The organism is Yersinia ruckeri ATCC 29473 (genome assembly GCF_000754815.1).
Taxonomy (GTDB): Bacteria; Pseudomonadota; Gammaproteobacteria; order Enterobacterales; family Enterobacteriaceae; genus Yersinia; species Yersinia ruckeri.
Window position 1 is genome coordinate 1,015,251 of sequence record NZ_KN150747.1, and the last position, 115,343, is coordinate 1,130,593.

The window sequence follows — 115,343 nt, forward strand, 5'->3', positions numbered from 1 at the left end:
AATGTTTAGCCACGATATCATTCATCTTATCAATCAACTCAGGCTTCCTAAATGTCAGGTGCGCTGAGCCCTTCATGAAGTATTTTATCGAAAAGTAATCGTCTTCATAAACTTTCGCTATATGCGGATTGGCACGAATATGCTCATACAACCGGCTTGTCACATCGCCCCGGTTGTCTGGGATCGCTTTACCGTCCAGCAAGTGCAACATGCGTTCCAAATCCGCCAACTGGTCTCGCCGGTAACCGTGGTTCAGGGTAAAGCCCCATTGGTTGCAACTGACCAAATTGCTAATGATTATTTTTTTGCCAAATTGGCATGGACTGTTGGTTTTATAGTGCCAGGATAATCCTTTGAATAAATTGATGACCCCGCGTTCAAATACCTCGTCTTTCTGCTGGTGAAGTTGCTCAAAGGTACTGAGTATGTTGGCTTCGCTGACGGCAGGAATAGTATCTCCCTCAAGGTTTCTGTACCACTGGTCACGGGCTTGGGCATCCATCAGGCTCAGCATCCCCGATTTCTTCATCAGGTCTCGCCATATACCGCGATCGAGATTGCGGGTAATCACTTTCATGGCTGTTTCTGCTTTCTCCATGAACCAGCAGCCAGTACGGAAATCTTGCCGCATGGCCCAGTCTTTTGCTATTCCACCGCCAATGCTGTTGGTGATGGCTGAAATATCCTCAAGCTGGTGGATAAGGGCTTCAATATGCACCAGCGCGGCGTTACGCCGGGTGATGATACGCTCAATGCTGGTGGAGCAAATCACATCGGTGTGGCCGGTTAGAACCTGCGGCTCGTCGATAACTGCGCTGAGTGAAGTAGACATCGTAGGAACTCCATAAAAGCAAAACGCCAACTCTTGTTGTTGGCGTCGGGGAAGAGGGATGTTTTAGGTGCCAGTGTCTGCCGTTCAAGACAGTTCCTGATACACCGCGATATAGACATAACCGTGACTGCCCAGCGTATCGGCGTCACAGACAAATCCCCCGTGCCGGACCGTAAGGCACTGCTGACGGCGAGGGTCAAGCTGACCGGACAGCAACTGCGACTCCAGTTTGGTTATCAGCGCTGGGAATGCCACATCAAGAGCCTGAGCGGCTTGAGGGGAAAAGGTGCCGACAATATTGGCTCTGTCACTCAGAAAGTGCAGGTGTGTTCCCTCCTGTACCAGTCGGGCTCCCAACCGCGGCGTAATATCACGTTTCAGGCCCCATGTTGGGGAAGTCGTAATGTGGTTATTCATGTTAACGGTCTCTATGGAATAGGATTGAGGGACTCGGTTGGGTACAGCAACGTGGGTGGAAAATGAGCACGCCACAAGCCCGAAGCCTGGCGAGCCCGCACGATATCGCCTTTGCTTAACATCGGGTCTTGCGCCAGTGCGCTGAACCCGTTACGACCAATTTGCACTAAGGCATATTTCTCAACCAGGGCATTAATGGTGTCACCGACTGAAATCCCTTGTTCTATCTGTTGTGCAATCGCCTGTTCATCGTGATAGGGCGTATCGTTGAGGCTCAGGCCATAGTGGTGCTCCAGCAGAAAAGCGAGCAGTTGTTGATAAATAACAGGCACGGGCAATGCACCCTGCGCTGTGGGGCGTGGTTTCATGGAGATGTTCTCAATGTGGATAATGCGGGATTAAGTCAGGCGACGAGCGCTGTTACCGCGTCGTTGGGGGTAGTCTTGTATCACCAGTCGAATGTGGCGAAACCGGGCAACACATCGCCCAGGGCATCAATATGTAGGTAGGTTAGCCCATGACGTTTCATCAATGAGGTGACCAGACAGCGGCAGGCTTTGGAGAGGCCCAACTGTCTGAGTCGCAATACCGGGTGGTTCCCGGCATTAAGTCGAATCAGATAGCCTGTGCCGGTAAAATGGATCCATTCGCCATCGCCGAATGCCACCTGACAATGGGATATCCGGTACAGCAGCGCATTGTCACCCTCGGTGATATGTGCGGTACTGCATTGCAGACCCCGAAGGGTCAGGATGTGGGTTTGTTGGATAGTCGTTAACATGGCAGCCACCCCAACTCGGCTAACGAAACCGGCTCGCTCTCACCGATAATCAGGTGGTCCAGTACGCGGATGTCGACCATGTTCAGCGCATTAACCAGTCGGGCAGTCAGTGTGCGGTCAGCCTGGCTCGGTGTGGGGTCTCCGGCCGGATGATTGTGGGCGATGACAACGGCAGCGCAGCGGTGGTGCAGTGCCCGAATAACGACTTCGCGGGGGTACACTGTGGTGGCATTAAAGGTGCCGACAGAAACGGTTTCACTGGCCATCAAGCGGTGGCGGTTGTCCAAAAATAGCACCATAAAACACTCCCGCCCCTGAGGGCGAAGATGGAGTTGCAGCCAGGCTTTCACTGCCTCGGGTGAGGTCAAGGTGTAGGGCCGGTGTCGGAGTTGGGTTTCCAGTATCGCCAGTGCCTGGCTGATAATCTGTTGCTGGGCAAAAGGCAAGGTGGGGAGTGAAGCCCGCATAGGCTGATGTGGCATGGGGGAACTCCTGTTCATCAGTCAATCAAGTCAAAAATGGCCTGGCTTTCAGGGTGTTGTAAGGCATATTCGCGCAATCGGTAAAAGTGGTCGGTCATGGCCTCACTCTCGGTGTGGCAGGCATGGTGACTGTAAGCCATCAGGCAGGCGATGATACCGGCAGCTTCACGACTGACGGTGGCCCCATTGCCATTGAGTGCGTTAAACAATACATAGTCTTGCTCCGTGCCCGGCACCATAAATGCCCCGCCGTTGGGCAAGGTGTAGAAGTCCCAGAAGTCGCCGTGATAGTCTTCGCATAATAGGTCCAGCCAACGAAAAAACTGTGGTTCAATCAATACCCATTTAGGCACCTGACCAAAGTACTTTGACCAGAAATGGATGCGTTGCGCATCAGAAACCCGGGTGGCGGTGAGTTCGTTTGTTTCGGTATTGCGGTGTTGGTTCATGAGAAAAGTCCTTGTGTCATTATCGGTTAATAGCAAAACAGGCTCCTCCGGGGAAACCGGGGAGCCTGTTTATGGAATGGATTAAGAATGTGATTTAATATTTAAAGTCGTGAGTGAAGGCAGGACATGGGAGAGGCATCATCTCTTAGATTAAAAACCCGTTATCGTGGGGATAACGGGCGGTGGTTTTCCCTGAATATTGGCATAACGCCTGTGCCTGACCGCTGTTTTAAAAACCTTTTGCTGACAGGTAACCCTATCAATTTTATCGATGGGTAAAGAGAAAAGATAATGGGTTGTGCAGATCAATAACGCGAAACCGATCGTTGAAATCGATCGTCACCGAAGCTATGAGGCTGGGTCACGCCACTGCCTGCTTAAGCTGCTCGGCCATGACCCACAGCGCGCGATTGAGTTTGATGTCACCATCAATACCATTGATAGCACGGGTTTGTGCCCGTTTGCCTGTGGCGCTGCGACCCGATAATCCCCCTTTGCTCAGATTTTCTTGCAGCCTTTGAAAAATTGTCCACAAGTCATCTTTTTTATCTTCCCAACGTCGAGGCATCAGGATTTGGGACTCCGTGACGGGATGGTGCTCCTCACCGTAACGGTAGGTCAGTGCAGCATGGGCCAATGCATGTTGGTGCTCCGCTGACAGCATTAATGCCTGCATGCCTTCACGTTGTTCTGCTACCCGGTCAAAAATCCCCAGTACCTCATACGCGCCTTCGATCACTTTATCCACTATATCGCCCAGGTGTGGCACACGAATATCGCCAAAAGACTCACCACAGATTAACCCATTCGCACAGACTGCACGAAACATGCCGGGAATTAATTGGTGGCTACTGCTGCCATCGTGGCTGTTTAACATAATAATTTCAGGTACTTGTTGACCGGCTATCTGAGTGACGCGCCGCAAGCGCAGCATATGTTTGGTATAATCACGTTTCTCGGGGTCTCGTACCTGGGTCTGGCAGGCAAAGAACGGCACAAACCCTTCTTCACGCAACTTATCCAATAGTGTAATAGTAGGGATATAGGTGTATCGGGCGCTGCGGGAGGCATGTTTGTCTTCGCCAAACACGCTGGGCACATAGTAGGCCAGTTCATCATGGGTCAGGGGACGGTCGCGGCGAACAGAGTTCACCCGACCAAAACGGGACGCTAAACGAGTCATCAGTGTTTTCTCCAAATAAAAGGCCCCCAGTCTAAATAGACTGAGGGCCAGTAGGGTGACGATGTATAAAGAGTAAAGTCAGTGGTGAATAAGCATCGTGATATCGCTATTCAGTTATGGGTGCAATAATGCCGGACGTTGGCGGGATGTATTCATACCCTTTCTCCAGCCGCCAAATCACTCAATAACACACACACGATGAAAATGGGGGGGATCTGACCGAAACGGCTAATCCCCGAGATACCAGATGAGCAGACCGTATCCCACTATGAGTATAAGGACATACATAAGACAGAATTTTAGATAAATAATACCGGCTCTTTTTAGCCTACCTTTTGTCATTTTGATTTCACGACCATGATATAAAGCACTGCTCCGAATAACGGGTCGAGTAACAATGACACCATAAACCACAGCCAGAATGACCGTCCATTTGAGCTGGCGCACCACCCAATGAAAGCCGAAGCCATAATCCAAAGTAAAAGGACAAGTATCATTTTAGTCCTCCTGATGAGCGTCAGTCGAACCTCGCCCAGATTTCCTCGTGACGGTCCCCTTCGACTGAGTGACGAGATAATGAGAGAGGATGCGAAAAACCAAACTGAGAATAAGCCAACTGACAATGCCCCAGAAAACTGCGGTGATAAGAGACAGGATGCTGATCCCGTGCTCGGAGACGGCGACTGTCACTAACAGCATGAGTGTTATCATCACGGCCAGGGCCACTTTGACTTTTCTTGAATTCAGGATATTGATGATATTCATGGTATCGCTCTGGTTTGTGTAACAAAATTCAACCACGGTGTGACAGTGACGGGAAGAAACAGGCCATTTTGCGATGCCTGTGGAACGCCCTGCACAATCAGAAAGTTATCGTTCACTTGCTCACTCCTTTTGTGGGCAATTAAAGGCTACCTGATTCAGCAATACCGTCATCTGCCAGTGCGTGGCTAATGTTATTCACCACCGTATGGGTATCGAGTTTTATCTCTGCCAGCAGTTTTCCGGTGTCCGGCGCGCCTTTATAAACGTAGAGTGACGCGACGGGCTCACCGTCATCGTTTGTTCCGGCGGAGACCTGATAGCGGGTATCACCCTTTCTGACAGTGAACTCCTGAATGCTGATAACCTGATTATTCTGGTATGCGTAAGTGGTGTTGGCTGCCGGAACAGTGATATCCATCTCTTTATGTGGGGTGCCGGTCTTACCAAAAGAATAAGACACGTAAGGGGTATCCATGCAGATGGTGACTTCTTTGTTATGGTTGAGCGTTTTGGCATAAAAAACAGGTTTTGCACAGCGCGAATTGTCAGCCTGTACTGCATGTACACATGACAACAACAGCCCAGTGCTTAAGAGAAAAACGCGGACGAGACTTTTAAATTGACCTTTCATTTTCATTCCTCCCACTCAGGTAAAACGACATAAATATCCCTACCCCTGACTTCAATCGTCATCGGCTCTTTATTACCGGTGTTCATCAGGGCCTGTGCCTGATAAAAACGCCCGCTGACCTCTTCCTTTAAGTCCGTCACGCGAATACAGCGTTCATCAATACCTTCCTGTTTCATGAGCTGGGTAACAGTAGAACAAGCACTCCGTGCAAGTCTTTCGGTGCGCGACTGCTTTTTGAATTGCTCACCGGCTATCGCCGACAAAACAGTACACATCAGCCACACCTGCAACAAACGCCAGGGTTTCCCCTGACGTTCGTCACGTTGCCGCAGATAAACTATGGGTAGCAGAAAATACCAAAACGAAGGCGGTACTTTTTCTTGCTTCATCAGGCTTAACCGGTCAAGAAGGGTCCAAACCAGGGAGAGAACCAGATAAAAGCCAAGGGCAATCTCTTTAGAAAAGAAAATGGATAAGGGGGCCCAGAGTAGTGGAGGAACAATGGCCAGAGCCCAGGCATAGCCGTCCTGCTTGGACAGAGGATAAGGTTTTAGCATGGGGACCTCGTATTGTGCAGCACAAAGGCCGGATAAGGGAAACTGCGTTGCATCATGGGAATACTCCTGTATTCATTAATAAGTAGACAGAAATTAAGGGGTGACGACCGTTCTGGAAAGGGGATCGTAGCGAGATGTGGGAAAGAGAGATAATCGTTAATTAAGATCAATAAGCCAAAACCGATCGTTGAAACCTATTGGTTTATTGATGATAAAATCAATTATTGATAGTCTATAGCTATCATAAATAGGTGTTCGATCGGCGAAACAGATCGAACGAATAAACCGTTGGCCGTGAGAAATCAGAACAGGAAATGCCAGACAGCGTGAACAACCGAAAGCAGTCGGTGGCGAAGCCGTTTAAGCTGATGCACCAGCGCACCGGTGGTTTGCATTGCAGAGAGCGCATCATCGAAAATATCGCCCACGCCACGGGCAAAGTTGTCGCGCGCCGTGTTGATCACGTTCTCCGTACGATAACCCGACTCCAGTTGGCGTGTGACTGCACTGCTGGCGTTATCCGGCAAAGCACGAATGAAGGTTTCGGCCCAGAGAAGCATATTGAACCCCTCCGATGCTGATACTGCCAGAACAGGATGTCGGGGTGAAAACAGCGTATTGACCTGCGCTATTTTTACCTGCAAGTGCTGTTGCTGACGTAAAGAAGGTTGGTGAGTGACGAGGTCCCACTCCCGGCAGGGTTCAATTTTATCAGCCTGATTGAGGACGAAAAGAAAGCGCACGGGGTCTGCTCCCTGCGAAATCAATTGCCGATAGCAACGAATGTCATCGTTCCATGCCCGGTCATCAGCTTTAAGCACCCAGATAATCAGGTCCAGTTGACCCAGCCAGTGTTGATATAACCGCGTATAGATGCGGTCAAGTTCGGGCGTTTCACCTATTCCCGGAAAGTCCACGATGAGCAACGCATGCGGCGCAAGAGCCCATTGATACGTTTGTACACGGCGGGTACATCCTTTAATGGCGCTGACCTTGGCGGGGGGCGGATTGAATAAGGTATTGCAGAGGCTTGATTTACCCACACCGGTCTTTCCCATAACCCCAATAGTGGGTTCGTAATGAATGCACTGATGTACATGTTTGAGAATGGTACGGGAGAGATGATGGCTGATACAGTGGGCTGTATCAGCAGGAAAAGGAGAAAGTACCGATTTTAGTAACGAGTTAACATTGAACTCTTTATTCATTGATATCACCTGAGATAATAAATCAATTGATTACTACAGGAGTAATATCTTTCTCAAAATATATCCAAGTGAAATCAGCCTGTTAATATAAATTTCTTAGTAGGTCACTCCCATTTAAACAAAAGCGCTCTTTTTTATATGTTGGTCCTACCCCCATAAAAATATTATTGCCGAATGAACGTTTTTTCCCCAAATCAGTTCCCTCCAATCTGTCCTCAAGTTTTTTGGGTGTCTGATATACAGGAATAAAGAAACCTCCAACATCATTGCTATACTTCATTCTTTCAAACAAAGGCATAATGCCGGTATATTTTCCAGATAATGATCTTTTCCACTCCGATCTTACAATATCTGTTTGTCTCAAATACCTGATACTAAAAAAGTCACAACACCCACCATATTCATCCCATACTTCTTGAGTAATAATGAGAGGCAAATATATAACGTTATAGGAAACATTAACTGAGTTAACATGCGGATCTTCATAAACTCTCCCCTCAAAGAACGTCTTCAAAAAAACAACATCAAATACACCTTGTGGCTGACGAATATAGTGACCCAATGCCTTCTCATGAAAATCATTATGAATCCCCATATTCACTCCATCCGTGATCATACCAATTAAATTCCCCACATCCAGTACCGGAGATGAATTCGGAATACTGCTACCAATAATGTAGTTACCTGAATACGTCAACATTTGAACAGGTGGATGATAGGTATCATAAATTGTTAATGCCGGTCTTAATTTCGATCTACTCCGTCCCAGTTGCATTTCCTGTTTGATTAGTGATTCAAGAAACCCAGACTTTGTAAGGTCTCTTTCTGTGGCAGTATTCTTAGCCCACTCATAAGTAGTCGAGTCAGAGATATACGCCGTTATTTTGTGCTTACTTGCCATACCCTCTAGTCCTTTTTCGTCGATGAGAAACATCAAAGTAAGTTACTTTACATCATGATTAATATCAAAAGTAATCTTTATAAAGAACCTTACTTTTAAACAAAAAAATAATAATCAATATATTATAAAAACACTCTATTTAAGGAAATTACAGAGATATTAAGCATTACAGGGAAGGAGGAAGCCATGGGAACCATGGCTATGATGCGTGTACTGTAAAAAAATACTGCGCTTACCATCAGAAGAGGCGAGACTGTTTTCCCTATTCGTAACTTCATCAGCCCTGTTGCACAGGCGTCATGCATCGTCGTTGATAGTCCAGACCCGATCCTTTCCGATAGCCTGAAACCTGAATATTTACAGTACGTATATGCATATGAAGGGAGTCATCATTAACCATGCCGAACACGTAAAATCATGCTGATGAAACGTCGAACTCCACAGTTCATTTACGTAGTTTTTTTATTCCTTATGAAAAGCTAACTTCAGAGTAAAAATAAGCAGCAAACAATACACGCTAGCCCCACAAGAACTTAGTGCTGCAAGACATGACGTTCTTAGGGGATGCATGAAGTACTGTCGGTTATTAATAATATATATACAACAAGAGTAATACATATAACAATAATATATATACAACAATAATAATATATATTCATGAAAGAAAGCACACCAACCTAATAATAAAAAAACAAATACAGAAAAAAACAACCTAATAAAACAATGCAATGAAATTATAAATCAACATTAAAAAACCCTCATCACAATACTATGAAATACTAATGCGCCGCTTAACCCACAAGCATCCCAACATCTCATATGAGTAAGCCATAGCCAACTCTGATGATGGCAAAGGTAACTTATTAGTTGCAATACTATGTATTCATCATGTTATTTATCAGTGTGAGGAACAAAATGTATCAGGATAAGTCTTGATGGCTTATGAAATAATTAAAATACATGCATGGTATTAAGTTACAAATGTAAATAAATGGCATTGCAAGACACTCTCCCTAAGTGTAAGTGATTTATGTACATCTCTTACGGATGTCTTTATGAGACGCCGACTTTTTGTAAATATAACAAATCAAGAGTAAGAACCATGACGGATAAACAACCCAATAAAACATACCCGATCAATCTGGCAACGCATAATTATCTTTATCTAGCACGATTCGGTAGTACCGTGCGCAATGCTCTAATAACGCACCCACGGTTACTGGTTATTCGCGTTGACTTGCGCTTTCCCGATAACTATGACGTTGAAGGCAATAAAGCGATGAAAGCCTTTATGGCAGCAATCACATCAAGACTTGAAGCGCGATACAAACGAAAAAAGAAGGAAAATCCCGGCAAACAGGTGCATTACTCTGAGCTGCACTACATCTGGGTGAGGGAGAATAATCAGTGCGGCAAAAAGATTCATTATCACACACTGCTTATGTTCAATATGGACGTTTTCAACTCGTTGGGCAACTACTGGCAAGAGGGGAATCTGGCTGACCTGATTATCAATGCGTGGCTGAGTGCGCTGAAGTTGGAAGGTAAGGAATATCGTGGTCTGGTCTATTTTTGTAAGTCTCCCTGCTATCGCCTTAACCGGGCCAATCTGAAAGCCACAGACGACTACAAAAAACTCATGGAACGCACCGAATACATGGCGAAGCACAGGACCAAAATATACAGCAACAGGATCCGCTCTGCGGGAAGTTCCATATATGACAAACAAGAACAGGAAAACAAGCTCACACGACAGACTGCACGAAAAAACCACAAAGACGCTAAGAGAGAGGTACTGAAGGGTATCCAACACAATAAACAAACAGGACATCATTAGTTTTTTACATGGCCTTCCATCCACTGAGGAAGGCTGTCACACACCTGAAGGCAGTTCATTCCTCCTTTACTCACTTAAAGGAGATTTAATCATGAATACCCCCACCCCATCCCTTCTAAACGATCAACTTGTCGATATGGTATTTATCACTGGTTTCACGCAGCTTACTGATAAGTGGTTTTACAAACTGATAAAAGATGGCTCATTCCCCAAACCCATTAAAATGGGGAGAAGTTCTCGGTGGCTAAAAAGCGAAGTAGAAAGCTGGTTAAATGAACGTATTGCCCAATCCCGCCAATAGCATCTTGTTTAGCAATTAATCGGCACCAACCTCCCCACGATTTCCGCCTACTGCTTGCATCAATATCAGCCCTCATGGGACGGATGAGCCATGTCTGCCAACCATCCCCGTAAATTTTTGCTCCAAAGCGCATCTTCACTGAAGTGGAAGAATAAAACATTTCACTTCTTGATTTATCCATAATTTTTATGCAAAAATCATGAAGTGATTAACTCAAAGGGTTCCATCTATGAACGTGCCACAATGCAGGACCTTTTCTCAGCAGGACTCCCAGACTTGCTTGGCGAAAATGGGAATTGATGAACAGGACATTATCGATGCCCTAACCGCGACTCTTTACGAGAGGCGTCGCACAACGAAACTACACCCTGTGATTGATGGTGGTTTTCGATTCTGGAGTGAGTTGGTTGCATCGCTGCGTAGCGTATTGATTTCCAAAGATTGCGGATGGACAATGGTACGTCAAAATCGCATGGAGCTAGTATCCAACCCAACGCATAGCATCAATCTGATCATCACATCAGGGGATAAAGATACAGGACTAGCTGATGGATGGCCGAAGACTAAAAATGCGAAAGGGGAAGCGACAATGAGTATCGTGAGCAGTAACTCCGATACGATTGAAATGTTCCCGTCAGAACATCCTATGCACTCAACCGATGGCCTAGCTCTGATTCCAGTTTCTTCTGCTGACAGCACTAAAACATATATCGTGCTTTACTACTATGATGCGAGCAAGCAAGAAATCCGCTGTGAGATTTCTTTCCCTGTAGGCATGAAGGTGGTGAATGGTTTCGCGAAAGTCAATTACTGGAGCGAGAGGTTAATTATCAGTCCTCTACCGTTTGATGGTGCAGACATCTTCCCAGAAGAAGATTTCACAGATGATGTTTCTATTTCTATTTCTATTGAAATGAAATGAATACAAACGATAAAGAAAGCAGGCGTCTGTTTAATCCTTCCAGACTTAAGCTGGCACGAATCAGGAGAAAATTGACGCTGAAAGAGCTTGCCGAAGCGACAGGATTGTCTTCACGTATCGTCATCGAGTATGAAAAAGAATATTGCCTGTATGAACCCACTCCAGCTACGGTAATTGCTTACTCAAAAGCATTGAGTTATCCAGAGTCATTTTTCTTCGGTGATGATCTTGAAAATATAGATCCATCTACGGTGTCATTCCGATCGCTACGAAGAACAAAAGCTGCCGATCAGCATGCAGCAATTGGTGCTGGAGGACTCGGGGTTATTGTCGCGAACTATTTTGATGCCAGATTCAATTTGCCAGTTCCCAGCCTTCCTGACATGAGAGGCACCACTCCAGAGGCTGCTGCTGAGGCGCTGAGGGAAGAGTGGCATCTTGGGAAGAAAAGTGTTCCTAACATGGTTCATCTCCTGGAAAAAAATGGCGTTAAAGTATTTTTCTTGTCAGAGAACACTGCTGATATTGATGCATTTTCATTCTGGAAAGACAGCATCCCTTATATTTTCCTGAACACAAAAAAAACAGGTGAGAGAAGTCGTTTTGATGCGGCTCACGAACTAGGACATTTGGTCATGCATCGGCATGGTGTGTTGCAAGGAGCTGACATCGAGAAAGAGGCGGATTCATTTGCTTCCGCATTCCTTATGCCAAAAGAGAACGTGCTGGCAGTCAAAATGGTTGTTCCCACATTAGATAAGATTATTCAGCTTAAATCGAACTGGATCGTCTCAGCTATCGCGCTTATCGTTCGTATGCGGAATTTGGGCGGATTATCTGAGTGGCAGTATAACAGTCTAATGAGAGATGCCTCTACCAAAGGTTACCGTTATGGGGAACCAGGTGGAATCGAAAGGGAAAGATCACTGATCATTGATAGAGTTTTATCAATGCTTCAGGCTGAAGGTGTGACATTGCCAGTGATTGCCAAAAAACTAAATATTCCGCTGGATGAGCTATCTAGTTTGTTATTCGGCGTTGCGGCTGTCGGTGGTGGAGGGCATTCTTCACCTGCTGCGAAACCAGCCCTTAAACTTGTATAACCTTCCTAAGATAAGCGTCAAACTCGAACCGGCTGTCGAAATTCACGATGCTCATCGATAATACCCACTAGCTTCAACCACAGGTATCGAGACCTGAGCCTGCTTAAAACGGGCTCAGGCTGCTGACGAACCCCACTTTTGGGTGGGGTTCTGTCTTTCTAGCGACCGAAGGTCGCGTTCGCGATATTTTTCCCCGGCCAGTCACTCAGATTTTTTAGCAACACCCTCAACATGTTTCCGCATCCTGCTGCGCTATTTTGAACGGAATATATCATTAATAAACAATACAATAGCGTCAATAGCGCCATCTTCTTGATGTTTTGCGCCGTCGCCGCCAACAAGCACTGCATTTGTACTTTCATCAAGGGGAACGTTGGCACAGCCGCGCCACTTGACTCGCGCGACGCCGTCTGCAATAAGATCTCAGAATTTCACGGGTGCAGACTATATCCCCCCCAAGCTGTAACCCCAATATTGGGGTACTTTATGACGAATGGGAGGCGGCGAACACGACGTCGTACCCGAGCGCCATTGGTTTAACATTGCCGTCCGGTTTTGGTGCTGTATTCGTTGGAGCCCTATCGCAATATGCCATGGAAATTTACGCCACAAATGATGCACGTGACTAATTATGCTGACCATAGTCATAGCTTCTCCCGTGCATGCCGACTACAATCATTACTTGATTTTTGCGAGCAGCATTCCGGATTTTTGATGACAAATACCATGATAAAAAATGATAAACGCTGGATTGGCGATCTGCTGGGCGGTCCGCTGATGGTTAGAGAGAGCCGGACTATTGCTGAGTTACTGCTTTCTGAACCAGACGAAATGACCTGGCAGCAGCAAATAATCGATGAAAATATCCTTCAGGCATCCTCCATAAGTACTGCGAATCGATACGCCAGAACAATAAAACTTCGACTAATGACGCTGGATCGCGAGTGCTGGCAGCTGATAGTTAATGGTAGTGAAAGTGAACGTCTGCAAATGCTACTAGTGGCTCTGATGATTCAGTCGCCGATTGTCGCGGAATTTGTAGCTGATGTCGTGAACCCGGCACGTCAGCAGTTTAAAGAAAAACTCGGCGTAAATTGCTGGAATGAATTTGTGGATGAGAATCTGCGTTTACACCCAGAACTTACGACTTTCTCTGATTCATCTATCAAAAAAATGGGCAACAACCTGATTAAGGCCCTGGCAGAAGCCGGATACCTGGACACTCCACGCCGTCGGAATCTTCAAACTATTTTCCTGTTACCTGATGTCGCTGCGGCGTTGCATCGTTTAAACAAAGCCGAACTTCTGCCAATCCTGGAGGGCAATGCATGAATGACCCAATCCTTGATTACCGTTTAAAGCAGTTAGAAGAGCGTATCGGCGATGACCGTTTTTTAAAAAACCAGGGCTCCGGCAATGAGATTGGCTTCTGGATTTTTGATTATCCGGCACAGCAGGAGCTACAGGTACGTGAGTACCTGGCGTTTCTTTTTAAGAAACTAGAAAAAAAATACACATTCACCCAGTTGAATATTTTTCAGGTCATCATCGACATGCTGGAAGAACGTAAGCTATTCGAGCGTATCTGCCAGCGTGAACCTGAACTTGGGCTGGAAGCACTGAAAAAGCATCTGGCTGCACCACTCAGTCAGAAAAAAATCGCTGAATATATTGCCCGTACGGTAGATCTTCCCGCCCAGCAATTTGTCATTCTGACTGGGCTCGGCAACGCCTGGCCGTTGGTGCGCGGGCATGAGCTCATGAGTGCTTTACAGGATGTCATGGGTTTTACGCCACTTCTGATGTTCTATCCAGGCAATTACAGTGGATATGACCTGTCTCCTCTAGCTGGCATTAACTCCCGTAACTATTACCGAGCCTTCAGACTGGTACCCGAAACCGGTCCTGCGGCGACTTTGAACCCTCGTTAAAAGACGACAGCAATGAATATTGAACAGATTTTCGAAAAACCGCTAAAACGTAATATTAACGGCGTGGTTAAAGCCGAGCAGACCGATGACGAAAGTGCCTGGGTTGAACTGGATGAGTATGTCATTACCCGAGAGCTGGATGGTCACCTGCGCCAGTTTTTCGAGGTGTATGCCCCCGCCACAGGCCCCGGTCGGTTGCAACTTGCCGATAAGATGGGGGTTTGGGTTTCCGGCTTCTTTGGGTCCGGTAAATCACACTTCATTAAGATCCTTTCCTATCTGCTGGCGAACCGCGAAGTTAGCCACAATGGCGTCACGCGTAATGCGCTCTCCTTCTTTGAAGAGAAAATTGATGATGCACTGCTATTGGCCGATATTCGCAAAGCGGTTCAACATCCGACCGATGTGGTGCTGTTCAATATTGATTCTCGCGCAAACGTTGAAGACGGCGTTGATGCGATCCTCAAAGTTTTCCTGAAAGTGTTTAACGAGCTTGCTGGTTATTGCGGGGACTTCCCACACATTGCACACCTGGAGCGCGAGCTCGATAAACGCGGTCAGTTTGATACGTTTAAAGCCGCCTTTGCCGACATTACAGGCTCTCACTGGGAAGATGAACGTGATGTCTATCTGATGATCAACGATCAGATGGCGAAGGCATTAAGCATCGCTACCAAGCAGAGTGAGGAGTCCTCTCGCCAGTGGATCGAACAACTGGATAAGAACTTCCCGCTGGATATTAAGAACTTCTGTACGTGGGTCAAAGAGTGGCTCGACATCCAGGGCAACCGTAACATTCTGTTTATGGTCGATGAGGTTGGTCAGTTCATTGGCAAAGATGCCCAGATGATGCTGAAACTGCAAACTATCACTGAAAACCTGGGCGTTATCTGCGGTGGTCGCGCATGGGTGATTGTGACGTCTCAGGCTGACATCAATGCCGCGATTGGCGGTATGAGTAGCCGCGATGGTCAGGACTTCTCCAAAATTCAGGGACGCTTCTCCACTCGCTTGCAGCTCTCCAGCTCCAATACTTCAGAAGTTATCCAGAAACGACTGTTGGTGAAAACCGATACGGCAAAACCGGCGCTGGAAGCCGTCTGGCAGGAAAAAGGCGACATTCTACGTAACCAGTTGGCGTTCGACACAACAACCACAGCCACTCTGCGCGCCTACTCAAACAGCAAAGAATTCGTTGATAACTATCCGTTTGTGCCATGGCACTACCAGATCCTACAAAAGGTCTTTGAATCGATCCGTACCAAAGGGGCTGCGGGTAAGCAGCTGGCAATGGGGGAGCGCTCTCTGCTAGATGCCTTCCAGTCAGCCGCTGTGCAAATCTCTGCCGATGGCCTGGACAGCCTGGTCCCGTTCTGGCGTTTCTATTCCGCGATTGAAAGTTTCCTGGAACCTGCAGTTAGCCGCACCATTATTCAGGCCTGCCAGTCTTCATCGCTGACGGAATTTGACGGCAAGCTGTTAAAGACACTGTTCCTTATCCGTTATGTCGATGTGTTGAAAAGTACCCTGGATAATCTGGTCACGCTTTCCATTGATCGTATTGATACCGATAAAGTGGAACTGCGTCGACAGATTGAAGCCAGCCTTAATCGTCTGCAGGCTGAGATGCTGATCTCGCGTATTGATGACAAATTCGTTTTCCTCACCAATGAAGAAAAAGAGATCGAAAACGAAATCCGCAATATCGACATTGAGTTCACCACCATCAATAAACAGCTCTCGACTATCATTTTTGACGAGATCCTGAAGAACAAAAAGTACCGTTATCCGGCGAACAAGCAGGATTTTGATATCAGTCGTTTCTGTAACGGACACCCGCTGGATGGTGCGAATCTCAACGATCTGGTGGTTAAAATCCTTACGCCGCTGGATTCGAACTACGAAAGCTATAGAAGTGCACATTCCAACAGTCTGCTGATGACGGACAGTAAAGACTGCATTCTGATTTATCTGCCTGATGAAGCTCGTACCTGGCAAGACCTGACCATGTATGCACAGACTAAATCTTTCCTCAGTAAGCAAAGTGGGCAACGCCCAGAGCAAGCAACGCTGTTGGCCGAAAAAGGCCGTGAAAATGGCATGCGCGAAAAAACACTCAAAACGCAGATTGAAGCCCTTTTGGCGCAGTCTGATGTCTGGGCCTTGGGCGAACGGCTGGATAAAAAATCCTCCTCGCCGGTGGCGATTGTGGATGCTGCTTGCGGCTACGTGATCGAAAACAGTTTCTCCAAATTGAAAATGTTGCGTCTCAGTACCGGGGATGTGAACCGTGAAACCCATGCGCTGCTAACGGTAGAAAACGATACGCAGCTTGATTTAGGAGAAATGGAAGAGTCTAACCCGGAGGCGATGCGTGAAGTGGATAACTGGATAAGCATGAGTATTGATACTCATAAGCCAGTTTACCTGCGGGATATCCTCACCACGTTTGGCCGCCGTCCGTTTGGCTGGCCGGAAGATGAAGTCAAACTGCTGGTGGCTCGCCTGGCGCGGAGCGGCAAATACAGTTTCAACTTACAGGGTAGCGAAATCGCGCTGAAACAAGCGTGGGATGCGTTTAATAATTCACGTCGCTACAGCGATTTACGGCTGCTTAAAATTCGTCGCCATGACGAAGCACAGTTAACCAAAGCCGCGCAGCTGATGGCAGACATTGCCGGGGAACCGTTCAACGAGCGTGAAGAGCAGTCGCTAGTGTCCCACATTCGCGAACTGTTTGGCCGTTGGAAGAGTGAACTGACTGTCTTTAAAACCAGATCCGAGAGCGGGCAAAATCCCGGTCGTAAAGAGATTGAAGAAGGTCTGGTGCTGCTGAACGGGATTCTCAGTGAGAAAGAAGAGTATGCGGTTATTGAAAAAGTTACCGCAGCGGCTGACGACCTCAAAGATTTTGCAGAAGACTGGGACGATCTGGTCAGCTTCTACAAGAACCAGTATGCCACCTGGCAACGTCTGAGTGCCGCGTTGAACGGCAGTTTTAAAGCTAACCGTAATGCGCTGGAAAAAGACGATACCGCCCAAAATACACTTCGGGAACTGGAGGCTATCTACGGAAAGCCGCGACCTTACGGTGAACTGCATCGTATTATCCCGCTGATTGAAACCGTTGAGGCTGTTAACCAGCGTCTGGTGGAGGAATATCGCAACCATGCGCTTATGCAGATTATCAACCACATTGAAGATCTGAAGCAGAGCATGCAGGAGATGCATGTTCCGCCTGATTTGCAGCATACGCTCTTGCATCCAATGCAACAGTCGCGCAAAAAAGTGGAGCAAAATGGTCTAATCCCTCAAATCATGGACGAACAGTCTGAGGTACGCGCGCTGTTACTTAAAGCGAACGAGCGCCTGAACGCCTGGGTTGAAGAGCTGCGTAAAAAAGAGATCAAACCAGAGCCTGAATCAGGAGGCGTAGTGCCGCCTACTGAACCCAAACCGAAGCTTAAAAAAACCATTTACGTCAATACACGTAAAACGATGGAACGAGCAGCGGGTGTGACAACGCTGGATAACGCCGAACAGGTCGACAAAGCGCTGGAACAGCTGCGTAAAACGCTAATGGATGCCATTAACGCAGGCGAACGCGTACAGCTTCAGTAATCCCCTCATTTTCAGGGCAGATGCTGTCTGCCCTATTCAGGACTTCACATGAATACGTCAAACATCAAAAAATACGCCCCAGTGGCACGTAAACAATTCCGCGATGCGGTTATGCAAAAATTGACTACTCTGGGCATTGAAGCAGATAAAAAAGGCAATCTGCAAATTTCGCAGGCGACAGATCTTGGCGACAGCGTGCGATACGGTCAGTTCACGCTGGAAAAATCACTAACTGCGCGTCGTGAACGTCTGGTTAAACGTGCAGAAAATCAGGGCTACGAAGTTCTGGTAGAGCACATCGCTTACACCTGGTTTAACCGCTTCTGCGCCATCCGTTATATGGAGTTGCATGGTTATTTGGATCACGGCTTCCGTATGCTGTCTCATAAAAATCCGACACTGGAAGGCGGTTTTGAGGTGCTGGATCATGTGCCGGAAGTGGCGGATGCTCTGGGGCTGGACAAATCGCGCCTGGTGGAAATGAAGCTTGCTGGCGATCGTGACGAAGAGCTGTATCGTGAATTGCTGCTTGCGCAATGCCATACCCTTCAGGGCGCTATGCCTTTCCTGTTCGAAGCCGTCAACGATGATATCGAACTAGTGCTGCCGGATAACCTGACCCGAACCGACTCCATTTTGCGTGGGCTTGTAGACACCATTCCTGAAGAAGACTGGGCTCAAGTCGAAGTGATCGGCTGGCTGTATCAGTTCTACATCTCAGAGAAGAAAGACGACGTGATCGGCAAGGTAGTGAAGAGCGAAGATATTCCCGCCGCCACCCAGCTGTTTACCCCGAACTGGATTGTGCAGTATCTGGTGCAGAACTCGGTGGGCCGCCAGTGGCTGCAAACCTATCCGGACTCCAGCCTGAAAGGCAAAATGCCGTACTACATTGAGCCAGCAGAACAGGCACCAGAAGTTCAGGCACAGTTGGCGGCAATCACTCCATCCAGCATTGAACCAGAAAGCATCAAGGTGCTGGACCCAGCCTGTGGCTCCGGGCATATCCTGACCGAAGCCTATAACGTGCTAAAAGCTATTTACGAAGAGCGCGGTTACCGTACCCGCGATATTCCGCAGCTAATTCTTAAAAACAATATCTTTGGCTTAGATATCGATGACCGCGCCGCACAACTCTCCGGCTTTGCGATGCTGATGCTGGCGCGTCAGGATGACCGCCGTATTCTGAGCCCAAACCGTGGCGTTCGCCTGAATATTGTTTCCCTGCAGGAAAGTAAGCTGGATATCGTTGAACTGTGGGCCAAGCTGAATTTCCATCAGCAAGTACAGCGCGGCACCACGGGCCAGATGTTCCCTGAAGGGCCAGCACTGGCCAATACCGACAGCGCGGAATATAAGCTGCTGATGCGTACGTTGGCGTTGTTTACCAGTGCAAAAACGCTGGGGTCGTTGATTCAGGTGCCGCAGGAAGATGAAGCTGCGTTAAAAGCGTTCCTGGACGGGTTGTATCGTCTGGCTGTTGAGGGGGATATTCAGCAAAAAGAGGCTGCGATGGAGCTAATCCCCTATATCCAGCAGGCGTGGATTCTGGCGCAGAAATATGATGCAGTTGTTGCGAACCCGCCGTATATGGGTGGAAAAGGAATGAATGGTGAATTGAAAGAGTTCGCTAAAAAACAATTCCCCGACAGTAAGTCGGATTTGTTTGCGATGTTTATGCAACATGCGTTTTCTCTGCTTAAGGAGAATGGTTTCAATGCGCAGGTGAATATGCAATCGTGGATGTTCCTGTCTAGCTATGAAGCACTACGCAGCTGGTTACTGGATAATAAAACGTTTGTCACCATGGCACATCTTGGTCCGCGTGCATTTGGGCAGATCTCGGGAGAGGTAGTTCAGACTACTGCATGGGTGATTAATAACAACCATGTAGCATATTATCAGCCTGTATTTTTCCGCTTGATAGATGGTAATGAAGAGAATAAGCAAGCTATGTTACTTGAGCGTAAACATCGCTTTGATAGCATCGTTCAAAACAATTTCAAAAAAATCCCAGGAGCATCGATTGCTTATTGGATAAAAGAAAACTTATTGCATGCATTTGAGAACTCACCAAAGCTAAATTCGATTGCAGAACCTCGTAAAGGAATGGTAACAGCTGATAATCCGCGATTTATTCGCTCTTGGGTTGAAGTATGTTTTGGGAAATTGGGTATTAATATTAAAAACCGAGAAGAGGCTATTCATTCAGAAAAAAAATGGTTTCCTTATCAAAAAGGAGGTGAGTATCGGTTATGGTTCGGAAACCATGAATGGGTTGTGAATTGGGAAAATGATGGCCGTGAACTTTTCAATATGCAAGGAAATGGATATAAAGTTGGTTCAACAAATCACAATCTTGAATATATTTTCAAGCCGGCAATTGTTTTTTCAAAGATAACATCTAGCACACCTCACTTTCGGTATGCCCCTCAAGGCTTTTTGTTTGATGATGCCTCAGGTCTGTGTGCGATAAAAGATGAAAAGCAAACCTTTAAGTTGTTGGCATTTCTTTGTTCAGGAGTGTGTTCTGTTTTCAACAACATAATCAATCCGACATTAAATTTACAGCCTGGGAATGTAGCCAACTTACCAGCCCCGCTCATTAATGAGTCTGAATACATTGCACTAAAATTAGTATCTGCATTTAAGGAGGACTGGGACTCATATGAGATGTCTTGGGATTTTAAAGAAGATAAATTGCTTAAATTCAAATGCAATTCACTAAGTGAGGCATATGATAAATATTTATCATATGTAGATTTAACTGTTGATAACATCTTAGAACTTCATCAGCAGAATGATGAGCTTTTCATCAAGCATCTTGACTTAGAAAATATTATATATCATAAAAAAACAAAATCCGATATATCGTTGACTTGTAACCCATTTTACTCATATTCAAATGATAGTGAATTGGACAGAATCAATAAAAATAAAACAACAATTATATTTGAATTACTGAATTATATTTTGGGCTGCATGATGGGCCGCTACTCCCTCGATCGTGAAGGTCTGATCTACGCCCACGAAGGCAACAAAGGTTTTGCTGAGCTAGTCGCCGAAGGCGCATACAAAACCTTCCCTGCCGACCAGGATGGCATTTTGCCGCTAATGGATTCCGACTGGTTCGACGACGATGTCACCGCTCGCGTTAAAGAATTTGTCCGCACAGTCTGGGGTGAAGAACATCTGCAGGAAAACCTCGACTTTATCGCCGACAGCCTCTGTTTGTACGCTATTAAGCCGAAAAAAGGCGAATCTTCAATCGATACCATTCGCCGCTATCTTTCCACGCAGTTCTGGAAAGATCATAAGAAAATGTACAAAAATCGCCCAATCTACTGGTTATTCAGCTCCGGTAAAGAGAAAGCCTTCGAATGTCTGGTCTATCTGCACCGTTATAATGATGCCACGCTGTCACGTATGCGTACTGAATACGTGGTTCCGCTACTGGCGCGTTATCAGGGCAATATCGATCTGGTTAACGATCAGCTTAAAAGCGCCGAATCGGGAGCCATCACTACGCGTCTGAAAAAAGAACTTGATGGTCTAAGCAAAAAATTCAACGAGCTGCGTAACTTCGACGACCGCTTGCGCCACTATGCTGATATGCGTATCACTATTGATCTGGATGACGGCGTTAAGGTTAACTACGGCAAATTTGGCGATCTGCTGGCAGATGTCAAAGCGATCACTGGCTGCGCTCCACAGGAGGCATAATGGATCAACATCCCCTGATTATTAAAGGTTACAAGAGCATTGCGGAGCTTTCCCTTGCGGAAAGCCCACCTTTCATTACTTTTGCCGGGGCCAACGGCGCGGGAAAAAGTAACATTACCGATGCATTAGCTTTTTTTGGTGCAGTAGTGAAAACGGGTGCCACTCAGGCAATCCGCGATTTTGGTGGTTTTCAGCAGATTCATTGCTACAAACTACGTAAGGAAAACCGGACTACCGCTTCGCTGCACCTTGAGATTGAGCTGGAGGGAAAGCAATTTACCTATGACTTGACGATCAAAAGCATGGATAAAAAACCATCAATCACTGAAAAGTTGGTCATTGATGGAGATATTCATATTGATCGTAAGCACCCAGATACTCTTATGATTCGCCTAAGCGATGATGAGGAAACACCAGCTACTTATATCCCTAATTATTCGTCGGATATGACAGCGCTAATGTTGCTGGGCAAAAGTGAATTGTATGCTTTTTTAACCAATATTGTTGTTTTTCGCATCGATCCGCTACGAGCTAAAGAGCCCGATAGCGCCAAAACCGACGCGACATTTCTGGACAGTCATGGCCGTAACATTGCCTCTGTGCTCTCTGCTCTCGAATCGAATAGCGACTTTAAAGAGCAAATACTGGAGTGGATGGAACTCATTGTTCCAGGTATGGAAAATGTATCGACCGAAAAACAAAAATTGGATGGTTCAACAGTACTGACTTTCAAAGAACACGGAACTAAAGCGCGTTTTCCAGCACATTTGATCTCCGATGGCACTATTTATACCTTGTGCATCATGACGGCCATACTGAGTCGAGCTCAGCACACGGGGATGACCATCATCGAAGAACCCGAACGAGGCATTCACCCAAAAGCCATCGGGGAACTTGTGCAATTGATGCGTGATAACGCCACTATGGATCATCCGATTATTATTACCACCCATAGTGAATCTGTTGTTCGCAACCTGGAACCGGATGAATTGTGGTTTGTGAGTAAGCAAGAAGGGAAAACCAAACTGAAACATGCTTTGGAAGCTGGCATTGATAAGAAGAAAATCCCATTGGATACCGCGTGGCTGATGAACATGTTCGATGGTGGTCTGCCATGGTAAAAATAGGATTCATTGTAGAAGGCGATACCGAGTCAATTATCGTCAATTCGCCAGCATTCATTTCATTTTTACGTGCTAATAATTTTGAACTGGTGACCCCCGTCATTGATGCCAAAGGCGGTGGTAACCTGTTGCCGAAGTATGTTGAGAACTTCGTTGAAAGGCTCAGAAATATCGGCGCAGAACGGTTCTGTATTCTCACCGATCTGGAAGATGCCGCTTCGATTGCTGATGTGCAGGCACGAATTGCTCATCAAGATGTTGATGTCTCGTTTATCGCAGTCAAAGCGGTTGAGGCCTGGTTTCTTGCCGATTCAGAGGCAATGAAAAAATGGCTTAAGGTAGACGAATTTAATGAAGAGCAGCCTGAAGCTACAGCCGAAATGCCATGGGATCGCTTAAAAGAAGTCTCACGGCAACTAAGAAAACGAGGGCCAGGAAGTTCTAAAGCCGCATTTGCTAAAAGGATGGTTACACATCACGGTTTTGATATTCAGAGTTCGGCTCGCCACCCTTCTTGCCCTAGCGCCCGTGAACTGGTCGAATGGTTTGAGAATCAATAATGCAATTTAAAGAACTGGAATCCGGGCTTCGTCAGAAGTTTACCGACAATCGCATCGTCTTCTGGCACGACCCGGAACTACGCTTCATCGATTCGCTCATTGAGCTGGATCTCGACAATGTCACGCTGCTGGATATGCGCGGCGTTTCTGTGCTCGCCACAAAAAAAAGAATCGAAATCGACGAGCCAGCACAGAAATTTCTACTTTATTTCACCAGCGAAGTCCCCGCCCGCGAACAGGACTGGCTACTGGATATCCGCCTCTATAGCACAGAATTCCATGCTGACTATGCCGCGATCACACTGAACTCACTGGGCATCCCACAGCTAGGGTTGCGTGAACATATTCAGCTTCGCAAAGCCTTCTTTACCGTCAAACGCACCCAGTTACTTAAAGGCTGGGTCACCGAACGCGAAACAGAAAAATCCCTCGATAAGAAGATGCTGGCAGTAGTTGCCGGAGCCAGCACCTTTGAAACCAAAGAGATCCTGTTTGCTCTGATCCAACAGTTCGTTGCCACAAGCCAGCAGGACGATAGTGCTCTGGAAAATACTTTTGCCGTGCTGAAAAAGCTGGGGCTGGATAAGTTCCTCTGGGAAGTCCTTAGTCTTGAACTGGGCTACCAGGCAGAAGCACCAACGCTTGAAAACCTACTGCTGAAACTGTTCTGTACCGATCTTTGGGCACAAGGTGATGATGCTCATCGTGAGTGGTTAAGTAAAAATGTGCTGACTACTGCCGCAGGTCGTGCTTCTGCCCTGGCCTTTATGGGGGCGTGGCGAAACGATCGTCGCTATAAAGCGGAATATGATTATTGTGCAGCCGATCTCCAGCAGACACTGCAGCCGAAAGAGCATTACAACTACAGCTCGCCGTATGCGCTGGCAAAATGTGACACTTTCGAAGCTATCGAGCAATTGATTATCCGTGGCCTGGTAACTCAACTACAGGAAGAAAGCACGACCCTGGACAGGGACGCGTTTAAAGCACTGGTATCAGAGCGCAGCGCGAAATACTGGAGCCAGACACAGCCAGTGTATCTATCAATCTGGAATGCTATCCGCCAGGCCGAGCGTTTGCTGAATTTGCGTAACCGTTACACCGACGGGTTTAATTTCCCCGATACGGGTGCGTTCTGGAAAGCCTACTGCGACGAAATTTATCGCTTCGATCAGACCTACCGCCTGTTCAATGAATATGCTGCACCGGTGCATAGCAAAGGAGCGATGATCCTCCATGAGCTTGATAAATTCATTGAAGAGCTGTACAGCAACTGGTACCTGGCAGAGCTGAGCCGTGGCTGGAACAAACTGCTGGAAGCAGAAAATTGCATGCAGACCTGGCAAATTAGCGGCGTGCCATTGCAGCGTAATTTCTATAAAGAGAATGTGAAACGGCAATTTGACACTTCGCAGGTGAAACGTGTTTTTGTCGTGATTTCAGATGCGTTGCGCTACGAGGTAGCAGAAGAACTGGGTCGACACATCAATCATGAGAAGCACTTCAGTGCCGAACTGCGCTCTCAGACGGGAGTGTTGCCAAGCTACACACAGCTAGGTATGGCGGCATTGTTACCTCATGAGTCGTTGAGTTATCAGCCTGACAATTCCGGCGTAGTGTATGCCGATGGGATGTCTACCTCGGGGTTTGAAAAACGCGCCGCTATCCTGACAAAGGTAAATGGTGTTGCACTTAAAGCGAAGGACTTGCAGAACGCCAACAACCAGGAAGTGAACGATCAAATCCGCAACGCCTCCGTGGTGTACATCTGGCACGACACTATTGATGCCATTGGTGATAAGGCTGCAACAGAAGATAAAACATTTGAGGCCTGCCGAAGTGCCATCACTGAGCTAAAAGATCTGGTCTCACGTTTACGTAACCGATTTAATGCCAGCCGAATTTTTGTCACTGCCGATCATGGGTTCCTGTTCCAACAACAGGCGCTGGTGGAGCAAGATAAAACGAAGCTGGAGAGTAAAGCAGTAAATACGATTGAAGCGAATAAGCGATTCATTATTGGGCATCAGCTGCCTGAAAGTGAATTTTGCTGGCACGGCAAACTGGCAGATACCGCAGGCGCAAGCGATGAAAGTGAATTCCTGTTGCCAAAAGGCGTACAGCGTTTCCACTTTGTAGGTGGAGCGCGTTTCGTTCATGGCGGTGCCATGTTGCAGGAAGTGTGTGTTCCCGTCTTGAAGATTCGCGCGCTTGAGAAAAAAGCAGCAGAGAAACAGCCACAGCGCCAACCAGTGTCAGTTGTTGCACGGGACCACGTAATAAAACTGGTTAACAGTATTGATAAAATCGGCTTCATCCAGACTACGGCGGTGGATGAGTACAACGAACCGCGTAACTTGAATATCTATATTATTGATGAAAATAATCAGGTTGTATCAGGCACCGAAACGGTCTGCTTCGACAGCGACAATGACGATATGGGTAAACGCACCCGCGATGTGACCATGAAACTCATGGGTACGGCATTCAATCGTAAAAACAAGTATGTTCTCATTCTGGAGAATGCGGACAGCGCAACCGAGTATGGCCGCTACCCGATTACGATCGATCTGGCCTTCCAGGATGACTTCTTTTAAGTGAGGCGTTATGCAACAGCAGGATAACTCGGCTAACAACATGGAAATGGCCTCTGCATTGGCTCAGGACCTGGATTCATTATTGAATCAGCACTTTCGTGGTCGCGTGGTGCGTAAAGACCTGACTAAACAACTTAAAGAAGGGGCGAATGTTCCGGTCTATGTGCTGGAGTATTTGCTCGGGATGTATTGTGCGTCGGATGATGATGAAGTAATTGAGCAGGGCTTACAGTCCGTTAAACGCATTCTATCTGATAACTACGTTCGTCCCGATGAAGCGGAAAAAATAAAATCTCTGATCCGTGAACGTGGTTCGTACAAAATCATCGACAAAGTCACCGTAAAGCTAAATCAAAAGAAAGACGTTTACGAAGCTCAGCTATCTAACTTGGGCATTAAGGATGCCTTGGTGCCATCTCAGATGGTTAAAGATAACGAGAAGCTACTGATGGGCGGTATCTGGTGCATGATCACCGTGAACTATTTCTATGAGGAAGGACAGAGAACGTCTCCTTTCTCGTTGATGACGCTGAAACCTATCCAGATGCCGAATATGGATATGGACGAGGTGTTTGAGGCTCGTAAACAGTTTAGCCGTGACCAGTGGATTGATTTGCTACTGCGTTCTGTGGGAATGGAGCCAGCCAATATTGAGCAACGTACCAAATGGCACTTAATTGCTCGCATGATCCCATTCGTGGAAAACAATTATAACGTCTGTGAGCTGGGGCCACGAGGTACCGGTAAAAGTCATGTTTATAAAGAGTGTTCACCTAATTCGCTGTTGGTATCCGGTGGGCAAACCACCGTGGCTAACCTGTTCTACAACATGGCCAGCCGCCAGATTGGTTTAGTCGGCATGTGGGACGTGGTGGCATTTGATGAAGTGGCGGGAATTACTTTCAAAGACAAAGACGGCGTGCAAATCATGAAGGATTACATGGCGTCAGGCTCATTCTCTCGCGGACGTGACTCCATTGAAGGAAAAGCCTCCATGGTATTTGTCGGCAACATCAATCAGAGCGTGGATACGCTTGTGAAAACTAGCCATTTGCTCGCGCCGTTCCCGGATGCGATGATCGATACTGCATTTTTTGATCGCTTCCACGCCTATATTCCCGGCTGGGAAATTCCCAAAATGCGCCCGGAATTTTTCACCAACCGCTACGGTTTGATCACTGATTATCTTGCCGAGTACATGCGTGAAATGCGTAAGCGTAGCTTCTCAGACGCGATTGATAAATTCTTCAAGCTGGGAGACAACCTCAACCAGCGTGATGTGATTGCTGTACGCCGCACTGTATCTGGCCTGTTAAAGCTAATGCATCCCGATGGGGCCTACGATAAAGAAGATGTACGTGCTTGCCTGAGCTATGCGATGGAAGTACGTCGCCGCGTGAAAGAACAACTGAAAAAACTCGGTGGTCTTGAGTTCTTTGATGTGAACTTTAGTTATATCGATAACGAAAGCCTGGAAGAGTTTTTCGTCAGTGTGCTAGAACAAGGTGGAAGTGAACTGATACCTGTGGGGACGCCCAAACCTGGAGTAGTGCATTTGGTAACCCAAGCAGATTCAGGAATGACTGGCCTCTACCGGTTTGAAACCCAGATGATGGCCGGTAATGGCAAACATGCTGTTTCAGGTTTGGGATCAAATACTGCGGCGAAGGAAGCTGTTCGTGTTGGTTTCGACTATTTTAAAGGAAACTTGAGCCGAATTAGCGCTGCAGCGAAATTCTCTGAACATGAATATCATCTTCATGTGGTAGAACTACACAATACAGGCCCAAGTACAACAACCAGTCTTGCATCGTTGATTGCCTTCTGCTCTATGTTGCTGGCAAAGCCCGTACAGGAACAGATGGTTGTCCTGGGTAGTATGACTCTGGGTGGGGTGATTAAGCCAGTACAAGATCTAGCTGCATGTCTGCAGGTGGCATTCGACAGCGGAGCCAAACGAGTGTTGCTACCAATGGCATCAGCTATGGATATTCCAACAGTACCAACCGAGCTATTTACCAAGTTTCAAGTAAGTTTTTACTCTGATCCTGTTGATGCAGTCTATAAAGCGCTTGGTGTAAATTGATCTGACGGAAACTAAGCATCCAGGAATAAATGGTTTGTCACGCTACTACACCTTTACCTACTTGTGCTTCCTTCCTGGAGATGAATTGGCAGTTAACTGTATTACGAGGAATAGCCCGCGTTGAAAAAACAAGGCATAAGAGGTAAATGCCTTGTTTTTACTATTGCGTCATACCGCTTTCAATTTACCAAAATCAAACGGACTAACCCCCTTCTCCCGATTCGCATCCAGAAAATCCGCCCACCATTGCAGCATTAGCCTGCGCTCATCCAAATGTTCTGCCTTATGGATGTATGCCGCACGGACACCATTACGTTCCTGATGGCTCATTTGGCGCTCCACTGCATCCCTAGACCACAATCCCGACTCAATCAACGCGCTGTGTGCCATGGTTCTGAAACCGTACCTGTACACATCCTTGTTGATCTCATAGTCCATCAAACGTAACGCTTGGTTGATGGAGTTTTACTCACTGAGCGACGTTTATGGTAAAAAATAAGCAGCAGAAACCAACAACACCAGTATCATTACTGACGTTGTTGGATTTGTGAGACAGGTTACTGCTCAGCGGATGGTTTTGACATAACTCCCCCATGCTCCAGATAGTCGATATAATCAGCATACCACTGCATCATTTCTCGCCGTTGCTCCAGATACAAAGCATGGTTATAGGTTCCCCGGATACTGTTTTTATCCGCATGTGCGAGCTGGAGTTCAATCCAGGCTGAGTTATAGCTCTGTTCATGCAAAATGGTACTCATGGTGTGACGAAAACCATGTCCTGTCGCTTTACCATCATAACCAATACGTTTTAGCACCATATTGATGCTGGCTTCGCTCATGGGCTTATTGACGTCGTTGCGTCCTGGAAAAACCAGCCGATAGCTTCCAGTCACGTTCTGAAGTTCTCGCAGGATGGCTACGACTTGCCGGGTCAGGGGAACGACATGTTTACGCCGCATTTTCATGCGACTTTCCGGTACTGTCCACAGAGCGTTGTCGAAATCAAACTCTTGCCATTCTGCAGCACGCAATTCGACAGTGCGAACACCGGTCAATAAAAGCAGTCGAGTGGCGAGGCGGGTGAGGGAACTACCGTGATATTCAGCCAACTTCTGAAGGAACTCAGGAAGCTCTCTGGCGATTAGATGAGGGAAGTGCTCTGTTTTGGGGGGACTCAAGGCTCCGGCCAATTCTGCCACAGGGTTCACCGTTGCCCGGCCAGTGGCAATAGCGTAACGGAAAATCTGATTACAGAATTGCCGCACTTTACGCATTTTCTCCAGAGCTCCGCGCTTTTCTATCAGGCGTAGCACCTGAAGCATCTCCAGCGGGAGGATCTCTGTGACAGGGCGTTTCCCTACATGTGGGAAGATATCCTTCTCAAGGGCCTCCAGGACGCTTTCTGCATAGCTTGCAGACCATGACGTACATTTGTAGGTATGCCATTCAGTAGCGAGGGTATGGAAGGTATTTTCTACTGTGAATTTTTTGGTTTGCTTCTCGCGCTGTTTCTGCTCGCTGGGGTCATGACCCTCGGCGAGGAGTTTTCGTGCTTCTTCACGCTTTAGCCTGGCCTCGGCTAATGAGATATCAGGGTAGACACCAATAGAGAGTTTTTTCTCTTTGCCTGATACGCGGTATTTCATGCGCCAATATTTACGGCCGTTGGTGGTGACCAGTAGAAAAAGGCCACGCTCATCAGTGAGTTTGTAATCTTTCTCTTTCGGCTTTGCAGTCTCGACTTGTCTGGCATTGAGTGGCATTTGGGGGCCCCTAAATCACATTGAACAAGATAAGCCCCCAGTTAAGCCCCCAAACATCACTTGATTGGTGTTGATGTAGGTTGACCTCAGTGGAACTTAAAATGGATTAATGTTGAGTATGATAGTGATTATAAAGGAGTTTACTTGAATTCAGAAGACGTGGGGAGAAGTGAAAGTGGTGCCCGGACTCGGAATCGAACCAAGGACACGGGGATTTTCAATCCCCTGCTCTACCGACTGAGCTATCCGGGCAACGGAGCGCATTAAACCGTATTGGCCGCTGATCGTCAACGAGTTTATGGCAAAAAACACCTAAAACCATTCCGATCGCTGTCTTTTCAGGCAAATCTTGCCAAGTTTACCATTTCCCCATCAAATAAATGACAGATTCATTCAGCTAAGCGCACCATTTTTTCGGCATTGGGCGACGGCTAATACATCTTCAGCCAGGCGCTTGGCTACTGCCACATCCTGAGGCTGACGCTTAATCAATAATTTGCTTAGGCAACCTTCCAAAATCAGCTCCATTTGCTGTGCTACCATTTCAGCATCATCCGCTTCAATCTCATGCAGTAGCGCCAGAGAATAGTCCAGCGAAGCCTGTTTTTGCTGCTCTGCAAGCTGGTGAATAGGGTGGTCGGCCTCGGGAAAGAAACTACAGGCGGCGATAAACAGACAGCCGGGATAACGCTGCTGTTTTACCTGTTCCTCTAACGTCTGATATCGCGCCAGCAGTTTTTGTTGTGGCGTGAGATTTTCGTCCAACTGTAGTTGCCGACGCCAGGTATCAATTTGTTGGCCGTGATAGCGCAGACAATCATACAACAGCGCTTCACGATCGGGCCAAAAGCGTTGGAGATCGCTGACGGGCAAGGATAATTTTTCTGCCAGCATGTCCAGACTGGTGGTTGCGAGGCCCCGTTGTTCTAAAAGATTAAGGGCGCAGCTCAAGACTTCTTCACGTTGCACGTTGCTTCTCCTCCCACATCGGTGTTTTGCCAGTGTGGATTACCGATGACTATTCTGCAAATGCTGTAAAAACGCATTGGCATCCATAAAGCCGGTTACGCGCGCAGGCGTCACTTCATTTCCCAGTGCATCGAAAAACAGAATAGTGGGTAATCCTAATACATTGAGCGCTTTCAGCATGGCGGCCTGTTCGTCGTTATTGGCAGTCACATCAGCCTGTAGTAACAGGGTATTGGCGAGTTGTGCTTGTACCCGTTTATCACTGAAAGTGTATTTTTCGAACTCTTTACAGGCGATACACCAATCGGCGTACAAGTCCAACATGACCGGTTTGCCTTGGGCTTTCGCCAATGCATCCTGAAGCTCCGGCAGATTACTGACCCGCTGGAAATTGAGGTGATTGATTTCGCTTGGCTGTGCGGTGTGATGGCCGAATACCCAATCTTGTAATGGTCGGGCGGCGATCAATAACCCGGCTAGCAGGGTTATTTGCAGTACTCTGATCCAGCCTTGATGGGCTTTTAGGCTGACAATAAAGGCCCAACCGAAGAACGCAACCGCCAATAGACTCCACAGTCGCATGCCCCACAGGTCACCAATAATACGTTCCAATAGGAATACCGGCAGTGCCAGAATCACAAACCCGAAGGCTTCTTTAACGTATTGCATCCACGGTCCACTGCGTGGCAGTAAGCGGTTACCAAACATTGTTACCGCGACCAGCGGAATACCCATCCCCAGCGCGTATAAATACAGGGTACCACCACCAGCCAGCATGTTACCGCTTTGGGCGATATATAGCAGAATGGCACTGAGCGGCGCAGTAGTGCAGGGAGAACAAATCAGCCCAGCCAGTGCACCCATCGCGAACACTCCCGCGAGGGAACCTCCGCGCTGATGATTACTCCACTGTACCAAGCGGGTTTGCAAGGAAGAGGGTAATTGTAGGGAGTATAGGCCGAACATCGACAATGCAAGCAGCACAAATAATGCGGATAAACCGATCAGTACGTATGGGTGTTGTAGTGCGGCCTGAAACTGTAATCCAGCGGCGGCGACGACTAATCCTAGTAAGGTATAGGTTAATGCCATGCCTTGTACGTAAACCACGGCTAAAACAAAAATACGCCGCTGGCTATGAGGTTTTTCCCGCCCGAGAATGATGGCTGAAATCAGCGGATACATCGGTAAAACACAGGGTGTAAAGGCGATACCTATACCAATCAGTAGCGCCCAAAGCGGGGAAAATGGCAACGAGGCTGGCTCTGGCTGCGTAGATTTGGGCTGGGCTGGTGGTGTTATCGGTACCACTACTTGGCTGGCGACAATCGCACTTAGCGGGACAATGCGGGTTTCCGGCGGGTAGCAGAAACCCGCATCGGCACAACCTTGGTAAGTCACGCTGACGTTGGCATCTTTCCCTGCTTGTGTAATGGGAACTTGTAGCGTCAACCTGTGTTTAAAGATGGCGACTTCGCCATAGAATTCATCTTGATGAGCAACGCCTTCGGGGATGTTGATTGCTCCGAGGGTGGCCTGTTGTGGCACTATTTTTATTTGCTGACGATAAAGGTAATAGCCGGGATGAATCTGCCAGCTTAGATTGAGTTGGTCACCTTGTTGCCTGAAATCAAAGGCAAAAGCCTGATCGACCGGTAAGAATCTGCTTTGGCTACTTTGCTGGCCAAAAAGAGAGGCTTGCACACTTTGTGGTGCCAGTAGAGCGCTGCATAGCAGCAGTATCAGTGTAAAGACGCGTTGAGCCATGACAGGTAATCTTTATCTCCATCCTTGACCGGCAATACCAGCAACTCTGGCGTTTGGTAAGGGTGATGTTGTTTAATATAGGTGAGTAATGCCTGCTGATGGGTGCTATTGCTTTTGAATAGCATTTGCACTTCATACTCTTGCTCGAGCCGTCCTTCCCAATAATAAAGAGAAGTGGCACCGGGTAACAGAGTGACGCAGGCAGCCAGTTTTTCGCCAAGAACTCGAGTGGCCAGATCTTGGGCACTGGCTTCGTCCGGCGCAGTACAGAGCACCACGATGACATCAGAATCAGGCATTTTTACCTCGTTAGGAAAAGCTGATAGTGATGCACTATACCCCGAATGGGTGGTTGGTCAGAAGATGATTTATACAACGAGGCGATTTAATAGGCAGAACAATGGGGGATAATTGAAGGGGCGCAGTGTGCGCCCCTGGAAAATGTTAGAGAACCAAACCGCCCATGACAAAGCCGAATACGACGGCCAGAGCGACCCCGATGGTGCCGGGAATAAAGAACGGATGGTTAAACACAAAACGACCGATTCGTGTGGTACCTGTATCGTCCATCTGTACCGCCGCAACCAGTGTTGGGTAGGTTGGCAAGATAAACAGACCAGAAACTGCTGCAAAGGATGCGATAGCCGCCAATGGTGTGACGTTTAAGGCCATTGCCATCGGCATCAGTGCCTTGGCGGTTGCTGCCTGAGAATACAGCAGTGCAGAGCAGAAGAAGAAAATCACTGCCAGCAACCATGAGTGAGCCTGAATCAGGCCACCTGCGGTTTCTTTTATCCACACCAAATTGTGTTGCACGAAGGTATCGCCCAGCCATGCTACACCCAGAATACAAATACAAGCGCTCATGCCCGCTTTAAAGGTACTGGAGTTGAGGATGGAGTCGGTATCCACGGAACAAATTAGCGTAGTCAGTGTTGCAACGCTCAGCATGATGATCAGAATTGCGTTGGTGGTATTCATCAGTGGTGTTGCAACCAGACCGACGCTTGGACTGTTGATAATGGCATAAGCCACTACGCACAGCACGCCGACCAAGAACAGTAGCACCGAAGTTTTTGCCCGCGGTTTGATCACTTTGACTTGATCGCCACGCAGTGTCACCAAACCTTCTTCCAGACGTTTCAGATAGATTGGGTCATCGGACAGTTTGGAGTTAAAGCACCAAGACACCAGCAGCGACATAACAAACACGGCGCACAGGGTTGATGGAATCACAATCATCAGCAAATGCAGATAGCTAACGCCGTGACCTTCCATGACGGAGGACATGTACACCACTGCCGCAGAGATCGGCGAGGCAGTAATGGCGATTTGCGCTGAAACCACTGCGGTTGATAGCGGGCGACAAGGCTTGATGCCTTGTTCTTTCGCGACTTCAGCAATTACTGGCAGTGCTGACAGTGAAATATTACCTGTACCGGCAAAAATAGTCAGGAAATAGGTAACCAGCGGAGCCAAAATGGTGATGTGTTTTGGATTCTTGCGCAGCAATTTTTCAGTTTGCTGTACCAGATAGTCCATCCCGCCCGCGACCTGCATTGCAGAGATGGCAGCAATGACGGCCATAATGATTGAGATAACGTCGAAGGGAATGCTGCCGGGTTTAACGCCAATAATGGCTAAAACCAAAACACCGATACCCCCTGCAAAACCTATTCCGATACCGCCCAGCCTGGCCCCTAAAAAAATGGCCAGCAGAACAATGACCAATTCTACGGCTATCATAGTGTTTACTCCTTGAATGAAATGAAAATCAAAAGTTAAAAAAATTGTGTTTGCCAGAAAGTAAAAAGGCACGCTGTCCAGAGGAATTAGCGTGCCTTTAAGGGCTACCGGATGGTTATTTTATTGTTCATTTTCATCAGTATAGCGTTTTGCTTTATAGGCTGGGTGCATCAGGTTCTCAACAGAGAAGATATCATCCAGCTCGGCTTCAGTTAGCAGGCCGCGTTCAAGAACCACTTCCCGCACATTTTTACCGGTTTCAGCACAAATCTTCCCAACGATGTCACCATTATGGTGGCCAATGAATGGGTTCAGATAAGTCACAATACCGATAGAATTGAACACATAGCTTTCGCAAACTTCTTTGTTTGCGGTAATACCGTTAATGCATTTTTCCAGCAGGTTATAGCAAGCGTTAGTCAGAATATGAATAGATTCAAACATCGCTTGACCAATAACAGGTTCCATTACGTTCAGTTGGAGCTGACCGGCTTCGGCTGCCATAGTAACGCAAGTGTCGTTTCCGATCACTTTAAAGCAAACCTGATTGACCACTTCTGGAATCACTGGGTTCACTTTGGCTGGCATGATAGAAGAACCCGCTTGCAATTCTGGCAGGTTGATTTCGTTCAGACCCGTGCGCGGGCCGGATGACAGCAAGCGTAAGTCGTTGCAGATTTTTGACATTTTGACTGCCAGACGTTTCAGCGCACTGTGCACCATAACGTAAGCGCCGCAATCAGAGGTCGCTTCGATCAAATCTTCAGCAGGTACCACCGGCAGCCCACTGATTTCAGCCAGTTTTTTCACTGCCAGCTCGGAATAACCTTCTGGAGTGTTCAGTGCAGTACCGATAGCGGTGGCACCAAGGTTCACTTCCAGCAGCAGTTCTGCGGTGCGTTGCAGGTTTTTGGTTTCTTCATTCAGCAATACTTGGAATGCGCGGAATTCCTGGCCCAGTGTCATTGGCACGGCATCCTGCAACTGGGTACGACCCATTTTCAGAATGGTTTCGAATTCTTTGGATTTTTTGCCGAACCCCTGACCCAACTCGTTGATGGCATCGATCAGTTTCATGATGGATGCATAAACCGCGATGCGGAAACCCGTCGGGTAGGCATCGTTGGTGGACTGGCATTTGTTCAAATGATCATTTGGGTTCAGATATTGATATTCACCCTTTTGATGCCCCATCAGTTCCAGTCCAATGTTGGCCAGAACTTCGTTAGTATTCATATTTAATGAAGTACCTGCACCACCCTGGAATACATCAACCGGGAATTGGTCCATGCATTTGCCTTTATCCAGAACTTCGTCACATGCCCGGATGATAATGTCGGCAATTTTGTGTGGAATGGTGTGTAATTCTTTGTTAGCCATGGCAGCGGCTTTTTTCACCATTACCATACCGCGGACAAATTCAGGCACGTCGCTGATTTTGCTGTTACTGATGTAGAAGTTTTCAATCGCACGCAGGGTATGGACACCGTAGTAAGCCTCTGCGGGGACTTCTCGTGTACCTAACAGGTCTTCTTCGATACGAATGTTATTTGACATGAGAACCTTCTCTATTGTGCTGTCTAATTATTTGCTTGTTGAATAATTTATGTCGCCGTGGGCAACAAGTGCGGAAGGATTAACCGTTCAACTTATTGCTGCCACGATCATATGCTGCTTATAGATAAATGCCTTGAACGCAGATCACTATATAGTGGTAATTAATAAAGAGGATTTGATATCTGTGATTCCTCTCACAGTTAGTTAAAACCTTAATAAAAGAGTGTGGACGGCTTGAAAACTGTGGTGTTCACCACCATCTTAATCAAGTCGGCATAATGCGCCACGGCGGCGCGGCCCCATTTTCATCGTTTCTGTCCAATACGGCACGGGTGCCCTGACAGGGGCGGCATGAACTGAATAAGGAGAATACGGTGCGTTGGTTACCGTTTGTGTTGATATTTTTATTGGCTTACATAGAAATATCGCTATTTATCAAGGTTGCAGCCGCGTTAGGCGTATTGGTTACTCTATTGCTGGTGATCTTCACTTCTTGCGTCGGTGTGTCTCTGGTGCGTAATCAAGGTATAAAAACCTTTATGCAGATGCAGCAGAAACTGGCTGCTGGCGAAAGCCCAGCGGCGGAAATGGTAAAAAGTGTTTCTCTGGTGCTGGCGGGTTTCCTGCTGTTGGTTCCAGGTTTCTTTACCGACTTCCTCGGCTTATTGCTGCTGCTGCCACCGATTCAAAAATCGCTGACCCTGAAACTGATGCCGCATTTAAACATTTATCGTGCGGGCAGTAACGGACCCACTGCGGGTGGCAACACCTTTGACGGCGAGTTCCAACGTAAAGACGAGGGCCGTTTCCACGTTGAGCATCGTGATGATGAAGACGCTCGATCCCGAGACGATCGTTTTGACAAAGATAAGTAGAAAAATCTGATTTTATAACTCCATGTTTCTTTTAAAAAAATAACATGGTGAATGTTATGGCGATCGGGTAGGGCGTTGGGACTAAAGTTTGTCTCATTTAGGCAGAAAAATTAAATTTTTTTTGTTTGCTCCCTTGAAGGGATGGTCAAACGTCCCCACTTAGAAAGCCACGGTACTGGTTATGAAGGCAGACCGGTATCAATCCTAAATCTGATACGGACCTTCTCAAAGGAGAGCTATCAATGAAAATTCGTCCATTGCATGATCGCGTTATCGTCAAACGCAAAGAAGTTGAGTCTAAATCTGCTGGCGGCATCGTTCTGACGGGCTCTGCGGCGGGTAAATCTACCCGTGGTGAAGTTCTGGCCGTCGGCAATGGTCGCATCCTGGATAACGGTGAAATCAAGCCACTGGATGTGAAAGTAGGTGACGTGGTTATTTTCAACGATGGCTACGGCGTGAAGTCAGAGAAGATCGACAATGACGAAGTGTTGATCATGTCCGAAAGCGACATTCTGGCAATTGTTGAAGCGTAATCGCGCTCTGACTATCTTCTGAACTGAACGAGTTTAAGGGAAATACCAATGGCAGCTAAAGACGTAAAATTCGGTAACGAAGCACGCATCAAAATGCTTCGCGGCGTAAACATCCTTGCAGATGCAGTTAAAGTCACCCTGGGTCCGAAAGGCCGCAACGTAGTTCTGGACAAGTCATTTGGTTCACCTACTATCACCAAAGACGGTGTTTCAGTGGCACGTGAAATCGAACTGGAAGATAAGTTCGAGAACATGGGTGCGCAGATGGTTAAAGAAGTTGCCTCTAAAGCGAACGACGCTGCGGGTGACGGTACTACCACTGCAACCGTACTGGCTCAATCCATCATTACTGAAGGCTTGAAAGCTGTTGCGGCGGGTATGAACCCGATGGATCTGAAGCGCGGTATCGATAAAGCAGTTATCGCTGCGGTAGAAGAACTGAAAAAACTGTCTGTACCTTGCTCTGATTCTAAAGCTATCGCTCAGGTAGGTACCATTTCTGCAAACTCCGATGAAACCGTGGGTAAACTGATTGCAGAAGCGATGGAAAAAGTAGGCAAAGAAGGCGTTATCACCGTTGAAGAAGGCTCAGGCCTGCAAGACGAGCTGGACGTTGTGGAAGGTATGCAGTTCGATCGCGGCTATCTGTCTCCTTACTTCATCAATAAACCAGAAACAGGTTCTATTGAGCTGGAAAGCCCATTCATTCTGCTGGCTGACAAGAAAATCTCCAACATTCGCGAAATGCTGCCAGTACTGGAAGCCGTGGCTAAAGCAGGCAAACCATTGCTGATCATCGCTGAAGATGTTGAAGGCGAAGCGCTGGCAACATTGGTGGTTAACACCATGCGTGGCATCGTGAAAGTGGCTGCAGTTAAAGCACCTGGCTTCGGTGACCGCCGTAAAGCTATGTTGCAAGACATCGCGACTCTGACTTCAGGTACTGTTATTTCTGAAGAAATCGGTCTGGAGCTGGAAAAAACCACTCTGGAAGATTTGGGTCAGGCAAAACGCGTTGTTATCAACAAAGATACCACTATCATCATCGATGGTGTCGGTGATGAAGTTTCAATCCAGGGCCGTGTTGCTCAAATTCGTGCTCAGATTGAAGAAGCCACTTCCGACTACGACAAAGAAAAACTGCAAGAACGTGTCGCTAAACTGGCTGGTGGCGTTGCGGTAATCAAAGTTGGCGCAGCGACTGAAGTTGAAATGAAAGAGAAAAAAGCCCGCGTTGAAGATGCTCTGCATGCAACTCGTGCAGCAGTGGAAGAAGGCGTGGTTGCTGGTGGTGGTGTTGCACTGATTCGTGCAGCTCATGCTATTGCTGACCTGAAAGGCGACAACGAAGATCAGAACGTGGGTATCAAAGTTGCGCTGCGCGCAATGGAGTCTCCACTACGTCAGATCGTTGTTAACGCTGGTGAAGAAGCTTCTGTTATCGCTAATAACGTGAAAGCAGGTAAAGGCAGCTACGGTTATAACGCTTACTCTGAAGAGTACGGCGATATGATCGCAATGGGTATTTTGGATCCAACCAAAGTGACCCGTTCAGCTCTGCAATATGCCGCTTCTATTGCTGGCCTGATGATCACTACCGAGTGCATGATCACTGACCTGCCACGTGATGATAAAGGCGCTGATATGGGCGCTGGCATGGGTGGTATGGGCGGTATGGGCGGCATGATGTAATGCCCCTCACCCTATAGCTTCATTGATTGCGAATAAGCTATAAACCTAAAGCGAGTGGGGAAACCTGCTCGCTTTTTTCTTTCCTGTTTTGGCCATATTTCGGCAGAACCTTGCCATAATCAGCACCTTCCCGTCATTGACCCCTTCAATAGCCAAATGGGCGAAATACGTATTTATCCGTTCGTATGAACCTGGCATCAGGTTACACCGTCAATCTGTTTATATAAGAATCTTAAACGCGGATTTAATGCAGTCATGTGATGACTATGGGGATTTTTTTAGCCATCACGCAGAGTTAGCGTGTAAACTGTAAGCTATTATTGCCCAGATATATGTGGCAACGGATGCCCAAGCGGCGACTTTGCTTTCTGGTAAACTTTGGCGTGATTCTCAATATCTGATGGGGAAAAAAATGCGGATTAAAGTATTACTTGGTCTTTCAGCAGCCATGTTGCTGGCTGGCTGTAGCTCTACCACCCAGTTAAGTGCGGCTGGCGAGCAAGTTAAGTTCTCTGATACCAAACCTGGTAGTGAATGCCAGTTAGTGGGTGAGGTCAGCGGCAGCCAAAGCAACTGGTTATCCGGTCAGGGTGGCGAGAGCAGCTCTATGCGTGGCGCGGCTAACGACCTACGTAACAAAGCGGCAGCGATGGGCGGCAACGTCATTTACGGTGCAACCAGCCCAAGTGAGACATTCCTGTCCAGTTTTGCTCCGTTAGACAGCAAGATGGTCGGCCAGGTTTATAAATGCCCATAATCTTTACCTGCCAGGTTTTTGGCTGAATAAGATCAATAATCAGGAGATGCCAAGGTATCTCCTGACCTATTTTTATGGCTAATCTTGTGCCAATCGTAAATCCAGCGGTGTTTTACTCGGCTCCCCACCAATTTCCCGTGCCAATCTTGGCACCAGATAACCCGAGACTCGGCTCAGTAGCCCTTTTATCAGCAGACGCGCTTCATCGTCATCAACCATAAAATGCGCGGCACCTTGTACTTTATCCAGCACGTGGATGTAATAAGGCAAAATTCCTGCGTTAAACAACGCATGACTTAATGCTGCCAGTACATCTGGGTCGTTATTTACATCCCGAAGTAATACACTTTGGTTCAGTAGCGTGACGCCAGCCTGTTTGAGGCGCGCCATACTGTCACACAACGATTGATCGATCTCATTAGGATGGTTGATATGTGTGACCAGTAGCACTTGCAGGCGAGAATCCAGCAGCCGTTGGCACAGGGTTGAAGTGATTCGAGCCGGGATAACGACGGGCAAGCGCGTATGAATACGCAGGCGCTTGATATGTGCGATATTCTCTAGCTGAGTGATCAACCAATCCAGTTCGTGATCTTTTGCCATCAGTGGATCACCGCCGGAGAAAATGATCTCATCCAGTTCTGGGTGCTGGGCAATATAATCCAGAGCTTGCTGCCAGTTGGCTTTGTTACCTTGGTTGTCCTGATACGGGAAATGGCGGCGGAAACAGTAGCGGCAATTCACCGCGCAGCCGCCTTTGACCAGCAGTAGCGCTCGGTTATGGTATTTATGCAGTAGGCCGGGAACGACGCTGCGCTGCTCGTCTAGCGGGTCATCGGTAAAGCCGGGAACGGCGATAAATTCTTCGCGTGCCGTGAGCACTTGCAGTAATAGAGGATCTTTTGCATCGCCGGAACGCATCCGTGCAACAAAAGCTCTGGGCACACGCAATGGAAACAGGCGACGGGCAGCCGTGCCTTGCCGAAGTTCGGCATGTTCATTTAGCGCTAAAAGACAGAGTAATTCATCAGGATCGGTAATTACATCGGCCAGTTGCTGCAACCAATCTTCTCTAATTGGCATGTTTCGGGTTACAATGTTTGCCATTTTTTGGGCTTAACACCAGTTTCAATATTCAGAGGGCCATTATGGCGACTTATTCTAGCAACGATTTCCGTCCCGGTCTTAAAATCATGTTCGAAGGCGAACCTTACGCCGTAGAATCCAGTGAGTTTGTGAAGCCAGGTAAAGGCCAGGCTTTTGCGCGCGTGAAAATGCGTCGCTTGCTGACGGGTAAACAGTTGGAAAAAACCTTTAAATCTACTGACTCTCTGGAAGGTGCGGACGTCATGGATATGAACCTGACTTACCTGTACAACGACGGTGAGTTCTGGCATTTCATGAATAACGAAACTTTCGAGCAGTTGGCGGCAGACGTTAAGGCCGTTGGCGAAAATGCCAAATGGCTTATCGACCAGGCTGAATGTATTGTTACCCTGTGGAATGGTCAGCCGATTGTTGTTACTCCACCAAACTTTGTAGAACTGGAAATCACTGATACTGACCCAGGCCTGAAAGGTGATACTGCGGGTACTGGCGGCAAGCCTGCAACCTTGAGCACCGGTGCAGTGGTTAAAGTGCCATTGTTCGTTCAGGTTGGTGAAGTTATTAAAGTTGACACTCGTTCTGGTGATTATGTTTCTCGTGTTAAGTAATTAATGCCTGAAATAGTAATGATTTATTAACTGCTCTGATAAACGCTAGCAGTTAATAAATAAAGAACCCCAATAATTGAGTGGTATTCGAATATTGGGGCTCTTTACGTTTCCCATTTTTAACCCAGTTTTAGAAGTATTCTATGGCTTCCATTATATATTTATTTCTCTGTTGGTTATGAATATTAACCAATTATATTAACATCTATTACTTGATAGAATGCATTGCTCGTATCTGAAATGTCCCACACGCCAAGGATGATATTGTAACCAGTGTGATTATTGGGCAATATACATTGGTGAGTAACTGATTTACCTGGAATACTGCCATAGTCGTTATATTGACAAAATGGTGTTAAATTAAATGATGCACGGGAAAGTGGTGCTGATTTATTCCAATTTTGCTTAGTTATAAAATAACGCCAACGAGTTGTGCTATGTGTTACCGTAATATTCCAAGTGAACGTGATGGGGCCGGAGTAAATATTTGACTTAAACCAACGGGTGGGTGTTTGAATATCCAACGGTGCAAACATGCCTACTCCTGCACTGGCGATAACACCATCAGCGGGACCATATTCTGGGAAGTTCTTTTTACCCTCCACACTTTGCGGTTCATATTGTACAAAACCACATTGAATATTATTGCCTAATTGACATAGATAGGATCGACTCGCTGGATATTGAATATATCCATGGGCTTGGGCAAATGAAGAAAGTTGACTGAATATTATAAATAAAAAAAATAATATGAATGCTATAGGTTGGTTACCTTTCATAATTCACTCCTTTTTTAATGTGTAATATTCTAATTATTTCTTTATGGTATATCCTGCTTATATTGTTGGCGGGGGATTAAAAACTTATCGCATTCATGTGATAATCACTGACATCTATGATTTTCGCAACGACTTAATATGATTAATGTATTACATAAAGTAATTATATACATATGAAAATTAATTCTGGTGATTGTTTTTTTGTGATGGGATTTTATTGATCACATGTTTTTTATAATCTTCTCATCAGTTAAGTTAAAATGATTTAACAAATAATAATAGGTTGTCTTCTTTGTATTCAGTAAGATATATAGCCTGTATTGATGATTCCGGTAGTACAGAGTCAATCTACCGAGACCACTAATATGTAAAGATCAGCGGCAACGTATCAGGTTGTCGCCGCCGCTTTTACTTATACGCCTTGATTAGTTGATAGATCCAGATAAAGAGACAGTCGATTACTCGCACCTAGTTTGAGGCGAATATTACGCTTGTGGGTATAAACTGTTTTAATATTAATATCTAATGTATTTGCTATTCTTTGATCGATCCAGCCTTCTAGCCAGTAATTTAATATCGATTCCTCTCTATCACTAAATAATGCCGGAGCGGGTTGTAATGGATGTTCAGAATAACTTCCCATCGGATTACATAATGCTGCACTCACTAATTGTTCCAATTGACTGATGTTATGTTTTTTGGTGATGACTTTCCATGCTCCGCGATCTAAAAGATATTGGCTGAGCCAAGGTGAAGGGGAGTGCAAATAAACCAGTAACTTGCTAGGGATACAGGTAGCCAAAAGTGACTCTAAAATTTTAAGGTTATGTGTTTCAAAGACGTAAGAATAAAGATCGGCGATAACCAATTGAGGTTGCCACAGTTTAATTTGTGCATTGGCGACCACCAGATTACTGGTTTGCGCCAGTGCAACTTTAGATGCCAAATGCATGCGCGAGTTTATTAACCATTCAACACCAACTCGGCTAAAACGGCATGGGTCAATTAACACGACTTTTTTCATTTTAATTCCCTACAAATCCGTATGAAGGACGTTTAGGCGCTCCACTCCCCGTGCTTAGAGATAGAGAATTTCAACTGTTGCTGTGGCGGAAAAAGGTCCGATTTTGATCTCTCCGAGTGGTATAAGCTCAGCACTTAGCAGTACTTCATGTTGGGTATCCAGCGCGGTGAAATCGGCCAGGAAAAACGGTTTGGCTAGCGGGATCTGGGTATGGGTTGCCAGATCGGTCAGTTTTATGCCAAATCCACTGTCAGTAGTGGGTAGTAGATAGTTGCTGTAAGCATGGGGAGTGGTGATATAACCATTTATTTTAATGGGTGTTTTACAGCCGCTTTTATCCAAAATCAGTGAGAAAAACTGTGTTGGAACCGCGGGGGAAAAACCGCTGGGTGTCTTTTGTATCGTGCCGAAATCAACCACTCCAGGGGAAGGGGTGATCGTGATATCAATGGTACAGTCGGTTGCTGTAATCAGGCCTAAATCAGTAATAACATAGGTGAAGTTTGCCCGAGCATTATTTAACCCATATTTACCATCGAGTTGATACAAAGTGTAGTTATTATCCGGCGTAGGAGAAAAAGGGTCTAGGCCGCGTTTACGGATAATCGGCTGAAAAGTAAGAGGAAAGGTAACGTCTGGGCATTGATCCAATGGAATCCCCGTCTTGCATGCGGGTATTACGTTACCTGTATTGATGCCTGCGCCGCTGCCACCACCTTGTGGCCATTGGTCGACACCGTTGAAACGCATACCAAACTCAATGCCCCAGTTAAGTGGATTGGTATTGTTCGGATTGACGTAAAAATAGATGTTTTCCATTTCACGAATATTGTTATCGCGGTAACAGCGGGCGGAAATACTGCGGGTCGATCCGCGCCAGATAACGGTGTAATTCGGTTCGGTTGTGGGGACTTTTACCGTTGAGCCAATGCTTTCCGTCAGCGTCAAACCACTGCCATCGGTACGCACGCAGGCCAATGCCCAGACTGAGGACGAAAAAATGCTGAGAAAACAGCTTAAACAGAGCAGAGAAATAAGACGGCACATTACGACCTCTGCTTATCTTGACTTGAACATAGCGAACCGGAGCAGTTATAAGCCGTATCCTGTTGCCCACCATAATCATTCATATGGGACAGGTAAATACGGCCACTGATTACACGGTGGGTGGGAACAACCAGACTCTCTCCCGGAGCCAGCATTTTGGCATCAAATTCCAGCGGGGATTTTCCTTCGCCAACGGCAATACCGACTAAAGTGACATGCAGAGGTGTCGTATTTTTAATGGTCAGCTGCGTTGCTTGCGTGGTGATGGTTAGTTTGGCGGCATTATTTTCCCCTCTGGGTGGAATAACGCTATCTGGTCGATAGAACAGTTTTATTTTGGAGTGCAAAGCGATTTGCAGGGCATTCGGTCTATCTGTTTTTGGCGGAATTTCGCGAATATTAAGATAAAAAACTGATTCTCGATCCTGTGGGAGTGCACTATTTGGTAGTAAGGTAACGCGAACAATATTGCGATCCCCCGCTTCCACGCGTTGTAGCGGCGGTAATGCAAGGAAAGGGGCGGTGATCTTTTTCCCCGCGCTGTCTTCAATCCAGGATTGAGCAACATATGGTAGCGTGCTTTTGTTGGTCACTGTGATGCTGACGGATTGCATCCCTTGATGGTAAATAACCCGGGTGCGATCCAGAACCAGTGCCGCTTGCGCAGAACTCAATCCCAAGCACAACAGTAGAATCAGTGTACGAGTGAAACCACGATGTAATCTTCTCTTCATATTCAATTCCTAAACGTCATTTTTTAATAAAAAACTCCGCCGATCGCGTCAGCGACACATCACCGATTGAGGTGTGGTAACGGTTTCTGGCAGTACTTGTGGTAAAGCAAGGGTGCAGGTTTGTGTGGCCCAACGGACGGTGAGTTGGCTGTCCGGTTGCACGCCAATCAGATACGTTAGGCCGTCTTCACCGACAATGGCGCTGGCTTTGCCTGTCCGGTTGCTGGTGACTTCAGCACCAAAAGGTATAGGTTTACCTCGAGAATCTTTGAGCAATAACAGCAGCTTGCTGCCTTGATTCATTTCAAAGGGCAGATAACCTATAGCCCCTTCGGTTAATACCAAGCTGCGGATTGGTGCGTGAGCTTCGGCATCAATGGGTAAATTATTCATATCTACCCGAGCCTCGAAGTTTTCATAGGGCGGTGGCCCATCGATAACGGCATAGCCAAAGGCGTTGGTATAATTTTTTCCGTTATTGAATGTCACATTGGGGACGCCGTGAGTATCAACCAGCAAACGGGTATTACCGGCACTTCCAGACGCATGCAAGGCGGAACCTTTTAGCGTGCCGACCATAGAACCACTTAGATTGGCGGTAACCGCACGGTAGCTATCTGATACGTAGCTACCACTTAGCCCCAATTGGTAGAGGGGAGACTGATGCTGGTAGAAGCCGCTGAGCAACGCGTTGTTTTGTTGTCTGCCGACGATTAACTGGTAATAGTCATCTTTCCCACGATTTTTCCGAAATGAAACGGTTTGATCCAAACGATCTCGACTTGTTTGTTGGTTATAGCTGATGCGGGTTTTGCCTTCGAGTGGGATGCTGATACCCAAATAGCTCACTAGATCGTTACGATCCTGGTCTTTGTTATAAGATAGGGACAAATTCAGAGAAACATTATTGAACTGAATGAAATCAAACAAGGTGCTGGCAGATAGATCAAAACGTTCACTGGCTTTGGTATTCCAGTAAGTATCGTGCGTGTAGGAAAGATAAGTGGAAAAATGGTCGAATTGCTTGGCCGTCACCACGGAATAACGCTGTTTATTGTCTCGCTGAATCACGCCATTACTGGTATTGGTAAATTCGTTCAGAGAAATAAATTTCTTGTCGGAAAAACGGTAACCAAAGAAGCGAATATCCGCATCAAGGCTGTCGAAACGCTTAGCGTAGTTAAAGCGGTAGGAGTGACCCAGAAATTGCTCATTCTCCAATATCGCTCTAGCTTGGGTGACGTCGAAAGAAACGGCACCAAACTGGTAAAGATCCTTACCGATCCCAGCGGCAATGGAGTGATAATGATCGGCCAGGATAGTACCGCCGTAGGCTGACCAAGTGCTGGTCAGGCCATAAGACAATTCAGCCATAGTGAAGAATGGATTCTGTGCATGGTTACTGGCATTAATAGGCTTTCCCATTGCGGTGTTATAGCGAATTTGCCCTTCCCGGGTCAGAAAAGGAACTGAAGCGGTATTCACCGAAAATTGGCTGTTGGAGCCATCTTCTTCTTCCACCGTAACGACTAATTCACCTTGAACGGCGCTGCTTAAATCCTGAATGCTGAATGGGCCGGGTGGCACGGTCGCCAAATAAATGGTGCGTCCCTGCTGGCTTACGGTCACTTTGGCATTGGTTTTCGCAATCCCGTTTATTCGGGGGGCATAGCCACGCAAGCTGGGTGGCAGCATCCGTTCATCGCTGGCCAGTTTGATGCCGTTGTAGCTGAGAGTATCGAAGATATCCGAGCTAAGATAAGTCTGGCCCAGCGTGAGCTGAGATTTAATTGAAGGCAGTGGGCGGAAGGCATGGGTGTTATTAAAGTCGAAAGACTGATCGCCTTCTTTATTACTGTAGTTTGAAAACTGGTAATCACTGCGTAAACGCCAGGCACCGAAATTAGCGCCAGTGGTGCCGAAAGCGGAAAGGGAATTGACCTGACTTTCATGCTTGTTTTGACGGCTATTTACCACCATACGATAATCCAGCATCAGCCCATTAATACCATGCTCCCATCGTTCTGGCGGCGTGTAATTCTTATCGTAATATTGCAGGAGAGACTGTGGTACCGTAATTTTAAGTTGACCGTTATTTTTATAATAGCGAGCTGTAATTCCGGGCAAATCATCTGGCATTAAGCAACTGTGATCGGGTAATTCCAAGATATATTCTGATTTTAAACCAAGAGTATTAATCAGACTTCGTGGTAGACAAGGTTGTGCTTGTTTCTCACGTTCAACAAAGTTTATCTCTTGTTGCTTATAGTCATTATTATTGACTACCACATCGACGAGATAATTTCCCGGAGTCAACCGATCGGGGGCTGAAAATTGAGAAAGGTCTACCTGATCTTGAACGCCAATGTTTAAGAACTCGGTATTAAACTCGACACCGCTGGCCTTAAAGGCAAAAAAAACCAAACAGAATACCGACTTATAAATGCTATAAGTTTTCACAATCTTGCCCTGTATGTATAAGGGGGAATATATCCCCCCTTAATAGTAAAGCGGTTGATTCTTATTAGAGGTAATTAACCGTAAATTGCGCCGTAGAATCAGCATCACCCGCCGTTACTCCGGCATCGGTAGCTTCATACATAGCGGCAAATTGTAGGCGGTTATCGCCGTTACTTAACAGGATGGGTTTGGTTGCGGTGCCAAGAGCCAGATATTCATTGCTACCGGATTGCAGACGAATACCAACATGGGTTGCTGCACCGGTAATACCTAGCAGTGCTGCGTTTTCAGAGTGGCTAGCACCAGTGAAGGTGACGGTTGCATTCTTAGAGGTGGTGGTATCACAGTCGGTCAGCACAATATCAAACTTGGCGGCAGTGGATCGGTCGCCCTTTGCAGTGAATAAATGAGAAGGAACCTGACCCAGATCGACTTTTTGATCCAATGAATCGGAGTCAATACCACAAGCGCCAGTGACGATTTCGCCTTCAAAGCGAATGGTTCCGGGAGAACCCGATACTGGTGGAGCGGCCTGAATAGCCGCAGAGAAAGAAACTGCAATCATTACAGTTAATAGTACTTTTTTCATTGTCAAATCCTTGAAATAAAATCGATGCTGTGAAAATTGATGTATTACAGGTATTGCGAATAGGCAGAAACACCCACGATTTGTCAATTTATGAGTTTAATTTGCCGCCTTAATTCTTGGGTTAATATACTGTGGATTCAATTTTTTGCATTATATTCGATCGTTACTTGATCTACTTTAGGATAATTAATTGCTGATAAGCTAAATATTGAAATATAAGATCGAATTTGATGTGTAAATCGCAAATAATTGGTATTAAATAATGAATATAATACCAATGGCTTTTGGTTGTTTATCTAAAATTAATCAGTAAAACGTGACTGAGATAATGGAAATGGTATATTTAAATATTGGGATTATTCTTAATTTACTGATTAAGGTTATTCTTAATCGTGGATTTGTTAAATTAAATACCCATTCGTTGATTTTATTTTTTATTTATTATCTAGGTAATTTATGTTTGCTAATTAATTTATTATTTCTTTTCTGAGTGATTGTATATATTAACTAACGGCTGAGTCTCGTTATCAGATGCAGGTTACATTCTTCAATGTTCACCTTATTGCTAGCCATTAAGAGCCATGCTAACTTATCAACGGTTATCTTTTGCAGTCCGGGACGACCCGGCCAGACCGCTGCTATTCGGGGACGACCCTATCCAATAGGATGATGACGATGGCTTGGGTTATTCTGGTTATTGCCGGATTATTAGAAATTGTTTGGGCTGTTGGCCTTAAATATACTCACGGGTTTACCCGTTTGGCACCCAGTATTATTACCCTTGCGGCTATGGTCGTAAGCGTATTGCTGCTGGCTCATGCGATGAAGAGTTTGCCTGCTGGAACGGCTTATGCTGTTTGGACCGGAATTGGTGCGGTGGGTACGGCTATCTTAGGTATTGTGCTACTTGGCGAGTCAGCCAGTGCGGCGCGTTTGCTGAGTTTAGGCATGATAGTTGCGGGGATTATCGGGCTGAAATTGGCCAGCTAAGTTACGTGCTGATTTAAATAGAAAAGGGCCAACCAGTTTTCGGCCCTTGTCGATCCTTACCCGGTGTGCAGTAAAGCCCCGTCCTTCAGGGCGGGGAGGATGTCAATGTAGTAATGAGTGTGGCTCTTGATTGACCCAAATAAGTTTATCCACTGGGAAACCATAGCCTCTGGCGGTTAACCGCAGCTTTTCTTGAACTTCGGCACTCAGACTTGGCGTACGGGAAAGAATCCATAAGTAATCACGATTAGGCCCACAAACCAACGCATAACCATAGTCATCATCTAACTCAATAATGTTGTAGCCGCCATAGAATGGGCCGAAAAAGGAAACTTTTAGCGCAGCGTGGTTTGGTTCGCCAATGAAATAGCCTTTACCTTCACTTTCCTGCCAACGCTGCTTTTGTGAATGATAGCCGCGATTAATCACTCTGATCCCTCCGTCTGCACGGAGCGAGTAATTGGCCGTGACCTGTTCTAAGCCTTGTTCAAAAGAATGATCCAGTCTGGCAATTTCATACCAGGTACCCAGATAACGTGGTAATTGGAAGTTATCGACCACCTTGATATCTTTTGGCGGCGTTACGCTGCAACCGACGGAAAGTAAGGCTGATATCAGTACCGATATTTTTGACCACAATGGCATAGACATAGTTAAACATCCTGTAGGTGATAAGTGACTTATTGAAAGTAACTCTCATCTATTAGTGATGCAAATATTGAACATTGAATGATAAAGAAAGGGAATACGGCCCACATGGAGCAGGCCGTTAAGAACGGAATTACAAGGTGAGAACGCCAATAGCAGCCACTACGCTGAGGATGGCGGCCAGACCATAGAAAACCCATTTACCAGCAGGCACATGAATTTTCAGGTCATGCATGGCGTGATGAATACGATGCAGGCCACACCACAATGGCAGAATGATCATTAACAGCAAGAAGATGCGGCCAATAAAGCTCTGACTGAAAGCCAGAATGCGCTCATAACTCAAGGCATCACCGGGGAACGCGCCTAAAGGCAGCAGAATGGCAACCAGCAGGATAATGGCGGGCGCAATAATGGCACCCCACATGCCGCCAGCACCAAACAAGCCCCAGAAGATAGGTTCATCGGAGCGCTTAGGTACTTGATTCATCTTGTTTTCCTCCGGGTTAGATTAAGGCAACGGCCAAAATGACCACAGTTGCCACAATAGTCACCACCCAAAGCGTTTTGATAATCAGCTCTGGCCCCATTTTTTCGTCTTTTACCACAATATTGGCGGCTTTGGGTGCCAGTTCAAACCAGGTTTTGGTGTGAAGTAACGCAGCCAACAAGGTGATGATGTTAATCAATAACACCAATGGGTTTTGCAGGAAGCTGACAAAACCTTCCCAGCCTGCCGGGCCACCTTTCAACGCAAAAACGCCGTAAATCAGGATGATACTAAACCATACTGCCGGAACCGACGTGCCTTCACGTAGCATATAGAAGCGGTAAAAGCCCAGCTTCTGCCACCAGTTCGGGGCCATGGTGCGGACATAAGGTTTACGTTTAGTTGTCATTACTGTTTCCCCTCCCTTATTGTGGCTTCAGCATGGCGATCATGAAGTCTTTAGCACTGTCGACCTTGCCCTGTTGAATCGCAGCAGCCGGATCAACGTGCTTAGGACAAACTTCAGAGCAATAGCCGACAAAGGTACAGCTCCAGACACCATTGTTACCGTTGAGCTGTGGCATACGTTCTTTCTTGCCGTGATCGCGGGTATCCAGATTGTAACGATGCGCCAGCGTAATCGCTGCCGGGCCAATGAACTCAGGGTTCAGACCGAATTGCGGGCAAGCGGCGTAGCATAAACCACAGTTAATACAGCCGGAGAATTGATGATATTTTGCCATCTGCGCCGGAGTCTGGCGGCTTGGACCCTCTTTGGGATTCCGCTCGTTGCCGATGATATAAGGCTTGATTGCTTCCAGACTCTCAATAAAGTGAGTCATATCAACCACAAGGTCGCGCTCAATCGGGAAGTTGCCCAACGCTTCGACTTTCATGCCCGCAGTATATTCCCGCAGGAAGGTTTTACAGGCCAGTTTGGGTACCCGGTTTACCATCATGCCGCAAGAACCGCAGATTGCCATGCGGCAAGACCAGCGGTAAGACAGGTCAGGTGCCAGATTGTCCTTGATGTAACCTAAGGCATCGAGCAATGAGGTTTGCTCATCGTAAGGCACTTCAAAGGTTTCGAAGTGAGGCTCGCTATCCTTTTCAGGGTTGTAGCGCATGACCTCCATTTTCAGGACTTTCATATCAGCCATTCGCCTGCTCCTTATCCTTTTTATCTTGTGCTGTTTGCTTATCTTGCGCAGTGGCTTCAGCACCGTAGACTCGTTTGGCCGGTGCTAGTTTGGTGATTTTCACATCGCTGTACTCAAGACGTGGTGTGCCACCAGGAGTATGGAAGGCCAGGGTGTGTTTCAGGAAGTTGACGTCGTCACGCTCGGTGCAGCCTTCGTCCAGACGTTGATGCGCACCACGGGATTCTCTACGATTAAGCGCGGAGTGAGCCATACATTCAGCCACATCCAGACCATAACCCAATTCGATGGTGTACAGCAGGTCAGTATTAAATACGCTGGAGTTATCGGTGATTTTCACGCGTTTAAAGCGTTCTTTCAGCTCGGCCAGCTTATCCACGGTTTTTTGCATCAGCTCCGGTGTACGGTAAATACCACAGCCTTCTTCCATCGACAGACCCATTTCATCGCGGATTTTCGCCCAGTTTTCTGTCCCTTCCTGTTTCATCAGGTTGGTAAGGCGAGCTTCTACGTCGCGGGTTTGAGCGTCCAGCGCACTGCCGTTCGCTGTGCCACTTTCCATGGCACGCTGTGCGGCTTGTTCACCGGCAACCCGGCCAAATACCACCAGTTCTGCCAGCGAGTTCGAGCCTAAGCGGTTGGCACCGTGCAGACCGACAGAAGAGCATTCGCCCACAGCGAACAGCCCTTTAATTCGGGTTTCACATTGCTGATTGGTTTCGATACCGCCCATGGTGTAGTGCGCGGTTGGACGCACGGGGATCGGATCTTTCACGGGATCCACACCGACATAGGCTTTGGCCAGTTCGCAAATGAACGGCAGACGTTCCAGTAGCTTTTTCTCACCCAGATGACGTAAATCCAGATAAACCACATCACCGCGTGGTGTTGCAATCGTGCGGCCAGCGCGCCATTCGTGCCAGAAAGCCTGAGAAACTTTATCTCGCGGCCCCAGCTCCATATATTTATTTTCTGGTTTGCCCAATGGCGTTTCCGGGCCCATGCCGTAATCTTGCAGATAGCGATAGCCATCTTTATTTACCAAAATCCCGCCTTCACCACGGCAGCCTTCGGTCATCAGGATACCGGAACCCGGCAGACCGGTTGGATGGTACTGAACGAATTCCATATCCCGCAGCGGAACGCCGTGGTGGAACGCCATGCCCATACCGTCGCCGGTGACGATACCACCGTTGGTGTTATAGCGATAAACCCGTCCGGCACCGCCAGTCGCCATAATCACCGCATTGGCGCGAATCTGGATCTTGGTGCCTTCCATCATATTCAGAGCAACAACGCCACGCGCTTGACCATCATCCACCAGAATATCTAGCACAAAATGTTCGTCAAAACGTTGAATTTGTGGATATTTCAGAGAGGTCTGGAATAAGGTGTGCAGCATATGGAAACCGGTTTTATCGGCAGCGAACCATGTGCGTTCAATTTTCATACCGCCAAAACGGCGAACGTTCACCGAACCGTCGGGTTTACGGCTCCATGGACAACCCCAGATTTCCAGTTGTGCCATCTCTTCTGGGCAACTGTGGACAAAATGGTCAACGACATCCTGTTCGCACAGCCAGTCACCACCGGCAACCGTATCGTTAAAATGATAGTCAAAAGAATCGTGGTCCTGTGTAACTGCTGCTGATCCCCCTTCGGCAGCCACGGTGTGGCTACGCATCGGGTAAACTTTCGAAATCAGAGCAATCTTCAGCTGAGGGTTGGCTTCCGCTGCGGCTATTGCTGCACGTAAACCAGCGCCCCCGGCCCCGATAATGGCAAGATCGGCGTTAAAGGTTTGCACTGCGCTTCTCCATTGTTCAAGTGAAAATCTTATATCCTATGTATTGGAAACCGCAGGGTACTTGCTGCTCGTTCTCAACCGAATCAATAAACTGAGTAAGTTCATCGCGACTCGTTTGCTGGCGGCCTACCTGCAATACCAAAGACTTTGGCTATATAAAGTGAATATTTATTCTTAATGCATCTTCTAATATCATTACCTTGCTAATCAATTACTCGGCACAAGGTAGGAACTCATTAAGAATAGCTATTTCTTACTTTTTGTATGGGAATGAGTATACCCAATCATAAGTAGTAGAAATTTGATGTGATCGATTGTTTTGTTTTATTTGAACTACGGCGTTCACCTAATGGGCAGAAACGTGATCGCAAACAGTATTCGCTATTGCTAAGGAGTTTTAACGGTGGGATATGCTGAATTCGTGGCATAAATAGGCCATCTTTATAGCAAATTTGTTTGCCTGATAGGATGCGAGTAGACTGCATCCCCTGTTTGATTTCGGAGTTAACCACCATGAGCGAAACGGCAAGCTGGCAGCCAAGTGCACCTATCGCCAATTTGTTGAAGCGCGCAGCAATAATGGCAGAAATACGACGGTTCTTTGCCGATCGTGGCGTATTGGAAATAGAAACGCCAGCCATGAGCCAAGCGACAGTGACAGATATCCACCTGTCTCCTTTTGAAACCCGGTTTGTCGGACCGGGTGCTGCCGATGGCATGACGCTGTACATGATGACCAGTCCGGAATATCACATGAAGCGCTTGTTAGCAGCAGGCAGTGGCTCTATCTACCAGATGGGCCGCAGCTTCCGGAATGAAGAGGCCGGTCGCCACCATAATCCCGAGTTCACCATGCTGGAGTGGTATCGTCCACATTACGATATGTACCGCTTAATGAACGAGGTTGATGATCTATTGCAACAGGTTTTGGATTGCAGCAGTGCAGAAACGTTGTCCTATCAGCAGGCTTTCCTGCGTCATTTGGATGTCGATCCGCTGTCGGCGGATAAAGCTCAACTGTGTGAGGCTGCGGCCAAGCTGGATTTGAGCAATATCGCTGATACTGAAGACGATCGCGATACTTTGCTGCAACTGTTGTTCACCGTTGGTGTTGAGCCGCATATTGGCCGTGATAAACCGGCATTTGTGTATCATTTCCCGGCGTCACAGGCGGCACTGGCTGAAATCAGTACCGAAGATCATCGGGTGGCCGAGCGCTTTGAAGTGTATTTCAAGGGCATGGAGCTGGCGAATGGTTTCCACGAGTTAACCGATGCCAATGAACAGTTGAAACGCTTCGAGCAGGATAATCGTCGTCGCTCCGTTTTGGGGTTACCGCAAAATCCGATTGATATGCATTTGATTGACGCATTGCAGCACGGTATGCCGGATTGTTCTGGCGTGGCTTTGGGCGTGGACCGCCTGGTCATGCTGGCGCTGGGGGCTGAAAGACTGAGCGAAGTTATCGCTTTCCCAGTCGATCGCGCCTGATTCTTTATGGAATCAAGGCGGTTGAGGTTAATGACAAGGTGTTCGCAGTATCGAGATTTGTCAGCAGTCTGAAGAGCCTGATTCTTTAGGGAATCAGGCTCTTTGTCCAAAAATTCGGACTAAAGCATTACAGGCTACCTGGCGAGCGAGTGTTATTGCGTGACGGAGTCGAACTGGAGCTGCGACCCGTGCGGCCCAAGGTTTCCATCCGAACCTGGAACGGCGGGAATGGCAGCACAATGTCGTGCTCGCGGAAGCCAGCCAGAATCAGTTGATGAATTTCGTGGCGCAGTGGCATCCGGTGGCTCATTTCAGCGGCGTAAATTCGCAGTTCGAAGATCTGAATCCCTTGTTGTAGATCGACCAGATAGACTTCTGGCGCGGGGTTATCGAGTACCAACGCACAGCGTTTGGATGCCGTCAGCAGTATTTCGGTGACCTCTTCACTGTTGGTTTCCGCTGGTGCAGGTACCGTCAATACCACACGAGTAATCGAGTCAGATAGTGACCAGTTGATAAACTGCTCAGTGATAAAGGCTTTGTTCGGTACGATAATTTCCTTGCGATCCCAATCGGAAATGGTAGTAGCGCGTGTATTGATTTTGGTCACACTGCCAGTGAGGTCGCGGATGGTCACGGTATCGCCGATCCGGATTGGTTTCTCGAACAGAATAATCAGGCCAGAGACGAAGTTGGCAAAAATCTCTTGTAAACCAAAACCTAATCCTAAACCCAGAGCAGCAACTAACCACTGGAACTTCGCCCATTCAATCCCCAGCATAGAAAAACCGAGCAGGCCGCCAAATAGAATCACCAGATATTTGGTGATGGTAGAAATGGCATAGCCAGTACCGGGTGTGAGATCCAGGTGCTGGAGTAACGCCAGCTCAAGTAACGCCGGTAAGTTGCGTACTAACTGGGCGGTAACGATGATCACCAAAATGGCGATCAGCAATGATCCCATGGTGATCGGCTGGATCGATTCCACCCCGTTGGTCGTTGAGGAAACATCCCATAAACGAATATTTTCCAGGAAACCAAAGGCAGAATGAATTTCCGACCACAGGAAAATCACTGAAACCAACGCGATCATGGTGAGCATTGAACGTACCAGTCGCAAGGACTGGGCGCTGATGACATCCAGATCGATCACCGGCTCTTCTACGTCAATCGACCCTTCGGTACTGTTACTGTGCGGCGTGTCATCTTCTCCTTTGGCACGTTGCGCCAGAATATCAGCTCGCCGTTGCTTGGCGCGATCAAAGGCAATACGACGGCGCTGGATCAGCATCCAACGGCGGATAATGTGGTAAATCACCAGCAAGAAGAACCAAATAGCGACTGAGGTTTCCAAACGTGCCAGCAGCGCCTGTGACGTGGCCAGATAGCCCAGCAGCGAAGCCAGTGCGGCAATCAGTGGCGCGGAGATCAGCAAGCTCCACAAGGCCTGGTTCACCTTATTCTCACCGGAGCCTTTTTTATCCAGGTACAGCGGAATCCCAGCACGTTTCAGGCTATTGGTCACCAAACTTAACGCGATACATAGCAGTATAAAGCACAGGCGGCCTAAGCTACCGGCAAACTCGCGATCGTTGTAATTCTCGAAAGTAATCAAGGCCATCATCAATGGAATAATCAGCCACACCGACATGCGATAAAAGCGCATGGCTCTGGCAACCTGAGCTGGCGACCAACGGAAATGGGCAATAAACAAGCCATGAGGGTGGGCAAAGGAGGCGCTGATCATAAATATCCATAGCACTGGAACTGTCGCAGTGACGCCGTTCCCAATAGCGACCGCCATTGGGTAGGACCAGGCATTTTGCAGGCCGTAGCCTAATGCCGCCCAAAGTACCGGTAGCGGCAGCGCAACCAGAATAGACCAGAAAACGGTGCGTAATGTCAGCGAAAATTGGTCTTGTGTGACTTTGCCGATCCGGCTGTTGGCTCGCTCCATGAAAGCGTGATAATGGCGGCGTGAGCTAAGACTGAAACCAACAAATAGCAATGCGCTGATAATGAGAATCAAGGTTTCTTTGCTGGTCATCATCATGGCAAATGCGCGACCTAACTGGGATAGGGTATCCAGAGAGAGCAGGCGGGTCAGGTCACGAGCGACATTGATTGGGTATGATAATGAAATAGGGTTGACATCGGCGACCCAGAACAGGTAACGGTGGGTTGCTTCGCGAATTTCGCTTAGGACATCAACCAGTTGGCTATTGGCTACTTTTAGTTTGGTGAGTTCAAGAATTTGCGTGTCATAACCGGAAAGCAGGGAATTCAACAGTTCACGCTGGGTACGCATCTGGGCGTCCATAATTCGCTGTTGCTGGGCGGTGAGCGGCGTGCCGTTATCCTGTGTTACTTTAGTTGTTTTCTGCTGTTTTTCCAGCATGTCTTCGTAATACAGGCGCTGGACGCGTAGCTGGGCCATATCCCGATCCAACTGTTGGGATTTTGGTATTTCCGGTAATCGGGCAACCTGTGCCCGCAGGGTTTCTCCGAGTGCAGTAGATACACCAAGCCATTGAGCTTGCTCGCGAATAGTGCTGAGAGCCTGACGAACTCGCAGAGTATCCGCCGCCGCTTGGCGCTGTTGGGAGGAAATCAGATCCATCCGCTGAGCCTGCTGATTCAGCTCACGGGATAATGTGCGGTTAATTTCCAGCTGTTGGCTGATAGCGACCGGTAAATCGCCACCTTGCTCTGCCAACAGTTCGGTACGTTCCAGCGCCTGCTCAGCTTCTTGCTGACGCTGATTGTTCAGATTATTACGCAGTGCTTGCAATAAAGCGTCGACCCGTTCATGGCTCTTTTTAAAGATTTCAGAGCGCATGCGGGATAATTCTTGGCGATTATTGGCCGAGAGCTGAGAAAGTTCTAACTCGTTGACTCTGGCCTTGCGAGCGGTGGCTTCGGCTTGTAATTGTGCCAGTTGTGCTTGGGCTAACGGTGTGGAAGGATGACTTTGCGATTGTAGCCGCAATGTCACTTCACCGAGCAAGCGACGCGCCTCTGACTGTTGTTGCGGCAGTTGACTGAGGGAGTCGCTGATCTCCCGTGAACGATCCTGTTCTTGTTGCAGTTGGCGCGCCAGTTCCAGCAGTTGGCTGCTGGTTTGCAGAATCTGCTGTTCCAGTTCATTCGTCGACAAATTGGTTGGCACCTGGAGCGGTTTATCGCTCTCCGGTGCCAGCTCTTTGCGTAATTCTCGGGTTAATTTAGGAAAATCATCAATGACGGCTTGATACTGCTGCGCCCGCCCTTCGGACTCTTTCGCATCATTCAGCCAGTTGAGCGCACTTTGTAGCGCCTGAACAATCTCCGTCTGATTGGCCACCCCTTTATTCGCCTCCGCTTGCTTCAGGTCTTGCCTGATCTGGGTTTCATTAGGCTGGGTTGCCGCATAAAGCGGCATAGAGAGCAATAGGCCAAACAGGAGTGTGGTTATCAGGCGCACGTTGTGGTTCCTTAAATCGGGTTACGCCGTACAGCGTTAGGTTAGCATAATGGGTTGGCTGGAACGGCTTCGGCTAGCAATTCCCCCATACGGGTAACAGAGCCGCTATTAAGCTGAGGTGCCAGATATACTTTGTCGGCAGCAAACAGATTAATCACGGTAGAACCCAATTTAAAGCGGCCCATCTCCTGACCTTTTTGCAATGAGATAGCGCCCTCTTCACCGGCTTGTGGGTAGGTCCAGCGACGAATAATCCCTTCACGGGTTGGGTTAGTGGTACCGGCCCAGACGGTTTCAATGCTACCGACAATGGTTGCGCCAACTAAAATCTGTGCCACTGGACCCAATGCCGTATCAAAGAGACAAATCACGCGTTCGTTACGTGCGAACAGGTTAGGCACGTTGGCTGCGGTCAGCGGATTGACCGAGAACAGATCACCCGGCACATAAATCATTTCACGCAATACACCATCGCACGGCATATGTACCCGGTGGTAATCGCGCGGCGCTAAATAAGTGGTTATAAAGCTGCCATTTCTGAATTCGGCCGCCAGATGGTAGTTACCGGCCAACAGGGCTTCCAGGCTGTAATCATGGCCTTTCGCTTGCAGAATCTGATCGTCGCGGATTGCGCCAAGCTGGCTGACTACGCCATCTGCTGGCTGAGCCAGCAAATGATCTCCAGCCACAATCGGGCGGGCATCCGCTCGCAATGGACGGACAAAAAACGCATTGAATGAATCATAAGCGCTGAACTCGGGATTCTGCGCTTCCTTCATATCCACATTATAAACACGGGCAAAGGCTTTGATCACCCACTGAGTCAGCCAGCCGGCTTTTTTGTTGGCACCCCAGCCTGCAAGGCGGGTCAGTCCTTGTTTAGGAAGTAAATACTGCAATCTGATTTTGATGCTATCCAGCACGAGAACCTCTTGGATTAGTCATTAGCTATTGGATAAAAGGGGCGCATTGTCATCATCCACGCCCACCATGTCAGTCATTCGAATCCGAAATAGGCTTACGCGGTTTCACTTGTTCCATACTTTCTAGAATTCGGTGGTAGTTATCGAAACGCTCTTCGGCAATATCACCGCGTTCCACGGCTTCACGCAGCGCACAGCCAGGATCGGTGGTATGGCTACAATCACGGAATTTGCAATGACCGATATAGTTACGGAATTCGACAAATCCTTGAGTAATTTGTTCTGGAGCCAGATGCCATAAACCAAACTCACGCACACCAGGGGAGTCGATCACATCACCGCCCTGCTGGAAGTGATACAGGCGAGCAGCGGTTGTGGTGTGTTGTCCTAAACCGGAGTTATCGGAAACAGTATTGACCAAGATTTGTGTATCGGTTGGTGGTAATAGGGCGTTCAATAGGCTCGATTTACCCACACCAGATTGTCCGGCAAAAATACTGATACGACCAGCCAGCGCCTGCTCAAAAGCTTCCATTCCTTCACGTGTCTGACTAGAGACTTCCAGTACCTTGTAATTGATACGACGGTAGGTTTCCATGATGCCATCAACGAATTTACGACCATCGGCATCCAGTAAATCAACTTTATTCAATACGATTAACGGCTCTACATCTAACGTTTCGCAGGCCACCAGGTAACGATCGATAATATTCAGTGACAGTTCTGGCAGAATGGCCGAAACGATCACAATCTGATCGATATTGGCGGCGATAGGTTTAACACCATCATAAATATCGGGACGAGTCAGAACGGAAGTCCGTTCATGTACCGCTTCGACGATACCTTTAACGCGAACCCCTTCCTGCTGGATACCCGGTCGCCATACCACGCGATCGCCGGTCACCAACGAGGTGATGGTACGACGGATATTACAACGATGCTGAGTACCATCTGTTGCTTCGACATCGGCGTGCTGACCGAAACGGCTGATTACGATCCCTTCTTGCGCATCGCCAAGCTGAGAGTCATCTAACTCAGGTTTTCTATCAGTGCGTAGTCGGCGCTGATGGTTAGCCTGCACGCGGCGTTGTTGACCTTTGGACAGTTTATTCTTGCTCACTGCGCCTCACTTGAATCTGCATTTATCGCTCGTTGCGACCAAAAGGGCTATGATACACATAATTCTATCATTTAACCGTTTGTTCGGTTGATCCCACCAGTGAATAGGCAGGAAATATCATGGCAGGAAATGAAAATAATCTGATCTGGATTGATCTGGAAATGACCGGTCTCGATCCTGAGCGGGATCGAATCATTGAGATTGCAACGCTGGTTACGGATGCCAATCTTAATATTCTCGCGGAAGGGCCGGTTCTGGCCGTGCATCAATCCGATGAACAGTTGGCGTTGATGGATGAATGGAATGTGCGTACTCATACCGGTAGCGGCTTGGTTGAGCGAGTGAAAGCCAGCCCATTTAGCGATTCTGATGCGGAAATGCAGACCATTGCCTTCCTTGAGCAGTGGGTACCCGCAGGGAAATCACCTATTTGTGGTAATAGTGTCGGTCAGGATCGTCGTTTCTTGTTCCGTTATATGCCAGCGCTGGAAGCGTATTTCCATTATCGTTATCTGGATGTCAGTACCTTGAAAGAGCTGGCGCGTCGTTGGAAACCCGAGATACTACCGGGCTTTAAAAAGCAAAATACCCATCAGGCGTTGGACGACATCCGTGAGTCTGTGGCGGAGTTGGCCTATTATCGCGAGCATTTTATTCAGTTATAAGCCTGCTTAATGGACATCTTCCTGCATTAGTCACAGTAGACGGCGTTGGTTAACCGCGACATTTTGCTATGTGCAGGAAGCAAATTGTTATTGTTGGTGTATTATTAGTCTCTTGTCGCTGGCAAAAAGCACACATTGCTGATTTAATCAGCACTTGAATTAAAAAATGAATTTTTTGCGGCCAGGGGCTTGCAGCAAAACGGATTTCTCGTATAATGCGCACCCCGTACCGATGAAGAATTTCGCTAACTGGCGAGCTCGGATTCAGTATGTAGAGCGGGAATAGCTCAGTTGGTAGAGCACGACCTTGCCAAGGTCGGGGTCGCGAGTTCGAGTCTCGTTTCCCGCTCCAAATTTTTAAAAGTAGTGGCAGAAGCTAACAATGTCGGTGAGCACTCACTAACATATGTGATGCGGGAATAGCTCAGTTGGTAGAGCACGACCTTGCCAAGGTCGGGGTCGCGAGTTCGAGTCTCGTTTCCCGCTCCAATCTTCAGCCATGAATACCAATGCCGTCGAATGACAGCAGGGTGCATCAGCATCTCAATGCGGGAATAGCTCAGTTGGTAGAGCACGACCTTGCCAAGGTCGGGGTCGCGAGTTCGAGTCTCGTTTCCCGCTCCAATCTTTATCTCCATATCCAGAAAGTTATCCACAGTCACTTTGCCTGCTATTGAGTGCCTGTACACAGTGTGTATTAACTTCCTCAACAGACTTATCCACAGATTCTGTATTTTTTGTGTACTGATGCTAATTAAATCAATTATTATTGATCAATTTTAACCATTTGTTTTAAAAGCATATTTTTTTATGTGAAAACGTCGTAGTGATCACTTGCGCTTTTTTTCCCGCTTGATTGGCAACGCATTTTTATTTTTATGCACAGACTGGTTAGTTCAATTTTTGCGGAACCAAAAGGGTGGATAAGTGGTGGTCAAAAAATGTCATGCATCTCGTGGCAAGCCTTTCTCAATAGCTCGAACCAGTCGTTTCTTCTGTGATGATTGCACTTCCACGCCTTGTTCCGCACGTCGTGCCAGTTGCTGACTCACCGCCCAGCTAATATGCTCATCCAACATCGGATCGATGCCTTTACGGCTTTCCAGCGCCAATACAATCTCATCCTGATAAGCGGCATTACCTAAAGCCACGGAAATATTGCGCAACCAACGCAGGTGCCCAATACGCCGTATGGCGGAACCTTCTGTTACACGGAGAAATTTTTCTTCATTCCAGGCAAACAAATCCAGCAGCTTGGGAGTGTGCAGGATGGCTCGCGGGCTGAAATCTTCTTCATCGGTAAGCTGAGAGAATCGGTTCCATGGACAAATTAACTGGCAATCATCGCAGCCGTAGATACGATTTCCCATCAGCGGTCGAAACTCTTCTGGAATGGCACCTTCCAATTCGATCGTAAGATATGAAATGCAGCGACGGGCATCAACGGTATAAGGCGCAACGATAGCCGCGGTTGGACAAGTTGTCATGCAGGCCACACAACGGCCACACTGTTCTTCCTGCGGTGGGTCTACTGGCAGAGGTAAGTCGATCAATAACTCACCTAAAAAGAACCAGGAACCCGAATCGCGATTAAGAATGAGTGAGTGTTTACCAACCCAGCCAATTCCTGCTTTGGCGGCGAGTGAGCGTTCCATAATGGGTGCAGAATCGACGAATGGGCGGAAGTTGACGCCGGTTTCACTTGATATTTCCGCGCAATACCCCTGAATTTTATCACCCAGTTTCTTTAAGCGCTGACGCAATAGCTTATGGTAATCCCGCCCAAGGGCATAACGGCTGACATAGCCGAGATCCGGATTACTGAGCGTACTGGCGAATGCGGCTTTGGCTGGCAGATAATTCATTCGCACGCTGATAACTCGTAGCGTTCCTGGCAACAGTTCATGGGGTCGTGCGCGCAGCATGCCATGACGCGCCATCCACGCCATTTCGCCATGATATTGTTTATCCAACCACGCCTGTAGACGCGGTTCTTCCTGAGAAAGATCGGTATCGCAGATTCCAACCTGCTGGAAACCTAGCGATTGCCCCCATTGCTTGATATGTTGGGCTAATTGATTCAGATCGAGGGGGTGTGTCATGGCGGACCATAGTAATAAAAAAAACGGCCTTAGTTTACCACACTCTGTTTTTTCTGCGGACTGGGTCAGACAGCACGAAAGTATAGCCGCAGCCCACTTGTCGCTCTCTCTGTTTGAACTGATGGTCAGAGCGGGCAGCGCAGCCTTTGAACTGGCTCGCCAGTGGTATCCCGCCAGTCGGCACTGGCTGATTCTTTGCGGCCACGGCAATAACGGTGGTGATGGCTACATTGTAGCTCAATGCGCGTTGAATGCAGGCCTGACGGTGACGCTGATTGCCTGTGAGGGGAATCGCCCGCTGCCTGCCGAGGCCAGTCAGGCTCGTGAACAGTGGTTGTCTGCGGGAGGCATGATTCTTCCTCAGGAAAGTCTCTGGCCGCAGGATATTGATTTAATTATTGATGGGCTGCTGGGTACCGGTTTACGTGCCGCACCGCAGGGGAATTACGCCACGGTAATCGATATGGCTAACCGCCACCGCGCGCCCACCATTGCGCTGGATATTCCTTCCGGCTTGGGAGCTGATACCGGTGCTGCGCCCGGAGCGGTGATTCGGGCAGAACACACGTTGACTTTTGTGGCACTCAAGCCGGGATTATTAACGGGTCAGGCGCGCGATTGGGTAGGACAACTGCATTGTCATGACTTGGGGCTATCAGCGTGGTTTGATCACCAAATGTCACAAATTGAAAGGATTACCTCTGATAATCTGCCTGACTGGCTCAAACCTCGCCGCCCCTGCACTCACAAAGGTGAGCAGGGTCGTCTACTGTTAGTGGGGGGCGATAAAGGGTTTGGCGGCGCAATACGGATGGCCGCAGAAGCAGCTTTGCGCAGTGGTGCTGGTCTTGTGCGAGTACTTACTCACGTTGAGCACATAGCGCCTTTATTGGCTGCCCGTCCAGAGCTAATGGTACAGGAACTCAGTGATAATTTATTGACTGAGGCAATGGATTGGGCTGACGGTTGGGTGATTGGCCCAGGACTGGGGCAAGGTGATTGGGGGCAGAATGCTCTGAAAGTACTGCAAGAGAGTGATAAACCTGCATTATGGGATGCAGATGCTCTCAACTTACTGGCATTAAATCCTTATAGGCGTCAGAATCGGGTGTTGACTCCTCATCCCGGTGAGGCTGCACGTTTGCTCGACTGTTCCGTTGCTGAAATTGAAAGTGACCGCTTACTTTCAGTTCGAAGGCTGGTAGAGCAGTACGGTGGTGTGGTGGTGCTCAAAGGTGCCGGTACATTGATTGCTTGTGAACAGGGCGAAATGGCAATAGCCGATGTTGGAAATGCAGGCATGGCCACCGGAGGAATGGGCGATATTCTGTCTGGCATCATTGGCGGTTTGATAGTGCAAAAGCTGGTGCTGTATGATGCAGCCTGCGCGGGCTGTGTCGTTCACGGCGCAGCGGCAGACCAACTGGCTGAACAACAAGGCACCCGGGGTCTATTGGCGACAGATTTACTGCCAGTCATCCCGAACTACGTTAATCCTGAGTTAGCAAAATAGATATTAGAATGAAAGAACTCGTTTTACCTTTGCCTGATGAGGCAGCGACCGTTGCATTGGGTGCTCGTTTGGCGCAAGCCTTCGACGGTGCCAGCGTTATTTATCTATTCGGTGACTTAGGTGCCGGAAAAACCACATTCAGCCGTGGCTTCTTGCAAGCCCTCGGTCATCAAGGGCATGTGAAAAGTCCAACTTATACGTTGGTTGAGCCTTATACGCTCACACCTCGGCCAGTTTACCATTTTGATCTCTATCGACTGGCTGATCCGGAAGAGCTTGAGTTTATGGGCATTCGCGACTATTTCGATCAACAGGCCATTTGCTTGGTGGAGTGGCCACAGCAAGGCGTAGGTTTCCTGCCTGACCCTGATATCGAATTGCATTTGGCTTATCAGCCGCAAGGGCGAGAAGCCCGGCTGGTGGCTTTGTCCGACCACGGTGTGGATGTTCTGCACCGTTTAGCCGCTGCGCAAGGATAAACTGTCGATGATGCTGAGCTGGAGAGGCTTTATAGCCACTGCATTGTTGGTTGTTTCTAGCGTATTGACCGCACCGGCGGCGTGGGCGATGAAGTTAACCGATATCAAAGTGACCAATGGTTCCGGAGAAAGTCAGATAACCCTGAGTTTTGACGGTAAGCCTATTTACGCTTTCTTTCCGCTGACTGGGCCGGATCGCGTGGTGGTCGATATTCGTCAGAGCGGCAACCTTTCCGGTTTACCGCTGGAATTCAGCGGGCAGAATCTGCTGAAAAGAATTCGCTCCAGCCAGCCGAAAGACCCACAAAGCACCCGGCTGGTATTTGAACTGACGCAAAAAACCAAAACCCGTGCCGTCACGCAGCAAGTTGGCGGTAAATATAATGTGGTGTTTACCCTGAGCGCTGTTGGTGCGACAACCCGGCAAACTCAAACGGTGGCAACCTCGGTACGGGAAGCACCGAAAGTGGCGGGTAGCAATCCATTCAATAATAAAGCCACGGTGGTCACCAGCAGCCCGACGATTACCACCTCGTCAAACCGCCCAGTGAAAACGGCTAACTCAAGCACTAGCGATCGAATCGTTGTGGCGATTGATGCCGGTCACGGTGGCCAAGATCCCGGAGCGATCGGACAAAATGGTCTGAAAGAGAAGAATGTCACCATTGCCATTTCCCGTAAGCTGGAGTCATTGTTAAATAATGATCCAATGTTTAAGCCAGTACTGACGCGCAATGGTGATTACTTTATTTCGGTGATGGGACGCTCGGATGTGGCGCGTAAGCAGGCAGCAAATGTACTGGTTTCCATCCACGCCGATGCGGCACCTAACCGTAGCGCAAACGGTGCTTCGGTGTGGGTGCTGTCTAACCGTCGTGCGAACAGTGAAATGGGTAATTGGCTGGAACAGCACGAGAAGCAATCCGAGCTGTTGGGTGGAGCCGGCGATGTGCTTGCTAATACTTCCGCGGATCCTTATCTCAGCCAGGCGGTATTGGATTTACAGTTTGGCCATTCCCAGCGAGTGGGTTACGACGTGGCGGTGAAAGTGCTACGTGAGTTGCAAACCATCGGTTCTATTCATAAGCGTCGGCCGGAGCACGCCAGCCTAGGGGTGTTACGTTCACCGGATATTCCATCGTTATTGGTGGAAACCGGCTTTATCAGTAATGGTACGGAGGAGCGGCTGCTGGGCAGCAGTGCGTATCAGGATAAAATTGCTCAAGCGATTTACAAAGGCTTGCGCAGTTATTTCCTGTCGCATCCGCTACAAGCCGACCCAAAGGTCGAAAACCGCCCGCTGGGCGCAACAGCGGCGGTTAAAAGAGCAGCGCAACAACAAAGTGGCATAAATCAGCCTGGTCCAGTGATGAGTACCGCCAGCAGTGGAGGGAAAACCGCCGCCAGCAGTAAGTCTCAGATTCACGTGGTGAAGCGTGGTGAAACGCTATCCGGTATTGCCAGCCAGTACGGAGTCAGTATGGCGGCGATGCGCCAGAACAATACGCTGAGAAAAGATGTCGTATGGGTTGGCCAGCGTTTACGGATTCCAGCGGCAGGCACCACGGTGACTGCGGTTCCGACACCGCAGAAAACGGTAGCTTTAAAGAAAAGCAGTCCGGTCAAACCGATTAAGCATCAGGTGAAGCGTGGGGATACCTTATCCGCTATTGCGGCGAAATACGGCGTATCCCAAAGTGAAATCCAGCGCGTCAATAAACTTAAATCAGGTTCGGTGCAGCTCGGTCAAACGCTCACTATTCCACAGTCGTAACGGAAAGGAATTACCATGCCGATTCAGATATTACCGCCACAGCTTGCTAACCAGATTGCCGCCGGTGAAGTGGTTGAGCGGCCTGCATCGGTAGTCAAAGAATTGGTGGAAAACAGTCTGGATGCTGGCGCAACACGGATTGATATTGATATTGAACGGGGCGGCGCTAAATTAATTCGTATCCGTGATAATGGTTGCGGCATTGCCAAAGGCGATTTATCACTGGCGCTGGCGCGGCACGCTACCAGTAAAATCAGTTCGTTAGAAGATTTGGAAGCCATTCTCAGCATGGGGTTTCGCGGCGAAGCGCTAGCCAGTATCAGTTCGGTTTCCCGGCTGATGTTAACCTCTCGCACCGCCGAACAGAGCGAAGCTTGGCAAGCTTACGCTGAAGGGCGAGATATGGCGGTTACCATCAAACCCGCCGCACATCCTGTTGGCAGTACTCTTGAAGTACTGGATTTATTTTATAACACACCGGCGCGGCGCAAGTTTATGCGCACAGAAAAAACCGAATTCGGTCACATTGATGAAGTGGTGCGACGTATCGCGCTGGCGCGTTTTGATGTAGCGATTAACCTCAGCCATAACGGCAAGTTAGTACGCCAATACCGGGCAGCGCCCGATCCTTCCCAGCATGAACGTCGACTGGCCAGTATCTGCGGCCCCACTTTTCTGCAACATGCTTTGGCGATTTCATGGCAACACGGTGATTTAAGTATTCGCGGTTGGGTTGCCGATCCTGGCGCTGCCAGTACTGCCAGCGAGATGCAATATTGTTATGTGAATCACCGTATGATGCGCGATCGGCTGATTAACCATGCCATTCGTCAGGCTTATCAGGATTTACTGACCGGCGAACAGCAGCCAGCCTATGTGCTATATCTGGATATCGATCCACATCAGGTAGATGTTAACGTCCATCCAGCAAAGCATGAGGTGCGTTTCCATCAGGCCAGATTGGTACACGATTTTATCTATCAGGCCGTGACCACGGTCTTACAGCAGAGCGCAGAACCGGCGTTGATGGTTTCTGAACACGGAGAGATTGACGCGCCGCGTTGGCAACCGGAAAACCGAGTGGCGGCTGGTGGGAATAAATATGCCCAGCCACAGCCAGAGAAAGCCGTGTGTCAACGTGAATACACCGCGCCTTCGACAGCGGCTAATTCACCAGCGCGTGAGCGTACCGCTCCCGCCTATACGCCATCGGTGCCTTATCAAAAACAGCAGGGCGAGTTGTACCAAGAATTATTGAAACCGGCACCGGCCACAGAGCCACCGCTTGTTCAGGCAAGGAAAATGTTTGGCGATGAGCCGTTGCGCAGTGGGCTACACAGTTTTGGCCGCGTTTTGACTGTATTTCCACCCTGTTATGCGGTTCTCGAATATGGCGCTGGTTTGGCATTACTTTCACTGTCAGTGGCTGAGCGTTGGTTGAAGCAGGCGCAACTGAATCCTCCAACTGAGGGATTACGCCCACAGCCGCTATTGATTCCGCTTAAACTGACGTTAGATAAAACCGAAACTGCAGCCTGTAAGCATCACCAGAATTTATTGATTGCGATGGGAATTGAGTTGGCAATTGAATCGGGCCGGGCAACGCTGCGTGCGGTATCTTTACCATTACGCCAACAAAATTTACAAAAACTGATACCGGAACTGTTAGGCTATCTGTCGCAACACAAAGAGATGTCGCCAGAGGTACTTGCCACATGGATTGCTCGCCATCTTGGCAGTGAGCATGAAGTCTGGAATATATCCCAAGCGATACAATTATTGACGGATGTCGAACGTCTTTGTCCGCAGTTGGTGCAGTCACCCCCTGCTGGTCTTTTACAACCTATTGATATACAGGTCGCATTGGCAGCCCTAACCCATGAGTGAAATTAAGAATTTGAACCGGCCCCCTGCTATTTTCATTATGGGGCCGACTGCTTCCGGCAAAACAGCGCTTTCCATTGCGTTGCGGCAACGTTTGCCGGTAGAGCTAATTAGCGTGGATTCCGCGCTGATCTATCGTGGTATGGATATCGGTACTGCTAAACCCAGCGCAGAAGAGCTGGCGCTGGCTCCTCACCGTTTGATCGATATTCGCGATCCGGCTGAATCATACTCGGCCGCTGATTTTCGTAAAGATGCTCTTAAAGAGATGGACGAGATCACTGCTGCTGGGCGTATTCCGCTATTGGTCGGTGGTACTATGTTGTATTTCAAAGCATTATTGGACGGATTGTCCCCATTGCCTTCGGCCGATCCGGCCGTGCGTCAGCGCATTGAACAACAGGCCGCAGAACTCGGCTGGGAAAGGCTACACCAGCAGTTGGCTGAAGTTGATCCGGTTTCCGCCGCCCGGATTCACCCGAATGATCCCCAGAGACTTTCGAGAGCACTGGAAGTTTTTTTTATTTCGGGTAAAACTTTAACGGAACTGACTAAAATTTCGGGTGAAACCTTAGCTTATCAGGTTCACCAATTTGCGATTGCGCCTGCTAGCCGCGAGTTATTGCACCAGCGTATTGAATTACGTTTTCGTCAGATGCTGGATGCAGGGTTTGAAACTGAGGCTCGGGCGCTTTTTAACCGTGGAGATTTGCATACGGACTTGCCTGCCATTCGTTGTGTTGGCTATCGCCAGATGTGGTCTTATTTGTCTGGTGAGATTGATTATGACGAAATGGTTTTCCGCGGAATTTGTGCGACGCGTCAGCTGGCAAAGCGGCAAATAACCTGGCTACGAGGTTGGGATTCTGTTCATTGGCTTGACAGTGATAAGCCGGAACAGGCTTTAGACTCTGTAATACAGGTTGTTAGTGCATAGGTTGAATGATTGTGTACAATTGATTAGTACTCAGCGCGCAGATTTTTTTTACGCAGTTTATTTTCGAGCCAATAGGTTCTTAGTTAAAAACAACAAGCAAATAAGGAAAATATAGAATGGCTAAGGGGCAATCTTTGCAAGATCCGTTCCTGAACGCATTGCGTCGTGAACGGGTTCCGGTTTCTATTCATTTAGTGAATGGCATTAAACTGCAGGGCCAAGTTGAGTCTTTCGATCAGTTTGTCATTCTGTTGAAAAACACAGTTAGCCAGATGGTGTATAAGCACGCTATCTCTACTGTTGTTCCGTCTCGCCCGGTATCGCATCACAGCAATAATCCGAGTGGCGGCACTAATAATTATCATGGTAGTAATCCGTCTGCGCCGCAACAGCCGCAGCAGGATAGCGATGACGCTGAGTAAGGCGTATTGCTGGTCAACCATGACGGAGAACATAAGTCGCAGTCATGGCCTTATGTTCTCCGCACTCGCGGTTTTTACCCGTTTGAGAGGTAGCACGCTTGTTTGACCGTTATGAAGCCGGTGAGCAGGCCGTACTGGTTCACATCTATTTCTCGCAAGACAAAGACACAGAGAATCTCAGCGAATTTGAATCGCTAGTCTCTTCTGCCGGTGTTGAGGCATTGCAAATTGTGACGGGCAGTCGCAAAGCACCTCACCCCAAATACTTTGTCGGTGAAGGAAAGGCCGAAGAAATTGCAGATGCCGTTAAGGCCAGTGGCGCATCTGTTGTCCTGTTTGATCACGCACTTTCCGCCGCGCAGGAGAGGAATCTTGAGCGCTTGTGTGAATGCCGGGTGATCGATCGTACTGGATTGATTTTAGATATCTTTGCCCAACGGGCGCGGACTCACGAAGGTAAGTTGCAGGTTGAGTTGGCGCAATTGCGTCATATTGCAACACGACTGGTACGTGGCTGGACGCACCTTGAGCGTCAAAAGGGTGGGATTGGCCTGAGAGGGCCGGGGGAAACCCAACTTGAAACAGACCGCCGTTTGTTACGTGACCGCATCAGTTTGATCCTCAATCGCCTTGAGCGTGTGGCCAAGCAGCGCGAACAGAACCGACGTGCGCGTAATCGGGCTGAAATACCAACGGTTTCGCTGGTGGGATACACCAACGCCGGTAAGTCGAGTCTGTTTAACCGAATTACATCTGCCGATGTATACGCGGCTGATAAATTATTTGCCACGCTGGATCCGACGCTACGCCGTATTAATGTGGCAGATGTTGGTGATACGGTGTTGGCGGATACTGTAGGTTTTATCCGGCATTTGCCGCACGATTTGGTCGCCGCATTCAAAGCAACATTACAAGAAACGCGGCAGGCTTCGCTGCTATTGCACGTCATTGATGCAGCCGACCCTCGCGTCAGTGAGAATGTGGCTGCGGTGGAGACTGTGCTGGCAGAAATTGAAGCGGACGAAATTCCTACACTGTTAGTAATGAATAAAATCGATATGTTGGACGATTTCGAACCGCGTATCGATCGCAACGAAGAGAATCTGCCCATTAGGGTTTGGCTATCGGCCAAAACCGGTGCAGGTATCCCGTTGCTCTTTCAAGCGTTGACGGAGCGCCTTTCTGGTGAAATCGCACACTATGAATTGAGCTTACCGCCGCAGGCTGGCCGTCTACGTAGCCGTTTTTATCAGCTTCAGGCAATTGAAAAAGAGTGGATAGAAGAGGACGGAAGTATCGGTATGGTGGTTAGAATGCCTATCGTTGACTGGCGTCGTCTCTGTAAACAAGAGCAGGAGCTGGTCGACTACGTCGTTTAATTGACCCGCGTGGTTAATGAAAGAGTCGGATTTGATCGATCTTGTGAGATTGAGAGCCATTTTCTTTTTTATTGAGAAGATCGCTCTTGGCTTGAAGAAAACCAATCATAGAAGAATGGAGCTAAAACATGGCGTGGAATCAGCCCGGTAATAACGGACAGGACCGCGACCCGTGGGGGAGCAGCAATAATAATGGCGGCAACTCTGGCGGAAATAATAATAAAGGTGGCCGTGATCAAGGGCCGCCGGATCTGGATGATATCTTCCGTAAACTGAGCAAGAAACTGAGTAGTTTCGGCAAAGGTAGCGGGAGTGGCAACGGTAACAATGGCGCGACACAGAACCCTGGTTTCAGCGGGCGTATTGTGGGTATCGCCGTCGTGGCTGTGGTCGTCATTTGGGCCGCAAGTGGTTTCTATACCATTAAAGAAGCCGAGCGTGGCGTTGTGACACGTTTAGGTAAGTTAAGCCATATCGTGCAGCCAGGTTTGAACTGGAAACCGACCTTTATTGATGAAGTCATACCGGTGAACGTTGAATCTGTGCGTGAATTGGCTGCGTCAGGTGTCATGCTGACGTCCGATGAGAACGTGGTTCGCGTCGAAATGAACGTTCAGTACCGTGTCACTGACCCGGCAGCTTATCTGTTTAGCGTAACCGATCCTGATGATAGTTTACGCCAGGCAACGGACAGCGCAGTACGTGGTGTTATCGGTAAATACACCATGGACAAGATCCTAACCGAAGGCCGTACTATTGTTCGTAGCGATACTCAACGTGTGCTGGAAGAAACTATCCGTCCATACAACATGGGGATTACGCTGCTGGACGTCAACTTCCAGGCTGCGCGTCCACCGGAAGAAGTGAAAGCCGCCTTTGATGATGCGATTGCTGCCCGTGAAAACGAACAACAGTATATCCGTGAAGCAGAAGCTTATGCGAACGAAGTTCAGCCACGTGCAAACGGCCAAGCGCAGCGTCTATTAGAAGACTCTCGAGCTTATGCGGCACGTAAGGTATTGGAAGCGCAGGGTGAAGTCGCTGGTTTTGCTAAATTGCTGCCAGAGTACAAGTCTGCACCGGAAATTACCCGCGAGCGTCTGTATATCGAAACCATGGAAAAAGTTCTGGGCCATACCCGCAAAGTATTGGCTAGCGACAAGGGCAATAATCTGATGGTACTGCCATTGGATCAAATGCTGCGTGGACAGGCTGGTACGGATAAAGCCGAAGCCAATAAAGACTCGAGTCTGATTCGTTTGAATCCGTCTTCCTCTACGGCAAGCAGCTCGGATAAGAGCGCATCTAGCTCAAATTCTGGCTCTGTCATGGATCAGCGTCGGGCAAATGCCCAGCGTGACACTTCCACTCGCGTAGGGAGAGAATAATCAATGCGTAAGTCGATCTTATTCGTCGTGGCTGTGGTGCTGATTGCGCTCTATGCTTCGTTATTTGTGGTACAGGAAGGCCAGCGCGGGATTGTTCTGCGTTTCGGCAAAGTACTGCGCGATAGCGATAACAAGCCGTTGGTGTACGCACCAGGGCTGCATTTCAAGATTCCTTTCATTGAAACAGTGAAAACCTTGGATGCACGTATTCAGACCATGGATAGCCAGGCTGACCGCTTTGTAACCAAAGAGAAAAAAGACCTGATTGTTGACTCATACCTGAAATGGCGTATTAGCGATTTTAGCCGTTACTACCTGGCAACAGGCGGTGGCGATGTTTCACAAGCCGAAGTGTTATTGAAACGTAAGTTCAGTGACCGTCTTCGTTCTGAAATTGGTCGCCTGGATGTGCGCGATATCGTTACAGATTCCCGTGGTCGCTTGACCTTGGATGTACGTGACGCGTTGAATACTGGTACCGTCGGTGATGAAGCCGCGACGACAGAAGCAGATAATGCTATTGCTTCTGTCGCCGCGCGTGTTGAAGAGGAAACCCGCGGCAAACAGCCAGCGGTAAACCCAAATAGCATGGCCGCGCTAGGTATTGAAGTGGTTGACGTGCGTATTAAACAAATCAACCTGCCAGCGGAAGTTTCCGATGCGATTTTCCAGCGTATGCGTGCAGAACGTGAAGCGGTAGCTCGTCGTCACCGTTCACAAGGTCAGGAAGAAGCGGAGAAACTGCGTGCAACTGCCGACTACGAAGTCACTCGTACGTTAGCAGAAGCAGAGCGTCAGGCGCGTATTACTCGCGGTGGCGGTGATGCAGAAGCTGCTCGCTTGTTCGCTGATGCGTTTAGTAAAGATCCGGATTTCTATGCCTTTATTCGTAGCCTGCGTGCTTATGAAAATAGCTTCAACAGCGGTAACGATGTGATGGTGCTCAGTCCGGATAGCGATTTCTTCCGTTATATGAAATCGCCGGATAACTCCAGCAAACGTCCGTAAGGGTGTTGAACGTTTGATACAAGGCCCGTTAACGCGGGCCTTTTCTATTTGAGGAAGACAATGGACTCCACGATTTGGCTAGCACTGGGTTTGGTTCTGGTGCTGGAGGGGCTTGGCCCGATGTTGTATCCGAAGGCCTGGCGCAAAATGATTCAGGCGATGACACAGTTACCTGACTCGACTTTGCGTCGTTTTGGTGGTGGATTAGTGGTTGCAGGCTTCGTTATCTACTATATGTTGCGTACCCGGATGGGAGGCTGAATTTAAGCACAGAAACTGTGCAAGCTAGCGTTAAAAAGTACTGAAAGCACACGGACGAGATGTTAGAATCCTTTTTTAAGGCAACCTGGTGATTTAGAGATGGGTAAGAACGTCGTCGTACTGGGCACCCAATGGGGTGACGAAGGTAAGGGCAAGGTCGTCGACCTGCTGACTGAACGGGCTAAATATGTTGTGCGCTATCAAGGTGGGCATAACGCTGGCCATACTTTGGTTATCAACGGTGAGAAAACCGTTCTTCATTTGATTCCTTCAGGTATCTTGCGTGAAAACGTAACCAGCATCATCGGTAACGGTGTTGTACTGGCTCCTGACGCATTAATGAGAGAGATGACAGGGTTAGAAGCGCGCGGCGTACCGGTACGTGAGCGATTACTACTCTCTGAAGCATGCCCGTTAATCCTGCCATATCATGTGGCTCTGGATAATGCGCGTGAAAAAGCCCGTGGTGCAAAAGCTATTGGTACAACCGGTCGTGGTATCGGTCCTGCCTATGAAGATAAAGTGGCTCGTCGCGGTCTGCGCGTGGGCGATTTATTTAACAAAGAAACCTTCGCGACTAAACTAAAAGAAATTGTGGATTACCACAACTTCCAGTTAGTGCACTACTACAAAGTAGAAGCTGTTGATTACCAAGAAGTTCTGGATGGTGTTATGGCTGTTGCCGACATCCTGACCGGTATGGTTGTCGATGTTTCAGAACTGCTGGATAGCGCACGTAAGAAAGGTGAGTTGATCATGTTCGAAGGTGCCCAAGGTACCTTGTTGGATATCGATCACGGTACTTATCCGTATGTGACTTCGTCTAATACCACCGCAGGTGGTGTAGCAACAGGCTCTGGCCTGGGTCCACGTTATGTTGATTATGTACTGGGTATTATGAAGGCTTACTCTACCCGTGTTGGTGCAGGCCCGTTCCCAACCGAACTGGAAGACGACATTGGTAAATTCCTGCGTACGCAAGGTAACGAATACGGTGCCACTACCGGTCGTGACCGTCGTACTGGTTGGTTGGATATTGTGGCGGTTAAGCGCGCAGTTCAAATCAATTCACTGTCAGGTTTCTGCATGACCAAGCTGGACGTGCTGGATGGTCTGAAAGAAGTGAAAATCTGCGTGGGCTACCGTATGCCTGATGGCCGTGTAATGGATACAACACCATTGGCAGCCGACGATTGGGAAGGCATTGAGCCGATCTACGAAGTTATGCCAGGTTGGTCAGAAACCACCTTTGGTGTGAAAGAGTACGACAAGCTTCCTCAGGCCGCAGTAAACTACATTAAACGTGTAGAAGCGCTGACAGGTGTACCGGTAGACATTATTTCTACCGGCCCTGATCGTGACGAGACGATGATCTTGCGCGACCCATTTGATGCCTGATTGACAGCATTATCGTCAAATTAACGCTATCAAAACACTCAAACCGGGCTAATGCCCGGTTTGTTGTTCCTTCGGCAAGCTGTTTTTACGTCAAAAGCCTCACCCTCCACCTAAATGATTAGCCGCAGGCTTTGTGGCTGGTTTATCATTCAAAGAATACGTTTTTGTAAATAACACTTAGACTGGTGTCATCTCAGATAGGTTTAAGCAGAGTAAACTAATATTCAGGGGTATACGTGCAGTTAACAAGTTTTACTGATTATGGCTTACGGGCGCTCACTTACATGGCTTCGTTACCTCCGGGGCAGATGACCAGTATCTCTCAGGTGACTGAGGTATACGGGGTATCGCGCAATCACATGGTGAAAATTATCAACCAGTTGAGCCGAGCCGGATTAGTGACCGCTGTACGAGGCAAAAACGGCGGTATTCGGTTAGGCAAACCAGCTGAAAATATCCGCATAGGCGATGTCGTGCGCGAGCTGGAGCCGCTGTCGTTGGTAAACTGTTGCAGCGATTTCTGCCATATCACCCCTGCCTGCCGTCTGAAACAGGTGTTACATCAGGCTGTACAGAATTTCCTTAAAGAGTTGGACAACTATACTTTAGCCGACATGGTTAAAGATAACGCTCCACTCTACAAGTTATTACTTGTTGAGTAGTGTATTTGCTTAATAAATAACGTTTAGCAACCTGCTGATGACTACGGAGGAACCGCAATGTCACAAGATCCTTTCCTGGAGCGAGAAGCAGAGAAGTATGAATCACCGATCCCAAGCCGGGAGTTCATTTTAGAGCATCTCGCCAAACGTGAAACACCAGCCAGCCGTGAAGAGTTGGCTACAGAACTCAATTTATCAGGTGAAGAAGCTTTAGAAGCTCTGCGCCGTCGTTTGCGTGCGATGGAACGTGACGGTCAATTAGTCTTTACCCGCCGCCAGTGCTATGCCCTGCCTGAACGTCTGGATTTGTTACGTGGCACCGTAATTGGTCATCGTGACGGTTTTGGCTTCTTACGCATCGAAGGCAGTAAAGAGGATTTCTATCTGTCCTCAGATCAAATGAAAATGGCTATCCACGGTGACGTGGTACTGGCTCAGGCAATGGGGGCCGATCGTAAAGGTCGCCGTGAAGCGCGTATTGTGCGTGTTTTAGTGCCGAAAACCAGCCAGATTGTTGGCCGTTACTTTACCGATGCCGGTGTTGGTTTTGTGGTGCCGGATGATAGCCGTCTGAGCTTCGATATTTTGATTCCACCAGAATCCATCAGCGGTGCCCGTATGGGTTACGTGGTGGTGGTTGAGCTGACTCAGCGCCCGACGCGCCGCAGTAAGGCGGTGGGTAAAATTGTCGAGGTCCTGGGCGAAAATATGGGCACCAGCATGGCGGTTGATATCGCGCTACGCACCCATGAAATTCCTCATACCTGGCCACCACAGGTAGAAAAGCAAGTTGCAGATCTGAAAGAACAAGTCCCTGAAGAAGCTAAAAAAGGCCGGGTTGATCTGCGCGAACTGCCGTTGGTCACCATTGATGGTGAAGATGCCCGTGACTTTGATGATGCCGTATACTGCGAGAAAAAGCGCGGTGGAGGCTGGCGTCTGTGGGTAGCGATCGCCGATGTGAGTTACTATGTTCGCCCAGGAACGGCGCTGGATGCTGAAGCGCGTGCCCGTGGTAACTCGGTGTACTTCCCGTCGCAAGTTGTTCCTATGTTGCCAGAAGTGTTGTCGAATGGTTTGTGCTCATTGAATCCACAGGTTGATCGCCTGTGTATGGTGTGTGAGATGACCGTTTCTTCGCAGGGTAAACTGTCGTCTTATAAATTCTATGAAGCGGTGATGAGCTCCCACGCCCGTTTAACCTATACCAAGGTATGGCGGATTATTGATGGTGAAGAGTCGCTGCGTGAGCAATACAAGCCATTGGTACCGCATCTGGAAGAACTGCATGCGATGTACAAAGCGTTAGATCAGGCACGAGCCGAACGTGGTGGTATTGCTTTCGAAACCGAAGAAGCCAAGTTTATCTTCAACGCAGAGCGGCGCATTGAACGTATCGAACCTACGCTGCGTAACGATGCGCACAAACTGATTGAAGAATGTATGATTCTGGCCAACATTGCCGCCGCGCGTTTTGTGGAAAAACATAACGAACCAGCATTGTTCCGGGTTCACGATCGCCCAAGTGACGATCACATTTCCGCGCTACGTAGTGTGCTAAATGAACTGGGGCTTATTTTGGGTGGTGGGCTGAAACCACAGCCAAAAGATTATGCGGTATTGATGGATGAAATTGCCGACCGTCCTGACCACGAAATGCTGCAGACCATGCTATTGCGTTCGATGAAGCAGGCGATTTACGACCCGGAAAACCGTGGCCACTTTGGTCTGGCTCTGGCGTCTTATGGCCACTTTACTTCGCCGATTCGCCGCTATCCAGATCTGGCTATGCATCGGGCGATCAAATATCAGTTAGCCAAAGAACACGGCACGCTAAAAGATCGTTGGACACCAACTGGCGGTTGGCACAGCGATTATGACGACATGCTGCAGTTGGGTGAGCACTGTTCCATGACTGAACGCCGGGCTGATGAAGCCACGCGTAACGTTGCGGATTGGTTGAAGTGTGACTTCATGCAAGATCAGGTCGGTAAAGTATTTACCGGGATTATTGCCAGTGTGACAGGTTTCGGTTTCTTTGTGCGTCTGGATGATTTGTTTATTGATGGTTTGGTACACGTTTCCAGTTTGGATAACGATTATTACCGCTACGACAATATCGGCCAGCGTCTGATCGGCGAGTCTTCCGGCGTAGTCTATCGTTTAGGTGACACCGTTGAGATTCGTGTCGAAGCAGTGCATATGGATGAGCGTAAAATCGACTTTGCTTTGGTTTCCAGCACGCGTAAACCGCGTGGCGAAGGAAAAACGGCCAAAGATAGAGAGAAGAAAGTGGGTCAACGAACCCTACGTGGCAGCGCACCTGCGCGTCGCGAGGGGGGGCAATCTCGTCGTGGCGCTGATGGTGCACCGGTAGGAAGTGGGCAAAAACGTAATCGCCGGGGTAAAAAACCAGCCAATTTCGAGCCTGACAGCGCTTTCCGTCCTGATGCAGAAAAACCTGCGGCTCCAACTGAGAAAAAGGCCAAAAGCAAAAAGGCGTCAGATAAAACCCGCAAGATTGCAGCGGCGACTAAAGCCAAACGCAGCAGAAAAAAGAGCACCAGCTAGCATCCGCAGGGCGACCCCGTCGCCCTGATAAAGCTTAACCCTGTGTTATGCATAATTTAATCAACGGCAGGTAATCTGTTTTATCTGTCGATACATGTAAAAAGAGCATCATGAGCGAAATTATTTACGGTATTCATGCCGTCAAAGCCCTGTTAGAACGCGATCCACAGCGTTTTCTGGAAGTTTTTATCCTGAAAGGACGCGATGACCGCCGTTTACAACCGGTGGTTGCCGAGTTGGAGGCTACGGGTTTGGTGGTGCAGGTTGCCAGCCGCCAGTGGTTGGATTCTCAGGTTGAAGGTGGTGTTCATCAGGGGATCGTGGCGCGTGTACGCGAAGGTCGCCAGTATCAGGAAAACGATCTACCGGGTTTATTGGCCAGCGTAGAATCACCTTTTCTACTGGTTTTGGACGGCGTGACCGATCCACATAATTTGGGTGCCTGCCTGCGTAGTGCTGATGCCGCTGGTGTACATGCGGTGATTGTACCTCGTGACCGTTCCGCCCAGCTTAATGCTATAGCTAAAAAAGTGGCCAGCGGTGCAGCAGAGAACGTTCCTTTAATTCGAGTCACTAATCTGGCGCGAACACTGCGTGTATTACAGGAAAATAACGTCTGGATCGTCGGCACCGCAGGTGAAGCCGACCACACTTTATATCAAAGCAAAATGACTGGGCCAATGGCGTTGGTTATGGGTGCTGAAGGTGAGGGGATGCGACGTCTAACCCGTGAACATTGCGATGAATTAATCAGTATTCCGATGGCGGGTACTGTGTCTTCATTGAACGTCTCGGTTGCGACTGGCGTGTGTCTATTTGAAGTGGTGCGCCAGCGTAGTCTGAACGCCAAGTCTTAATTGACCCAGTATCATAAGAATGTAAAAAGCCAGCTCTGATGAGCTGGTTTTTTTTGTCGGTATAAAATCCCATGTTAGGAAAAGGGTTATTGGTTAGTACAGCGGACATATTGGCTTGCGATGGGTAAAGTTGTTCATGGTGTGGGAGCACACCAATAATGTAGTGGTTCACGGCGCGGATACTGTCATTTTAATAAAAGATAATAAAAAATAATTATAATTAATTATGTGTAATAAAAATAAATTTAAATAATCAATTATAATTATATATATTATCTATTTATCTATATGTTTGTTTTTAGATGATTATTTATGGCATTTCATTTGAGATAAGTCTTCATCTTTTGTTTACTTTTTTATATTCCTGTAATCATTAAATGGGTATTAGTATTATGAAAATAAATAAAATAGCGACATTTATCTTATCTGCCACCTTACTGCCTTCAGCTTTTTCAGCAACACCCGCCCCAAGCAGTGCAGAAATAAAAGTCACTGGTTCAATTGTTCCGGGGGCTTGTATTCTTGAAGTGCCGGGTAATGCTCTTAATTATGGTATGCTGAAAATTGACGAGTTAACCGTTGAAGATAATGGGCTTATTACACTTGAGAAAAAATCATTAGACTATCGGATCACTTGCCCACAAAGGACTGCGGTGAAAATTAAATTAACCGATCATCGCAGTGACACTATCCCTGATAAATTGAAGGATAGTAATATGTTTGGTTTGGGTAAGGGAATATTTAAAGATGGAGTGGAAGTTGGCTTTGGTGGTTATCAGGTTCAGTTGGACAAGTTGATCGTCGATGGTAATGTAGCCAGCTTGGACAGTGCTGAAGAGTATATTTCTCCGAATCAATCTGTTTCGTATCAACTAAATAATATCAATGCTACCGGTAAAAGTTTTACAGGGAGATATAATATTAAACCACAAATTATTAACTTAGAAGACTTTAACATCTCCACGGGAATTAAACTTGATGGTTTGGTTACCATGGATGTGGAGTATTTCTAAAAACTGATTAAACTCATTGTTTGCCGCTATCTTAGCGAAAATTAAAAGTAAAATTGATAATTAATTTACTGCCAATGAGTTTGTTTAACTAGTTTTTATTTATGTAGCATAGCTATTCCATATAAAAATATAAATATATGTGAAATACAAATGGTTATAGCTGTGCTCAGTCTCTGACTCTCTAATAATTAAATGAGTTATTATGATTAAAATTAAAAAAATTTCTCTATTGATATTATCTGCAGCTTTATTACCTAGTGCTTTTTCTGCCGATATTCCTCAATCGGAAAGTGATATTAGTGTGACCGGTTCAATTTCTCCAGGATCTTGCAATATTAATATTGATGGTGGAAATATTGATTATGGAGATATAGCAGGAGTGCAGTTACTTAGCACAGCAGGCCCCTTTCATAAGCTAGAAGCGAAAGAAATCAATTATTCTATTATTTGCCCTCAAGAAACAAGAGTGAAAATGATCTTTACTGATAGTAATCAAGATACTGTACATAAAGATTTAGCCGTGAAGGGGCATTTTTTTGGGTTAGGATCGGGAACAGATAATTTGGGTGGGGCAATAGGGATTGGTGGTTATACCATCAGTTTAAAAAACCTTGAAGTGGATGGAAGAGCAACCAAAAAAGATATAAATAACATTGTCCCTAATTATGTTTATAGGTATGATTTTCAACAGTTTTTTAGTAAAAATAACGCTAAAGTATTTACTGGAACCTATCGTATTACTCCCCATATTTCCACCAAAAATAATATTAGTTCAGACTCGGAAATTAAATTAAATGGTTCTGTAATTATGGGGGTAGAGTATTACTAATATAGTTACTTGGCCTGCTATTGAATAGTCAATACCCTCTGTATGGGAATGAAATAGAGTACTAAGAAGTGATTTTTTGCTTTTTATTTTATTGCTTATTATCTTATTTTCCCAGTGATAGTGACTCAGTCATCGGTGTGAAATGCCGCTAGATGCTGGCGAAGGTGATAGGTCAGTGATAATCGAACACCGGCAGTTAGTGCTGTTAGAATTATCGTGCCTAAAATACCTGGGTTTTTAGCGGTACTGGTTGTACTAAATCATGAGCTAAGTAAGTTGATGGTGGATTATTTTTTTTGCTTTTTCCTGAAATTACAATAATTTTCGGGAGGTAGACTCATATCTAGCAATAAATAATCATTAAAAATCGTTTTTTATTATTAATGTATTTGGTGTGTGGGTATATTCCACTCACGGAATAAATTAATCAAATTTATCTCTGGCTTTAACGTTGGGTTACAACATAAGGATGTTGTTTTTATGGAAATGAAACAAAAGTGGGCATTTATTTTCTTTGCTAGCTTATTCCCCCCTGCTTTGGCAGTAAAGCCAACGTTATCGACAACAGAATTTAAAGTTAGCGGTGAAATTAACCCTGGAGTTTGTAGTGTTAATATTCACGGAGATGGTGTGCATTATGGCAATATGTTTTTAAAAAATGTCTCATCAATCACCAGTGATGAAATAGAACTAGGGACTAAAAGTATCGCTTATTCTATCCAGTGTCCGCAGAAAGCTCAGGTTTGGTTGATGTTGGATGATAACTATGCTGGAGCGGTTCCTGAGTTATGGGGAGATAAATATTTTGGGTTAGCACCAGGAAAAAGTAAGGATGGCGAAAATATCAATCTTGGTGGCTATCAAGTGACATTAACAGAACTTTACATTGATGGAGATTCTGCCGGTCTTGTCAATGACATGGCAGGGAAGCCTATCACCCCAGGTCGATTTGTTGTCTATAGCATGGATAAAATAATAACCACTGGCAAAGTCTTCACTGGATTATTTAATGTTAAAGCAAAAATAATCAATCCAAAACTAATTGATATGGATTCAGCGGTTAATTTTTCCGGTTCGGCAAGAGTGACAATATCATATTATTAAATATTGTTATGTTAAAGTATATTTCTACTTGATTTTATGAATGTATTATTCAAGCGGTAATAAATCAATCAATAACAAAGGCCATCTGAGATTGTCATGTCATGGTGGCTTTATACATATTTTATAGGTTGTTTATGAAGCAATTTCATTTGATGTTAACAATATTGTCATGTTCGCTGTTTCCTGTATTCACTGCTGCTAATTCGGTGGGTTCAGGGGCTTCAGGGATTCAACTTAATGAGTCGGTTATTGTAATAGAGACTGAGTATGCGGAAGGAACCGCCACATTAACCAATAAGTCTGCATCGCCAGTTATGCTGCATTCTTCATTACAAGTGGTGGCTGAGGATGCCAGTGAAAAAGTCATTGTTACACCTAGCGTTGCACGTGTTGAACCCGGTGAAACTCAATTGGTTCGTTTCTTTCTCAAGGATGAATATAAAAACACATTAAAACAGCAAACGCTGGTGAGAGCTATATTTCAAAATATTCCGCCGAAGAAACAAAATAATGTCGGTTTAACCATTCGCCATAATGTCCCGCTCATTATTCATCCTTCGACGTTACCAAAAAATAATAAACCCTGGCAGTTTTTAAACTTCAGTCAAGACGTTCATGGCAATATCGTTGTAAAGAATGACGGTGATTATGTGGTGCGCTTGTCAGAATCATTAATATTACAACCTAGGAATGGACGAGCTGAGCTGCCACAGAGTTATATTCTGCCGGGGAAAACATTGGTGGCGACTAAAAATACATCGTTTAATGGAAAGGCCAGCAGTGTAACTATTCAACCAGCTAATCTATATGGATATATCTCCGATTCCTATACCGCTGAATTAAAATAAAGAAATAAAAAAGATAAACACTGACAATGGAATGCAATCTGGAGAGTTTAGCAACAAAACAGAGCCATAGACGCGTATTGTTTTGTTTATATTTTATCATCTTTTTTGCTTCGGCTAAAGCTAGCTCAGATGAGGGCATTGAATTTGATAAAGAAATTCTCAAACAATTAGGTGTAGCCGAAAGCGCCGCTGATTATTTCAGGCATGAAGCGAAGTTTAATCCAGGCGTTAATTCAGTTGAGCTAAATATTAACGGTATTAACCAAGGATGGCTGGATATAATGTTTAGTCAGCAAGGTGAACCCTGCTTTAATCCCGATTTTTATCGGCAAAGTCGCATTATTCCGCCACCAATGGCGCTGGGATGCAGTGATTTGCGAATGCATTACCCACGCGCCATCGTGAAACTGTTACCGGGAATATCGCGAATGGAAATTGTGTTACCTGCGAATCTATTACAAACCACTGAGTCCTCCTCCCGGCATTATGAAACCGGCGGTTTGGCCGCGATATTGAATTACGATGTTCAGATGATGCACAACCCGCGGACGGGCAATAATCTACAATTATCTACGGAGACTGGTTTTAATGCCGGTAATTGGATTTTTCGCTCGCGACAGATAGCCAACCATACTCAGGGGCAGCAACAATGGAACCGGCTATACAGCTATGTACAGCGTACCTTTATTGATAATAAAACCACCCTGCAAATGGGCGAGATCAATTTGGATGCGGGGCTATTGAGTACGCCGCAGATTTATGGTTTACAGGTCGTACCGGAGAGTGCCTTGGCAACAAAAGAAGGCAATGGCGTCACGGTATCGGGAGTTGCTCAAACCCAGGCAAGGGTGGAAGTCAGGCAGCATGGTGCATTGGTTTATGTCACACAGGTGCCTCCAGGGCCTTTTACGCTGACGAAGATACCGATTGTTTCTGCTAGCGCCGATTTGCAGGTAACGGTTATTGGCATCGATCAGCAATCTCATCATTTCAGTGTGCCAGCCGCCAGTTTTAGTTCGCAATACGTTCCCAGGGCACGCGGGACTTATGCTGGGGTCGGACGTTCTGGACCTGGGGGTAACAAGCAACAACAAAATAGCTGGTTGGGGGTGTTAACCGATATTCGTCCGCTGGGAGATTTATCGGATATTACTCAGAGTATTTTGCTGGGTTCTCGTTATCAATCTGCTGGATTGGCAGTGAATACCGATCTAATTCCCCAAGTTTTTCTAGCGGCTAAAAATGTGGTTAGCCGGGATCAATTAAATGATAAACAAGGCGTGCAGTGGGGAAGTAATATTGGGGTCAATCTGATTTCTTCATTAAAGCTAAATGTATCAAGTCGGCATCAAACCCGTGGGTTTCGTCATTTTCAGAATAGTTTGCGGCATGAAAATCGCACGATGCGGAATAAAAAAAGCCCGCGTGAGGAAGGGCAAGGTATTAAGCAACAATATACGGCGAATATCAGTTATAACCCGCGATTACTGGGCGGATTTTCGCTGGGTTATATCCAATCTGAATTTTTTTCTAATCAGACGGAACGGCGTTTGAGTTTGGGGTGGAGTAAGAAACTGCCTTATGACATTAATTTTAATCTGAATATGGATAACAGTCTGATTAATCGAAGTGATAAAAGTATTTATGCCAATATCAGTATTCCGTTTAATTCACATATGTCGTTGAGCAGTACGGTTTCTCAAAATAGAGGGGTTACTCAGCAACGACTTGCTCTCAACCATCAGGTTAATAATCGAATGGGATATAATTTAGGCGTTAATAAGGTGGCGGGGAAACCGGGGCAAACATTGAATGGTAATTTACGGTTATTACCGAAATATGCTCAGCTAGATGTAGGTTATTTTCAGGATAATGCCCAACAGCGTAGTTATCAATTGCGTGCCAGTGGTGGCATGGTTGGTCATCGTTCCGGGATTACGTTATCGCCTTATGCTATCCAGGATACTTTTGCCATCATGGTATTGCCCGGTATCAGCGGTGCGGAGATACAAACCAACTCTGGTCCGGTATGGACAGATATGCGCGGTTACGCGGTAGCCCCCAGCTTATCGCCATTCAATTCATCGCGCCTTGAGGTCAATACTAAAAAATTGGCGCGTAATATTGATATAAAAAATGGTCTTCGTCAGGTTGATGCCAGTAGAGGCGCGGTATTTACTCATTCTTTCACTGCCAATAAAACTCGACGGATTCTGCTCTCTATCCGTTTAGCATCAGGCGAGTATGCAACGGCTGGTAGTGATATTACGGATAAAGAAGATAATTATATTGGCACTGTGGGTAATAAGGGTGAGCTATTTCTGAATAATGGCACTGAGCAGCCAGATTTATATATTAAGGAGAAAGGCAATGTGGTGTGCCAGTTGGATTATCGCCTGCCAGCAGAAACGGGTGCGTCAGTCTTATACGAAGAAGCTGATGCTCGCTGTATATAAAACTGCGGGTATGGGAATGGTTTTGTCACTGTTCAGTGTCACGTTCCCAGCGATGGCGCAGTGTCAAATTTCTGTCGATCAAAGCCAACTGGATTACGGCACGGTGGGTCGTGGGCAATTGAGGACAGAAAAAGATTATAAACTGAGTGTGGGTCATCGTTCATTCAATGTGCATGTGCAGTGCCCGCAACCTCGCCGGTTGGCTGTGGCTTATCGTGGTGATACACAAGATGGTGAGTTTTATGCTTTTGGTTCTGGTTCCGCCAGAATAACACTCACGGCCTCTGACGCTTTGGCCGACGGGGTGCCGGTTGCGTTGCATTTTGGTGCGCGTTCCGCCTTTCCTCATTGGGATGATTCTGCTTTGGCCGGACTTCCCCTTCATCCATTGAGTCGTAATATGATTTACCCGATTGGACCAGCGTTGAGTCAATTGAGTTTTCAAATCACTGCTGAGGCTTGGCTACTGGCCAGGGCAATATCGCGCGGTGAGGGGATTCATCTTAATGGTATGGGTACCTTTGATGTTATGGAGTACGAATGATGAGCCGATTTCTGCGTATTTTAATCGGTATCAGCATGGCGATGTTTGCCAGTGCCACGGTAGCCAGTACTTCGGCTAGCATCAATTTTAGCGCTGACATCGAGCCTGTGGCTTGCCAGCTCTCCATTGCGGGTGTGGTTGATTATGGTGAAATATTACAATCCCAACTTTCCTCTCATCAATTTACATCTTTGCCACCCCGACCATTGCCGCTAATTAGCGTTCAGTGTGATGCGAAAACTTCCCTTGGTTTCAAGATCAAAGACAGCCGTTCTGGTATTGCTGCGGGTGCCACACTGATTGGCAGCAATGGTGAGGTTATTCCATCGGAGCATCATTTTAGTCTGGGAAAGACCCGTGATGGTGAACCCATCGGGGCGTGGGGCGGCATCTTTACCTCATCATCTGTCGATGGACGACCCACGATGATCGCGCGAAAACATGGCACTGGGTTGTCCATTAACCCCGTGACCTTTTTGCAACCAGATGGTGAGATAAGTTTGTGGGCTGAACGCGGAGAGGCGGCGATCGGCGAAGTTTTTACCTTGCAAGGTGAAGTTATCGCCGGGATTGTCCGTCAGACTGATTTGCCTGGCGGCGATATGGCTTCACTGGATGGCGTCGCTCTATTAGAGATTATCTACCTTTGAGCGCCTCTCCGGTTACGGCATACTGGATAAAATGGGTGATATGACTCAGCGCGAAGAGATTATCGCGACCAAAAATCCACACTGTTCAATCGTGACCTTGATGGATCTCTCTTTGCACTCAATAACTGGCTCCCGTGGCTACCCCGTTAGCGGTACAGAATGGCCTGAGAGTACCACCGACCAGGAATCACTGAATCAGTATTCATAATCACCAGATAATAGTGCGCACCGCTGGCATTGGCCTGACGGCGGATCTCGGCTTCTGCATCCATCGGGCTACCATAGACCTGGGTGGAAATCATCCCTACCTTTTGCAACATACCACTTTGGGCACGGCTGATTTCCTGCGCGTACGGCTGTGGTGCTGGTGGCGGTATCGGTGTCGTTTTGAATGCACTACAGGCCGAAAGCGCCAGTGTAAAAAGCAGAATCGCCCAAGTGCGGTTATCGCTCATGTGTACTCCCTTGTGATGATTTATCCAGCCTCTATCGATAGTGTAACGCCCAATTATTCATAACAGCCAGCGCTGTATCTATTTTGATCTAACTCAGAGTAAATTGGTTTAAGACTTTATCTAAGAGCCTTGGCACTATGGCGGCATAGGGTTAAATTTGTTTGAGACATAAGGGCGTTCCAATGGTTGAAATGTCATTAGAGAGTGTAGAGGGTATCGAGGTCATTCATGCGGGACCTGCGGGTAAACGTCACCAACCTCTTCCCACGATTTTCTTCTATCACGGCTATACCTCATCTAAAGAAGTTTATTCCTATTTTGCTTATGCTTTTGCCGCTGCCGGATTCCGCACCATTATACCGGATGCGGATCTGCACGGAGCGCGTTTCGACGGCAATGAAACTTATCGGCGAGCACATTTTTGGCGCATATTACAATCCAATATTGATGAATTACCGGCGCTTAAACAGCATTATCAGCACGCGGGATTGATTGATGGTGAGCGTATCGCTGTCGCTGGCGCATCAATGGGCGGTATGACCACGTTGGGCGCGCTGGTGCGTTATCCGTGGATCAAAGTTGCCGCAGACTTTATGGGTTCGGGCTATTTTACCTCGTTGGCTCAAACCCTGTTCCCGCCATTGCAGGTCACTGATGCACAACAACAGCACGAATTTGACCAGCTTATTGCGCCGCTGGCGGAATATGAGGCGACTAATCAGTTGGAGAAAATAGCTAATCGACCTTTGCTGGTCTGGCATGGTCTGGCAGATGATGTGGTGCCTGCGGTTGAAAGTGTGCGTTTGCTACAGGCGTTAAAATCGCGCGGTTTGGATGGCAACCTGACTTATCTGACCGAAGCGGGCATTGGTCATAAAATTACCCCGACGGCCTTGGCAGCCGGCGCACGCTTCTTCAGCCAGCATCTATGACCCCCCGTTAAACGGGGGGATGGATGCTAACGACGGTCTATTGGTGGGGCTTTCTCTGGTGTTGTATGTGTGTTCTAAAAACTAGCGGTAAAGAATCGCGTTCACATGCATGGAGCTATTATCGCCGGGTTCATGCATGGCAACGATCCGGTAGGCGGTCGCTCCACGCTGATCGGCTATTTTGCTGACTTGTGAAGTTGCATCATCCGGAGAAACCACATCGTGGCCGAGTGATATCGCGCCGATACTGACGCGCTGTTGTTGCATGGCCTGTTGGGCGCTGACTTCCGTGGCAGCAAAAGCGCTGGCGGAAAGGAAAAAGCTGAGAATCGCAGCGATGGTGAGTGTGCTTTTCATAGGTGACTCCAAAATCTTGTTTATATACTTTGAATAACTTATCTGTTTGCTGTGCCGCTTTTATACGGCATATGACAATAATAATAGTTCGCTTTTATCGTTAAGAAATACGCTATCTCTGACTAACCTATTCAAAAAATATGAATGAAATTTATGCTGAGTTAATGATTTTGCTGAAAGATTTGGCAGACTAATGGATCTCTATCCATAGGTTATTAAGTCAGCAAAAAATGCTATTTATCGCCCCATCAGGCCACAATCTGAATAATTCCCCAGCAATCCTTGAGTTTCTTCAGCTGCGCAAGTATAGTTACGCGTCATTTTTCAGTCGCACACAAACACGTTCCTTGCCTCCATGGGCCGCGGCTGACCCTATCAGGAGGCTGAATAATCCGTAAGGAGCAATTCGATGCGTCATTACGAAATCGTTTTTATGGTCCATCCTGACCAAAGCGAACAGGTTCCGGGCATGATCGAGCGTTATAGTGCAACTATCACTAACGCTGCTGGTCAGATTCACCGTCTGGAAGACTGGGGCCGCCGTCAACTGGCTTACCCGATCAACAAACTGCACAAAGCTCACTACGTTCTGCTGAACGTTGAAGCCCCGCAGGAAGCGATCGATGAGCTGGAAACAAACTTCCGCTTCAACGACGCCGTTATCCGTAGCATGGTTATGCGCGTTAAAAACGCGGTAACTGAAGCATCACCAATGGTTAAAGCGAAAGACGAACGCCGTGAGCGTCACGACTTTGCATCAGAAACCAATGATGATTCTGAAGCTGGGGATTCTGAAGAGTAATTGCCGTGGTGGCCACTAATCGACTGGTACTCTCTGGCACAGTGTGCAAGACACCCATTCGAAAAGTGAGTCCTTCCGGGATCCCTCACTGCCAATTTGTGCTTGAGCACAGGTCAGCACAGCAGGAGGCCGGATTTAACCGACAAACATGGTGCCGAATGCCCGTGATTGTCAGTGGACACCAGTCACAAGCATTAACTCACAGTATAACGGTCGGTAGTCAGTTAACCGTGGAAGGTTTCATTAGTTGCCATCAAGGGCGCAATGGGCTTAACAAATTGGTGCTGCATGCCGAGCAGATTGAATTGATAGATTCTGGAGACTAGCCTAATGGCACGTTATTTCCGTCGTCGCAAGTTCTGCCGTTTCACCGCGGAAGGCGTTCAAGAGATTGACTATAAAGACATCGCTACGCTGAAAAATTATATCACCGAAAGCGGTAAAATTGTCCCGAGCCGTATCACCGGTACTCGTGCCAAATACCAGCGTCAGCTGGCCCGTGCTATCAAGCGCGCGCGCTACCTGTCTTTGTTGCCGTACACTGATCGTCATCAGTAATCGGCCACTGTCCATTAACGACTTTGAGAGGATATGGTAATGCAAGTTATTCTGCTTGATAAAGTAGCAAACCTGGGCAGCCTGGGTGATCAAGTTAACGTTAAAGCGGGCTACGCTCGTAACTTCTTGGTGCCACAGGGCAAAGCTGTGCCGGCAACCAAGAAAAACGTTGAGTTCTTCGAAGTGCGTCGTGCTGAACTGGAAGCCAAACTGGCTGAAGTTCTGTCTGCCGCTGAAGCTCGCGCAACTAAAATTAACGAATTGGGCAGTGTTACAATCTCCTCTAAAGCAGGGGATGAAGGTAAACTGTTCGGCTCTATCGGTACTCGTGACATCGCTGATGCAGTAACTGCAGCTGGCGTTGAAGTAGCGAAGAGTGAAGTTCGTTTGCCGAATGGCGTTCTGCGTACCACTGGTGAACACGAAGTTCACTTCCAGGTACACAGCGACGTGTTCGCAAAACTGAACGTAGTTGTGGTTGCAGAAGCGTAAGTTACGCGGCTGTTAACCCGTCAAAACGCCAGCCTCGTGCTGGCGTTTTGCTTTTAAGGGTACAGTGAGCCAGCTCCTCAATCGATTCTCTCTTGTGATCAACTTTCTTATCACCCTGATATATAGATACGCTGGGATAACCCCGTGGTTGAACGGTGACAGCTTATCGGCTGTATAAATCGCCGGAGGAAAGCCCAAGCCAGTTTGGACGAGTGAATCCTGGGCTTCTCACGAGAGACTGATTAACGATCCCGACGGTAGGAACCATCGGGTTGGCGGGTAAACAACACTTCTGCGCTATTGGCCGTTTCGATGGCTAACGCCGTTACGGTGCCCTGGGCATCCTGCATGATTTTCACTTCTTGGCCGGCTTTCAGGTTACTCAGCGGTTTATCGCTGCCTTCAACCTGTGCCATCGCAAACACGTCGTTTACCGCCAGATTATTGTCACGGAACAACTGCGCCAGAGTTTTCCCTGCCTGCACCTGATAACTTTGCCAGTTTCCCTGCGATAATGAAGGTATTGATGAGTTCACTGCGGGATAATTCCCGCGTAATTCGGCTTGTAATGGAATGTCAGTCGCTTCTGCCGTTACTGGGAACTGACCACTGACATTAGGGCCGGAGGAAGGCCATAACAGCGCCAGCAACAATACAGCGGCAGCAATAATCACCCATCGCCGATGGAAGTGGGGGAGAGGCTCCATCCAATGGAAGTTATCCGGCAGGTGCCACAGTTTGTGCAGCCACGCTTTCAATACCATATTTTTTGCAGGTGGAATAACCCGAGTTGTCGGTGCTTTGTCATCAGGAGCGGATTCAGACAGTACAAGATTCGGTTCACCAATCTGCGGTTCTAGCCTGACTGGTTCGTCAGGCATATCTGCGGCTTTATCGGGCAAGACACGTTGCCTGATTGTGAGCCAGGTTCGTAACAGTGGTTGGTAAACCCGGTTGTTTTTTCTTCTCCTGGGCGCGATTCTGCCCATGGTGACCTCTCTTTCAACTTCATAAAATATTACAGCGCCTGGTGAGCGACTGGCTAGATGGCGCATTATCCCTTCCGCATTATAAGTATAGTTCTCTAACTGATTGATGCAGAAAGAGGGACGAATAATGCTAACGAATAGGTTATTTTTAGTTTGTACCTAACCATTGTTTCTTTTTCTTCGACAAAAGTCATCATTCGCGATGCAAGATTTTACCCTGCTCCCTTGCTACTGGTATGCTTGCAGCTTCGACTTTTTACGGAACTAAGGAAAACCCATGACAATCCCTTCTTTTGATAGCGTTGAAGCGCAAGCAAGTTACGGTATCGGTTTACAGATAGGCCAGCAGTTACAAGAGTCCGGCCTGCAAGATTTGCAGCCAGAAGCCCTGTTGGCGGGTTTGCGCGACGCAATGGAAGGGAACACGCCGTCAGTACCGGTGGATGTTGTTCACCGCGCGTTGCGTGAAGTCCATGAACGCGCTGATGCGGTTCGCGTAGAACGCCAGCAGGCTCTGGTTGTTGACGGTGCCAAATTCCTTGAAGAAAACGCCAAGCGCGACGGCGTGACTACGACTGAGTCGGGTTTACAGTTCTCCGTGCTGGAGAAGGGCGATGGTGCAATCCCATCCCGTCAGGATCGTGTTCGTGTGTATTATACTGGGCGTTTGGTTGATGGTAGTGTATTTGATAGCTCCGTTGAACGTGGTCAACCGGCTGAATTCCCAGTCAGTGGCGTGATTCCTGGCTGGATCGAAGCGTTAACGCTAATGCCTGTTGGATCCAAGTGGCAGTTGGCTATCCCACACAATCTGGCATACGGTGAGCGTGGTGCTGGTGCTTCAATTCCACCTTTCAGCACACTAGTCTTTGATGTGGAACTGCTGGAAATCTTGTAAGTTTCACGGCATTTTTTGAAAAAAAAGAGCGGTCAGTGATCGCTCTTTTTCTATTATTTTTCCACGGATTAATTGATTTTCAGTGCTCTGGGGAACAGTAAATTATTTTCTAAATGAATGTGTTCCATCAAATCGCTGACGAACTCATTGAGATTGGCGTAAAGTGCGCGCCAAGTGGTACAGGCACCAGATGGAGGAGTCATGTTATTGGTTAGCTGTTTAATGGTTTCTAATTGCTGACCCGCTGCTTCATGTTCTGATTCCATCACAAAGATCGGCATGCTAGCCATGTGCCCCATTCCTTTGGCAATCATTGGGAATAATACCTTTTCCTCTTTTTCCATATGCTGTAGCAAATCATGATGCAGCACACTGAGCTGCACCGCTAAACCCAGTGGGCAGCCGGGCTTTTCGGCGTGTACTCGCTCAACTTTCTCCGCCATTAACACCAGATCCGGCAATTGTTCACGATGCCGATCGTGATAACGGTTAAGAATAAAGCTAATCAGGTGCTCCTGCGGAACCTCTTGCCAGTTTTGTACTGTCTGAGTTTCTTTTTGCAACATGGCTAATTCAGCTTCCAATGTATTGATGTTCAGGTTTTTTTTATCGGCAGCGCGTAGCAGCGTTTGTTTACCTTCACAGCAAAAATCGAGTTCATACTGGCGAAATAATCTTGTAGCCCGAGGAATGGCAATAGCCAGAGAGCCGAGAGACTGATTGCGGTAATCCATAATGACACCTCTTTAATGGGTAATAACCTATAACATGCATTGTAAGTGCGTGTTATAGAGTGTGCCATAGCCATTAAGAGGTATAGGGAATGAAAGATAAAAGTGCTCGGCTGAGCGCTTGAGGTTAATGACAAAGCGCTTGCCGCGGTGAAAACCGGCAGATCGTCAAGACGCCGTGAATACGTCCTTGTCGGCTCATTCCGTACCATCCCTGGCACGGACGCTTGGCTCTTCTACCGGTCTTCCCCACCAAAGATCGCAGGATCGAGGTTTGTCAGCAGTCTGAAACGCTCGGTTGAGCGCTTGAAGAACAATTATTTCTTCTGTAAATCCACCTGATAAACCTCAAAACCTATGTCATCTGTACCCATGGGCTTCATCGGATACTGGGCTTTTTGTTTGATAAACTTTGCTGCTTTAGCGCTTGGAGAGGTTTCAAAGCGGATATCCAGTGGCTGCGAGCTGACAATTTCAGCTAGATGCCAATTATTATCGGCCTGAGGTTTTACCTGCCCATTCTTTTTGGTTTCGGCACTGATATAGGCAGAAACTACTGAACGGTTTTCATCCGGTGAGGCGAAGGCAATATGGCTATCGCCAGTGCCGGCAAATTTTCCGCTGTAAGCCCGATAATTATTAGTGGCGATCAGGAACGTGGCTTTTGGATCTATTGGTTTGCCGTTGTAGGTCAGATTTTTGATGCGCTCAGCGTTATCATTGACCAGCGTACAGTCGCCGTCATAACGAGCTGGTTGTGTGACATCAATTTGATAGTTAACACCATCAATCACATCAAAGTTATAGGTGCGGAAGCCATCCCAATTAATCAGAGACTGTGGTTTGCTGCTATTGACGTCAATCTGGTTGAATTGCCCGGCAGAACATTCCAGCCATTGCTTCACTTCTGCTCCGCTGGCTTTTACGACTACCAGCGTGTTGGGATAGAGATATAAATCTGCAGCATTGCGGAAGGTAAGATCGCCTTTTTCGACTTCAACAAAACTGGCCGGATCGTTTTTGCGGCCACCGGCTTTAAACGGAGCGGCAGCAGAAAGTACCGGTAAATCGGCCAAATCCGGGTCGCCTTGAATAAAGTGTTCGGTATAGGCGCGTTGCGCATTGTTGACGATCTGCACGGTTGGATCGTCCTGGATCAGTGACAGATAGCTATACATATTATCTGACGCTGTACCGATCGGTTGGCTAACGAAATCGCGGGTTCCTTTATGATCATCGGCCAGCACTTTGACCAAATTGGCATTTTCTGCGGCCAGCGATTTTTTATTGGCTTTATCATAGATAGGGCGCGCTTCAGCCTTGGCCTGTTCAACTTGCCAATTGCCGCTATCATTATTCAGAACAAAATCCACTACGCCGAGATGGTCACCCCATTGGCCTGGCATCACCGCAGGAATACCGTTTAAAGTGCCTTGTGCAATATCCGCGCCTTTGATAGCGCTAAAATCTTTACTTGGGAATACCGCGTGGGAGTGGCCGAACATAATGGCGTTTATTCCCGGAACCTGGCTGAGGTAATACACTGAGTTTTCAGCCATAGTTTTGTATGGCTCGCTGGATAAACCGGAGTGTGGGATCGCGATAATCAAATCCGCCCCCTGCTTGCGCATTGCCGGTACCCATTTTTTGGCGGTTTCCGTAATATCATCCACCCGGACTTTGCCGGTCAGATTGGCTTTATCCCAGATCATGACCTGCGGCGGTACAAAACCGATATAACCGATACGTAGATTGTGGCTTTTTCCATCGCGATCTTTGACCGGTGTGTCGGCAATCAGGTAAGGCTGGAATAGGGGTTTACCGGTTTTTACGTCAATGACGTTGGCATTGACATAGGGAAATTTTGCACCAGCCAGCGATTTCTTCAGATAATCCAGGCCATAGTTAAATTCGTGATTACCAATGTTTCCTACGGCATAATCCAGTGTATTCATCGCTTTATAAACGGGATGAATCTCTCCTTCCTTCAAGCCTTTGGCTGCCATGTAATCCCCAAGCGGGCTACCCTGGATCAAATCACCGTTATCTACCAGAACGCTGTTTACTGCTTGTTGGCGTGCGGCATCAATCAGGCTGGCAGTACGTACCAAGCCAAACTGTTCGGTAGGTTTATCCTTATAGTAATCGAAATCCATCATGTTGCTATGGAGGTCGGTGGTCTCCAATACGCGTAAATCAACGGTAGCACTCTGAGCAGAGGTTGCAACCAGGCAAGCGAGTAGGGATAACGTCAGGGGACGCTTTATCATGGCTTTCTCCATTGTGGCTTTCCATATGAGAGCTATTCGACATGTATCGCAAAAGAAGATGTAATTTTAATTAATTGTGTCAATAAAGTGTGAAGTTTGACAGTGAATAGACCCGGGTTTCGTAGACACTTTTTTGCCTCATAATGGAGGCCTAATGAAGGAGTGTTTATGTCAGTCAAAACGTTCACTGAAGAATTCAAAATTGAAGCTGTAAAACAGATTAACGAGCAGGGATACCCTGTTTCTGAGGTTGCGGCACGACTTGGTGTTTCCACCAATAGCCTTTACGCATGGATCAAGCGTTACCAAAAACCCGAACCACAGCGCAAGCAGGACGATGCCCTCCAGCACGAAGTAAAGCGCCTCAGGCAAGAACTTAAGCGGGTGACTGAAGAGCGAGATATTTTAAAAAAGGCCGCCGCGTACTTTGCAAGAACGTCAGGCTGAAGTACGCCTTCATTAAAAAAATGTCGACCTTTTATGCGGTACGCCGGTTGTGTCTGGTTCTTGGCCTCCATTACAGCGGTTATTACCAGTGGCTAAAACGGCCTCAATCTCTGCGCGCCAGGCAAGATGAGCGCCAAACAGGCCTCATTAAACAACTGTGGCTTGAAAGTGGTACGGTTTATGGTTATCGAAAAATCTGGCTCGACATGAAAGACTTGGGTGAGCGAGCTGGGCGTAACAGGATCGCGCGCCTAATGAGGCTTGCAGAGTTGGCTTCTCAAACCGGATATCGGAAACGCCGCTATTACGGCGGCGGAAAAACATCAGTTGCCAACCCTAATTACCTTGAACGCCAGTTCATTGTTCCTACCCCCAATACGCATTGGGTGAGTGACATGACCTATATCAGAACGCATGAGGGATGGTTGTATCTGGCCGTTGTTCTCGATCTTTTCTCGCGTCGGGTTATCGGCTGGAGTATGGGGGGCGAATGACAGCAGAGCTGGTGATGGACGCGTTGTTGATGGCAGTGTGGCGACGTAAACCAACGGCAAAAGTACTAATCCATTCGGATCAGGGCTCGCAATATACGAGCGAAAGATGTCAGCATTTTATGACCGCTCACAATTTAAAAAGCAGCATGAGTCGCCGAGGTAATTGCCATGATAACGCGGTGGCTGAAAGCTTTTTTCAGTTGCTAAAACGAGAACGCATAAAGAAACGGATCTATAAAAATAGAGAAGAAGCGAAGGCGGATATCTTCGATTATGTAGAGATGTTTTATAATGCTAAACGGCGTCACAGTGCCTGTGAAGATCAACCACCTGCAGTTTATGAAAGTGCCTGGTTCATGAGGCACGCAACCGTCTAGGAAACTGGGGTCTATTCACAGAGAGCAGCGCTGATTAACATGTAGAGGCTCACAGTTATAGCAGGTTAATCGTCTTGATTTTATTGCAACTTCAGCGGGAGATAGCTATTCGGCAGAAAAATCACTAGTCTGCCATTAAGAATTAATTCGTCAGTTGCTTAGATTCTCTTTTCATATTTACTTCTAAAATAAATAGAGGGAAGAGGGTGTGGCCAACCGGTCAAAACCGGCTCTCGGTGTGCCAACCAGCGACGAGCAGAATGATTGATAACTTCAGAGGTGGATGATGTTAGAGCAAATTTGCCTATTGGCACGCGATGCTGGGGCCGCCATTATGGCGGTCTATGATGGAGATCGGCCTCTTGATGTCGCACAAAAAAAAGATGACTCTCCAGTGACTGCGGCAGATCTGGCAGCCCATCATATTATTAAAGCCGGTCTGGAGGCCTTGACGCCGGAGATTCCTTTATTATCGGAAGAAGATCCTCCTGCCTGGGAAATTCGCCAACATTGGCAGCGCTATTGGCTGGTTGATCCGTTGGATGGCACCAAAGAGTTCCTTAATCGCAACGGAGAATTTACCGTGAATATCGCGCTGATCGAGCAAGGTATGCCAGTGCTGGGCGTAGTGTACACGCCGGTAACGGATGTGATGTATTGCGCTGAAAACGGACAGGCGTGGAAGGAAGAAGGCGGGCGGCGGATGCAGATTCAGGTGCGTGATGCACCATTACCGCTGGTGGTGGTGAGCCGCTCCCACAGCGATGCGGAATTGAGGGATTATCTGGCACAGTTGGGTGAACACCAAACGGTATCGGTGGGCTCTTCTCTTAAATTCTGTCTGGTTGCTGAGGGTAAGGCGCAATTGTATCCCCGTTTCGGGCCAACCAACGTTTGGGATACCGCTGCTGGGCATGCTGTAGCGGTAGCCGCCGGGGCGCAGGTGAATGACTGGCAGGGTAAACCTTTATGCTATATCCCGCGAGAATCGTTCCTGAACCCCGGTTTCAGAGTGTCGTTGTTTTAGCGATTTAGCAATTGGTGCAGTTGGGCGATGACCTGCTGCACTTCCTCCGCGCTTAATGCCCCATCTTTTACGAAACGAACCTGGCCATTCTGATCCAGCAGCACAATGGTTGAGCTTTTGGCTGCTAGGTTCCAGGCTTTTTTCACGTTGCCATTACTGTCGACAATAAACTGTGACCAAGGGAACTCGCGCTTGCTGTCTTCAATGCTGTTACGCACAAACATTGCTGTGCCGATAATGGCATCATCGGTGTCGACGATCGTCGTCGTTTGGTAATGTTCGTGAGGTAATTTGGCCGCTTTGATGGCTTCAATCAAAGGCGCATTGATTTCTTTGGCGCTGCTGCGGCCCGCGATATGTTGTACGACGCGAACTTTGCCGACCAACTGCGCGCTATTCCAGTTTTTGTAGCTAAACTTATCATTAGCCAGATCGAGTTCGCCTTTATCGCTGACGCCAACCGGAGGCACTCGCTGATCAAGCTGGATATTATGGGCGCAAGCGAGCAGTGGCGTGAAGAGAAGAGATAGAATGAGCAGGCTATTTTTTATCATGTTATGTCCTCGTGGAAAGGTCTTATGAATAATGTAGGGCACTTGCGCCACACCGTGAGACAAGTTTCCAAATCATAGGCGTAGATCAGAGGTCTGTCCTGTTTGGCCGTGATCTCGGTTACCGTCACTATCTAGATGGTTATTCTGACTTGATAACGGTTTATCTTTATCTGCTTCTGTAATTTTATGTAAATGCAGTATGTATGACTGATTTTAGCGGAACTAAGCGCAATACTTCCGGTCTATTACACTGCAATTATCTTACGCTACCTGTGATCGTGGTCGCTTAGCCCCGTCGCGGAGCGTATTTGTGTCATGGGAGGAAAGTAAAAGAATGAGGATCTTCCAGCGTTACAACCCTGCTAAAGTCGCGATTTATGTCAAAACCCTATTCCGTGGTCGTCTATATATCAAGGACATGGGAGCATTTGAGTTTGACAAAGGTAAGATTTTACCACCGAAAGTGCGGGATAAACGCCACTTCAATGTTATGTCTGAGGTAAATCGCCAGGTTCTGCGGCTACAGGCAGAAATGGGTTGAAAAGACATCAAGCAGTCACGCCAAATTAATTGCGGCCCCATATTGGGGCCGCTAATATTTTTAAGCTAGTCACTCAGTGTCGGTTGGTTAGGCATCGCTGCTTTCGTGAGGTGCTTTTGGCAATATCGGTGCCGGAGTATCGCTCAGTTTGGTCACCAACAACTGGTCTATTTTGTAGCTGTCGATATCGACTACTTCGAATTTATAGCCTGCATATTTGACAAAATCAGTGCGTTTAGGAATTTTACGCAGCATATACATCATGAAACCGCCAATGGTTTCATAGTTGCCAGACTGCGGGAATTCATCAATATCCAATACACGCATCACATCGTCGATTGGCGTACCGCCTTCAATCAGCCACGAGTTTTCATCACGGGCAACAATCTGTTCTTCCTGTCCTTGACCAACCAGGTCACCCATTAACGTTGTCATCACATCGTTTAGGGTAATAATCCCTACCACTAAGGCATATTCATTAAGAATTACTGCAAAATCTTCACCGGCAGTTTTAAAGCTTTCCAACGCTTCAGACAGCGTTAGCGTATCTGGCACGATCAGAGCTGAGCGGATTTGTACGCCACTGCTTAATACCAGACTTTGATTACCCAGCACCCGGTTCAGTAAATCTTTCGAATCGACATAGCCGACGACCTGATCGATATGGCCATCACACACTAGGAATTTGGAGTGCGGATGGGTGGAGATTTTCTCTTTGATACTTTCTTCACTTTCCCGCAGGTCAAAATAAATCACGCTTTCACGGGAGGTCATTGATGACGGTACGGTACGAGATTCCAGTTCAAATACGTTTTCAATCAGCTCGTGTTCCTGCTTACGTAAGACGCCAGCTAATGCTCCGGCTTCTACCACCGCGTATATATCGTCGGATGTAATATCATCATTACGTACCATTGGTAATTTAAATAAGCGGAAAATCAGGTTGGCCATGCCGTTAAAGAACCACACCAATGGGCGGCAAATCATCAGGCAGAAACGCATCGGGTTGACGATCCGGACGGCAACCGTCTCTGGTGCAATCATACCGATGCGCTTCGGCGTCAGATCGGCAAACAGAATAAATAAGCTGGTTACCAATACAAAAGAACATATAAAGCTGGTCTGGTCCGCCATTTCTGGTGACATAAAGCGTTCAAATATCGCTTTAAAGGAAGGTGAAAAGGCTGCGTCACCGACGATACCACCTAAAATAGCCACAGCGTTCAGGCCGATCTGTACCACCGTAAAGAAAATACCCGGTGTCTCTTGCAGTTTCAGCACTCTCAGTGCGTTGATGTTTCCCTCATCGGCAAGAAGTTTAAGTTTGATTTTGCGTGAAGCTGCCAGTGAAATCTCTGATAAAGAGAAAAAGGCACTTACCGCGATCAGAAAAAGAATCAGTAAGATACTGTTTAACATAATCTATCCGTGTCGTACCGACGATTCAGTCGGCGATCGTAAGGAAGGGTCATACATATAAAATTAAAATGGCGAGCAGGAACGCTGCCATCGGGCTGAGTGAACAGCCCGAGTAGTATAGCAGTAGCCATCAGATGGCCGCCAGCTCTACAAATCAGGTGGTAGACAAACGCCGATACCGCCAATGCCACAGTAACCTTCTGGGTTTTTATACAGATATTGCTGGTGGTCGTTTTCTGCATAATAGAACGGTCGCGCGGCAGTTATTTCGCTGGTGATGGTGCGTTTATCGCCCGCGAGCAACATCGCGTGTTGGAAGCGCTTACGGCTGGCTTCAGCCAGCTCTTGCTGCTGAGGCGTCAGTATATAGATCGCTGAGCGATATTGGGTTCCCATATCACCACCTTGTCGCATGCCCTGCGCAGGATCGTGATTTTCCCAGAAAATCTGCAATAGTTGGTCATAGCTGATCCTCTTCGGATCGAAGACCACCCGAACGACTTCGGCATGACCGGTACGGCCACTGCAAACCTCATGATAAGTCGGATGGGATGTATAACCACCGCTATAACCTGCGGCAGTGCTATAAACGCCTGGATGCTGCCAGAACAGGCGTTCAACGCCCCAAAAACAGCCCATGGCAAAAATGGCCTCTTCCATACCTTCAGGTATCAGCGTCATGGAATGAGCATTTACGGCGTGGTTGGCGGCTACCCACATTGGTGTCGTGCGTCCCGGCAAAGCATCTTGCTGGCTGACAATGGAAGATTTTTCTGAATTGTGCACCCAATTAACTCCGGTTATCACATTGTAAAAAGATAGATAGTTGTATCTGATTGCGAGTTTGCACACAATAAGGCGCATATTGCGTTAATGTATCAGCTTAACGCAGAATCATAGGGGCGACAGGCTTAAATCGGTCTTTGGAAAGGGAATTATGGCGTGAATCTCCGCTATTATCCTCAGTTACCGGTGAGATCGTTTTTACAGGAACATAAAAATTAATTAGGAGTACGCGTGCCACGATACCCTATTGTGTGTTTTTTGTGTGCATTACTCGCCACACCATCTGTTTTTGCCGCCAATATTCGGTTGCAGGTTGAAGGTCTTAGCGGGGATCTTGAAAGAAATGTCCGTGCGCGTCTATCAACGATCGACACTGATGAAATTACGGCTGACGGGCGTTTTCGCGCCAGGGTAGATCAGGCAATTCGTCAGGGGTTACGCGCTCTTGGCTATTACGACCCTACCATTGAATTTGATTTTCAGCCTAAACCGGCACCAGCACGTTCCATTTTGCGAGTCAGCGTGACGGCCGGTGAACCGGTGCTGATTGCGGGTGTGGATATTCAGCTACAAGGCGGCGCAAAAACCGACCCATCCTATTTGGCGCTGGTGCGTCGGGATACACCGAAAATCGGTACCATAGTGAATCATGGTCAATTCGACAGCTTCAAAGGTTCGCTGACCAACCTGGCGCTACGTCGGGGCTATTTCGACGCTAACATGATAAAAAGTCAGTTAGGTATTGCCGCCGAATTGCGAAAAGCCTTTTGGGATATCGATTTTGACAGCGGTGAACGCTATCGCTTTGGTAAGGTTAATTTTCAAGGATCGCAAATCCGTGAAGATTATCTGCAAAATCTGGTTCCTTTTCATGACGGACAGGATTATACCTCGGACGATCTGGCTGAATTGAACCGCCGTCTGGCAGCAACCAATTGGTTTAACTCGGTGGTCGTTTCTCCTGATTTTCGTGATGCTAAAAAAAGCAAAATTCTGCCGTTGGATGCGGTTCTGACGCCGCGCACCGAAAATACCGTGGAACTGGGTGGTGGTTTTGCTACTGATATTGGCCCGCGTGTTAAAGCGAGCTGGCGCAAGCCTTGGGTTAACTCCAGAGGCCATAGCCTGACAACCAGTGCCAACATTTCTGCTCCTGAGCAAAGTCTTGATTTCAGCTACCGTATTCCGCTATTGAAAAATCCACTTGAGCAATATTATTTGCTACAGGGCGGTTTCAAACGTACCGATCTCAACGATACCAAGTCTGATACCACGACCTTGAACGTGGCGCGTTTCTGGGATATGTCCAGCGGTTGGCAGCGTTCAGTCAATCTGCGCTGGAGCCTCGACCACTTTACCCAAGGGCAGGTAACGGATACGACGATGCTGCTGTATCCTGGCGTCAGCATAAACCGTACTCGTCAGCGCGGAGGTGCCATGCCGTCTTGGGGGGATAGCCAGCGTTATTCCATTGATGTTTCTGATACCACTTGGGGTTCTGACGTCGACTTTGCGGTATTTCAGGCACAAAACGTGTGGATTCGCAGCTTGGGTGAAAAAAATCGCTTTGTGGCGCGGGGAAATCTGGGCTGGATAGAAACCAATAATTTTGACCGGGTTCCACCGTCATTACGTTTCTTCGCCGGTGGCGATCGCAGTGTGCGTGGCTATAAATATCAAAGTATTTCACCGCTGGATAGCTCTGGAAAATTGAGTGGGGCATCCAAATTGGCGACGGGCTCTCTCGAATACCAATATAACGTCAGTGGAAAATGGTGGGGTGCGGTGTTTATCGATTCAGGGGAAGCGGTTAACGATATCCGAAAAAGCGACTTTAAAACCGGTGCCGGTATTGGTGTACGCTGGGAATCGCCAGTCGGGCCGATAAAATTTGATCTCGCGAGGCCCATTGGCGATAAAGAAAACCACGGAGTGCAATTCTATATTGGTTTGGGGCCTGAATTATGAGTGGGTTAAAGAAGCTCAGTATCGCATTTTTACTTGTTCTGCTATTGCTCATCGGGACTCTGGCTGGCTTGCTCGGCACCACGACAGGCCTGCATTTTTTAATCAACAGCGCCGCGCGTTGGGTTCCGGGGCTGGATATTGCCAGCGTCAGCGGTGGATGGCGGGATCTCACGTTAAAAGGCATTCAATATCAAATGCCGGGCGTGACGGTGAAAGCCGGTCAGTTCCATCTTTCTTTGCAGTTATCTTGCCTTAAACGCAGTGAACTTTGTGTGAATGCACTGACCGCGCAGGATATTGATATCGTCGTCGATACCAAGGCGTTGCCAGCTTCAGAACCGGTGCCTCCCGATACCAAACCTCTGGGGGAACTCAGCACGCCATATCCGATAACCCTGCGGTTACTGGCAATCAATCATGTCAAAGTGACCGTGGATGATACGGCCATTTCGTTGGACGAATTCCGCACTGGCGCACATTGGCAACAGCGCGCCCTGAGATTAATGCCAACCAACATCAGCGGGCTTCTGATCGCCCTGCCGAAAACGGCATCGGCAACGGTGCCTGATGCCGTGAAACCAGCGATAGAAGCTGCGATTACAGTAAAAAAAGCGCCGGAAAAGGCCATTGATGGCGAAAAAGAGCCAGCGTTGGTCAAAGGTGTAGAACCCGAGTTGTCTTTAGGGGAAACCTTAAAAACGCTGTTTGCCAAGCCATTGCTGCCAGCATTACCTGATTTCCGCTTACCGATTGATCTACAGCTCAGCGAAATTAATGCCCAACAGCTACGCCTGACTGGCGACAGCGAAGTATTAATCACCAGTCTGATACTGAAAGCCAGTACGGAGGAGCAGCATGTCAAACTGGAAACTCTGGAGATTAAATCTCCGCAAGGTGGCTTAACCGCCAGTGGCAAGGCAACGCTGGCCGATAAGTGGCCGCTGGAACTGGTTGTTAATAGCACCATCAATATCGAGCCGCTGAAAGGCGAAAGAATCAAACTGAATCTGGCTGGCGGTTTACGGGATCAACTCACGGTAGGATTAAATCTTTCCGGCCCGGTTAGCGCCCAGCTTGAGGCTCAGGCTGAACTGGCTAAAGCCGGTTTACCGTTGGCATTGACGTTGCAAAGTAAACAGCTTCGTTGGCCATTTACCGGTGATGCCCAGTTCCAGATTGATAATTTCAAAACGCGTTTGAATGGTCAGGCAACGGATTATGCTTTGTCTATTCGGGCTGACGTGAAAGGTGCTGATATTCCGCCTGCGGTGTTTACTTTTGACGGTAAAGGTAACCTAGAACAGTTTACTTTGACTCGGTTGCGTCTGGCGGCGTTGCAAGGCAATACCGACCTCACCGGAGTGGTGGACTGGAGTAAGGCGGTCAGTTGGAATTCAGTATTGACATTAAATGGTATCAATACGGCGAAGCAGTGGCCGGAATGGCCCGGCAAACTGGACGGGAAAATTGTCACTCGCGGCAGTCTGCATGGCGGTAGCTGGCAGTTGAATGTGTCGGAACTGACGCTGGATGGCAACGTTAAACAGAATCGGGTAACCGCCCGAGGCTCTCTTACGGGTAATGCCGCTGGTCAGTGGCATATTCCGGGAATCAATCTGGCGTTGGGTCGTAATCAACTGGATATGAAGGGCGATCTGAACGATAAGTGGGTGCTTGATGTTAACGTCGATGCACCGCGCCTTGACGGCGCATTACCCGGCTTGGCTGGCGTGGTCAGAGGCCATTTGAAACTGCGCGGTAATCTGACGGCACCGCAACTCTTGGCCGATCTGACGGCCACCGATTTACAGTGGCAGGCGCTGCATATTCAACGCATCAAAGTGGATGGTGATGTCCGCTCCGCTGAGCAGATTCAAGGCCAGCTGGCGATTCGGGTTGAACAACTGAAACAAGACGATTTACTGGTCAGATTGTTGACGTTAGACGCCAAGGGCAGTGAAAAACAGCATCAGTTACGCTTGAATATTCAGGGAGAGCCGGTTTCTGGCCAATTGGCGTTGGACGGTAGTTTCGATCGGCAACAGCAACGCTGGCGCGGCAACCTTAATAATACGCGTTTTGATACGCCGGTAGGCGAATGGCGTTTAAGCCGTGCGATTGCACTTGATTATCTCAATACCGCACAGAAAATCACTATCGGGCCACATTGTTGGCTAAACCCGAATGCGGAACTCTGTGTACCTCGCCCGATTGAAGCAGGCCCAAGTGGGCAGGCCAGTGTGGTGCTGAATCGCTTTGATCTGGCGATGATCAAGCCATTCCTCGGCCCGGATACGACGCTGAATGGCATATTCAGTGGTAAAGCGGATGTCAGCTGGAAAGAAGGTGGTGCATTACCACAGGCCAGGGTGTCGTTGGTGGGCAATGGTGTCAACGTCAAACAGATGGTGCAGGGAAAACCGCTGCCGCTGGCCTTTGATACTCTGAATCTGAATGCGGAGTTAAATAATGGTCGGGCTCAGGCTGACTGGCTAATAAAACTGGCAAATAACGGCCAATTTAATGGTCAGGTACAAATTGCCGATCCGCAAGGACGACGCAATCTTTCCGGTAATGTGGCGATCAGTCAGATTTCACTGGCGATGATTAATCCGATCCTCAGTGATGGTGAGAAAGCCAAAGGCATATTGAATGCCAATTTGCGTTTGGGGGGGAATGCCAGGAATCCGTTGGTATTTGGTCGACTGGCGCTGGATGGCGTCGATATTGATGGTAGTTGGATGCCGCTGGATATTACCGATGGACGTCTAGCGGTGAATTTCGACGGCATGACTTCCAGATTGGAAGGTTTGGTTAAAACGACCCATGGTCAGCTCAACCTGACGGGTGATGCCGATTGGCGTAATATTGATGCATGGCGAGCCAGAATTGCGGCGCAGGGGAATAAGCTGCGAGTCACTATACCGCCAATGGTTCGTGTCGATGTCTCGCCAGATATCATTTTTGAAGCGACGCCGCAGCTTTTCTCCCTGAATGGCTCAGTTGATATTCCATGGGCACGAATTACGGTACAAGAAGTGCCGGAAAGTGCGGTGGGTGTTTCTTCTGATGAGGTGATGCTAAATAACGATCTCCAGCCGATCACACCAAGAAATGTTGGTATTCCGATAAACAGCAATCTGATGATTCATATCGGTAAAGATGTGCGTCTGAATGCCTTTGGTTTGAAAGCGCGCCTGCAAGGCGAGTTGAAAATGGTGCAGGATCAGCGTGGTCTAGGTCTTAATGGGCAAATAAATATCCCGTCGGGTAGCTTCCGCGCTTATGGGCAAGATTTGATCGTACGTAAAGGTTTGCTGCTGTTCTCCGGCCCGCCAGATCAACCGTTGTTGAATATTGAGGCGATCCGTAACCCTGACTCCACCGAAGACGGCGTGACCGCCGGGGTGCGGGTGACGGGGTTGGCAGATGCGCCTCAGCTTGAAATATTCTCAGACCCGGTTAAATCTCAGCAGGAAGCGCTATCTTATCTGTTACGTGGTCAAGGTCTAAGTAATTCCGGTACCGATAGCAGTATGATGACGTCGATGCTGATCGGCATGGGCGTGGCGCAGAGTGGCAAGTTGGTGGGGAAAATCGGCGAGGCATTTGGCGTCAGTGACCTGGCGTTGGATACCCAAGGCGTCGGTGATAGTTCTCAAGTGGTTGTCAGTGGTTACGTCACCAAAGATCTCCAGGTAAAATATGGTGTCGGTATATTTGACTCATTGGCAACGTTGACATTACGCTATCGTTTGATGCCCAGGTTGTATCTGGAGGCGGTGTCTGGTATTAATCAGGCATTAGATGTGCTCTATCAGTTTGAGTTTTAATGATGCGAATTATTGTCTACGGTAGTTTACGGCGCAAACAAGGTAACAGTCATTGGATGACTGATGCCCAGCTTTTGGGTGAATATGGCCTCGATGGTTATGAAATGTATAACCTCGGTCATTACCCGGCAGTTATCCCAGGCGAGGGTCAGGTGCATTGTGAAGTTTATCGTATAAACTCAGCCATTATGACCGAGCTGGACGAACTGAAGAGTAATACTAAAGATTACCGACGCGAGCTGATTCAGACGCCTTATGGCAGTGCCTGGATCTATCTTTATCGTCTTAGTGTTGAAGGTTTGCCGCGGATTTACAGTGGTGACTGGCTTAAACGCCACGAAGAACACCCAGAGTAGCTGCCAGTTGATTGAAAATGAAAAAACACCGCTCATTGAGCGGTGTTTTTTTGTCGAGCCACAGCAGAATTATTTCTTAGCTGCGCGCTCGAAAGAAGAAACGATTTCAGCTTTAGCTGCTGCCGCATTTTCCCAACCGTCAACTTTAACCCACTTGCCGGTTTCCAGATCTTTGTAGTGCTCAAAGAAGTGTTTGATCTGCGCTTTCAACAGCTCAGGTAGATCTTGCACATCTTTAACGTGATCATATTCTTTGGTCAGTTTGCTGTGAGGAACAGCCACTAACTTGGCATCTTCGCCCGCTTCGTCGGTCATTTTTAACACGCCGACTGGACGGCAACGAATGACTGAACCCGGCTGTAATGGGTAAGGAGTCGGCACCAGTACGTCAACCGGATCACCATCTAAAGACAGTGTGTTGTTGATGTAGCCGTAGTTGCATGGATAGAACATGGCGGTAGACATGAAACGGTCCACGAACAGAGAGCCGGTTTCTTTGTCGATTTCATATTTGATTGGATCGGCGTTGGCAGGGATTTCGATCACCACATAAATATCTTCTGGCAGGTCTTTACCTGCTGGTACTTGGTTCAAGCTCATGTCGGTTTCCTTTTATCAAACCAGAAATGGAGTGCTGGCTATTATAGCCAACTCTTTTTTTAATTCCTGCCCTTTTCACATTGGGATAATAGAGGGATGAGCGACATGAAGCTTCTTATGCTGAACAGAAATCTTGTGATCTAATCATCGTCTCTATTTTCAGCTTGTTTTGTCCTGACTTGCTCGGAACCCTTCAGAGCCGCCGCCAACCAGTATGGAGCCACTGGATTCCATAATAAAAATGAATATTGAAAATCCTAAGTTTGACATCCTCCCCGGCCTGAAGACCGAGGTATTACAGCACATCGGATAAAAAAAACAGCGACCTGATGGTCGCTGTTTAATTGCATGGATACCCGAGATAAATTAACCGGGGAACTGAGCGATAAAACGCTCTGCATCTTCCACCATGGATTTGGTTCCGACGAAGAATGGGGCGCGCTGGTGCAATTTCTCCGGGACGATATCCAGAATACGATTGACACCATCAGTGGCTTTGCCGCCAGCTTGTTCAGCCAGGAACGCCATTGGGTTGCATTCGTACAGCAAGCGCAGTTTACCTTGTGGGTGACTAGCGGTGCTTGGATAAATATAGATGCCGCCTTTCAACAGGTTACGATGGAAATCGGCTACTAGTGAACCAATATAGCGCGAGGTATAAGGGCGCTGTGTAGCATCATCTTGTTCTTGGCAATATTTGATGTATTTTTTCACACCCAGAGGGAATTTGATGTAATTCCCTTCGTTGATGGAGTACATGCAACCGGTTGCTGGATAGCGAACTTTTTCATGGGATAAACAGAAAACACCCAGCGACGGATCGTAAGTAAAGCCGTGTACACCGTAACCGGTAGTGTAGACCAGCATGGTTGATGAACCGTAGACCACATAGCCAGCGGCAACCTGTGCGCTGCCCGGCTGTAGGAAATCTTTTTCTGTGACAGATTCGCCGATTGGAGTAATACGACGATAGATAGAGAAAATAGTACCGACGGAGACATTTACATCAATGTTAGAAGAGCCATCTAATGGGTCCATCAGAACCACATATTTGGCATTCTCAGCTCTCTCGCCTTCGAAAATAACAATGTCATCTTCTTCTTCAGATGCAATGCCAGCAACTTCACCACGCGCTTTAAGTGCCGCTTTCAGTTTTTCATTGGCATACAAATCCAATTTCATCTGAACTTCACCCTGGACATTTTCAGCGCCGCTGGTGCCGAGAATATCGACCAGGCCCGCCTTGTTAATGTCGCGGTGGATAATTTTGGCGCCTAATTTGATAGCTGACAGTAATGCAGTCAATTCGCCAGTGGCGTGAGAGAAGTCTTGCTGTTTCTCGACGATAAATTCGCCTAACGTTTTCATGACACAATCCCTGAATCTACGGTTGAATATCGAATGACTAACAAACAACTTACAATGTGTTCGCAGTGTAGCCCAAAGCTAAGATTGATTCATAGGCAATTCCATTTCTTCTCTCGGATTCTGAGCGGTAGAATAGCGTTAAACTCGACGCAATCAGACGGAAACATTTATGCGCATTCATATTTTAGGTATTTGCGGCACGTTTATGGGGGGGCTGGCGATGCTGGCTCGCTCGTTAGGGCATGAGGTCACCGGGGCCGACGCTAACGTATATCCACCGATGAGTACCTTATTGGAGAGTCAAGGGATCGATTTGATCCAAGGATACGATCCTACCCAACTCGATCCTGTGCCAGATCTGGTGATCATCGGTAATGCGATGACTCGAGGTAATCCCTGTGTAGAAGCGGTACTGGAACGTGGTATTCCCTATGTTTCCGGTCCGCAATGGCTACACGATCATGTACTGCCCGAGCGTTGGGTGGTGGCCGTTGCGGGTACGCATGGTAAAACCACGACGGCGGGCATGGTTACCTGGATACTTGAGGCCTGTGGTTATGAGCCAGGCTTCGTTATTGGCGGCGTGCCGGGTAACTTTGACGTTTCTGCTCGTCTGGGTAATAGCCCATTCTTCGTAATCGAAGCAGATGAATACGATTGTGCTTTCTTTGATAAACGATCCAAATTTGTCCATTACAGCCCTCGTACGCTGATCATGAATAATCTGGAGTTCGATCATGCTGATATCTTTGACGATCTGAAAGCGATCCAGAAACAATTCCATCATTTGGTCCGTCTCGTACCGGGTAAGGGCAAGATTATTCTGCCGGATAACGATAATCACCTGAAACAAGTGATGGCAATGGGGTGTTGGAGTGAGCAGGAATTTGTCGGCGATACGGGGAGTTGGTCGGCGAAAAAAGTTACGGTCGATGCCAGCGCCTATCAGGTATTCCTTGATAATGAACTGGTTGGCGAGGTGAATTGGTCGCTAGTCGGCGAGCATAATATGCATAACGGCTTAATGGCGATTGCCGCCGCTCGTCATGTTGGTGTGCAACCGGCAGATGCTTGCCGTGCGTTGGCTGATTTCATCAATGCCCGCCGCCGCCTTGAATTACGTGGTGAAGCGAATGGAGTGACAGTTTATGACGACTTCGCGCATCATCCAACGGCGATTCTGGCCACGTTAGCAGCTTTGCGCGGCAAAGTAGGTGGAACAGCACGTATTCTGGCAGTGCTGGAACCTCGCTCTAACACCATGAAAATGGGATTGTGCAAAAATGAGCTGGCACCGTCGTTAGGCCGCGCTGATGAGGTCTTTCTGTTCCAGCCGCAGCATATTCCCTGGCAGGTCGCTGAGGTGGCCGATGCCTGTATTCAGCCAGCTTCCTGGAACGCCGATATTGATACATTAGTGGAAATGATCGTCAAAACGGCTCAGCCGGGCGACCATATTTTAGTGATGAGCAACGGCGGTTTCGGCGGTATTCATAATAAGTTGCTGGAAGCATTGGATAAAAAAGCTCAGCAGGAAGTGTTGGACTAGATTAGATAAACAGCCCCCGGCAGCGGGGGCAACAGGGTTCGCTGGATAGGACAGCGAAAGGATTATCTGAAGCATTCCTGCGTTACCGCTGACAGTCATCATGGTGCCGATAGATTACTGCCCCGCGGGAATGGAATCAGCAGTAAATTTCACTATCCGCTTTTTGGCATTGTCGCCGGAATCAAAGTTCCTGATCGAATAACCCCAGAATGGCGTCATGCAACTGTTTAACGCTAAAACCTTTGGCTGGGGTAGTGAAAATAGTGTCATCCCCAGCGATGCTGCCAAGAATACCTTCTGCTTTGCCTAAGGAGTCCAGCAGGCGTGCAATGAGCTGTGCCGCACCTGGACTCGTGTGAATGACCACTATCGCATCGTTATAATCGACGTCCAGAACCAAATTCTTCAATGGGCTGCTGGTTGTTGGCACGCCAAGTTCTGCGGGAAGACAGTAAACCATCTCCATTTTTGCATTGCGGGTTCGAACGGCACCAAACTTGGTCAGCATACGTGAGACTTTGGATTGGTTAATGTTTTCAAACCCTTCCTCTTGCAGTGCCAAAACAATTTCGCCTTGAGAGCTAAATTTTTCCTCTTTCAATAACGCTTTAAACGCCTTGATAAGGTCTTCTTGTTTTGCGGGATTGCGCATTTTTCACCTGAGGAAGTGGATAGTTTGGAAGGTGATTATGCATATAGTTGAATTTTTATTCAACATCACCGCAGGAAAGAAACAATAAAAGCTCTTATATCAAAGCAAATAACAATCACGGGTAAATATATCTTTATCTATTATGCCTAAAATCTTTACTGGGTATTCAAGCGGTAGTAGCGGAAATGTTATTAAAATGATGTTGTTCTGATGTTGTGGAAGGGTGTAATGTAACCGCCGATTAACCTGTTGTGGATGCTGAGGTAATTTTTAGAAGAATGTGCGCTATATCATTAATCGATAAGCGAATTACTCTAAAATAAGCCGACTTTACACCTATTTTTAATGCGTGATATCTCAATCTAACTGTTAATAGATTGTGTTTAAAAACGCAATAAACTAAGGTGCGTAAATAAATGAATTCACGGCAAATTTAAATTAAATATAAAAAAGGAGTATAGGATGAAAGTTGCAGTTCTCGGTGCTGCTGGTGGTATCGGCCAAGCCCTCGCTCTTCTACTCAAGACCCAGCTTCCTTCAGGTTCAGAACTTTCTCTGTATGACATTGCTCCGGTCACTCCGGGTGTTGCTGTCGATCTGAGCCATATCCCTACCGCAGTCAAAATTAAAGGTTTCAGCGGTGAAGACGCTACCCCTGCACTGCATGGTGCTGATGTTGTTCTGATTTCTGCTGGTGTAGCCCGTAAGCCTGGCATGGATCGTTCGGATCTATTTAACGTTAATGCCGGTATCGTGCGTAATCTGGTGGAACAAATTGCCAAAACTTGTCCAAAAGCACTGATTGGTATCATTACCAACCCGGTAAATACCACCGTAGCGATTGCGGCTGAAGTGTTGAAAAAAGCCGGTGTTTACGACAAAAACAAACTGTTCGGTATTACCACTCTCGATACTATTCGCTCAAATACCTTTGTTGCTGAACTTAAAGGTAAATTACCGCAGGATATCGAAGTGCCAGTGATTGGTGGTCACTCGGGCGTGACTATCTTACCTTTGCTGTCACAAATTCCAGGGGTGAGCTTTACCGAGCAAGAAGTTGCCGATCTGACCAAACGTATTCAGAATGCGGGTACTGAAGTGGTTGAAGCCAAAGCGGGTGGCGGCTCTGCAACCCTGTCGATGGGTCAGGCTGCTGCGCGTTTCGGCTTGTCTCTGGTTCGTGCTATGCAAGGCGAAAGTGGTATCGTTGAATGCGCTTATGTGGAAGGCGATGGCAAGTATGCGCGCTTCTTTGCACAACCGATTTTACTGGGCAAAGATGGCGTCGCTGAACGTCAGGATATCGGTAAACTGAGTGCGTTTGAACAAAACGCATTGGAAAGCATGCTTGACGTGCTGCACAAAGATATTGAGTTGGGCGTGAATTTCGTTAACAAATGATGTTGATTGACTAAAAAGTGAAGAGCATCAGTTTTTGATACACCTTTGCTCTCCTGTATTGATGAACCGCCGGTGGTTGCCCACCGGCGGTTTTTTTATGACGGCTCCATAGGTACTGCGCGAATACGGGTTTTTCTATCGAGTAAGGCGCCCGTCTTTATATCAAAATAACGGGAAGGCCAAATTTCTGAAGGATGAATCTCCAGACATTCGGCGATAAGCCATTCACCTTTCGGCCATGGGCGTGTCAGGGCGTTAGCGAGTGTTGATGAGCTGAGACCGGCATTCCGAGAGAGTGCCGCCAGAGTTGTCCCTTTCTTGCGCAATGCTGCAATAACATCGGCAGGGTGCCAATCAGATTTCCTTAAAATCATCTTTAATCCTTTTTTTTACTAAGCTGCTGGCATGTTAGTGGTATAACTAACGGTGTATTGTTAATCATATTACGAACGAAAAGTAATCATTGGGAAACAGGATAACATCAAATTTCTAAATGATTTTCAAATCTTTTCTAAAAAATTCCTTTTTTGCGTGTTACCGCATAGTAGAGAAGAAAGGTTATGAAAAAAGAGTGGTTTGCTGCCAAGGAACTGACAGGTATTGCGGGGTTACCCTCGTCTCCACAAGGAATAAACCTCATGGCCAAACGTGAGGGCTGGAAACAACGTCGCCGCCGAGGAGTTCAGGGTAAAGCAGTTGAATATCATATTGATAGCTTACCGGGAGGTGTACTTAATCTTTTGCGTCTTAAAGAAGATCCTGTGGATTATGTTGTCACTCGGCAGGAGCCGATCGCGGTATGGGTCGAGGCCTACTATCAGTTAACCGAAGCGGAGCGCGAAAAAATGATCAGTTTCATTTTGCGTGAAGGAATTGGTTCGTTAATGACGCGTTTGGCGATTACCTGACTAATGCTACGACGGGTATTCAGATAGCGTTTCGGGTGCCCGACCTGTTGAGTAAAGTAGAGAGTAGACCAATGAAAAAACAGTGGTTTTCAGCCAAGGAATTAACTGGCATTGCGGGGCTTCCCTCCTCGCCACAAGGAATTAATCAGATGGCTCGACGTGAAGACTGGGAGTTGCGCCGTCGGCGCGGAGTTCAGGGAAAAGCGATTGAATATCATATTAATAGCTTACCCTCTCAGGTATTGGAACTGATCAGAATGCGCGAAGAGCCGGCTGAGTATGTCATTGCCAGGCAAGATCCATTGCAAGTCTGGATTGAGGCTTACTACCAGTTAACGGAAGCTGAACGCGAGCTGGTTATTGCGTTCATTTTTCGTGAGGGCGTGGGGAAGTTGCTCGCTCGTCTGGCCAATCGCTAGCCAATCATCGGGAGAATACCCAGTTGCTTCTCAACTTCTGGGCTGTTTCCTAATATTTCTTAAAATTGACGCTGTACAGCGATATGTGCCAACCCTTCCAGTGCCTGTCGATATGGCGTATCAGGTAGAATCTGCAATGCGGCGATGGCCTTATCAGCCTCTTCTTCGGCACGTTGACGGGTATAATCCAGAGAACCGCACTGGCGCATGGCTTCCAGAACCGGTTCCAGTAAATGTCGCCCATTACCTTCTTCGATGGCTTTGCGAATCATTGCCGCTTGCTCAGCAGTGCCGTTGTTCATGGCATGTAGGAGCGGTAGGGTTGGTTTACCTTCATTCAAGTCATCGCCGGTATTTTTGCCCAACGTGCTGCCATCGGCGCTGTAATCCAGTAAATCATCGATCAGTTGGAATGCTGTCCCCAAATAACGACCATAATCCTGAAACGCCATTTCCTGTTCCGGGCTGGCATCGGCAAGGATCGACGAAGACTGAGACGCGGCTTCGAAAAGACGGGCTGTCTTGCTGTAAATGACCCGCATGTAGCTGTCTTCGGTGATATCCGGATTATTGCAATTCATCAGTTGCATGACTTCGCCTTCTGCGATGACGTTGGTCGCTTCCGACATCAATTGCAGAACACGCAGCGATTCCAAACTGGTCATCATCTGAAATGAACGTGTATAAATAAAGTCACCGACCAGCACGCTGGCCGCATTGCCGAAGGCTGCATTAGCCGTGGCTTTGCCGCGTCGCATATCGGATTCGTCAACGACGTCATCGTGCAGTAATGTTGCCGTGTGAATAAACTCGATCAATGCAGCGATCTTGATGTGCTTATTGCCTTGGTAGTCCAGCGCCCGAGCTGCCAGCACGGCGATCATGGGGCGAATTCGTTTTCCGCCGCCACTGATAATGTAATATCCCAACTGATTGATGAGCGTTACATCGGAATTCAACTGGTCGAGAATGGTTGCGTTCACGGCCGCCATATCCTGCGCGGTTAACTCGATAATCTGTTCTAGGTTCATTGTTTTATTCAGCTGTTTTTCTCTATGACTACGATGACATCGCGGCTAACATTATTACATGGCGTACCCTGAGGCCATGATTGTACTTGAAAAATGCGTTAAATAAATGACATGTAAGTAACTGTGCTTTTTTTCTTCATTTGCAGCTATTCTGCGCTTGTCATCCGTTCCGTTTTTGCGTAGAATTCGCGCCCTAATATGAATATTTATAGTGCGCTCTGGACTACTTAAGTAGGGTGCACGGAAAGCGGAGTTTTATATGTACGCGG

The 115,343-nt window shown here is 47.6% G+C and carries 104 protein-coding genes, 4 tRNA genes and 3 pseudogenes (2 of these 111 cut by a window edge); 61 read left to right on the forward strand and 50 right to left on the reverse strand.

Annotation, left to right across the window (positions count from 1 at the left end):
* The 12 genes from DJ39_RS04465 to DJ39_RS04525 form a co-directional block, all read right to left on the reverse strand.
* Positions 1–832 carry the 5' portion of a DUF4942 domain-containing protein gene (locus DJ39_RS04465; RefSeq protein ID WP_004722491.1) on the reverse strand. Its footprint begins 35 nt before the window's first position, so 832 of the gene's 867 nt are visible here — the first part of the coding sequence; it begins with the start codon at positions 830–832; its stop codon lies off the left edge, out of view.
* 84 nt (positions 833–916) lie between these two features.
* Complete coding sequence (locus DJ39_RS04470) at positions 917–1,249, reverse strand: type IV toxin-antitoxin system YeeU family antitoxin (RefSeq protein ID WP_038251171.1); 333 nt, start codon at positions 1,247–1,249, stop codon at positions 917–919.
* Positions 1,250–1,260: 11 nt separating this feature from the next.
* Positions 1,261–1,617, reverse strand: coding sequence for a TA system toxin CbtA family protein (locus DJ39_RS04475; RefSeq protein WP_004722495.1), 357 nt, complete (start codon positions 1,615–1,617; stop codon positions 1,261–1,263).
* An 80-nt stretch (positions 1,618–1,697) separates the two neighbouring features.
* Complete coding sequence (locus DJ39_RS04480; RefSeq protein ID WP_050777623.1) at positions 1,698–2,030, reverse strand: DUF5983 family protein; 333 nt, start codon at positions 2,028–2,030, stop codon at positions 1,698–1,700.
* Positions 2,024–2,497, reverse strand: coding sequence for a RadC family protein (gene radC / locus DJ39_RS04485; RefSeq protein ID WP_004722498.1), 474 nt, complete (start codon positions 2,495–2,497; stop codon positions 2,024–2,026). Before radC ends, DJ39_RS04480 begins: the two co-directional genes overlap by 7 nt.
* Before the next feature lie 32 nt (positions 2,498–2,529).
* Complete coding sequence (locus tag DJ39_RS04490; RefSeq protein WP_004722500.1) at positions 2,530–2,961, reverse strand: antirestriction protein; 432 nt, start codon at positions 2,959–2,961, stop codon at positions 2,530–2,532.
* 361 nt (positions 2,962–3,322) lie between these two features.
* On the reverse strand, positions 3,323–4,144 hold the full coding sequence (locus DJ39_RS04495; protein WP_038251172.1) for a DUF932 domain-containing protein: 822 nt from the start codon (positions 4,142–4,144) through the stop codon (positions 3,323–3,325).
* Positions 4,145–4,642: 498 nt separating this feature from the next.
* Positions 4,643–4,909, reverse strand: a complete 267-nt coding sequence (locus DJ39_RS04505; protein ID WP_038251173.1) for a hypothetical protein — start codon at positions 4,907–4,909, stop codon at positions 4,643–4,645.
* 139 nt (positions 4,910–5,048) lie between these two features.
* Complete coding sequence (locus tag DJ39_RS04510) at positions 5,049–5,540, reverse strand: hypothetical protein (protein WP_230596550.1); 492 nt, start codon at positions 5,538–5,540, stop codon at positions 5,049–5,051.
* 2 nt (positions 5,541–5,542) lie between these two features.
* Entirely contained in the window at positions 5,543–6,097 is a 555-nt protein-coding gene (locus DJ39_RS04515; protein WP_004722507.1) for a hypothetical protein, read from the reverse strand.
* Positions 6,098–6,399: 302 nt separating this feature from the next.
* Positions 6,400–7,305, reverse strand: a complete 906-nt coding sequence (locus DJ39_RS04520) for a GTPase family protein (RefSeq protein WP_004722509.1) — start codon at positions 7,303–7,305, stop codon at positions 6,400–6,402.
* Positions 7,306–7,387: 82 nt separating this feature from the next.
* A complete protein-coding gene (locus tag DJ39_RS04525) occupies positions 7,388–8,206 on the reverse strand; it encodes a hypothetical protein (protein WP_139127580.1) in 819 nt (272 codons plus the stop codon).
* A gap of 1,102 nt (positions 8,207–9,308) precedes the next feature.
* Between DJ39_RS04525 and DJ39_RS04530 the strand changes: the two genes are divergently transcribed.
* The 4 genes from DJ39_RS04530 to DJ39_RS04545 all read left to right on the forward strand — a co-directional run bounded on the left by DJ39_RS04530 (position 9,309) and on the right by DJ39_RS04545 (position 12,369).
* A complete protein-coding gene (locus tag DJ39_RS04530) occupies positions 9,309–10,043 on the forward strand; it encodes an inovirus Gp2 family protein (protein ID WP_162013031.1) in 735 nt (244 codons plus the stop codon).
* Between the two features lie 91 nt (positions 10,044–10,134).
* Complete coding sequence (locus DJ39_RS04535; protein WP_038251174.1) at positions 10,135–10,344, forward strand: helix-turn-helix transcriptional regulator; 210 nt, start codon at positions 10,135–10,137, stop codon at positions 10,342–10,344.
* A 289-nt stretch (positions 10,345–10,633) separates the two neighbouring features.
* The gene (locus DJ39_RS04540) at positions 10,634–11,266 is read left to right on the forward strand and encodes a hypothetical protein (protein WP_230676595.1); all 633 of its coding nucleotides are present in this window, start codon (positions 10,634–10,636) and stop codon (positions 11,264–11,266) included.
* On the forward strand, positions 11,263–12,369 hold the full coding sequence (locus DJ39_RS04545) for a helix-turn-helix domain-containing protein (protein WP_038251177.1): 1,107 nt from the start codon (positions 11,263–11,265) through the stop codon (positions 12,367–12,369). Before DJ39_RS04540 ends, DJ39_RS04545 begins: the two co-directional genes overlap by 4 nt.
* A 158-nt stretch (positions 12,370–12,527) precedes the next feature.
* Here DJ39_RS04545 and DJ39_RS04550 read toward each other — a convergent pair.
* Positions 12,528–12,734: pseudogene (locus DJ39_RS04550) on the reverse strand (IS5/IS1182 family transposase); the annotation flags it as partial.
* Positions 12,735–13,095: 361 nt separating this feature from the next.
* Here DJ39_RS04550 and DJ39_RS04555 point away from each other — a divergent pair.
* From DJ39_RS04555 to brxL, 8 genes are read left to right on the forward strand one after another with little or no spacing between them, the layout of a single operon-like run.
* The gene (locus DJ39_RS04555) at positions 13,096–13,701 is read left to right on the forward strand and encodes a DUF1819 family protein (protein ID WP_172460320.1); all 606 of its coding nucleotides are present in this window, start codon (positions 13,096–13,098) and stop codon (positions 13,699–13,701) included.
* Complete coding sequence (locus DJ39_RS04560; RefSeq protein ID WP_038251183.1) at positions 13,698–14,300, forward strand: DUF1788 domain-containing protein; 603 nt, start codon at positions 13,698–13,700, stop codon at positions 14,298–14,300. The genes DJ39_RS04555 and DJ39_RS04560 overlap by 4 nt, the downstream gene beginning before the upstream one ends.
* 12 nt (positions 14,301–14,312) lie before the next feature.
* Positions 14,313–17,921: a BREX system P-loop protein BrxC gene (gene brxC / locus DJ39_RS04565; protein WP_004722527.1), complete on the forward strand. Its 3,609-nt coding sequence runs from the start codon at positions 14,313–14,315 to the stop codon at positions 17,919–17,921.
* A 48-nt stretch (positions 17,922–17,969) separates the two neighbouring features.
* Entirely contained in the window at positions 17,970–21,644 is a 3,675-nt protein-coding gene (gene pglX / locus DJ39_RS04570) for a BREX-1 system adenine-specific DNA-methyltransferase PglX (protein WP_004722528.1), read from the forward strand.
* On the forward strand, positions 21,644–22,765 hold the full coding sequence (locus DJ39_RS04575; protein ID WP_038251185.1) for an AAA family ATPase: 1,122 nt from the start codon (positions 21,644–21,646) through the stop codon (positions 22,763–22,765). The genes pglX and DJ39_RS04575 overlap by 1 nt, the downstream gene beginning before the upstream one ends.
* Positions 22,759–23,328 carry a hypothetical protein gene (locus tag DJ39_RS04580; protein ID WP_038251186.1) on the forward strand — a complete coding sequence of 190 codons (570 nt, stop codon included), beginning with the start codon at positions 22,759–22,761 and terminating at the stop codon, positions 23,326–23,328. Before DJ39_RS04575 ends, DJ39_RS04580 begins: the two co-directional genes overlap by 7 nt.
* Positions 23,328–25,925: a BREX-1 system phosphatase PglZ type A gene (pglZ, locus tag DJ39_RS04585; RefSeq protein ID WP_004722530.1), complete on the forward strand. Its 2,598-nt coding sequence runs from the start codon at positions 23,328–23,330 to the stop codon at positions 25,923–25,925. The genes DJ39_RS04580 and pglZ overlap by 1 nt, the downstream gene beginning before the upstream one ends.
* A gap of 10 nt (positions 25,926–25,935) precedes the next feature.
* Positions 25,936–28,011 carry a protease Lon-related BREX system protein BrxL gene (brxL, locus tag DJ39_RS04590; protein WP_004722531.1) on the forward strand — a complete coding sequence of 692 codons (2,076 nt, stop codon included), beginning with the start codon at positions 25,936–25,938 and terminating at the stop codon, positions 28,009–28,011.
* Positions 28,012–28,179: 168 nt separating this feature from the next.
* Here the strand turns inward: brxL and DJ39_RS04595 are convergent.
* From DJ39_RS04595 to aspA, 8 genes and pseudogenes are all read right to left on the reverse strand, one after another.
* Positions 28,180–28,476, reverse strand: a pseudogene (locus tag DJ39_RS04595) (tyrosine-type recombinase/integrase); the annotation flags it as partial.
* Positions 28,477–28,568: 92 nt separating this feature from the next.
* The gene (locus DJ39_RS04600) at positions 28,569–29,777 is read right to left on the reverse strand and encodes a tyrosine-type recombinase/integrase (RefSeq protein ID WP_004722535.1); all 1,209 of its coding nucleotides are present in this window, start codon (positions 29,775–29,777) and stop codon (positions 28,569–28,571) included.
* A gap of 176 nt (positions 29,778–29,953) precedes the next feature.
* Positions 29,954–30,029 (reverse strand) — tRNA-Phe (locus DJ39_RS04605).
* Between the two features lie 141 nt (positions 30,030–30,170).
* Positions 30,171–30,746 (reverse strand): division control transcriptional repressor DicD, encoded by a 576-nt coding sequence (gene dicD / locus DJ39_RS04610; protein ID WP_004722419.1) that lies wholly within the window; start codon positions 30,744–30,746, stop codon positions 30,171–30,173.
* A gap of 39 nt (positions 30,747–30,785) precedes the next feature.
* Positions 30,786–32,513, reverse strand: a complete 1,728-nt coding sequence (locus tag DJ39_RS04615; protein ID WP_038251190.1) for a protein-disulfide reductase DsbD — start codon at positions 32,511–32,513, stop codon at positions 30,786–30,788.
* Complete coding sequence (cutA, locus tag DJ39_RS04620; RefSeq protein WP_004722422.1) at positions 32,489–32,812, reverse strand: divalent cation tolerance protein CutA; 324 nt, start codon at positions 32,810–32,812, stop codon at positions 32,489–32,491. The genes DJ39_RS04615 and cutA overlap by 25 nt, the downstream gene beginning before the upstream one ends.
* Before the next feature lie 145 nt (positions 32,813–32,957).
* Positions 32,958–34,259: an anaerobic C4-dicarboxylate transporter gene (locus DJ39_RS04625; protein ID WP_038241895.1), complete on the reverse strand. Its 1,302-nt coding sequence runs from the start codon at positions 34,257–34,259 to the stop codon at positions 32,958–32,960.
* Between the two features lie 120 nt (positions 34,260–34,379).
* Positions 34,380–35,816: an aspartate ammonia-lyase gene (aspA, locus tag DJ39_RS04630; protein ID WP_004722426.1), complete on the reverse strand. Its 1,437-nt coding sequence runs from the start codon at positions 35,814–35,816 to the stop codon at positions 34,380–34,382.
* Between the two features lie 374 nt (positions 35,817–36,190).
* On the opposite strand from aspA, the gene DJ39_RS04635 reads away from it, so the two are divergent.
* The 4 genes from DJ39_RS04635 (at position 36,191) to DJ39_RS04650 (ending at position 39,676) form a co-directional block, all read left to right on the forward strand.
* Complete coding sequence (locus tag DJ39_RS04635) at positions 36,191–36,691, forward strand: FxsA family protein (RefSeq protein ID WP_004722428.1); 501 nt, start codon at positions 36,191–36,193, stop codon at positions 36,689–36,691.
* Positions 36,692–36,933: 242 nt separating this feature from the next.
* Positions 36,934–37,227, forward strand: a complete 294-nt coding sequence (locus DJ39_RS04640) for a co-chaperone GroES (protein ID WP_004722430.1) — start codon at positions 36,934–36,936, stop codon at positions 37,225–37,227.
* Positions 37,228–37,275: 48 nt separating this feature from the next.
* Positions 37,276–38,919, forward strand: coding sequence for a chaperonin GroEL (gene groL, locus DJ39_RS04645; protein WP_004722433.1), 1,644 nt, complete (start codon positions 37,276–37,278; stop codon positions 38,917–38,919).
* Between the two features lie 412 nt (positions 38,920–39,331).
* On the forward strand, positions 39,332–39,676 hold the full coding sequence (locus DJ39_RS04650) for a DUF4156 domain-containing protein (protein WP_087931127.1): 345 nt from the start codon (positions 39,332–39,334) through the stop codon (positions 39,674–39,676).
* Positions 39,677–39,754: 78 nt separating this feature from the next.
* Here DJ39_RS04650 and epmB read toward each other — a convergent pair whose 3' ends face one another.
* Positions 39,755–40,783 carry an EF-P beta-lysylation protein EpmB gene (epmB, locus tag DJ39_RS04655; RefSeq protein ID WP_038251192.1) on the reverse strand — a complete coding sequence of 343 codons (1,029 nt, stop codon included), beginning with the start codon at positions 40,781–40,783 and terminating at the stop codon, positions 39,755–39,757.
* Between the two features lie 41 nt (positions 40,784–40,824).
* Here epmB and efp point away from each other — a divergent pair, with 41 nt between their 5' ends.
* A complete protein-coding gene (efp, locus tag DJ39_RS04660) occupies positions 40,825–41,391 on the forward strand; it encodes an elongation factor P (RefSeq protein WP_004722438.1) in 567 nt (188 codons plus the stop codon).
* A 185-nt stretch (positions 41,392–41,576) separates the two neighbouring features.
* On the opposite strand, the gene DJ39_RS04665 is transcribed toward efp, so the two are convergent.
* The 6 genes from DJ39_RS04665 to DJ39_RS04690 form a co-directional block, all read right to left on the reverse strand.
* Complete coding sequence (locus DJ39_RS04665; protein WP_004722440.1) at positions 41,577–42,170, reverse strand: lytic polysaccharide monooxygenase; 594 nt, start codon at positions 42,168–42,170, stop codon at positions 41,577–41,579.
* Positions 42,171–42,582: 412 nt separating this feature from the next.
* The gene (locus DJ39_RS04670) at positions 42,583–43,194 is read right to left on the reverse strand and encodes a LuxR C-terminal-related transcriptional regulator (RefSeq protein WP_038241888.1); all 612 of its coding nucleotides are present in this window, start codon (positions 43,192–43,194) and stop codon (positions 42,583–42,585) included.
* Between the two features lie 54 nt (positions 43,195–43,248).
* A complete protein-coding gene (locus tag DJ39_RS04675; protein ID WP_069971722.1) occupies positions 43,249–44,241 on the reverse strand; it encodes a fimbrial protein in 993 nt (330 codons plus the stop codon).
* Positions 44,241–44,975 carry a fimbrial biogenesis chaperone gene (locus tag DJ39_RS04680; protein ID WP_004722446.1) on the reverse strand — a complete coding sequence of 245 codons (735 nt, stop codon included), beginning with the start codon at positions 44,973–44,975 and terminating at the stop codon, positions 44,241–44,243. The genes DJ39_RS04675 and DJ39_RS04680 overlap by 1 nt, the downstream gene beginning before the upstream one ends.
* A gap of 48 nt (positions 44,976–45,023) precedes the next feature.
* Positions 45,024–47,435: a fimbria/pilus outer membrane usher protein gene (locus tag DJ39_RS04685; protein ID WP_004722447.1), complete on the reverse strand. Its 2,412-nt coding sequence runs from the start codon at positions 47,433–47,435 to the stop codon at positions 45,024–45,026.
* Positions 47,436–47,499: 64 nt separating this feature from the next.
* Positions 47,500–48,024 carry a fimbrial protein gene (locus tag DJ39_RS04690; protein ID WP_004722450.1) on the reverse strand — a complete coding sequence of 175 codons (525 nt, stop codon included), beginning with the start codon at positions 48,022–48,024 and terminating at the stop codon, positions 47,500–47,502.
* 675 nt (positions 48,025–48,699) lie between these two features.
* Here DJ39_RS04690 and sugE point away from each other — a divergent pair.
* Positions 48,700–49,014: a quaternary ammonium compound efflux SMR transporter SugE gene (gene sugE / locus DJ39_RS04695; protein ID WP_038241885.1), complete on the forward strand. Its 315-nt coding sequence runs from the start codon at positions 48,700–48,702 to the stop codon at positions 49,012–49,014.
* A 102-nt stretch (positions 49,015–49,116) separates the two neighbouring features.
* Here the strand turns inward: sugE and blc are convergent, their stop codons facing one another.
* From blc to frdA, 5 genes are all read right to left on the reverse strand, one after another.
* Positions 49,117–49,659: an outer membrane lipoprotein Blc gene (blc, locus tag DJ39_RS04700; protein ID WP_038241958.1), complete on the reverse strand. Its 543-nt coding sequence runs from the start codon at positions 49,657–49,659 to the stop codon at positions 49,117–49,119.
* Positions 49,660–49,795: 136 nt separating this feature from the next.
* Positions 49,796–50,152, reverse strand: a complete 357-nt coding sequence (gene frdD / locus DJ39_RS04705) for a fumarate reductase subunit FrdD (RefSeq protein ID WP_004722457.1) — start codon at positions 50,150–50,152, stop codon at positions 49,796–49,798.
* Between the two features lie 16 nt (positions 50,153–50,168).
* Complete coding sequence (gene frdC, locus DJ39_RS04710; RefSeq protein ID WP_004722460.1) at positions 50,169–50,561, reverse strand: fumarate reductase subunit FrdC; 393 nt, start codon at positions 50,559–50,561, stop codon at positions 50,169–50,171.
* A gap of 16 nt (positions 50,562–50,577) precedes the next feature.
* Positions 50,578–51,312 carry a succinate dehydrogenase/fumarate reductase iron-sulfur subunit gene (locus DJ39_RS04715; RefSeq protein ID WP_038241882.1) on the reverse strand — a complete coding sequence of 245 codons (735 nt, stop codon included), beginning with the start codon at positions 51,310–51,312 and terminating at the stop codon, positions 50,578–50,580.
* Complete coding sequence (gene frdA / locus DJ39_RS04720) at positions 51,305–53,119, reverse strand: fumarate reductase (quinol) flavoprotein subunit (RefSeq protein ID WP_004722465.1); 1,815 nt, start codon at positions 53,117–53,119, stop codon at positions 51,305–51,307. Before frdA ends, DJ39_RS04715 begins: the two co-directional genes overlap by 8 nt.
* A gap of 513 nt (positions 53,120–53,632) precedes the next feature.
* Between frdA and epmA the strand changes: the two genes are divergently transcribed.
* Positions 53,633–54,610, forward strand: coding sequence for an elongation factor P--(R)-beta-lysine ligase (gene epmA, locus DJ39_RS04725; protein ID WP_004722469.1), 978 nt, complete (start codon positions 53,633–53,635; stop codon positions 54,608–54,610).
* A gap of 127 nt (positions 54,611–54,737) precedes the next feature.
* On the opposite strand, the gene mscM is transcribed toward epmA, so the two are convergent.
* The 3 genes from mscM to rsgA form a co-directional block, all read right to left on the reverse strand.
* Positions 54,738–58,073, reverse strand: a complete 3,336-nt coding sequence (mscM, locus tag DJ39_RS04730) for a miniconductance mechanosensitive channel MscM (protein WP_004722470.1) — start codon at positions 58,071–58,073, stop codon at positions 54,738–54,740.
* 41 nt (positions 58,074–58,114) lie between these two features.
* Positions 58,115–58,996 (reverse strand): archaetidylserine decarboxylase, encoded by an 882-nt coding sequence (gene asd / locus DJ39_RS04735; RefSeq protein ID WP_004722472.1) that lies wholly within the window; start codon positions 58,994–58,996, stop codon positions 58,115–58,117.
* Between the two features lie 70 nt (positions 58,997–59,066).
* On the reverse strand, positions 59,067–60,116 hold the full coding sequence (gene rsgA, locus DJ39_RS04740; RefSeq protein WP_004722474.1) for a small ribosomal subunit biogenesis GTPase RsgA: 1,050 nt from the start codon (positions 60,114–60,116) through the stop codon (positions 59,067–59,069).
* 119 nt (positions 60,117–60,235) lie between these two features.
* On the opposite strand from rsgA, the gene orn reads away from it, so the two are divergent.
* From orn to DJ39_RS04760, 4 genes are all read left to right on the forward strand, one after another.
* Entirely contained in the window at positions 60,236–60,781 is a 546-nt protein-coding gene (gene orn / locus DJ39_RS04745; protein WP_004722476.1) for an oligoribonuclease, read from the forward strand.
* 276 nt (positions 60,782–61,057) lie between these two features.
* Positions 61,058–61,133, forward strand: a tRNA-Gly gene (locus DJ39_RS04750).
* 61 nt (positions 61,134–61,194) lie between these two features.
* A tRNA-Gly gene (locus DJ39_RS04755) sits at positions 61,195–61,270 on the forward strand.
* Positions 61,271–61,329: 59 nt separating this feature from the next.
* Positions 61,330–61,405, forward strand: a tRNA-Gly gene (locus tag DJ39_RS04760).
* 320 nt (positions 61,406–61,725) lie between these two features.
* On the opposite strand, the gene queG is transcribed toward DJ39_RS04760, so the two are convergent.
* On the reverse strand, positions 61,726–62,883 hold the full coding sequence (gene queG, locus DJ39_RS04765) for a tRNA epoxyqueuosine(34) reductase QueG (RefSeq protein ID WP_004721903.1): 1,158 nt from the start codon (positions 62,881–62,883) through the stop codon (positions 61,726–61,728).
* Here queG and nnr point away from each other — a divergent pair.
* The 21 genes from nnr (at position 62,882) to DJ39_RS04870 (ending at position 86,860) form a co-directional block, all read left to right on the forward strand.
* Positions 62,882–64,396, forward strand: coding sequence for a bifunctional ADP-dependent NAD(P)H-hydrate dehydratase/NAD(P)H-hydrate epimerase (gene nnr / locus DJ39_RS04770; protein ID WP_038251195.1), 1,515 nt, complete (start codon positions 62,882–62,884; stop codon positions 64,394–64,396). The two genes, queG and nnr, sit on opposite strands and share 2 nt — an antisense overlap.
* Before the next feature lie 8 nt (positions 64,397–64,404).
* Entirely contained in the window at positions 64,405–64,875 is a 471-nt protein-coding gene (tsaE, locus tag DJ39_RS04775; RefSeq protein WP_004721907.1) for a tRNA (adenosine(37)-N6)-threonylcarbamoyltransferase complex ATPase subunit type 1 TsaE, read from the forward strand.
* Between the two features lie 7 nt (positions 64,876–64,882).
* Entirely contained in the window at positions 64,883–66,649 is a 1,767-nt protein-coding gene (gene amiB / locus DJ39_RS04780; RefSeq protein WP_004721910.1) for an N-acetylmuramoyl-L-alanine amidase AmiB, read from the forward strand.
* A 15-nt stretch (positions 66,650–66,664) separates the two neighbouring features.
* Positions 66,665–68,536, forward strand: coding sequence for a DNA mismatch repair endonuclease MutL (mutL, locus tag DJ39_RS04785; RefSeq protein ID WP_004721911.1), 1,872 nt, complete (start codon positions 66,665–66,667; stop codon positions 68,534–68,536).
* Positions 68,529–69,470: a tRNA (adenosine(37)-N6)-dimethylallyltransferase MiaA gene (gene miaA / locus DJ39_RS04790; RefSeq protein ID WP_038241864.1), complete on the forward strand. Its 942-nt coding sequence runs from the start codon at positions 68,529–68,531 to the stop codon at positions 69,468–69,470. Before mutL ends, miaA begins: the two co-directional genes overlap by 8 nt.
* Before the next feature lie 116 nt (positions 69,471–69,586).
* Positions 69,587–69,892 carry an RNA chaperone Hfq gene (gene hfq / locus DJ39_RS04795; RefSeq protein WP_004721916.1) on the forward strand — a complete coding sequence of 102 codons (306 nt, stop codon included), beginning with the start codon at positions 69,587–69,589 and terminating at the stop codon, positions 69,890–69,892.
* Positions 69,893–69,990: 98 nt separating this feature from the next.
* Entirely contained in the window at positions 69,991–71,271 is a 1,281-nt protein-coding gene (gene hflX / locus DJ39_RS04800) for a ribosome rescue GTPase HflX (protein ID WP_004721918.1), read from the forward strand.
* A 128-nt stretch (positions 71,272–71,399) separates the two neighbouring features.
* On the forward strand, positions 71,400–72,659 hold the full coding sequence (gene hflK, locus DJ39_RS04805; RefSeq protein ID WP_004721920.1) for an FtsH protease activity modulator HflK: 1,260 nt from the start codon (positions 71,400–71,402) through the stop codon (positions 72,657–72,659).
* 3 nt (positions 72,660–72,662) lie between these two features.
* Positions 72,663–73,667 carry a protease modulator HflC gene (gene hflC, locus DJ39_RS04810; protein ID WP_004721921.1) on the forward strand — a complete coding sequence of 335 codons (1,005 nt, stop codon included), beginning with the start codon at positions 72,663–72,665 and terminating at the stop codon, positions 73,665–73,667.
* 60 nt (positions 73,668–73,727) lie between these two features.
* Positions 73,728–73,928: a DUF2065 domain-containing protein gene (locus DJ39_RS04815; protein ID WP_004721924.1), complete on the forward strand. Its 201-nt coding sequence runs from the start codon at positions 73,728–73,730 to the stop codon at positions 73,926–73,928.
* Positions 73,929–74,027: 99 nt separating this feature from the next.
* Positions 74,028–75,326 carry an adenylosuccinate synthase gene (locus DJ39_RS04820; RefSeq protein ID WP_004721925.1) on the forward strand — a complete coding sequence of 433 codons (1,299 nt, stop codon included), beginning with the start codon at positions 74,028–74,030 and terminating at the stop codon, positions 75,324–75,326.
* Between the two features lie 236 nt (positions 75,327–75,562).
* Positions 75,563–75,988: a nitric oxide-sensing transcriptional repressor NsrR gene (gene nsrR, locus DJ39_RS04825; protein WP_004721927.1), complete on the forward strand. Its 426-nt coding sequence runs from the start codon at positions 75,563–75,565 to the stop codon at positions 75,986–75,988.
* Between the two features lie 57 nt (positions 75,989–76,045).
* Positions 76,046–78,559, forward strand: a complete 2,514-nt coding sequence (rnr, locus tag DJ39_RS04830) for a ribonuclease R (protein WP_004721928.1) — start codon at positions 76,046–76,048, stop codon at positions 78,557–78,559.
* 110 nt (positions 78,560–78,669) lie between these two features.
* Positions 78,670–79,416: a 23S rRNA (guanosine(2251)-2'-O)-methyltransferase RlmB gene (gene rlmB, locus DJ39_RS04835; protein WP_004721931.1), complete on the forward strand. Its 747-nt coding sequence runs from the start codon at positions 78,670–78,672 to the stop codon at positions 79,414–79,416.
* A 392-nt stretch (positions 79,417–79,808) separates the two neighbouring features.
* A complete protein-coding gene (locus DJ39_RS04840; protein ID WP_038241860.1) occupies positions 79,809–80,429 on the forward strand; it encodes a DUF1120 domain-containing protein in 621 nt (206 codons plus the stop codon).
* A 202-nt stretch (positions 80,430–80,631) separates the two neighbouring features.
* Positions 80,632–81,258, forward strand: coding sequence for a DUF1120 domain-containing protein (locus tag DJ39_RS04845; protein ID WP_004721934.1), 627 nt, complete (start codon positions 80,632–80,634; stop codon positions 81,256–81,258).
* 480 nt (positions 81,259–81,738) lie between these two features.
* Positions 81,739–82,362, forward strand: coding sequence for a DUF1120 domain-containing protein (locus DJ39_RS04850; protein ID WP_038251196.1), 624 nt, complete (start codon positions 81,739–81,741; stop codon positions 82,360–82,362).
* A gap of 134 nt (positions 82,363–82,496) precedes the next feature.
* A complete protein-coding gene (locus DJ39_RS04855) occupies positions 82,497–83,210 on the forward strand; it encodes a fimbria/pilus chaperone family protein (protein WP_049688253.1) in 714 nt (237 codons plus the stop codon).
* A 281-nt stretch (positions 83,211–83,491) separates the two neighbouring features.
* Positions 83,492–85,666, forward strand: a complete 2,175-nt coding sequence (locus tag DJ39_RS04860) for a fimbria/pilus outer membrane usher protein (RefSeq protein WP_371410478.1) — start codon at positions 83,492–83,494, stop codon at positions 85,664–85,666.
* On the forward strand, positions 85,650–86,210 hold the full coding sequence (locus DJ39_RS04865; RefSeq protein WP_038241849.1) for a DUF1120 domain-containing protein: 561 nt from the start codon (positions 85,650–85,652) through the stop codon (positions 86,208–86,210). The genes DJ39_RS04860 and DJ39_RS04865 overlap by 17 nt, the downstream gene beginning before the upstream one ends.
* Positions 86,207–86,860 (forward strand): DUF1120 domain-containing protein, encoded by a 654-nt coding sequence (locus tag DJ39_RS04870; protein WP_038241845.1) that lies wholly within the window; start codon positions 86,207–86,209, stop codon positions 86,858–86,860. Before DJ39_RS04865 ends, DJ39_RS04870 begins: the two co-directional genes overlap by 4 nt.
* Positions 86,861–87,006: 146 nt before the next feature.
* On the opposite strand, the gene bsmA is transcribed toward DJ39_RS04870, so the two are convergent.
* Positions 87,007–87,315, reverse strand: coding sequence for a biofilm peroxide resistance protein BsmA (gene bsmA, locus DJ39_RS04875; protein WP_004721943.1), 309 nt, complete (start codon positions 87,313–87,315; stop codon positions 87,007–87,009).
* Between the two features lie 182 nt (positions 87,316–87,497).
* On the opposite strand from bsmA, the gene yjfP reads away from it, so the two are divergent.
* Entirely contained in the window at positions 87,498–88,247 is a 750-nt protein-coding gene (gene yjfP, locus DJ39_RS04880; protein ID WP_004721944.1) for an esterase, read from the forward strand.
* Positions 88,248–88,328: 81 nt separating this feature from the next.
* Here yjfP and DJ39_RS04885 read toward each other — a convergent pair whose 3' ends face one another.
* Positions 88,329–88,604, reverse strand: coding sequence for a YdgH/BhsA/McbA family protein (locus tag DJ39_RS04885; RefSeq protein ID WP_004721947.1), 276 nt, complete (start codon positions 88,602–88,604; stop codon positions 88,329–88,331).
* A 409-nt stretch (positions 88,605–89,013) separates the two neighbouring features.
* Between DJ39_RS04885 and rpsF the strand changes: the two genes are divergently transcribed.
* The 4 genes from rpsF to rplI are packed head-to-tail and all read left to right on the forward strand — an operon-like array spanning position 89,014 to position 90,456.
* Positions 89,014–89,406: a 30S ribosomal protein S6 gene (rpsF, locus tag DJ39_RS04890; protein ID WP_038241841.1), complete on the forward strand. Its 393-nt coding sequence runs from the start codon at positions 89,014–89,016 to the stop codon at positions 89,404–89,406.
* A gap of 5 nt (positions 89,407–89,411) precedes the next feature.
* A complete protein-coding gene (priB, locus tag DJ39_RS04895; RefSeq protein WP_038241838.1) occupies positions 89,412–89,732 on the forward strand; it encodes a primosomal replication protein N in 321 nt (106 codons plus the stop codon).
* A 4-nt stretch (positions 89,733–89,736) separates the two neighbouring features.
* Positions 89,737–89,964, forward strand: coding sequence for a 30S ribosomal protein S18 (gene rpsR, locus DJ39_RS04900; protein WP_000135199.1), 228 nt, complete (start codon positions 89,737–89,739; stop codon positions 89,962–89,964).
* A gap of 39 nt (positions 89,965–90,003) precedes the next feature.
* The gene (gene rplI, locus DJ39_RS04905; protein ID WP_004721953.1) at positions 90,004–90,456 is read left to right on the forward strand and encodes a 50S ribosomal protein L9; all 453 of its coding nucleotides are present in this window, start codon (positions 90,004–90,006) and stop codon (positions 90,454–90,456) included.
* Positions 90,457–90,698: 242 nt separating this feature from the next.
* Here the strand turns inward: rplI and DJ39_RS04910 are convergent, their stop codons facing one another.
* Positions 90,699–91,445 carry a LysM-like peptidoglycan-binding domain-containing protein gene (locus DJ39_RS04910; RefSeq protein ID WP_038251666.1) on the reverse strand — a complete coding sequence of 249 codons (747 nt, stop codon included), beginning with the start codon at positions 91,443–91,445 and terminating at the stop codon, positions 90,699–90,701.
* 277 nt (positions 91,446–91,722) lie between these two features.
* On the opposite strand from DJ39_RS04910, the gene bamJ reads away from it, so the two are divergent.
* Positions 91,723–92,343 carry a BamJ family beta-barrel-assembly machinery protein gene (gene bamJ, locus DJ39_RS04915; RefSeq protein WP_004721957.1) on the forward strand — a complete coding sequence of 207 codons (621 nt, stop codon included), beginning with the start codon at positions 91,723–91,725 and terminating at the stop codon, positions 92,341–92,343.
* 68 nt (positions 92,344–92,411) lie between these two features.
* On the opposite strand, the gene ytfE is transcribed toward bamJ, so the two are convergent.
* Both ytfE and DJ39_RS04925 read right to left on the reverse strand, forming a co-directional pair.
* Positions 92,412–93,077 (reverse strand): iron-sulfur cluster repair protein YtfE, encoded by a 666-nt coding sequence (ytfE, locus tag DJ39_RS04920; protein WP_004721960.1) that lies wholly within the window; start codon positions 93,075–93,077, stop codon positions 92,412–92,414.
* A 314-nt stretch (positions 93,078–93,391) separates the two neighbouring features.
* Positions 93,392–95,356 (reverse strand): bifunctional 2',3'-cyclic-nucleotide 2'-phosphodiesterase/3'-nucleotidase, encoded by a 1,965-nt coding sequence (locus DJ39_RS04925; RefSeq protein ID WP_004721961.1) that lies wholly within the window; start codon positions 95,354–95,356, stop codon positions 93,392–93,394.
* Positions 95,357–95,512: 156 nt separating this feature from the next.
* Here DJ39_RS04925 and DJ39_RS18355 point away from each other — a divergent pair.
* Both DJ39_RS18355 and cysQ read left to right on the forward strand, forming a co-directional pair.
* Positions 95,513–96,662 (forward strand): annotated as a pseudogene (locus DJ39_RS18355) (IS3 family transposase).
* 286 nt (positions 96,663–96,948) lie between these two features.
* Positions 96,949–97,689: a 3'(2'),5'-bisphosphate nucleotidase CysQ gene (gene cysQ, locus DJ39_RS04940; RefSeq protein ID WP_038251197.1), complete on the forward strand. Its 741-nt coding sequence runs from the start codon at positions 96,949–96,951 to the stop codon at positions 97,687–97,689.
* On the opposite strand, the gene DJ39_RS04945 is transcribed toward cysQ, so the two are convergent.
* Positions 97,686–98,243 carry a YtfJ family protein gene (locus tag DJ39_RS04945; RefSeq protein ID WP_038251198.1) on the reverse strand — a complete coding sequence of 186 codons (558 nt, stop codon included), beginning with the start codon at positions 98,241–98,243 and terminating at the stop codon, positions 97,686–97,688. The genes cysQ and DJ39_RS04945 overlap by 4 nt on opposite strands.
* A 334-nt stretch (positions 98,244–98,577) precedes the next feature.
* Here DJ39_RS04945 and DJ39_RS04950 point away from each other — a divergent pair, with 334 nt between their 5' ends.
* Positions 98,578–98,784 carry a DUF1107 domain-containing protein gene (locus tag DJ39_RS04950; RefSeq protein ID WP_004723029.1) on the forward strand — a complete coding sequence of 69 codons (207 nt, stop codon included), beginning with the start codon at positions 98,578–98,580 and terminating at the stop codon, positions 98,782–98,784.
* 87 nt (positions 98,785–98,871) lie between these two features.
* Here DJ39_RS04950 and paeA read toward each other — a convergent pair whose 3' ends face one another.
* Together paeA and msrA are read right to left on the reverse strand one after the other, a co-directional pair.
* Positions 98,872–100,203: a polyamine export protein PaeA gene (gene paeA / locus DJ39_RS04955; RefSeq protein WP_038241817.1), complete on the reverse strand. Its 1,332-nt coding sequence runs from the start codon at positions 100,201–100,203 to the stop codon at positions 98,872–98,874.
* 147 nt (positions 100,204–100,350) lie between these two features.
* On the reverse strand, positions 100,351–100,989 hold the full coding sequence (gene msrA / locus DJ39_RS04960; RefSeq protein ID WP_004723022.1) for a peptide-methionine (S)-S-oxide reductase MsrA: 639 nt from the start codon (positions 100,987–100,989) through the stop codon (positions 100,351–100,353).
* Positions 100,990–101,220: 231 nt separating this feature from the next.
* On the opposite strand from msrA, the gene tamA reads away from it, so the two are divergent.
* From tamA to DJ39_RS04975, 3 genes are read left to right on the forward strand one after another with little or no spacing between them, the layout of a single operon-like run.
* Positions 101,221–102,957 (forward strand): autotransporter assembly complex protein TamA, encoded by a 1,737-nt coding sequence (gene tamA, locus DJ39_RS04965; RefSeq protein WP_038241815.1) that lies wholly within the window; start codon positions 101,221–101,223, stop codon positions 102,955–102,957.
* Positions 102,954–106,790 (forward strand): autotransporter assembly complex protein TamB, encoded by a 3,837-nt coding sequence (gene tamB / locus DJ39_RS04970; RefSeq protein ID WP_038251199.1) that lies wholly within the window; start codon positions 102,954–102,956, stop codon positions 106,788–106,790. Before tamA ends, tamB begins: the two co-directional genes overlap by 4 nt.
* Before the next feature lie 2 nt (positions 106,791–106,792).
* Positions 106,793–107,146 carry a gamma-glutamylcyclotransferase family protein gene (locus DJ39_RS04975; RefSeq protein ID WP_038241946.1) on the forward strand — a complete coding sequence of 118 codons (354 nt, stop codon included), beginning with the start codon at positions 106,793–106,795 and terminating at the stop codon, positions 107,144–107,146.
* A 69-nt stretch (positions 107,147–107,215) separates the two neighbouring features.
* On the opposite strand, the gene ppa is transcribed toward DJ39_RS04975, so the two are convergent.
* Positions 107,216–107,746 (reverse strand): inorganic diphosphatase, encoded by a 531-nt coding sequence (ppa, locus tag DJ39_RS04980; RefSeq protein WP_004723016.1) that lies wholly within the window; start codon positions 107,744–107,746, stop codon positions 107,216–107,218.
* Between the two features lie 366 nt (positions 107,747–108,112).
* Positions 108,113–109,114, reverse strand: a complete 1,002-nt coding sequence (gene fbp / locus DJ39_RS04985) for a class 1 fructose-bisphosphatase (protein ID WP_004723015.1) — start codon at positions 109,112–109,114, stop codon at positions 108,113–108,115.
* A gap of 169 nt (positions 109,115–109,283) precedes the next feature.
* On the opposite strand from fbp, the gene mpl reads away from it, so the two are divergent.
* Entirely contained in the window at positions 109,284–110,663 is a 1,380-nt protein-coding gene (gene mpl, locus DJ39_RS04990; RefSeq protein WP_004723012.1) for a UDP-N-acetylmuramate:L-alanyl-gamma-D-glutamyl-meso-diaminopimelate ligase, read from the forward strand.
* A 181-nt stretch (positions 110,664–110,844) separates the two neighbouring features.
* Here mpl and argR read toward each other — a convergent pair whose 3' ends face one another.
* The gene (gene argR / locus DJ39_RS04995) at positions 110,845–111,315 is read right to left on the reverse strand and encodes a transcriptional regulator ArgR (RefSeq protein ID WP_004723011.1); all 471 of its coding nucleotides are present in this window, start codon (positions 111,313–111,315) and stop codon (positions 110,845–110,847) included.
* 462 nt (positions 111,316–111,777) lie between these two features.
* On the opposite strand from argR, the gene mdh reads away from it, so the two are divergent.
* A complete protein-coding gene (mdh, locus tag DJ39_RS05000; protein WP_004723009.1) occupies positions 111,778–112,716 on the forward strand; it encodes a malate dehydrogenase in 939 nt (312 codons plus the stop codon).
* Positions 112,717–112,811: 95 nt separating this feature from the next.
* On the opposite strand, the gene DJ39_RS05005 is transcribed toward mdh, so the two are convergent.
* The gene (locus DJ39_RS05005) at positions 112,812–113,090 is read right to left on the reverse strand and encodes a helix-turn-helix domain-containing protein (RefSeq protein WP_004723007.1); all 279 of its coding nucleotides are present in this window, start codon (positions 113,088–113,090) and stop codon (positions 112,812–112,814) included.
* Between the two features lie 186 nt (positions 113,091–113,276).
* Here DJ39_RS05005 and DJ39_RS05010 point away from each other — a divergent pair, with 186 nt between their 5' ends.
* Both DJ39_RS05010 and DJ39_RS05015 read left to right on the forward strand, forming a co-directional pair.
* The gene (locus DJ39_RS05010) at positions 113,277–113,624 is read left to right on the forward strand and encodes a DNA-binding protein (RefSeq protein ID WP_004723005.1); all 348 of its coding nucleotides are present in this window, start codon (positions 113,277–113,279) and stop codon (positions 113,622–113,624) included.
* A gap of 71 nt (positions 113,625–113,695) precedes the next feature.
* Positions 113,696–114,043 carry a DNA-binding protein gene (locus DJ39_RS05015; RefSeq protein ID WP_004723002.1) on the forward strand — a complete coding sequence of 116 codons (348 nt, stop codon included), beginning with the start codon at positions 113,696–113,698 and terminating at the stop codon, positions 114,041–114,043.
* Between the two features lie 59 nt (positions 114,044–114,102).
* Here DJ39_RS05015 and ispB read toward each other — a convergent pair whose 3' ends face one another.
* Complete coding sequence (ispB, locus tag DJ39_RS05020; protein WP_004723000.1) at positions 114,103–115,074, reverse strand: octaprenyl diphosphate synthase; 972 nt, start codon at positions 115,072–115,074, stop codon at positions 114,103–114,105.
* Positions 115,075–115,333: 259 nt separating this feature from the next.
* On the opposite strand from ispB, the gene rplU reads away from it, so the two are divergent.
* Positions 115,334–115,343: the start of a 50S ribosomal protein L21 gene (gene rplU, locus DJ39_RS05025; protein ID WP_004722998.1), read on the forward strand. Its footprint extends 302 nt past the window's final position; only the first 10 of its 312 coding nucleotides appear in the window; it begins with the start codon at positions 115,334–115,336; its stop codon lies off the right edge, out of view.

Bases quoted from the DNA above. Each gene is read 5' to 3' on its own strand.
- DJ39_RS04470 (WP_038251171.1), bottom strand. From the start codon at position 1,249: ATGAATAACCACATTACGACTTCCCCAACATGGGGCCTGAAACGTGAT.
- DJ39_RS04475 (WP_004722495.1), bottom strand. From the start codon at position 1,617: ATGAAACCACGCCCCACAGCGCAGGGTGCATTGCCCGTGCCTGTTATT.
- DJ39_RS04480 (WP_050777623.1), bottom strand. From the start codon at position 2,030: ATGTTAACGACTATCCAACAAACCCACATCCTGACCCTTCGGGGTCTG.
- radC (WP_004722498.1), bottom strand. From the start codon at position 2,497: ATGCGGGCTTCACTCCCCACCTTGCCTTTTGCCCAGCAACAGATTATC.
- DJ39_RS04490 (WP_004722500.1), bottom strand. From the start codon at position 2,961: ATGAACCAACACCGCAATACCGAAACAAACGAACTCACCGCCACCCGG.
- DJ39_RS04495 (WP_038251172.1), bottom strand. From the start codon at position 4,144: ATGACTCGTTTAGCGTCCCGTTTTGGTCGGGTGAACTCTGTTCGCCGC.
- DJ39_RS04505 (WP_038251173.1), bottom strand. From the start codon at position 4,909: ATGAATATCATCAATATCCTGAATTCAAGAAAAGTCAAAGTGGCCCTG.
- DJ39_RS04510 (WP_230596550.1), bottom strand. From the start codon at position 5,540: ATGAAAGGTCAATTTAAAAGTCTCGTCCGCGTTTTTCTCTTAAGCACT.
- DJ39_RS04515 (WP_004722507.1), bottom strand. From the start codon at position 6,097: ATGCTAAAACCTTATCCTCTGTCCAAGCAGGACGGCTATGCCTGGGCT.
- DJ39_RS04520 (WP_004722509.1), bottom strand. From the start codon at position 7,305: ATGAATAAAGAGTTCAATGTTAACTCGTTACTAAAATCGGTACTTTCT.
- DJ39_RS04525 (WP_139127580.1), bottom strand. From the start codon at position 8,206: ATGGCAAGTAAGCACAAAATAACGGCGTATATCTCTGACTCGACTACT.
- DJ39_RS04530 (WP_162013031.1), top strand. From the start codon at position 9,309: ATGACGGATAAACAACCCAATAAAACATACCCGATCAATCTGGCAACG.
- DJ39_RS04535 (WP_038251174.1), top strand. From the start codon at position 10,135: ATGAATACCCCCACCCCATCCCTTCTAAACGATCAACTTGTCGATATG.
- DJ39_RS04540 (WP_230676595.1), top strand. From the start codon at position 10,634: ATGGGAATTGATGAACAGGACATTATCGATGCCCTAACCGCGACTCTT.
- DJ39_RS04545 (WP_038251177.1), top strand. From the start codon at position 11,263: ATGAATACAAACGATAAAGAAAGCAGGCGTCTGTTTAATCCTTCCAGA.
- DJ39_RS04555 (WP_172460320.1), top strand. From the start codon at position 13,096: ATGATAAAAAATGATAAACGCTGGATTGGCGATCTGCTGGGCGGTCCG.
- DJ39_RS04560 (WP_038251183.1), top strand. From the start codon at position 13,698: ATGAATGACCCAATCCTTGATTACCGTTTAAAGCAGTTAGAAGAGCGT.
- brxC (WP_004722527.1), top strand. From the start codon at position 14,313: ATGAATATTGAACAGATTTTCGAAAAACCGCTAAAACGTAATATTAAC.
- pglX (WP_004722528.1), top strand. From the start codon at position 17,970: ATGAATACGTCAAACATCAAAAAATACGCCCCAGTGGCACGTAAACAA.
- DJ39_RS04575 (WP_038251185.1), top strand. From the start codon at position 21,644: ATGGATCAACATCCCCTGATTATTAAAGGTTACAAGAGCATTGCGGAG.
- DJ39_RS04580 (WP_038251186.1), top strand. From the start codon at position 22,759: ATGGTAAAAATAGGATTCATTGTAGAAGGCGATACCGAGTCAATTATC.
- pglZ (WP_004722530.1), top strand. From the start codon at position 23,328: ATGCAATTTAAAGAACTGGAATCCGGGCTTCGTCAGAAGTTTACCGAC.
- brxL (WP_004722531.1), top strand. From the start codon at position 25,936: ATGCAACAGCAGGATAACTCGGCTAACAACATGGAAATGGCCTCTGCA.
- DJ39_RS04600 (WP_004722535.1), bottom strand. From the start codon at position 29,777: ATGCCACTCAATGCCAGACAAGTCGAGACTGCAAAGCCGAAAGAGAAA.
- DJ39_RS04615 (WP_038251190.1), bottom strand. From the start codon at position 32,513: ATGGCTCAACGCGTCTTTACACTGATACTGCTGCTATGCAGCGCTCTA.
- cutA (WP_004722422.1), bottom strand. From the start codon at position 32,812: ATGCCTGATTCTGATGTCATCGTGGTGCTCTGTACTGCGCCGGACGAA.
- DJ39_RS04625 (WP_038241895.1), bottom strand. From the start codon at position 34,259: ATGATAGCCGTAGAATTGGTCATTGTTCTGCTGGCCATTTTTTTAGGG.
- aspA (WP_004722426.1), bottom strand. From the start codon at position 35,816: ATGTCAAATAACATTCGTATCGAAGAAGACCTGTTAGGTACACGAGAA.
- DJ39_RS04640 (WP_004722430.1), top strand. From the start codon at position 36,934: ATGAAAATTCGTCCATTGCATGATCGCGTTATCGTCAAACGCAAAGAA.
- groL (WP_004722433.1), top strand. From the start codon at position 37,276: ATGGCAGCTAAAGACGTAAAATTCGGTAACGAAGCACGCATCAAAATG.
- DJ39_RS04650 (WP_087931127.1), top strand. From the start codon at position 39,332: ATGCGGATTAAAGTATTACTTGGTCTTTCAGCAGCCATGTTGCTGGCT.
- epmB (WP_038251192.1), bottom strand. From the start codon at position 40,783: ATGGCAAACATTGTAACCCGAAACATGCCAATTAGAGAAGATTGGTTG.
- efp (WP_004722438.1), top strand. From the start codon at position 40,825: ATGGCGACTTATTCTAGCAACGATTTCCGTCCCGGTCTTAAAATCATG.
- DJ39_RS04665 (WP_004722440.1), bottom strand. From the start codon at position 42,170: ATGAAAGGTAACCAACCTATAGCATTCATATTATTTTTTTTATTTATA.
- DJ39_RS04670 (WP_038241888.1), bottom strand. From the start codon at position 43,194: ATGAAAAAAGTCGTGTTAATTGACCCATGCCGTTTTAGCCGAGTTGGT.
- DJ39_RS04675 (WP_069971722.1), bottom strand. From the start codon at position 44,241: ATGTGCCGTCTTATTTCTCTGCTCTGTTTAAGCTGTTTTCTCAGCATT.
- DJ39_RS04680 (WP_004722446.1), bottom strand. From the start codon at position 44,975: ATGAAGAGAAGATTACATCGTGGTTTCACTCGTACACTGATTCTACTG.
- DJ39_RS04690 (WP_004722450.1), bottom strand. From the start codon at position 48,024: ATGAAAAAAGTACTATTAACTGTAATGATTGCAGTTTCTTTCTCTGCG.
- sugE (WP_038241885.1), top strand. From the start codon at position 48,700: ATGGCTTGGGTTATTCTGGTTATTGCCGGATTATTAGAAATTGTTTGG.
- blc (WP_038241958.1), bottom strand. From the start codon at position 49,659: ATGCCATTGTGGTCAAAAATATCGGTACTGATATCAGCCTTACTTTCC.
- frdD (WP_004722457.1), bottom strand. From the start codon at position 50,152: ATGAATCAAGTACCTAAGCGCTCCGATGAACCTATCTTCTGGGGCTTG.
- frdC (WP_004722460.1), bottom strand. From the start codon at position 50,561: ATGACAACTAAACGTAAACCTTATGTCCGCACCATGGCCCCGAACTGG.
- DJ39_RS04715 (WP_038241882.1), bottom strand. From the start codon at position 51,312: ATGGCTGATATGAAAGTCCTGAAAATGGAGGTCATGCGCTACAACCCT.
- epmA (WP_004722469.1), top strand. From the start codon at position 53,633: ATGAGCGAAACGGCAAGCTGGCAGCCAAGTGCACCTATCGCCAATTTG.
- orn (WP_004722476.1), top strand. From the start codon at position 60,236: ATGGCAGGAAATGAAAATAATCTGATCTGGATTGATCTGGAAATGACC.
- nnr (WP_038251195.1), top strand. From the start codon at position 62,882: ATGGCGGACCATAGTAATAAAAAAAACGGCCTTAGTTTACCACACTCT.
- queG (WP_004721903.1), bottom strand. From the start codon at position 62,883: ATGACACACCCCCTCGATCTGAATCAATTAGCCCAACATATCAAGCAA.
- tsaE (WP_004721907.1), top strand. From the start codon at position 64,405: ATGAAAGAACTCGTTTTACCTTTGCCTGATGAGGCAGCGACCGTTGCA.
- amiB (WP_004721910.1), top strand. From the start codon at position 64,883: ATGATGCTGAGCTGGAGAGGCTTTATAGCCACTGCATTGTTGGTTGTT.
- mutL (WP_004721911.1), top strand. From the start codon at position 66,665: ATGCCGATTCAGATATTACCGCCACAGCTTGCTAACCAGATTGCCGCC.
- miaA (WP_038241864.1), top strand. From the start codon at position 68,529: ATGAGTGAAATTAAGAATTTGAACCGGCCCCCTGCTATTTTCATTATG.
- hfq (WP_004721916.1), top strand. From the start codon at position 69,587: ATGGCTAAGGGGCAATCTTTGCAAGATCCGTTCCTGAACGCATTGCGT.
- hflK (WP_004721920.1), top strand. From the start codon at position 71,400: ATGGCGTGGAATCAGCCCGGTAATAACGGACAGGACCGCGACCCGTGG.
- hflC (WP_004721921.1), top strand. From the start codon at position 72,663: ATGCGTAAGTCGATCTTATTCGTCGTGGCTGTGGTGCTGATTGCGCTC.
- DJ39_RS04815 (WP_004721924.1), top strand. From the start codon at position 73,728: ATGGACTCCACGATTTGGCTAGCACTGGGTTTGGTTCTGGTGCTGGAG.
- DJ39_RS04820 (WP_004721925.1), top strand. From the start codon at position 74,028: ATGGGTAAGAACGTCGTCGTACTGGGCACCCAATGGGGTGACGAAGGT.
- rnr (WP_004721928.1), top strand. From the start codon at position 76,046: ATGTCACAAGATCCTTTCCTGGAGCGAGAAGCAGAGAAGTATGAATCA.
- rlmB (WP_004721931.1), top strand. From the start codon at position 78,670: ATGAGCGAAATTATTTACGGTATTCATGCCGTCAAAGCCCTGTTAGAA.
- DJ39_RS04840 (WP_038241860.1), top strand. From the start codon at position 79,809: ATGAAAATAAATAAAATAGCGACATTTATCTTATCTGCCACCTTACTG.
- DJ39_RS04845 (WP_004721934.1), top strand. From the start codon at position 80,632: ATGATTAAAATTAAAAAAATTTCTCTATTGATATTATCTGCAGCTTTA.
- DJ39_RS04850 (WP_038251196.1), top strand. From the start codon at position 81,739: ATGGAAATGAAACAAAAGTGGGCATTTATTTTCTTTGCTAGCTTATTC.
- DJ39_RS04855 (WP_049688253.1), top strand. From the start codon at position 82,497: ATGAAGCAATTTCATTTGATGTTAACAATATTGTCATGTTCGCTGTTT.
- DJ39_RS04860 (WP_371410478.1), top strand. From the start codon at position 83,492: ATGTTTAGTCAGCAAGGTGAACCCTGCTTTAATCCCGATTTTTATCGG.
- DJ39_RS04865 (WP_038241849.1), top strand. From the start codon at position 85,650: ATGCTCGCTGTATATAAAACTGCGGGTATGGGAATGGTTTTGTCACTG.
- DJ39_RS04870 (WP_038241845.1), top strand. From the start codon at position 86,207: ATGATGAGCCGATTTCTGCGTATTTTAATCGGTATCAGCATGGCGATG.
- bsmA (WP_004721943.1), bottom strand. From the start codon at position 87,315: ATGAGCGATAACCGCACTTGGGCGATTCTGCTTTTTACACTGGCGCTT.
- yjfP (WP_004721944.1), top strand. From the start codon at position 87,498: ATGGTTGAAATGTCATTAGAGAGTGTAGAGGGTATCGAGGTCATTCAT.
- DJ39_RS04885 (WP_004721947.1), bottom strand. From the start codon at position 88,604: ATGAAAAGCACACTCACCATCGCTGCGATTCTCAGCTTTTTCCTTTCC.
- rpsF (WP_038241841.1), top strand. From the start codon at position 89,014: ATGCGTCATTACGAAATCGTTTTTATGGTCCATCCTGACCAAAGCGAA.
- rpsR (WP_000135199.1), top strand. From the start codon at position 89,737: ATGGCACGTTATTTCCGTCGTCGCAAGTTCTGCCGTTTCACCGCGGAA.
- rplI (WP_004721953.1), top strand. From the start codon at position 90,004: ATGCAAGTTATTCTGCTTGATAAAGTAGCAAACCTGGGCAGCCTGGGT.
- DJ39_RS04910 (WP_038251666.1), bottom strand. From the start codon at position 91,445: ATGGGCAGAATCGCGCCCAGGAGAAGAAAAAACAACCGGGTTTACCAA.
- bamJ (WP_004721957.1), top strand. From the start codon at position 91,723: ATGACAATCCCTTCTTTTGATAGCGTTGAAGCGCAAGCAAGTTACGGT.
- ytfE (WP_004721960.1), bottom strand. From the start codon at position 93,077: ATGGATTACCGCAATCAGTCTCTCGGCTCTCTGGCTATTGCCATTCCT.
- DJ39_RS04925 (WP_004721961.1), bottom strand. From the start codon at position 95,356: ATGGAGAAAGCCATGATAAAGCGTCCCCTGACGTTATCCCTACTCGCT.
- cysQ (WP_038251197.1), top strand. From the start codon at position 96,949: ATGTTAGAGCAAATTTGCCTATTGGCACGCGATGCTGGGGCCGCCATT.
- DJ39_RS04945 (WP_038251198.1), bottom strand. From the start codon at position 98,243: ATGATAAAAAATAGCCTGCTCATTCTATCTCTTCTCTTCACGCCACTG.
- DJ39_RS04950 (WP_004723029.1), top strand. From the start codon at position 98,578: ATGAGGATCTTCCAGCGTTACAACCCTGCTAAAGTCGCGATTTATGTC.
- paeA (WP_038241817.1), bottom strand. From the start codon at position 100,203: ATGTTAAACAGTATCTTACTGATTCTTTTTCTGATCGCGGTAAGTGCC.
- tamB (WP_038251199.1), top strand. From the start codon at position 102,954: ATGAGTGGGTTAAAGAAGCTCAGTATCGCATTTTTACTTGTTCTGCTA.
- DJ39_RS04975 (WP_038241946.1), top strand. From the start codon at position 106,793: ATGCGAATTATTGTCTACGGTAGTTTACGGCGCAAACAAGGTAACAGT.
- ppa (WP_004723016.1), bottom strand. From the start codon at position 107,746: ATGAGCTTGAACCAAGTACCAGCAGGTAAAGACCTGCCAGAAGATATT.
- fbp (WP_004723015.1), bottom strand. From the start codon at position 109,114: ATGAAAACGTTAGGCGAATTTATCGTCGAGAAACAGCAAGACTTCTCT.
- mpl (WP_004723012.1), top strand. From the start codon at position 109,284: ATGCGCATTCATATTTTAGGTATTTGCGGCACGTTTATGGGGGGGCTG.
- argR (WP_004723011.1), bottom strand. From the start codon at position 111,315: ATGCGCAATCCCGCAAAACAAGAAGACCTTATCAAGGCGTTTAAAGCG.
- mdh (WP_004723009.1), top strand. From the start codon at position 111,778: ATGAAAGTTGCAGTTCTCGGTGCTGCTGGTGGTATCGGCCAAGCCCTC.
- DJ39_RS05005 (WP_004723007.1), bottom strand. From the start codon at position 113,090: ATGATTTTAAGGAAATCTGATTGGCACCCTGCCGATGTTATTGCAGCA.
- DJ39_RS05010 (WP_004723005.1), top strand. From the start codon at position 113,277: ATGAAAAAAGAGTGGTTTGCTGCCAAGGAACTGACAGGTATTGCGGGG.
- DJ39_RS05015 (WP_004723002.1), top strand. From the start codon at position 113,696: ATGAAAAAACAGTGGTTTTCAGCCAAGGAATTAACTGGCATTGCGGGG.
- ispB (WP_004723000.1), bottom strand. From the start codon at position 115,074: ATGAACCTAGAACAGATTATCGAGTTAACCGCGCAGGATATGGCGGCC.